Source organism: Streptomyces jeddahensis, assembly GCF_001642995.1.
Lineage (GTDB): Bacteria > Actinomycetota > Actinomycetes > Streptomycetales > Streptomycetaceae > Streptomyces > Streptomyces jeddahensis.
In genome coordinates this window covers 1-115,343 of sequence record NZ_LOHS01000086.1, presented here as the reverse complement: position 1 = coordinate 115,343, position 115,343 = coordinate 1, and the positions used below count along the sequence as shown (strand labels likewise).

The window sequence follows — 115,343 nt, the reverse complement described above, 5'->3', positions numbered from 1 at the left end:
CCTGCTCGGTGTTCAGCACCGTCGGCAGCATGTACTGGTTCCACTGCCCCAGGAAATTGAAAATGCTGATGCTGATCAGGCCCGGCTTGGCCATCGGGAGCATCACCTGGAAGAAGGTCCTGGTGTGCGAGGCGCCGTCCACGAAGGCCGCTTCGGCCACCGAGGTCGGCAGCGTACGGAAGAAGGCCGTCATGAAGAACACGGTGAACGGCAGGGAGTACGCGATATAGACGAGGATCAGGCCGGGCAGCGTGTTCAGCAGCGACATGTTCTGCATGACGTAGAACAGCGGCACCAGCGCCAGGATGATCGGAAAGCTCATCCCTCCGATGAACAGGAAGTAGATGAAGCGGTTCCCGGGGAATTCGAAGCGCGCGAGGACGTACGCCGCCATCGAACCGAGCAGCATGGTGCCCACGAGCGAGAACCCCACCACGATCACGGTGTTGAGGAAGTAGTCGCTCATGTGCGCCTCGGTCCAAGCGCGCGACCAGTTGTCGAAATGCAGCGTGTCCGGCAGCGCCCAGGGCGAGGTGAAGATGGACTTGTCGTCCTTGAAGGAGGTCATGACCGCCCAGAGCAGCGGCATCACGACCATGAACGCCCACAGCACGAGCATGCCGTGCGAGAAGACGTTGAGGGTCTGACCCTCGGTCGCCTTTCGCGACGGGCCCCCGGCGGCGTCCACCTTGGCGACGGCGGGCCGCTCCTCGGTGGTGTCGGCGGGAGGCGTATCGGTCGTCTTCACTCGTGTCCTCCTCGCGGCTCGGTCCGCTCGGTCTGTTCGGCGCGTGCCTCCGCATCAGCGGCTGGCGTTCTTCTCGGCCGGGGGTCCGGGGGGTGTCCCCCGGGAAAACACAGCATTAGTACTCCAGCCGCTCGCGCCGGCCCATCCGCATCACGACCGCCACGAACAGCAGCGTCACGATGAGCAGGGCCACACCGATCGTCGTTGCATAGGCGGCCTGACCGTCACGGAACGCCTTCTGGTACACGTACAGCGGCAGCACGGTCGTCGAGTAGTCGGGGCCGCCGCCGTTCGGTCCCACGGTCATGATCTGCACGACCGCGAAGGACTCGGCGCCGAGCGCCAGGATGCCCATGTAGGCCCAGCCGGACTGCACGGTGTCCCAGAGCAGCGGCAGGGTGATCTTGAAGAAGGTCGTCATGCGGTTCGCGCCGTCCAGCAGAGCGGCCTCGTAGTAGTCCTTCGGAATGGAGGCCATTCCGGCGGAGAACAGCACCACGAAGAAGCCGACGGTGCACCAGACGAGGACCGCGAAGACGCACCACAGGGCGAGGTCGGGATCGCCGAGCCAGTCGGGCTGCACGCCGTCCAGGCCCACCGCCTTCAGCCCGGAGTTGAGCGCGCCGCTGTTCGGGTTGTACGCGAACTGGAAGAGCAGGGCGACGATGGCGATCGACAGCACCTGCGGGAAGAAGTAGACGACCTTGTAGAAGGAGGAGCCCCGGACCCCCGCGATCGCCGCGTTCTTCCGGCGCCGCCCCCCGACATTGAGCATGAAGGCGAAGAACAGCGCCAGCGTGAGCGTCACGAGCGGCAGCAGCACCACGAACATCACACTGTGCTGCAGCGATTTCCAGAAGACCTCGTCGTCGAGCATCCTCGTGAAGTTCTTGAAGCCCACCATCTCGAACTCGGGGCTCAGCCCGCTCCAGTCAGTGAACGAGTAGAAGATGGACTGGATGAAGGGCCAGATGACGAAAAGGCCGTAAATGGCCAAGGGGACCGTCAAGAACCCCACGATGAAACGGTATTTGCCGTGCTGCATCCCTACTGACCCCGATCTCCTTGCGCGCGCCGCCGGCACCTCGTATCAAGAGCCGGGGCCCGGCCGGTCGGTCGGTCCGGCCGGGCCCCGGCTGCGCTCACTGGTGCTTGTAGTGCTTGATGGAGTCGTCCTTGGCCGCCTCGTCGGCGTACTCCTGGATCTTCTTGATCGCCTCGGCCGGGGTGAGCCGGCCGGCCATCATCTCGCCCAGGCCGCCGACGCCGATCTTCTCCTTCTGCAGCGCCACGTACCAGTCCTGGAGGCGCGGGTTGACGACGTTGTCGCCGGCCTTCTCCAGTGCCGCGACACCGGACTTGAGGCCCGGGGTGAGGTCGATGCCGTCTGTGCCGCCGTTGAAAGCGGTCAGCGACTTCACCGACTTGGTGAAGTTCTTCGACGAGGCCTCGCTGAGCATGATGCGCAGCTGTTCCATGCCGCCGTCGGGGTTCTTGGCCTTGGCGGGGACGATGAAGGGTTCACCGCCGGACGCCCACATCGTGCCGAACGGCATCTTGTCCGAACTGTCGATACCCGACGGCGCCGACACCGCGAGGTCGAAGTCCGCCGGCATGGTCTTCGCGGCCTCGTTCTCCACCCACGAGCCGTTCGGGATGAACAGCGCCTTGCCCTCGGTCCAGGCGGTCTGGGACTGGATGTGGTCGAGGCCCGGGGTGCCCTTGAGGATGTAGCCCTTCTTGTAGAGCTCGTAGTACGCCTCGAAGCAGGTCTTGACCGCGGGATGCTTCCAGGCGTTCGGCTCCAGGTTGTCGATGGCGTCGAGGACCTCGCGGCCGCCGACCTTGGCAATCATCGGGTAGAGCGAGAACGGGATGTAGTACGGGTGCTTGCCCGCATACGTCCAGCCCGCCATGCCCTTCTTCTTCGCCTTCGCGCAGACGGCGAGCATGTCGTCCCAGGTCTCCGGGTACTCGGCGTCGAGCGAGTCCAGCGCCTTCTGGGAGTACCACACGCCGTAGATGGTGTACGCGTAGTACATGATCCAGACCGCGTCGCCGTCGAACTGGCCCATCTCGACGATGCCGGGGCGCAGCGTGTCGCGGACCTTCTTGTTCGGATCGTCGATGGACGGGGCGTCCAGCAGCGGCGTGAGGTCGGCGAGCTGCTTCTTGCCGACGAGGACGCCCATGTCCATCTGCTCGGCACCGGAGTTGTCGATCAGGTCCGGCGGGTTGCCCCCGTTGAAGCGCGGCTGGAGAACCGACTGGATCTTCTGGGTCGAGGAGAACTTGACCTTCGCCCCGGGGTACTTCTTCTCGTACTCCTTGACCGCGTCCTCGGCGTACTGCGTGCCGAAGCCGCCGTCGAACAGCACGAATTCCATCGATGCTGTCTCGTTCACGCCGAGCGGGTTCTCGGCGCTCTTCTTGCCCTTCTCGACCTTTTCGTCGCTGTCGCTGCTACCGCTGGCACACGCGGACAGGAAGCTCATCGTCGGAACGGCGATCAGCCCGAGCGCGGCCGACCTCTTGATCAGATCACGGCGGCCGACGCCTTCGGTGCCGGTGCCGGTCTCGGCGGAAGTGGATCCCATGCTCAAGTCCTCGCCTTCTCCAGGACTCAGGCGGTGAACCGGATCCTCCCCGGCACCGCGGTGAAGTGCTGTGTCTTCGGTGGAGCTGGATCGTGCTGGAGCGCTGGAGTATGGGAATCAGCGGAAACGACACGGCGGTCGCGGCATCGGCCGGCCCGCCTCCGTCTCTCCCCCGGCTCCCCCTCCCTGTCCACGACCGGTCGAACGGCTGGGTGGACGCCGACAGGTATAGTCCACTCTCCATCAGGGGATCAAGATCGAATGCGGGTTTGGTCTGCGTTCTTTCCCTACTTGAGACCTCGCGGACACATGCCTCGGCCGTGTCAACGGCGCGCCGTAGCGCCCTCAATTCGGGTGGCGGTACCGTCGTACCGGAGACCACGACGCACACCGGCGTCCACACTCGCGCCCATGGGAGCAGTGATGATCAGCCACCGGCAGGAACGGGCCACCGAGGACACCTGGATGTTCCCGCCGGCGGACGGCTGGACCTTCGACCAGGTACAGCACTTGGAACTGCCCTTCGACTGGGATCTCGTGGACGGAGTCATCGTGGTTCGTGGGCAGACCCGGTTCTGGCACAACCGGGTCCGGGACCGAATCGCGCGTGCTCTGGAGGATGCGTGTGTCGCGCCATACGAGGTCGTGGTCGAGCAGTGCATTCTGCTCGACCCGTACAACACCGCGAAACCGGACGTCATCGTGTTCGATCCCCGAGGGTTCGGCCTCCTGGAACTCGATTGCGTACCCGCAGAAAGGGTCGCCCTGGCAGTCGAGGTGGTCTCCCCCGGCTCTCGCCAAGATGATCGGGTACGCAAGCCGGCCTTCTTCTCCGAGGCCGGAATCGCCTGCTACTGGCGAGTCGAACTCGAGCAGAACGACAGTCTCGCCGTGCACGAATACTGGCGGCATGACGACACGCGGTCGTACGTCACCGCCCCCGTGCATCCCGTGCACCGCGACACGCTAGGCACCGAAGTCCCTTTCCCAGTCGAGATGGACCTCTCCGCACTCCTGAAGTTCAACAACCCGTCGTGACCGAGCGAGGCGGCCAGAGATGATCCCGTCCGCAGGCTGAGCAGGCGGGATCGTACAGGCGTGGCGGGAGCCGACACACCGCTCCCGCCCCACCGGCCGTCATCCGACCCGGCACCCCAGATCGATGGCGGGATCATCCCCCGAACCGGAGACGACGTACCCGAACGTCGTGCTCTCACCCGGATCCAAGGACCCGTTCCATTCCGCGTTGTGCACCATCACGTCCTGGCCCTCGGTCGTCGCGGTGCCGCTCCACAGGCCCTCGAGCGTCTGCCCGTCGGGGAGTGGCCAGTCGACCACCCAGCCGAGCATCGGCGCGTCGCCGGTGTTGGTGACGGTCACCTCTCGCGTTCCCTTGTCGATTGCTCGATGGTCGTGAGGAACGTGCACCGTGAGATGGGAGCGCCCGCCGGGCGGGTTCCGGTCCGCCTCTTATGGGAGCGCTCCCATCCCACTCCTGGTGAAGTTAGCGAGGGCCGCCACAGTTGTAAACGCCCGGCGCAGCACGCAGCCTGCCCGCGGACGCGCGAGGGCCGCACTCCCGCGCACGGGGGTGCGGCCCTCGACTGCCGTGCCGTACCGCTTACTTGCGGATCAGGCTGCGCAGCACGTACTGCATGATGCCGCCGTTGCGGTAGTAGTCCGCCTCACCGGGGGTGTCGATGCGGACGACCGCGTCGAACTCGACGCCGGTGTCGGTGGTGACCTTCACCGTGCGCGGGGTGGTGCCCTCGTTCAGCTCGGTGATGCCCGTGATGGAGAAGGTCTCCTCGCCGGTCAGGCCGAGCGAGTCGGCCGACTGGCCCGCCGGGAACTGCAGCGGCAGGACGCCCATGCCGATGAGGTTCGAGCGGTGGATGCGCTCGTACGACTCGGTGATGACGGCCTTGACGCCGAGCAGGGCCGTGCCCTTGGCGGCCCAGTCGCGGGACGAGCCGGAGCCGTACTCCTTGCCGCCCAGGATGACCAGCGGGGTGCCGGCGGCCTGGTAGTTCTGCGACGCGTCGTAGATGAAGGAGACCGGGCCGCCCTCCTGCGTGAAGTCACGCGTGTAGCCGCCCTCGGTGCCCGGCGCGATCTGGTTGCGCAGGCGGATGTTGGCGAAGGTGCCGCGGATCATGACCTCGTGGTTGCCTCGGCGGGAGCCGTAGGAGTTGAAGTCACGACGCTCCACACCGTGCTCGGTGAGGTACTTGCCGGCCGGGGTGTCGGCCTTGATGGCACCGGCCGGGGAGATGTGGTCGGTGGTGACCGAGTCGCCCAGCTTGGCGAGGACGCGGGCGCCGGTGATGTCACTGACCGGGGTCGTGTCCATCGTCATGCCCTCGAAGTACGGGGGCTTGCGGACGTAGGTCGACTGCGGGTCCCACTCGAAGGTGTTGCCGGTCGGGATCGGCAGCGACTGCCACTGGGCGTCGCCGGCGAACACGTCCTGGTACGAGGTCGAGAACATGTCCTCGCCGATGGCGTTGGCGACGACCTCGTTGACCTCCTGCTCGGACGGCCAGATGTCCTGCAGGTAGACGGCCTTGCCGTCCTTGTCGGTGCCCAGGGCGTCCTTGGTGATGTCCACCTTCATGGAGCCCGCGATGGCGTACGCCACGACCAGCGGCGGGGACGCCAGGTAGTTCATCTTGACGTCGGGGTTGATCCGGCCCTCGAAGTTGCGGTTGCCGGACAGGACCGAGGTGACGGCGAGGTCGTGGTCGTTGACGGCCTTGGAGACCTCCTCCGGCAGCGGCCCGGAGTTGCCGATGCAGGTGGTGCAGCCGTAGCCGACGAGGTTGAAGCCCAGCTTGTCGAGGTACGGCGTGAGGCCCGCGCGGTCGTAGTAGTCCATGACGACCTTGGAGCCCGGGGCCAGGGTGGTCTTGACCCACGGCTTGCGGGTCAGGCCCTTCTCGACCGCCTTCTTGGCCACCAGCGCGGCGGCGACCATGACGTACGGGTTCGAGGTGTTGGTGCAGGAGGTGATCGCGGCGACGGTGACGGCGCCGTGGTCGATCTCGTACGTCGAGCCGTCGGGGGCGGTGACGGTGGTCGGGCGGGTCGGCACGCCGTCGATGCTGGCCGGGGCGTCGGAGGCCGGGAAGGACTCCTCGCCCGCCTCGTCCGCGGTGTCCACGTAGTTGCGTACGTCCTGCGCGAACTGCTCGGCGGCGTTGGCGAGGACGATACGGTCCTGCGGGCGCTTCGGGCCGGCGATCGACGGGACGACCGTCGACAGGTCCAGCTCGAGCTTCTCGGAGAAGTCGGGCTCGGCGGCCGGGTCGAGCCAGAGGCCCTGCTCCTTGGCGTACGCCTCGACGAGCGCGACCTGCTGCTCGGAGCGGCCGGTCAGACGCAGGTAGTTCAGGGTCTCGTCGTCGATCGGGAAGATCGCGGCGGTGGAGCCGAACTCCGGCGACATGTTGCCGATGGTGGCGCGGTTGGCGAGCGAGGTGGCGGCGACGCCCTCGCCGTAGAACTCGACGAACTTGCCGACGACACCGTGCTTGCGGAGCATCTCGGTGATGGTCAGCACGAGGTCGGTGGCGGTGGTGCCCGGCTGCAGCTCGCCAGTCAGCTTGAAGCCGACGACGCGCGGGATGAGCATCGAGACCGGCTGGCCGAGCATCGCGGCCTCGGCCTCGATGCCGCCGACGCCCCAGCCCAGCACACCGAGGCCGTTGACCATGGTGGTGTGCGAGTCGGTGCCGACGAGGGTGTCGGGGTACGCCTTGCCGTCACGGACCATGACGACCCGGGCCAGGTGCTCGATGTTGACCTGGTGCACGATGCCGGTGCCCGGCGGGACGACCTTGAACTCGTCGAACGCGGTCTGGCCCCAGCGCAGGAACTGGTAGCGCTCCTTGTTGCGGCCGTACTCCAGCTCGACGTTCTGCTTGAAGGAGTCCGGGGTGCCGAACTTGTCGGCGATGACGGAGTGGTCGATGACCAGCTCGGCCGGGGCCAGCGGGTTGATCTTCGCCGGGTCGCCGCCGAGCTCCTTGACGGCCTCGCGCATGGTGGCGAGGTCCACGACACAGGGCACGCCGGTGAAGTCCTGCATGATCACGCGGGCCGGCGTGAACTGGATCTCCTGGCTCGGCTGCGCCTGCGAGTCCCAGCCGCCGAGCGCCCGGATGTGGTCGGCGGTGATGTTCGCGCCGTCCTCGGTGCGGAGCAGGTTCTCCAGCAGCACCTTCAGGCTGTAGGGCAGGCGAGCGGAACCCTCGACCTTGTCCAGCCTGAAGATCTCGTACGACTCGTCGCCCACCTGCAGCGTGCTGCGGGCGTCGAAGCTGTTCGCCGACACGACAGTCTCCTTCATTTTTGTGCGCGTACCACCGCATCCTGCCGCCACGACTCGTCGCCGATCCGCTAAGGTAAGGCTAAGTTAGGACACCCTTACCAGGGTGGTGGCTGCGGTGCGCCTCGGCAGATATCTCGATGTCGAGATAACTCTAGTACATGGGCGCCGATCGGTCATGCCCTGCCCCCTGCCGCGTCCATTAAGGCCATTAAGGGACGAATCGAGACACAGGGGTACCTCGACACCCGTTCGGCTGCGCTCAGGTTGCATGGGGCGGATGCCCGACAGACCGTCAAAAGGCGCCCGCTGCACGCATACCGGCCACGTACCGACCTCACTCGAATGCCACCCCGACGCGAAGTCCATCTCATATCTGAGATAACCTGCGCCACATGGCAGACGATTACCTCGTACGCATCGGCAAGCTCATCCGTGACGCGCGCCAACATCGCGGCTGGTCACAGGTGCAGCTCGCGGAAGCCCTCGGCACCAGTCAGAGCGCCGTCAACCGCATCGAACGCGGCAACCAGAACATCAGCCTTGAGATGATCGCCCGCATCGGGGAAGCGCTCGACAGTGAGATCGTCTCACTGGGGTACGCGGGTCCGATGCATCTTCGCGTGGTGGGCGGCCGCCGGCTGTCCGGATCCATCGACGTCAAGACGAGCAAGAACGCCTGTGTGGCGCTGCTGTGCGCCTCGCTGCTCAACAAGGGGCGTACGGTGCTGCGCCGCGTCGCCCGTATCGAAGAGGTGTACCGGCTCCTGGAGGTGCTCAACTCCATCGGCGTGCGCACCCGTTGGATCAACGACCGGGTCGACCTGGAGATCGTGCCTCCCGCCGAGCTGGACATGGCCGCCATCGACGCGGAGGCGGCTCGCCGCACCCGCTCGATCATCATGTTCCTCGGCCCGCTTCTGCACCGCATGGACCAGTTCAAGCTGCCGTACGCGGGCGGCTGCGACCTCGGCACGCGTACCGTCGAGCCGCACATGATCGCGCTGCGCCGGTTCGGCCTCGACATCACCGCGACGGAGGGCCTCTACCACGCGCAGGTGGACCGTGCGGTGGCGCCGGAGCGCCCGATCGTGCTGACCGAGCGCGGCGACACCGTGACCGAGAACGCGCTGCTCGCCGCCGCGCGCCACAACGGCACGACCGTCATCCGCAACGCCTCGTCCAACTACATGGTCCAGGACCTCTGCTTCTTCCTGGAGGCGCTCGGGGTCAAGGTCGACGGCATCGGCACGACGACACTGACCGTGCACGGCGTACCGAATATCGACGTGGACGTCGACTACTCGCCCTCCGAGGACCCGGTCGAGGCGATGAGCCTGCTCGCCGCCGCCGTGGTCACCGAGTCCGAGCTCACCGTGTGCCGCGTCCCGATCGAGTTCCTCGAGATCGAGCTCGCGGTCCTGGAGGAGATGGGCCTCGACCACGACCGCACCCCGGAGTACGTCGCCGACAACGGCCGCACCCGGCTCGTGGACCTCACCGTCCGGCCCTCCAAACTGGAGGCGCCGATCGACAAGGTCCACCCGATGCCGTTCCCCGGCCTGAACATCGACAACGTCCCGTTCTTCGCGGCCATCGCGGCCGTCGCCCAGGGCAAGACCCTGATCCACGACTGGGTGTACGACAACCGGGCCATCTATCTGACGGACCTGAACCGCCTCGGCGGCCGGCTGCAGCTGCTCGACCCCCACCGGGTGCTGGTCGAGGGCCCGACCCGCTGGCGCGCCGCGGAGATGATGTGCCCGCCCGCCCTGCGGCCTGCGGTCGTGGTCCTGCTGGCGATGATGGCCGCCGAGGGCACGTCGGTGCTGCGGAACGTGTACGTCATCAACCGGGGTTATGAGGACCTGGCGGAGCGGCTCAACTCGGTGGGGGCACAGATCGAGATTTTCCGGGACATCTGAATGGCGGATGCCGCCGCACCCTGTCTCGCCTGCGCTCATGCAGGTCTGGAGGGTGCGGCGGCACCTCTGGGACATCACCGGCATGCGGCAGGGCGTGCTGCAGCGCCGGATTTGCCGACGGCTCGTGAGGGGCGGCTCAGCGCACCCGGTGTTCCTCGAGTGGGGCTGCGCGCAGCCGGGCAGCGGGTTCGCCGGGCAGATGAGGGGTGTGGGCGACCAGCCGTGCGGAGTTGCCGACGACCGCGATGCTGCTGGTGTTGTGCAGCAGTGCCGCCGCGACCGGGTTGATCGAGCCTCCGGCACCGGCGACCAGCCCGACCAGGTTGACGCCGATGGCCAGGCCGTAGTTCTGGCGGACGACGCGGAGGGTGTGACGGCTGAGTTCGACCACGGCGGCGACCTGCCGCAGGTCGTTGCCGGCGAGGGCGATGTCGGCGGTCTCCAGCGCCACATGCGAGGAGTGCTCCCCCATGGCGATACCGACATCCGCCAACGCCAGGGCAGGGGCGTCGTTGGTTCCGTCGCCGACCATCGCCACGATGTGCCCGTCGTCCTGCAGGTCGCGGATCAGCTGGAGCTTGCCTTCCGGCAGGGCGTGCGCGTGCACCTCGGCGATCCCGAGGGCGTCGGCGACGGTCTGAGCCGTCTCCGGCGCATCTCCGGTGAGCAGGATGATCCGCGAGACACCGAGATCCTGCAGTTGCCGTACGACGGTGTGGGCTCCGGTGCGTACGGCGTCGGACACACCCAGCATGCCGATCAGGTCCTCATCGTGGGCGAGGCAGATCACGGTCTCGCCGCGGTGACGCAGCTGCTCGGTCCACTCCTGGGCCACCTCGCTGAGTTCCATGCCGTGCTGGCGCAGCAGCGCCGGGCTGCCCACCAGCAGCCGGGTGCCGTCGAGCTCGGCGCGCATACCCATGCCGAGCACGACCTCGCACGCCTGGTGGATGGGGATGTGCAGGTGCTGCTCCTCCGTGCGCGCCACAATGGCTTGAGCGAGCGGGTGCCGGGCGTGCAGCTCCCCGGAGGCGGCCAGGCTCAGCACCTCGTCGGCGGTGAAGCGCTCGTGCAGTGCGACGACGCTGGTGACCAGCGGGCGGCCGAAGGTGAGGGTGCCGGTCTTGTCGAAGACGACCGCGCTGACCCGGCCCACGCCCTCCAGGTGGGTGCCGCCCTTGATGAGGGTGCCGCGGCGGGCGCCGTTGCCGATGGCGGCGCTGATCGCGGTCGGGGTGGCCAGACCTGCGGCGCAGGGGCAGGCGATGAGCAGCATGGTCATCGCACGCCGGGCGTCCCGAGTCAGGAGATACGTCAGTCCCGCGAGGGCGAACGAGACGGGCACGAAGCGGCGGGTGAAGCGGGTGGCCACCGTCTGAATCGGCGCCCGGTCGGCCTGGGCCTCCTCGACGCGGCTGACGATCCGGCCGACCGTGGTATCGCTCCCGACGGAGGTGGCGCGTACGTTCAGCGAGCCGGAGGTGACGATGGTGCCCGCGTAAACCTCCGAGCCCAGGCGGGCGTAGACGGGAAGGGCCTCGCCGGTGATCGCCGCCTGGTCCACCAGCGCCTCGCCGGTGACCACTACGCCGTCGACGGGGATCTTGTGGTGCTCGTACACCGCGACGACATCGCCGACCTCCACCTCCTCGAGCGCGACCTCCACCTCGACGCCGTCGCGCACCAGCCAGACCCGCTCCTCGCCGATGCTCAGCAGTTCCTCGATGGCACGCCGGGTGCGGCGCAGGGTCAGGGTCTGCAGGAACTCGCCGATGTTGAGCAGCCACAGCACGGTCAGGGCCACCACGTTCTCCCGCAGCAGCAGGGAGATCACCGTGGCGGCCGTGACCAGCGTGTCCGTGCCCGCATGCCTGCGGCCGATAAGCGTGAGGAATGCGCCGCGGAAGAACGGCAGGCCACTGAACACCGTGACGGCACCGAGGAAACCGGACGGAGCACGGGCCGACCACGGTGGACGACGCAGCAGCAGGCGGCGCACGGCCACGAGGGCGAGGACCGCCCCGCCGACGACCAGCCGGGCCACTTCGCCGGTGGAGGAATCGGGGGTCGACCGGCTGGGCTTGGCGGGCGCCGAAGGCGGCGGGGGCTCTTCCAGCGCCGACACAAGCCGGTCCACGTCCATGTGGTCGGGCTTGATCCAGATCAGGACACTTCCGGTACGGGGGAAGATCCGCAGCGCCCGGAACCCCTGGATCCCGGCCAGCCGCTCATCCACCAGCCCGGCACAACCGGGCCGCGCCCGCAGCCAGGGCACGATCAGCCGGACCCGGCCTGCGGCGATGGAGCGCACAAGGACATCGGACATGATCAGTCAGTGTTCAGTACTCAGTGCTCAGTGCTCGTGGTCGTGCGTGTGGCCCTCGACATCGACCGCGGAAGGCGGTGGCGCCTCTTCACCCAGTGACGAACGAGCCTCGGCCAGCATGTCGCCCGCTTTGAGCCGGGCTTCCTCAGCAGCGGATCCGAGCCACCGGCCCGCCACGATCCCGCCCGCCAGGCTACCGACAAACGCCTTGCGAGCTGCAGGCTTCACTCGCGGTGCGGCCTTCGCCGCTCCACGTAGTACAGCACCGCCGACGACACCCGAGACGGCGTAGTGCACAAGACGGCCGGCAGCGGCACCGACGACCCCAGCAGGATGCATGGAGAACTCCTTCATCCGCACCGTGTTTCGTACACGACTGTCTCAATTCTCCCTCTTCATGCTGATATGTCGAGCTTGGTCCGGATAGTTGAACTTCGCCACCATCAGCTGTCAGCAGTATGCGAGGAGGCGGCCACTGCCTCGCACGTGCTCACATGCGGACGCCGGTACGTAGCGCGGTGCCGATGAACACCGGTTCCGACGCCTGATGTTGGTTGCTGTGGAACCCGTCCCGCTCGAAGTCTGCGCGCGAACCGGCCCGTGAGCACAGTCCAGTGACGGTCGGTCGGGTAGCGAGCCGGAAGAATGCCCTTGGAGCGCAGGCCGTCGCCGTACGAACCGCCGTCGAGACCCACCCCATATGGACATGGATTTCATTTTCATCTAGCGTGAGGCGTGCCCGATGCCGCATATCCAGTGGGGGTGATCCGCCGTGAGCTGCCAGACGGCCGCGGAGCTGGCGCGCGCCCTGCCGGCCGGGCGGATGACCCGGCAGCGAGTCGCGGTCCTGCACGTCCTGGCGGGCTGCCCGGACTTCGTCTCGGCCCAGCAGCTCCATGCCCAGATGTCCGCCGCCGGGATCCGGGTCGGGCTGACCACCGTCTACCGGACCCTGCGGGAGCTGGAGGCGTGCGGGCGTGCCGATGTGGTGCGCGACGAGGCCGGCGAGCGGCTGTACCGTCCGCGCCTGGCCGACGAACACCGCCACTACCTGATGTGCCGCTCCTGCGGCCGTAGCCGGCCGGTGGACTCCGAGGTGGTGGAGGCGTGGGCCGACCGGGTCGGAGCCGACGCCGGGTTCGCCGCGGTCGAGCACACCGTCGAACTCACCGGCATCTGTGCCCGCTGCCGGCCCGCCATGCCCGCCGCCGACGAAGGAGAAGCGTCATGCCGCTCGGAGCCCGCCCGCCAAGCAGATCGCCGCAGCTGCGCGAGCTGAAGCAGACCGTACGGCGCCTGCTCGACCTGGACGACGACACCACCGTGATGGTCCGCCAGCTCGCCTGCACCGAGCCGGGCTGCCCGCCGCTGGAGACTGTCATCGCCGTACTTCCCATGAGCGGCCCGGCCCGCCGCTGGACCCTGCACCGCCCCGCTGAACAGGTCACCGAGGACGACCTGCGCGCCTTGCTCTCCACCGCACCAGAAGGAGCCTGACCGCCATGACCGACACCGCTTCCGCACCGGAAGCCACTGAAGCCGGCGAAGCTGCTGAGGCGGTCGACGGCCGCGTCCCCGTCACCGTGCTGACCGGCTTCCTCGGCTCGGGCAAGACCACCCTGCTCAACCGCATCCTCACCGAGGAGCACGGCATGCGGATCGCCGTGATCGAGAACGAGTTCGGTGAGGTCGGCATCGACGACGCCCTCGTCCTCGACGCCGAAGAAGAGATCTTCGAGATGAACAACGGCTGCATCTGCTGCACCGTCCGCGGCGATCTCATCCGCATCCTCGGTGCGCTCATGCGCAGGCGCGAGAAGTTCGACCGCATCCTCATCGAGACCACCGGCCTGGCCGACCCCGCGCCGGTCGCGCAGACCTTCTTCATGGACGACGAGATCGCCTCCCAGCTGCGTCTGGACGCCATCGTCACGCTCGTCGACGCCGCCCACGTAGTCCAGCACCTGGACGAGGAGAAGCCTGAGGGGGTGGAGAACGAGGCGGTCGAGCAGATCGCCTTCGCCGACCGGGTGGTGCTCAACAAGACCGACCTGGTGGACGAGGCCACGATCGCCGAGGTCGAGGCCCGCGTACGCGTCATCAACACCCCCGTGCAGATCCTGCGCACCCAGCACGCCAACGTCGCCCTGCACCAGGTGCTGGACGTCGGCGCGTTCGACCTGGACCGGGTACTCAAGGACGACCCGGCCTTCCTCACCGAGACCGAGCACCAGCACGACACCACCGTCACCTCGGTCGGCATCGAACTGGACGGCGAGCTCGACGAGGACCGGCTCAATGCCTGGCTCGGCCACCTGCTGCGGACCAAGGGCGTCGACATCTTCCGCTCCAAGGGCATCCTCGCCATCGCAGGAGCACCCAAGCAGTACGTCTTCCAGGGCGTGCACATGCTGCTCGACGGCGAGTTCGGGCGGGACTGGCGCGAGGGTGAACAGCTCCGTAACCGGCTGGTGTTCATCGGCCGCAACCTCGACCGCGAGGCGCTGGAGCGCGGCTTCGCCGACTGCCTGGCCACCGCAGGAGCGGCCGCGTGAGCGTTACCGCACCCGACCAGGCGCTGGCCGTCGCCTGGGAGATCCGCATCGACGACGCGCCGGTCGCACTGAGCGCGCGAGGTGACCTGGTGGCCGTCGCCGGCGCCGAAGGCGCCGTTCGCGTGCTGGACGCCGCCATGGGCGCCGAGATGGGCGCCCTCGACCTGCCCGGCGGTGCCCTGGACGTGGAACTCGCCCCGGACGCACGCCACTTGGCCGTCACGGGACCCTTGGGGTACGCACTGTGGCGGCGGGACGACGGATGCACGACCGTACGGGAGTCCGGTGCCTGGTCCGCTGCTGCGGCGTGGGCGGACGGCAGCAAGGTGGCGGTCGCCTCCGGCCGCCGCGCCCTCGTACTCGACGCGGACGGTGCCGAGTTGTGGCGCACGGAGCCCGCCGCCTCGACCGTCACCGACCTGGCCTGGATGCGCCAGGGGCGGCGGCTGGCGGTGGCCGCGTACGGGGCTGTGTGCTGCCACGAACGCCACACTGAGAAACCGGTGGTCACCTATCCCTACATCGGCTCCCACCTCGCGCTCGCCGTCGCCCCCACCGGTCGGTGGATCTGCAGCGGCAACCAGGACGCTTCGATCCACATCTGGCGCACCCGCGACGCGAGTGAACTGACCATGTCCGGTTACCCGGAGAAGGTCTCCCGGCTCGCCTTCGACGAGTCCGGCTTCTGGCTTGCCGCCGACGGCGCGCCTGACGTGACGGTGTGGGATTTCTCCGGCAAGGGACCGGTCGGCACTGCGCCGCGGTCCCTGCGCTGCCACGAGACCATCACCGCACTCGCCTGGCGGCCCGGCGCCGCCGGGCACCTCGCCAGCGGCGGCGACGACGGCACGGTCGCCCTGTGGCACGCCACCGCCGGACGGCCCGAGTCCCGGCTGCGCCCGGCACGGGAGCTGGACGGAGACGGCTCGGCGGTGGCCGCACTAGCCTGGGCCGGGCCGCATCTGCTGGTCACGGCCCACCGCGACGGACGGGTCCGGGCGTACGGCGTGCCTTCCCGGAACGCCCTGTGAACCGGCCCGTGATCCGTGCGGCGCACCGGCCCTGCACGGTGGTCGTCTGCCGGGGCTGCTGCTGCGGCAACCCACGCAAGTACCCCGGCACCGACCACGCCTGGCAACTCGACCGGCTGCGGGCCGGCGCGGCCGACTCCGGCGGCCGGTTCACCGTCCGTACGACGGACTGCCTGGGCCCCTGCGACCAGGCCAACGTCATCGTCGTCCAGCCCTCCACCGCCGGGCGTCTGGCCGGCGGCCGCGCCACCTGGATCGGCTTCGCCCTGGACGACGACTGCACCGACGACCTGCTGCGCTGGGCCGCGGCCGGCGGCCCGGGCGTCGCCGAGCCGCCGGCCGCGCTGCAGCTGCAGTTCGTCCGCCCGCCGCGTGAGGCCCGTGCCCGTGCACGTCGATGAGGCCGATGGCGGCCGCGACGTGCTCGCGGCCGCCCTCCCCCGGGGCCCTTCGGGCACGGGAGGTACCCCCATTCGCTCCGCCTGCGCTCCGCTCGACGAGGCCACCGCAGCGACCGTCGCCGCCACGCTCCAGGCGCTGGCCACCCCCTCGCGGCTGCTGATCCTCACCACCCTGCGGCAGGCACCGTACTCGGTCGGTGAACTCGCCGCCGCCGTGCGCATGGAGCAGTCCGCGGTCTCCCACCAGCTGCGGCTGCTGCGCACCCTGGGCTTGGTCACCGGCCGGCGGGAGGGCCGCCGCATCGTCTACCGCCTCTACGACGACCATGTCGCCCAGCTCCTCGACCAGGCTGTCCACCACATCGAGCACCTGCGGCTCGGTGTCCACGACCCCGGCTGATCCTGGCCATGGGGGCACCGGCCGCGGCACCGTCACTGCCCACCGGTTCAGGCACACCGTGGGCGCTCAGCTCGCCGAACGCGGCGCCAAACTCCAATGCTGCGCCTGCTGCCCCGCACCGGCCCTTGCCGGGCCGGTGCGGGGGGTGCGGGACGGCCTCGCCGGCGTCGGAGGGTCAGTGGCCCGCAACGACGCCGGACAGTTCGTTCGTGCTCTTCGGCAGGGTCACGGACGTGAGCTTCTCGCCCGATTCGATGTCGACCGCGTGCAGCTTGCGCTTGCCCGGCTCGGAGACGTACGCGGTGTGATCACGGACGAAGAGGGTGGGCCGGGGCTGCTGCCAGTCCAGCGGCTCCTGCCACTCGTCCACGACGGGGATCTTCTTCTCCACCTTGCCCGTCTCCGGGTCGATGACGTGGAGGGTGCCGTTGGTGCCGAGGAGGAGGGCCTCGCCGTGGGGTCCGCGGCCGAGCGAGCGGAAGGAGTAGCTGGTGCCCAGGTCGACCAGGCGGAGTTTCCCGGTCTCGGTGTTAATGAGGGAGATGCGGGTCGGCCGCTCCAGTTCGGCCTCGGGGTCGGTCTTGTAGTCGCCCAGGAGGATCGGCGATGCGTCGCTGCCCGCCTGGTTGCCGATGCGGCCGTAGTCGTCGGGGGCATCGACCTTGGTGAACTTGCCGTTCTTGTAGATCAGGAGGCCGTCCTCGCAACCGATGCCGACCGCTTCGCCCTTGGCCGCGGCCTCGCCGTGGACGCCGGGGCAGTTCTCGTTGCGCTTGATCTCCTTGTTGTTCTTGTCCAGGACGAGGGCGCCGGTGCGCTTCTCCTCGGTGCCGAGAGTGCTGAGGAGTTCGCCGTTGGCCAGTTCGATGGCGACACCGTGGTGCGGCTCGGCGGAGGTGTAGGTGCGGCCTTCCGGCTTCTTGCCGCCGGCAAGGTCGTCGGGGTCGAAGACGTTGACCTCGCCGGTGCCGTCGGTGAACAGGACCGTCTTGCCGGCGTGCCGTACGACGTGCCCGGGCTTGGTGCCCTTGTACTCGAAGCCGGTGAAGGTCTGTTCGGCGGCGTTCAGGACGCGGAAACCGGCGTCGGTGGAGACGATGACGTGGGAGTCGTCGCCGGCGGGGTTGAGACGGTTGAAGCCGGGCAGCTCGATCGTGTTGGCCAGCTTCAGGCTCTCACCGTCCAGGACGTACAGGCCGCCGTCGAACGTGGCGACCAGCGGGTCCTTGACCGCTACGGCCTTGGTGCTCGGCCCGGCCGTGGCCTTCGCGTCGGCCGAGGAGGCGTCCTTGCCTCCGCAGGCGGTCAGGACCGCGGAAGCAGCCAGGGCCAGGGCCGTGCCCGTGAAGGCTCTGTTGCGTATCGACTTGTTCACCGATGTGTTCCTTTCTGGGCCGCGCGGGCGCGGCAGTGGGTGCGGGTGTGCTTGACCAGCCGGTCGGCCGGTGTCCACGTCAGGGGCGCTGGTTCAGGCGCCGGTCAGGCCGTCGGTCATGGCGGTGGTGTTGGCGCGCATCATCTGCAGGTAGGTGCCGGCGCCCTTGCCCTTCTCGGTCAGCGATTCGGAGTAGAGCTCGACCACGCGCACCCGGCCGCCCATCTCCGTGCGCAGCACCTCGGCCAGTCGCTTGGGCTGGGAGGAGTCGGCGAAGACGGTGTGCACTCCTGCCTCGCGCATGGCCCGGGTGAGCGAGCGCAGGTCGGAGGAGCTGGGCGAGGCCAGCGTCGTACCGCTCGGGATCACCGCACCGATCACCCGGAAGCCGAAGCGTTCGGCGAGGTAGCCGAAGACGTGGTGGTTGGTCACCAACGCGCGCTCCTTTTCGGGTATGCGATCGAAGGACTTCTCCATCCAGGCAGTGAGGTCGGCGAGTTGTTCGTCGTAGCGGTCGGCGTTGTCGCGGATCGCCTTCTCGTCCACGCCATCCACGTTCTCGACCACCTGATCGGCGATCAGGCCGACGGCCTTGCGCACGCGGTCGGGGTCGGTCCAGAAGTGCGGATCGGGCTGCCCGGCCTCCTCCTCGGGTCCTCCGTCGTCATGCGCCTGGAACGCGAGGGGGCCCACCGCCTTGCCGACCTCGAGGGTGGCCACCCCGGACTCACGCGCGGCGTCCACATGCCGCAGTACGTTCTCCTCCAGTCCCAGCCCGTTGAAGACCACGAGGTCGGCGCGCTCCAGTTCGGCGGCCTGCACGGCCGACAGACCGAAGGAGTGCGGGTCGGCGTTCGGCTTCATCAGCACGGTGACGTCGGCTTCGTCGCCGACGATCTCCTGGGTGATGTCGCCCAGGATGTTCGTCGTCACCACCACCCGGGGCCGGTCGTCGCTGCTCGTACAGCCGGTGCCGGCACCGGCCAGGGCGAGGGTGAGCAGGGCCAGCAGGAGGGTGCGCAGCCGCCGCGACCCTCGCGTCCGTGTGGTCATCGTCCGGTCTCCACCATCAGGGCCGGCTCGATGTCCAGGTGGAAGGTGCGCGCGATGCGCAGGTTGTCGTTGTAGTCGATCTCGTACACGCTTTTGCCCCTGGGGTCGTTGAGGTAGGCGCGGCTGCGGTCGACTTCGATGACCGGTCCCGCATTGCTGCCTTCGCGGCCGGCGTCGGGGGCGCCCGTCACAAGCGGCTTTGTATTGGAGACCTGCTTGCCGGTGGCGATCTCGTAGCCGTGGAGTGCGCCGTCGGTCTCCAGGACGATCAGGACGGAGCCCTCGCCGGCCGTGTTGGCGGAGACGACGGGACCGGTCTTCACCCGTGTCCACCTGCGCTCGGTGACGTCCAGCACCCACACGGCCCGCTCCCCGGCCGGCGCCGTGAGCGTGTCGCTGCCGGGCCGGTGCCGGAAGGCCGTGGCCCGTTCCTTCTCGGGTACGTCGCTGCCGTACGGGATCTTCTGGGCGGTGAAGGTGCCGTCGTCCTCACGGACGAGCAGGGCGCCGTCGGCACATCCAAGGACCACTCCGCGCCGGGTGACGGCGTCGCCCCGCACCTCCTTGCACTGGGCGTCCGGCGACGCGGCCCGCTTGCCCTCGCGGTCGTACACCACGACCTTCCCGTCCTCCGTGACCCCGAGCAGGTGCTCCGCGTACGGCACGACAGCTCCCGCGTGTGTTCCGGAAAGCGTGCGGGCGGAGCCGACCTTGCCCTTCTCCAGACCGGCCCGGCGGTAGACCCTGGCCCGGCCGTCCTCGTCGGTCACCGCGGTCACGGCGGCGTCGCTGCGGATGCGCGTACCCGGACCTCCGGGGAGCCGACCCACGTCGCGTATCGCCGCGCTGTAGTAATGCACGTGGTCGCCGTGGTCCACCATCCAGGCGCCGCCGTCGAGGACGTGCGTGCCGCCCGCGGTGTGGAAGTAGCCGAACCGGCCGTCCGTGGTGAGTTCGGTGGTGCCCGTCGTCCGGGACACCTCATGCACCTTCCCGGTGATCAGATCGAGTACCCGGGTGTCTCCGGTCCTCGGGTCGTTGAGCACCAGCCGGGACTGCTGCTCGGCCTTCTCCTGCGCCCCTTCGACGTACCCGTGCGGAGCAGAGGCCGAGGGAGTCGTCCTCGCGCCGGACGCGGTGCCGTCCTGGCCCGCGCAGCTCGTGGTGAGCAGGGAGACGGCCACGAGCGCGGCCGACCCCCAAGTAGTGACGTTTCTTCGGACGAACAAAGGGACCGCCTCAGGTTTCTTTCAGTCGGTTGCCGCGGCGTGAGCACCGGCGAGGCGCGCACGGCGGTGGTGACGGAGACCGGATGCCAGGTGGGAGAGGAAGAACAGGACCACCGCGAGGGCCGAGACGGTCGCGCCGGCCGCGGTGCTCAGGTGCCAGGACAGCAGCAGGCCGCAGAAAGTGGCGGTGATGCCGAGCAGCGCCGCGAGGACCATGACGCCCCGCACACTGCGCGCCCAGGGCAACGCGGCCGCGGGCGGAGCGATGAGCAGACCCAGCACGAGCAGCGTCCCCACGATGTGGAAGGAGGAGACGATGGCCAGCGCCAGCAGGCCGAGCAGCACGGCGTGAGTGAGGCGAGGGCGCAGGCCGAGCGTCCGGGCCTTGCGCGGGTCGAACGCCAGGGCGAGGAAGGCCCGGTGGCCGAGAACCGAGACGGCCAGCGCCAGCAGCAGCGCCCCGCCCAGCAGCACCAGGTCCTGTTCACGGACGGCGAGTACGTCGCCGAAGAGGAACCCCGTCAGGTCGACCGCGAAGGACTGCGAGCGCGAGACGATGATGACGCCGAGCGAGAGCATTCCCACGAACAGCAGGCCGATACCGGTGTCCTGGGACAGCCTCGGGGTGCGGCCGAGGGCGGTGACGCCGGCTGTCATGACGGCCGCGCTCAGCAGCGCCCCCACGAGCAGGTTGCCGCCGAACAGCGCGGCGAGCGCGACTCCGGGCAGCAGCCCGTGGGACATGGCGTCGCCGAGGAAGGCCATCCCCCTGAGCACCACCCAGGTGCCGGCCAGGGCGCAGATCGCCGACACCAACATCCCGCCCCACAGGGCCCTTTGCACGAAGGTCACCTCGAAGGGGCCCGTCAACCACTCCATACGAGCACACTACAATGAAAATCATGTTCAAAACACAGGCGCCCCCTCCCGCCATCGCCGGGGACAGCACGCTCCGCGTCCGCTTCACGGAGCTCTCCGCCGGCTACCCCGGCCGCCCCGTCCTCCACCAACTCGACGGCGAAATACGGGCGTTGGCCATCACGGCGCTCGTCGGCCCGAACGGAAGCGGGAAGTCCACCCTGCTCGGAGTCCTGGCCGGTGTGATCCAACCCACATCAGGCGAGCTCCGCCACGCCGGCGACCGGCCGCCGGCGTTCGTCCCACAGCGCGGGGCCGTCGGTGACGCACTGCCGTTGACGGTCAGGCAGACGGTGGAGATGGGGCGCTGGGGCGAGCGCGGGCCGTGGCGCCGGCTGACCCGGCAGGACCGCGCCACCGTGGACACCGCCATGGAGCGACTGGGCATCACCGACCTCGCCACCCGTCAGCTCGGGGAACTGTCCGGCGGACAGAGGCAGCGCGCCCTGATCGCCCAAGGGCTGGCCCAGCAGTCGGACCTGCTGCTGCTGGACGAACCGACCACGGGACTCGACACCGAGGCAAGGGAGCGGATCGCGGCGCTGCTGACGGAGCTGGTCGCCGACGGAGTGACCGTCGTCCAGGCCACGCACGACCTGGAAGCCGCGCGCTCGGCGGACGCCTGCCTCCTGCTCCGCGACGGTCACCTGGTGGGACAGGGGCGCCCCGAGCAGCTCCTCACCCCCTCGACACTCGCCCAGATCTGGCAACCGGCGTGACATGACCGCCCCGTCATGGCTCGTGACCACGGTGCTCACGTGGCGCTGTCACATGTACCGGCCCAGGATCCGCAGCGACGCGTCGAAGGATCGGCGCTGCGGCAGATAGCCCACGCGGTGCCCGGCCCGGCCGGCTGCCAGAATCTAGCCGGTGATCCCCAGCGTGAGGGACGTTCCATCGACGAAGCCGACCTCGAACCGCAGCGGGCCCGCAGTGCCGGGCACGGTGTGCAGACCGGGGGGCCGCCCGCCGCACCAGCGCTGAATGTCATCGGCCGGGCCGGCCACGAGGATGCTGGTGATGCCGGTGGGCTGGCGTCGGTGTGGGGCGCTGAGCGCAGCGGGACGTTCGGCCTCCGGCACCGGCCAGTGGATGAGATAGGGCAGCCACGGCCGGTCGAAGGTCACGCCGAATCCCGCCAGCGTGTACGGCGGGAATCCGGGGCCTTCCGCTGGCGACTCGGTCACGGGCGCATGGTTTTCGGCGGCGAGTTCGCGCAGGCGTTGCTCGTCCTCTACCAGCACCAGCCAGGCCACCGGGACCAAGGGCTCCGAGGGGTGCGCTGCGAGGGCCCTTCTGTGGATCTCGAGAAGCGGCGGCGCGCCTGGCGCGGCAAGTTCACCGTTCGGGTAGGTGATCTCCAGCAGTGCCTGCCCCAGCGGTACGACGAGGTTGGACAGCCCGACGCCGGGAATGGTTCGGCCGCGTGCGATACCCAGTCCAGCCCGGCTGAACGCCTGTTCGGCGTCGGCCTTGGTCCGGGCTGCCAGCACCACGTGATCGATTTCCATCAGCCACTCTTCCGAGGTCGTGGACATGCACCGGGCGCTCCGGCACTAGCCAATAGTGGAATTGGTTGCGTACGGCGCCGCGTTCAAGGAGTTCCTGCTGTCGCGGCGGGGATCTCTGCCGGCGGACTGACCCGAGGCGCATCTGTCGTGCGGCGCAGGGCGCGGGTCAGCAGGCCGTGGCGCGGCGCGAGCAGCCAGACCAGGGCGAACACCGACGTCAGGACGACGACGATGGAGCCGCCGGCCGCCAGGTCGTAGCTGTAACTCACGTACAGCCCGGCCATGCTGCCCGCGCAGCCGATGCCCGACGCCAGCAGCGTCATCGTGCCGAGTCGCTCGGTCAGCATCCGGGCCGTCGCCGCCGGGGTGATCATCAGCGCCAGCACGAGGACGTTGCCGACCGCCTCCAGTGACATCACGATCGTTGCCGTCACGACGACGTAGAGGGTGACGTCGAGCCGGAAGACCGGCAGACCGGCGGCGCGCGCCGTCTCCCGGTCCAGGCTGACGGCCACCAGTTCCTTGCGCAGGGCCAGCACCACCGTGACCAGCACGGCCCCGAACGCCGCGGCCGTCCACACGTCGCCGGAGCTCACCGCCAGTACCTGCCCGAACAGGAACGACGACAGGTCTGTGGTCCAGGTGTCGCGTGTCGAGACCAGCACGATGCCGAGTCCGAAGGCGAAGGCGAAGAAGACCCCGATGACGGTGTCCTCCTTCAGGCGGCGGTTCTGCGAGACGAACGCGATGCCGACGGCGGTGACGATGCCCGCCGCCGCGCCGCCCAGCAGCAGATTGCCGTTGAAGGTGTAGGCGAGCGCCACCCCGGGGAAGGCCGAGTGGGCGACCGCGTCACCGATGAAGGCCATGCCGCGCAGCACGACGAAGACGCCGACCACCCCGCAGACCAGGCCCGTGACGGCGGCGACCGCGAACGCCCGCTGCATGAACGGGAGATCCCAGGGGTCCAGCAGGAACTCGATCACGCCGCCACCGCCCCGGCCGCCGTCGCCGCCCGGTGAAGACCGAAGGCGCGCAGCATCTGCTCCGAGTCGGCCAGCAGCTCGGGGCCGCCCTCCGCGACGACCGTGCGGTTGATCAGTACCACCCGGTGACAGGTGCGGGCTGCCGCCGCCAGGTCGTGCGTGGTCATCAGCAGCGCCTTGCCTTCGCCGGCCAGCCGTCGGAACAGCTCGTTGAGATGCTCCTGGGTGGGTACGTCCACCCCGGTGAACGGCTCGTCCAGCAGGAGGAGTCCGGGTTCGGCGGCCAGTGCGCGCGCCACCAGGACGCGCTGGCGCTGGCCGCCCGAGAGCTCACCGATGGGGCGGCGGCGCAGCTCGGTCAGTCCGGCGAGCTCCAGCGCCCGGTCGACGGCCTCCCGGTCGGCGGCCCGGGGGCGGCGCAGCCAGCCGATGGAGCGGGTACGGCCGGACATCACCGACCCCGCGATGTCGATGGGGAAGTCCCAGGCGAACTCGTGCCGCTGCGGCACGTAGCCGACGGGGTGACCCGAGGGGCGGCGCACCCGGCCGGAGGCGAGAGGGACGAGGCCGAGTACGGCCCGCAGCAGGGTCGTCTTGCCCGCTCCGTTGGGTCCGATCAGGCCGACCAGCTCCCCGGGGTCCACGGTGAGCGAGGCGTCTTCCAGCGCCGGCCTGCCGCCGAGGGTGACGGACGCGGACTCCACGCGGAGGAGGGATTCGATGGTGGTGCCGGTCTCGGCCCGGCTCCCGGTCCCGGGCCCTGTCTCGGTCTGGGTCTCGGCCGGGGGCCCGTTCTCGGCCCCGGTGCCGGCCCTGATCTGTGTCCCGGTCTCGGTCCCGGTGCGGTTTCCGCTCCCGGTCTCGGTGCCTGTCATGCGGGAGTGCCCCTGCCGCTGCGGCGGCGGGCCAGCCACAGGGCGCCCACGCCCGCACCGGCCAGTCCGGCGGCCGTGGCGCCGAGGAGCGCGGGGGCGCCGGCGCCGGTGGAGGCCATGGACCCGGAGTCACCGGAACCGGAGGTTCTGGAGCCGCCGGAGCCCGAGCCGCCGCTGCCGGACCCGGAGCCCGACCCCGACCCGGAACCGGATCCGGTCCCTGAACCCGACCCCGATCCCGAACCGTCGCCGGGCTTCACGGAGTTCGGGTCGGTCTCACCGACGGCGAAGGCGATCGTCTCCGTGTCGCTGGTCTTCGTCCCGTCCGCCAGGGTGCCCGTCATGGTCAACGTCAGCCGGAACACGCCCTCCTTGCCGAAGGCCCAGCCTCCGTGCGCATGGGTGTTCTGCGGCACGTCGAAGGAGTCCGGCACACCGTCCGCGCTGTTGAAGCGGACTGTCGCCCCGGACAGGCCGTCGTAGTTGTACAGCGCGAAGTTGCCGGGCCCCTCGACCTTGGCGAGCTTGAACTCCACGCCCCCCTTCGTCTTGCCCGCCTCGATGTTCTCCGTCGACCAGCCGGGCCACAGCAGTCCGTCCTGCTGCACCTGATCCAGCAGCCAGACCGGGTCTCCGGCCTTTCCGAGGAAGGCGAAGTCCTCGGCGGCCGGGATCTCCTTCTTCGCGGCCGGCTTGACGTGCAGTACGACCGAGGAGGGCTCCCGCCAGGTCGTCTTCCCGGCGACCGTGCCGTCCTTGATGTGGATCTGCATCCTGCCGTCGACGACGCGCGCCGCGAGGTCGAGGTGCCCCTCGTCCAGCACCTTCTTCTCCGACACGGCGGTGTCGTCCGCTGCGCTCGCCGCGGCGGTCCGGGCCGGCAGCTCGCGGGTCAGGGCGTCTGCCCCGGCGGCCCCGGCGCTGCCTGCCCCGGGGGCCGCCCCCGGCTGCTGAGGAGCGGCCACGGCGCCACCGCTCTCTCCAGTGGCCGCGGGCGCCTCGTCGGGCTCGGCCGGATTCGGTGCGGCGGCCTCCCCGTCCGCCGCCTCCGCGATGGCGGCGTCACCGACGCGCACCTCGTACACCGTCTCTGCGCGCACCGCCTCGCCCTCGGCAGTGCTGCCGCTCGCGCCGAAGGTCAGCCGGTACGTGCCCGGAGCGCCGAACGACCAGCGCATTCCGCCCTGTTCGCCGACGGGCAGCCGATGGACGTCGGGCAGCCCGTCCGCGCTGTCGAAGCGGACCGTCGGCTCGCCGTCCGCCCCGACCTCGTACGCTCGGACGGCCCCCGGCCCCTCGACGGCGGTCAGCGACCAATCCACCCCGTCACCGTCCAGCGTTCCCGCCGCGACGCCGGTGGTGTCCCAGGGAACGTCCGCCGTCTCCCAGTGCCAGGCGCCCGGCTCCCCGAGGAAGCCGTACGCCTCGTCGCGCGGTATGACGGTCGCATGCGTGTCGTCGACCTCGACGACCCGGGGCGCGTCCCGGTCCGCCGCGGGCGCGAAGCCCAGCCCGTCCTCCCCCAGGATGATCCGCGCCGCCGGATCGGCCTCCGGCGCGGCGGTCGCCGCCATCGCCGTGGCTCCCCCCGGCAGCAGCGCGGCGGCGAGCAGCCCCGCCGCCAGTCCCCTGCTTCTCCTTGTTGGTGCTGTGGCCTTCACAGGTCGAGTCCTCCTTGGTTGTGCGAATTCCGCCGAGTTCTTTGGCGTCGTGCCGCGGGACGCACCTCTCGGGGCTCAGCCCGCAAGGCACTTCGCGAGCTCGTTCGCGTTGTGCCGCATCATCGAGACGTAGTCGTGGATCTTGTCGTCGAAGGAGTCGCCGTAGATCGTGCAGATCCCCACGCCCTGGTCCTCCGCCACGCGGCGCAGCACGTCGGCGCGTGCCGCGAGGTTCGGTTCCAGGAAGACGGCGGGAACCCCCTTGTCCTGGATGGTGTCGCCGAGTTGTTCGACCTCCGCCGCGCTCGGCTCCTGGTTGGGCACAGGCACCACGAAGCCGGCGATCTCCATGCCGTACGCCTTGGCCAGATAGCCGAAGGCGTCGTGCGTGGTGATCAGCTTGCGGTTGGCCTCGGGGATCGTCGCCAGCTTCGCCGCGACCTCCTGGTCGAGCTTTCCGAGCGTCTTCAGGTAGGCGGCGGCGTTCTTGCGGTACGTCGCCCTGCCGTCCGGGTCCGCCTTGATGAGCTCGGCCTCGATGCGCCGCACGTACGCCTCGGCGTTGGCGACGTCCTCCCAGGCGTGCGGGTCCATGTCGCCGTGCACGTGCTTGCCGATGACGGCCTGCGGCAGCACCCACAGGTCGTCGCCCGCCTTACCGAGGAAGCGGTACGCGTCCTCCTTGGGGACGGTCTCCTTCGCCTTGTCGGGCACGGACACCACGACCTCGTCGGCCGCGTGGTGCTCCCGCTTCCCGGTCTCCGGGTCGTCGGACCGTACGGACACCTCCCCCTTCGCGGCGTTCAGCGTCACGTCGGCGTGGCCGGTGCCGAGGAGGGTCCTGCCCTCGGCGCCGCGGTCGCCCATGCCGCCCACCGCGAAGGTGATGGTGCCGCCGCCCGCGTCCGTCCGCGTGCCGTCGAGGGTCTCGGTCTGCCCCTTGACGGTGAGCCGGTACGTACCGGGCTCGGTGAACGCCCAGTTGACGTGGGTGTGGGCCTCAGGCGGCAGCGTGAAGGAGTCCTTGCCGTCGAAGCCGTCGGCGGAGTCGATGTAGCTCTTGGGTGTGCCGAGCGTGTCGGTGAGGTAGACGTGGAGGTCGCCGGGGCCTTCCAGGCCGGTCGCGGTGACCCGCACCTGCGAGCCCTCACCGGCGACCTCGCCCTCGACGGCCCAGCCGAGCCACAACACGTCGAGCCCCAGGTCCTCCTGGAGCTTGATGACCGTGCCCCCGTACTCCTCCAGCTTCTCGCTGATGGCGATCTTCGGGGTCCCCTTGCGGGTGTTGTTGTGGATCATCTTCGTGATCCCGGGCTCCTCCAGCAACAGCCCGTTGCTGAAGACGATGTCCGACTTCGCGACGGTCGAGGCGTCCCCGGGACTGGGCTCGTAGGAGTGCGGGTCGCCGTGATGCGGGACGATCGAGGTGACGTCCACCCGGTCGCCGCCGACCTGCTCGACGAGGTCGGCGATGATCGCGGTGGTCGTGGACACCTTCAGCGCGGCGTCGCCGGAGCCCCCCGGCCCGCCGCTGCACGCGGCGAGGAGGGCTCCGGCGACGGCGGCACCGACAGCGGCCGTGGGGCGTCGGTGCCTGTGCCTGCTGTCTGTCACTGTCTCAACCTTCTTTCTGCGGATGCCGGGCCCGGGAGAGGGCCGGGGGCTGCCATTCCCCACCCCGCCCCGGACCCGGAGTCAGGAGGCGTCTGTCACGCCGCTGGTGTGCCGGCGGCGTACGGCGACCACGGCAGCGGCCCCGACAGCGACAGCCGCGGCAGCCACGGCGAGCGGGACGGTCACCCCGGCACCGGTGGAGGCGAGGCCGCCGCTCGTCGACGCACCGTCCCCACCGCCCGAACCGGACCCCGGCCCTGGCGGGGCGAACGACCCGGTGGCGCTCGCACTCGGGGAGTCGCCGGGCGTGACCGTCGCCGTGTCCGTGGGCGTGGGTGCCGCCGAGCCCGTGGGCCTAGCAGAGGAGGTTGCCGAGCCGGTGGCCGTCGGGGTGGCGGTCGGCTCGCCGCCGTCCCCCTCCCCCGGGACGACCGTCGACGGGTCGGCCTCCCCGACCGCCACCGCCACCGTCCCCGTGTCGCTGACCTTCTCGCCCGACGCCAGGGTCGCCCGCACGGTGAGCGTGACGCGGTAGACGCCCTCCTCGGTGAAGACCCAGGTTGCGTGGGTGTGCCGGTTGGCCCCGTACGGGTAGCGGTCGGGGAGGCCGTCGGCGCTGTTGAAGTGGGTGGTAACCCCGCCCAGCGACGACCCTTCGTAGACGGCGATGTGCCCCGGCCCGCGCAGCGCGGACAGCTCGTACGACAGCTCGGTGACCTCGGCCGTGTCGAGCTCCGTGGAGCCGAAGCCAAGCCACAGCAGCCCATTGGTCTGGGTCTGCGGCAGCACCCACACCGTGTCGTCGGGGCCGCCGATGAACTCAAGCCCCTCTCCGAGCCTGCGCTTGGCGCGCGGCTTCACATGCAGGACCGCCTCGTCCGGCTCGTGCACCGTGAAATCGGCGCTGGAGCCCTCCTTGAGCTGGAACCGCAGCCGGTCGCCGGCCATGCGGGCCGCGAGGTCCACATGCCCCTCGCCGATCACCGCGGTGTCCGTGGGCGGGGCCGTGGTGGTCGACGGGGGTGGCGGGCTCACCGGGGGCGTCGACCCGTCACCGGGCAGCACCTGCCCCGGGTCGACGTCGTCGCCCACCGCGACGGCCACGGTCTCGGTGTCCGTGGTGCGCTCGCCACCGACGGTCGTACTCACCTCGAAGGTGATCCTGTGGACCCCCTCCGCCAGGAACCCCCACATCGGCGCGAACCGGTCCCCGGTCCCGTCGGTGGGCGGCAGCGTGAAGGAGTGGTATTCCGGCAGCCGTTGCACCAAATACGGGACGGCGTTCTCGCCGTTCGCGTAGTCCCAGTCGAACATCGCGAACTGGCCCGGCCCGCGCACCTCCTTCAGCCGCACCTCGGTCGCCCCGGCGGCATCACCGGGCAGCTGACCTGTGGACCACCCCGGATCGAGGTCGAAACGCAGCTGCGACTCCACGCCGTTGAGCAGCCACGCGGGATCGCCCGGGACGGCGTCGAACATGGCGACCGGATCGATCATCGGCCCGTCGACGAAGTACTCCGTCTCCGGCTTGGCGTGCAGCACCACCTCCGAGGGCTCCCGCCACACCGGACCCGAGTCCGCCGTCCGGTCCGCGATCTGGAGCTGGAGCCGCCCGTCCACGATCCGGGGCGCGAAGTCGATCTCGCCCTCGTCGAGGACGACGGCCGCGGGGGCGGCACTGACGTCGGTGCTGCCCACCGTCACGGCGCCGAACGCGCCGATCAACAGGGCGGCGCTCACAGCGGCGACGGCCCCCGCCCGCGGGGGCCGTCTCGAACCCGTTGGTCTCACCGTCCGTGTCCTTTAGTTCTGGACGGTGAAGATGTAGGACTCGGTGGTGGGCGGGATGGTGCCGCCGGAGGTCCGGGTGCCGCTGATCTGGAAGGTGATCCGGTAGGTGCCGGCCGCCTCGAAGGCCCAGTTGTAGTGGTTGTGGCCGCCGACGACGAAGCTGCGGGCGTCGGCGGAGCCGAAGCCGTCCCCGCCGTCGTAGTACTTGGTCACGGTGCCGGAGCCGGACACCCCGTACACGCTGAACTCGGCGGTGGTGTCCTCGTAGGTGCCGTCACCGGCGGCGTCGTACTGGGCGCCGGTCAGGGTGTAGGTCACCCGGTTGTTGGTGAAGACGCCGGTGGTCAGGTGCTCGGTGGATATGCCAGGCCAGATGACGCCCTTGGAGGTGGCGGCGGCCTCGTCCTGCGGCAGGACCCACACCGTGGAGCCGGCTGCGCCGAGGAAGTTGTAGGCGGTGCCGGAGGGGCGGGTGGTCTTGGCAGCCGACTTCACGTTGAGCGTGACGTCGGCCGGCGCGTACTCGACGTCCGGGGTGACCGACTCGTCGTGGACGTGCAGATGGAAGGCGGAGCCGTCGAACTCGGCGTCGAGGACGTCGATGTGACCGCTGCTGAGCGTGGTCGCGGCGGCGGCCGGGGTGGCGGCCAGGCCGGTCACGGCCAGGGCCGCGGCAAGGGAACCGGAAACAGTCAGAGCGCGGGTGCGGGTGAAGGCACGCAAAGTGATCCCCCCTGGATCATGGCTGCGCACGTGCTTGTACGTGCACGAACAAGTGTGATGGTAATCATTTTCAACAAGAGGGGCAACGGTATCTGGGGGAACTGATGAGGAAGTTGTGAACGGCCTGCCGGTCGCAGGTCCACGCCGCCTTGGAGGGGCGCCAGGAACAGCTCCGTCGGCACGGAGAGCGGCCATGGCGGCCGCTCCGCAGGCCGCATGCCGACGCCTACTCGCCGACGCGCGTCAGAACACGCAGACCCAACTCCGACCCTCCCATGGGCCGGAGCACCAGGCCCTCCACGGCCACCTCATCGGCCAGCGCGTCGTCCCCCATCACCCACCACCGATAGTCGACCGACACTTGGGACACCTGATGAGTTCCCCGCGCGACGCGGTAGTCCATGCGCCAGACCACCTGATCATGACCGGCCGGCTCGGCCTGCGCCCAGCCCTCGTAGGTCAGATCCCCCAGAGTCAGGTGTGCCATCCGCGTTCGCGGCACGGGTTGCGGCGTGAAGGGGGGCGTCACATTGACGAGCAGGGCCCCACCGGGAGCGAGACGACGAGCAGCCTTCCCCCAGAGAGTGCGGCGCTGGTCCGGCGACAGGTGCCCCAGGACGTTCATAGCGAGCACCGCCCGCATTCCGTCCGGCAACTCGGCGCTCGAGGCATCGGCGGGGAGCACCGTGACACCCGTACGCAGTAACGGCTCGTCATGCACCCGCGCCAGCAGCACGGCCCTCATAGCCGGGGAAGGCTCAACGGCCAGCACCGGGGCGCCCGGGAGGGCTTCCCGAACGGCCCGCACCCCCCTACCCGATCCCGCCCCCAGGTCGACCACCGGCCCCTCCGTGGCGTGCAATCCCTTGAGGACCGATACGACCTCGGGCGCCAGCCCCTCCCAGGTCTCCGCAATCATGATGTCGATGTACTCGGCCGACAGCGCGTACGGATCTCCTCCGGGCAGCTCCCGCTCCACATGATTTTCGTTTTCATTCATGCAGTCAGTGTCGCAGGATCGCAGCCCTATGCCGATCCCTGGGACGGAGACTCCGCAGGCGTCCGCCGAAATGCCGCCGCACCCCACCTGACAGCAAGTGCCGGGAAGGGGTGCGGCGGCATCCGTGGCGGTGGCGCGATGCGGCCGCCGCAGGCTCGGGACTACGTGATGGGGTGGGGACTACTTGATGTAAACGAGGCCGTCGGTGGTGATGGTGGGACGGCCGCTGGTACCGACCACGACGATCTTGATGGTGTGCTTGGCGCTGCTGGACCAGGTCTTGGTCCAGATCGCCTGCCGGTACAGGGTGCTGGAGGACTTCAGGTCGACGGTCGTGACCCTGGTGCCGTCGACATAAACGTATGCCTGGCCCGAGCTGGAGGCTCGGGAGACCACCCAGGCGGCGGAGCGGCCGGTGAAGGTCCAGGTGAGACTGGCGCCCTTGGAACCGCTGGAGTACGACTTGCCGCCGAGGTAGCTGGTGGATGAACGGGTGGTCCAGCTGCCTGACTTGGTGGCGGCGGTCTCCTGCAGGATCACGGGGGTGTAGGAGGGGGACGACGTGCGGTAGTTGCCGGCGTAGTCGTAGGCCCGCATGGACCAGGTGGTGGCGGTGCCGGACTTGGCGGTGCGGCTGGAGCTGGTGGTGGTCGGGCCGAAGGTGGCCGTGGTCGGGGCCAGCAGCTTCACGTAGCGCAGGGCCTTGTCGTCCGTGGCCTTCCAGCCGAGGGTGACCGGGACGGCGGTGGTGTTGACGGTGCCGCTGCGCAGGGAGAGCTTCGGGGTGGTGCTGAAGGTCGGTGCGGTCGTCTCCGCGACGACGTTCAGGCCGGTGCTGGTCGCGGTCTTGCCGGACTGGTGCACGGCCCGCACGGCGACGGTGTGGCTGCCCAGGGCGAGGGTGGTGCCGGCTGAGGTGGCGGTGCCGGAGGTGGTGGCGACGGTCTTGCCGTCGACCAGCAGCTCGAACTTCGAGATGAGCGAGGCCGGCGTGGTGGCCGACCAGTGCACCGTGACGGCGCCCTTGGTGTAGTACGTCGAGCCCGAAAGGCCCGCGCCGTCGACCGAGGTGACCTTCAGGCCCTGCACCGGGCCGGACGCCCAGGTGCGGATGGTCGGCAGCTGGGCGTACAGGGAGTTGCCGGGGCACTGGGTGTTGTAGCCGTCGCGGTGGCCGGAGATCCGGTTGAAGGTGTACTTGCTGCCCGCGGTGAAGCTCGTGCCGAAGTAGTTCGTCTGGCTGGCGCCCGCGGTGAGCTGGACGGTCCCGGCCGGGTCGGCGCCGTACTGGCCGAGCTTCCAGGCCGCCACGCGGGCGACCGCGGTCAGCGCGGCCTTGGAGGCGCTCGTGGAGGTGTACTCACCGAGCACCGCGACGCCCGTGGACTCGCGGTTCCACCCGTAGGTGTGGGCGCCGAGCACCGGCAGGTCGACGCCACCCTTGCGGCCCTCGAAGATCGTGCCGCACTTGTCGACCAGGAAGTTGTAGCCGATGTCGTTCCAGCCGTTGACCTGCGTGTGGTACGCGTAGATGCCCCGGACGATCGACGCGGAGTCGGCGCAGGAGTAGTCGTTGGTCCCGTCGGTGTGGTGGACGAACACGGCCTTCACGTCGGCGTTGTACTCCGACGGGTCAGGGCTCATCGACTCGTCGGCGCCCCAGCCGGCGCGCGAGACGATCGGCGGTTCGGGCACGGTGGACGGCGGCGCGGAGGGCTTGGTGGCCGACGGGCTCGCGGACGCGCTCGCCGAGGGGGACGCGGAGCCCGAAGCGGTCGGGGTGGCCACGGGCGTGCTCTCGGTGGGAGCTGGCGATGTGGTGGTCTGACCGTCCGTCGGCGTGGCGGTGGTGCCGTCGCTCGGCGTGGGGGAGTCGGTGGTCGCGGCGGTGTCGGTGGGGGCGGCGGTCGTGGCGCCTGGGGTCTCCTCGGCGACGAACGCGGCGGGGTCGGCATCGGCGGCGGACTTGGTCTCGGCCGCCGTCACCACGCCCGGGTCGACCAGGTTGACCTCGAGCCCCTTGGGCAGCGAGCTGGTGGTGCCGTTCTTGCGGACGACCTGGACCTGGACGCCGTCGGAGGGACCGACCCAGATCGGCTCGGACGAGCCGCGCACACCGGGACCGGGGTCGTCCAGCGGGTCGACGTTGACTTCGAGGTCCTGCCAGGCGCTCCACTCGCCGGTCTCACGGCTGCGGGTACGCACCTGCACCGTGCCGTGGAGCCGCTTGGTGGCGCCCGTCCAGGAGACGCCGAGCATCGAGAACTGCTCGGTGTCCGTGCGCGGCAGCTCCCGCCTGTCCGCTGTGGAGCCCTTCAGCGCGAGGTCGTAGACCTTCACCGGCCGCTTGACCCGGCCCGCCGCGCCCGCATCGGCGGACGGGCTGGCGACGGCGTACGTCACGAGGCCGCCACCCCCCAGGACCACCGCAGCGAGCGTCAGCCACGCCCGTCGCTTCAGACTCAGCGGCCTGTACGCATGCAACGTACGACGACTCACGACGTATCCACCCCACAGACGGCCGGGCCAGGCCAGGTTCAGGCCACGGAAGAAAGTCCCATAAGGCACACCCGTCACATAGGTGGCCCGACCCGTACAGCGCCCCCCGACCGGAAAACATCACGGCAAACGGGCTGCAGTGACGCAGATCACTGCCCAACGTCCCCATGGCGGCGGCGCCTTGGTTCCGCGAGCAACGCGAAGGGCCCGCTGCCCGGACACGCGGTCCGGGCAACGGGCCCTCGGGGGAGCGGCTTCCTGCGGTCCTACAGCGCCGTCTTCTCGGGCTTCATCTGCACGCCTGCTACTTCACCGCGGTCAGCGTCGCGTAGACCACGACGTTGCCCTGGTAGCCGGTGCGCTTGGTGTAACCGCCACCGCAGGTGATCAACCGGAGTTCGGGCCGGCCCGAGCTGCCGTAGACCTTCTTGCTGGGGAACTTCTTTCTGTCGTAGAGCTCGACGGCGCGGACGGTGAACACCGCCGTGCGCCGGTCCGCCCGGCTGATGTCGATGGTGGCGCCCTTGGGAAGGGCGCCCAGGCCGTAGAAGACACCGGGGGCCCCGGTGGGCGTGTCCACATGCCCGATGGCGATGGCTGTCCCCGCCGAGCCGGGAGGCGTGCCGTCGCCGTACCAGCCGGCGAGGCCCGGCTTGCCCGCCGGCGGGGTCCGCAGGGCACCAGCCGCGTCGAGGCCCAGCCGGGTCATGGGGGCGTTGACGCCGATGGCGGGGATCCGGAGCCGGACGGGAGCCGCCGGTCGCAGCGGCGGGACTCCGGGGCGGGCCGGTCCGGGACCGGTGCGGGCGGCGGGAGGGGAACTGGTACGAGCCGGTGGAGCAGTACCGGCAGGTGAAGCCGGATGGGCTGGTGGAGTGGGACGAGCTGCTGCGGCGGTAGGAGTGGGTGACGCGGTGCGGGGCGGCGTGGCGGCCGGGGTGGGCGAGGCGGCGCCGGAGAGCGAAGCCGCGCCGGGCGGCGTGGGGTCCCCAGAGGAGGAGAAAGCCTGAGCGGCCGAGGGCTGCGGCGGCCGGTCCTCCTCGGATGCCCCGCTGATCAGCAGCACCGCACCCGCCAGAAGCACGCACGCCAGAAGGCCGACTGACGGGATGAACGGGTCTCGGGGAGCGCTGGTGTTGTGCCCGGATTCCATCGCGGTTGAGCCTTTGCGTTGAGCCTTTGCTTTGCTGCAGGGCGGGTGCTTCGTAGCGGGTTGGGGTGGGAGGTCGGGGGGATTGGGTTGGGGTGCGGGGGTGTCCGGGGCGGCGGGCGGTCAGCCCCGGTGGGCCCTCTGACGGCGGTGGACCCTGATCACACCGCCGGCCGCGGCTCCGGCGAGCAGCGCACCGCCCAGGGCCAGCTGCATGCCGTCGCTCTCGGCCGGCCCGAAGCCGGCGCCGACCGAGCCGCTCGGGGGGCGCCCTGTGACCTGGTACGTATCCGTGATCTTGATCCGCGGTGGGCACTTCAGGGTGATCGTGTCGTTGCCTGGTCTCGTTCCTTCCGGGATCTCGAACTGACCGACGAGCTCTCCCGGGTAGTCGCCCTCGAAGAGGTGGAACTGCCCTCCCACCTTCGACCAGCCCTTGCCGTAGTCCACGTCGGGACCGCAGGCCGTGGTCGTGACGGTGACCGTGGAGCCCGGGGAAGCGCTCCACGGGTTGATCTGGACATCCGAGCCATCGGCGGCGAGAGCGGCCGGGACCTGCATGCCGAGGGCACCGAGAACCAGGCCGACACCTGCACCGACGTGTGTGTAACGCATGAGAATCCTCCAACGGAGCAGTGTCCGGCCTGTCTGCGCGGCGCCTCTGCTGTGCTCCGCTCACGAGGCAACCGACAGTCCGTCAGCCCCGCAACATGACGGCCCGCCAGATCTGTCGCCCAGTCAGCCGCAGCGGGATTCCCGCTTGATCGTTTGCCCAGGTCACCGGCGCAGGTGTCGGCACGACCGAGGAAGCAGCGGAGGGGAGCGAACGGGGTACTGGCGCCTCGTCAGCCTCTGCCTCGTCAGATCTGCCCGCTCCGTGAGCCAGCCCCAGAAAGGACTGCCCAAGAGGCGTAAGTTAGGTTAGCCTAACCTGACTCGCTCTCCTTGGAGGTCCGATGAAGCCCACCACCGCCTCCGTAACGGAACCAACCGCCGCGGAACGGATCCGTTCGGTACTGGCCCGCGCCGGGTCGCTGACCCTCACCACGGACGGGCACCGCTACGACCTCGTCGGCCTCCACCACGTCGACGGCACAGGACAAGTGAGACTGCGGCTGCCCGCCGACAGCCCCCTGGTCGCGCGCGCCGTGTGCGCCCCGCGCGGCGCGCTCGCCGCCCTGCTGGAGTTCACCGACGTCTCCCCCACCTCCGTCCGGGCCCGGGTACGCGCCAAGGTGACGCTCTCGGGATGGCTCGCCCTGACCGACGACGCGGAGGACGGCGCGGGCGACGGCTCGAGCCTGCGCCTCGACCTCGCGCGCGCCACCCTCGAAGCGGGCGCGGACATGGTCGTCGTCGGTCTGGACGAACTGGTGCTCGCCGAAGCGGATCCCCTGGCGGTCGAGGAGGCGGCCCTGCTGACGCATTTGGTCGACGCCCACGAGGACATGGTGGCGAGGCTCGCCCAGCTGGCCGGGCCGCGGCTGCTGCAGGGGGTCGTCCGCGTGCAGCCCGTCGCCCTCGACCGGTACGGCATCACGCTGCGCTGCGAGTACGCCCGCGGCCACGGTGACCTCCGGCTTGTGTTCCCCGAGCCGGTGCGCGACCCCGCCCAGGCCGGCGACGGCATCCACAGTCTCCTCGCCGCCGCGCAGGCCTGCCCGCACCGACGCCGCACATCGCCCCGCCCATGACGTCGCGTCAGCAGCCGGCACACCCGGACGAGCCGTACGACCAGGTGGCGGCGATCATGCGAGCGGCTCCCCTGGCGGCCGCCCTCTGCACGCCTCCGCAACGCGATGTGCACGGCGACCCCGCGGCGGCACCGGCACCCACCCGCACCGCACCGCCGGACCGCCACGGCAGACGGGACCCTGGCACGCCGCCAGACACGGCTTCGTCACCGGGCTGACGAACCCGAACCGCCCAACCCGAGCTGTCCAACCCAGCTGACGAACCCCCAGCTGCGAAGACGAGCTGTCGGACCCCAGCTGACGGAACCGAGCTGGTGCATCAGGGCGATGCCGTCTCGCGTACAAACGTCCGGATCGCGTCGGCGAGCCCGTCGGGCCGGTCCAGCGGGATCAGGGTGCGGCACTCGTCGAGCTCGACGAGGCGTCCCCGGGGCAGCAGCTCCGCCAGCCGGCGGCCGTGGTCCGGCGGCATCATGCGGTCCTGCCTGCCCCAGACCACCAGTGCGGGGCGGTCGTAGGAGCGCAGGCGCTCGGCCGCTTCGGACATCTCCGTCTTCCGCACGCCGCGCAGGTAACCGACGAGCACGGCGCGGGCGGCGCGATCCCTGCGCAGCGGTTCGATCCAACGGTCGACCAGGTCGTCCGGTACGGGCTTGTGGGCCATGACGGCGTACCCGGTACCCGGTGCCCGGGATCCGGCGTAACGGCCGGACGGCGAGGGCGTGTGCCATCAGCGCGATACCGCCGGGGATCCTGGCGGCCGCCGCCAGCATCGTGCCGCCCGCGCGAGGCGGATAGTTGTCGAAGGCCTCGCAGCCCGCGATGACCATGCGGCCGACGCGGTCCGGCCGCTCGGCGGCCAGCTGCTGCAGCCGTCCGGCGTCGTTCTCGACGAACACCGCGTCGTCGCCCAGCCTCAGTGTGTCGGCGAACTCCCCGACGAGCAGGGCCATCGCGTGCGGGGTGAGCTCCGCTCCGGGGCGCAGAGGGGTGCGGTGGCTGCCGTACGGGAGGGTCGGGACGATGCACCGGAACCCGGGGCCGAGTGCGTCGACGACACGCCGCCAGACCGTTCCGTCCTGCGCAGGGCCGTGCAGCAGCACCACGGGGACGCCGTATCCCCCCGTGTCCTCGTACTCGATGGTGCCCACGCTCAGCTCGGTCTTCGGCATGACGGCCCCCATGTCGTCGTGTCCTGCACCCCTGGTCCTAGGCCCTGTCGTCAAACTCCCGTCGTCCGCCCGAAGGGCGGGCGCCGCGGGGCAGGCGGGAGTTTGACGACAGGGCCTAGGCGTCACCACGCTACCTCCGCCCGGTGACGCCGGGTGCGGGCCGCGCTGTACCGCGACCGGGACATCGCAGAGACGCCGGGAGCCGGGGATCGTAGAGTGATCAGGTGGCCGAGCAGCACACTCCGCGATCCCTGATCGTCACGTTCTACGGCGCGTACGGACGAGACTTCCCCGGCGCCGTGCCGGTGGCCGAGCTGGTCCGCCTCCTGGCCGCCGTCGGCGTCGACGCCCCGTCCGTGCGCTCGTCGGTGTCCCGGCTGAAGCGGCGCGGACTGCTGGTCCCCGAGCGCACCAGCACGGGCACGGCCGGATACGCGCTGTCGCCCGACGCCCGCCAGCTCCTCGACGACGGCGACCGCCGTATCTACCCGACGCAGCCGCCACGGGCCGATGACGGCTGGGTGCTCGCCGTCTTCTCCGTCCCCGAGCAGGAGCGCCACAAGCGGCACGTCCTGCGCTCGCGTCTGGCCGGACTCGGCTTCGGCACGGCGGCACCGGGCGTCTGGATCGCGCCCGCCCGGCTGTACGAGGAGACCCGGCACACGCTGGAGCGCCTGCAACTGGCGCGGTACGTCGATCTGTTCCGCGGCGACCACCTCGGTTTCGCGCCGACCGCGGAGGCCGCCGCCCGCTGGTGGGACCTCGCGGCCATCGCCAAGCTGCACGAGGAGTTCCTGGACCGCCAGGAGCCGGTGCTGCGGGCATGGGGGAAGCGGGCCGGCACTCCCGCGGAGGACGCGTACCGCGACTTCCTGCTCGCGCTGGATTCGTGGCGGCGTCTGCCGTACGCGGATCCGGGACTGCCCGCGGAGCTGCTGCCGCAGGGGTGGCCGGGGGTCCGGTCGGCGCAGGTCTTCCAGGAACTGCGGGCCCGGCTGCGGGACGCCGGGAAGGAGTTCGTGCGCCCCGCATGAGGTCACGTGACCGCCGGGACCGCGTGTTCACGCCGCTGTGGCCAGGTGTTCATGTGACGTCTGTGACTAGTGAGGCGTCGGTCACAATTTGAGTCGCTCAGTAAACCCTAAGGTTTCCACTCCCCTCTTCTCAGAAATCGCTCATACCATCGGGCCGCATGAGATTGCTGCCCAAGCTCAACCAGGCGCTCGTATCGGCCACGGGCTATCAGGTCCGCCGCGCGGGAGGCGCGTCCACGGCACCCGCCAAGAAGGCGCCGGCGAAGAGCGCGCCACCGAAGAAGCGTCCCGACGTGCCGTTCCGATGTCCCGACGACCCCGAGGTCGACCGGCTGCTGCGGGAACCCGTCTTCATCATGTCGCCCGTGCGGTCAGGCTCCACGCTCCTGCGGATGCTCCTCAACGCGCACCCGCGCCTGCACGCCCCGCACGAGCTGCACATCCGCCGCCTCGAGGTCGGCTTCGGCAGCAAGCTCTCGCAGAAGGCGATGAGCGCCCTCGACCTGGAGCGCGGTGATCTCGAGCATCTGCTGTGGGACCGGGTGCTGCACCGGGAACTGGCGAAGTCCGGCAAGGACTTCATCGTCGAGAAGACGCCGAGCAACGCCTTTGCATACAAGCGCATAGCCGCCTGCTGGCCGGACGCCAGGTTCGTCTTCCTGCTGCGCCACCCCGTGTCCATTGCGCGCTCCTGGCACGAGGCCGACCCGGAGAAGCGCACCTACGACGAGGCCGCGGCCGACGCGCTGCGCTACATGAAGGCCGTCGACAACGCCCGCAAGGGCCTCACCGGCGGTCACACCATCCGCTACGAGCAGCTCACCGAGGACCCCGAGGGGCAGCTGCGGGACCTGTGCGCCTTCCTCGGCATCGACTTCGACCCCTCGATGCTCTCCTACGGCGAGCGCCAGGACGGCGAGCTGGTCAAGGGCCTCGGCGACTGGCGCGACAAGATCCGCACGGGCACGGTGCAGTCCGGCCGTGCGCTGCCCACCGAGGACGAGATCCCCGAGATCCTCCGTCCGATGTGCGCGTCCTGGGGCTACATATCGTGAAGCCACACGCAGAGATGAAGCCACACGCAGAGATAGAAGAGGTGTGGCCGCGGGACGGACGCATACGCGTCGTGGGCCGGCTGCACGGCAGGCGCGGGGACGGCGGCAGGGACTGGCAGCTGCTGCTGGTCCGCAGGAGCAGCACGCGGGAACAGCTGCGGTACGGCGCCCGGGTGGAGGGAGACCGCTTCGAGAGCGAGGTGCCGGTCGCGGACCTCGCCGCGTACGACCCGGCGGGCATCGAGCAGTGGGATCTGCACTTCACGGACGGCGAGGTGAAGCTGCGGGCCGGGCGGCAGCTCGACGACATCCGCGGCAAGAAGAACATCATGGTCTTTCCGGCGCAGCGGGTGCCGGCCGCACGCGGGACGCTCACGGTGCAGCCGTACTACACGGTCCAGGACAACCTGTCGCTGGAGTGCCGCGTATGACATCCGGCATCACGATCCGCTATCTGCTGCTGCACGCGTACGGCCGCGGCGGCACCATCCGCACCGTCATGAACCAGGCCAACTCGCTGGTGGCCGCGGGCTGGGACGTCGAGCTGGTGAGCGTGCTGCGCCGCCGCGACACGGTGCAGTTCCCGCTGGACCCGCGGGTGACCGTGTCCACGCTGGTGGACCTGCGCGAGAGCGCCCAGGAGCCGCCGCGGGGCCTCCTGGCGCGCCTGCGCGACCGCCGCCGGGCCCGGCAGCTGGAGGAACCCGCGCGGGAGATCCCCCGCGGCGAGTTCGGCTACCGCTACTTCAACCGGCACGTCGAGGACGCGGTCATCGCGTACGTGGCGTCGCTGCGCGACGGCGTCCTGGTGACCACCAGGCCGGCCCTGAACTTCCTCGCCGCGCGGCACGCGACCGGCGGCGTGGTCCGGGTCGCGCAGGAGCACATGAACCACGGCACGCACCGGGCGGACGTCCAGCGGCGCATCGTGGAGTGCTATCCGCGGTTCGACGCGGTGGCCGTGCTGACCGAGCGCGACCGCCAGGACTACCAGCAGCTGCTGCCGGGCACACGCGTCATCCGGATTCCGAACGCCGTTCACTCGCTGGACCAGATCCCGTCACGCCACGACTCGAAGATCGCGGTGGCGGCCGGGCGGCTCTTCCCGCAGAAGGGCTTCGACCTGCTGATCCCGGCATGGGCGCGGCTCGTCGAGAAGTACCCGGACTGGCAGTTGAGGATCTACGGCAGCGGCGAGAAGAAGGCGGAGCTGAGGGCCCTCATCGAGGAGCACCATCTCTACAACCACGTCTTCCTCATGGGGCACACCGATCGTCTCGACGACGAGCTCGCCAAGGCCTCCTTCTACGTGCTCAGTTCGCGCTTCGAGGGCCTTCCGATGGTGATGATCGAGGCGATGAGCCACGCTCTGCCCGTGGTCGCCTTCGACTGCCCGACGGGACCGGCCGACGTCCTCACGCACGGCGTCGACGGGCTGCTGGTGCCGCCCGAGGACACCGTCGCGCTGGCCGATGCCATGGGCCGGCTCATGGCCGACCAGGAGCTGCGCGCCGAGATGGGCACGGCGGCCCTGCTGACGGCGGCCTCCTACGGGCCGGACTCCGTCCACCCCCGGTGGGAGGCCCTCTTCACCGAACTCCACGAGACCCGGCACCACGACGGTGCCGCGAAAGGACTTCACGTATGACCACGGCACGGGCACAGGGAGCCACGATCTGGCTCACCGGCCTGCCGAGCGCGGGCAAAACGACGATCGCGCGCGGGCTCGCGGGCCGGCTGCGGACGGAGGGCCACCGCGTGGAGGTCCTGGACGGTGACGAGATCCGTCGCTTCCTGTCCGCGGGCCTCGGCTTCAGCCGCGAGGACCGCAACACCAACGTGCAGCGCATCGGCCTGGTCGCCGAGGTGCTGGCGCGCAACGGCGTGCTGACGGTCGTCCCGGTGATCGCGCCCTACGCGGACAGCCGTGAGGCGGTGCGCAAGCGGCATCAGAGCAGCGACACGCCGTACTTCGAGGTGCATGTCGCGACGCCGGTGGAGGTGTGCAGCGACCGCGATGTGAAGGGCCTGTACGCGCGTCAGGCGGCCGGGCAGCTGACCGGTCTGACCGGTGTCGACGACCCGTACGAGCCGCCGGTCGACCCCGATCTCGTACTGGAGACGCAGCACCAGACGCCGCAGCAGTCGGCTGACGCGGTGTACGCCATGCTGGCCGCGAGGGGGCTGGTGTGAGCACCACGACCAGCCCCACCAGCGCGTTCACGTTGTCGCACCTGGATGCGCTGGAGTCCGAGGCGGTGCACATCTTCCGCGAGGTGGCGGGTGAGTTCGAGCGGCCGGTGATCCTGTTCTCCGGCGGCAAGGACTCCATCGTCATGCTGCACCTCGCGCTGAAGGCGTTCGCGCCCGCGGCGATCCCCTTCTCGCTGCTGCATGTGGATACGGGACACAACTTCCCCGAGGTGCTTGAGTACCGCGACCGTGTGGTGGCCGCCCATGGGCTGCGCCTCCATGTCGCCTCCGTACAGGACTACATCGACCGCGGTGTGCTGCGCGAGCGTCCCGACGGCACCCGCAATCCGCTGCAGACCGTGCCGCTGACCGAGGCCATCCAGCACCACCGCTTCGACGCCGTCTTCGGCGGCGGACGCCGCGACGAGGAGAAGGCCCGGGCCAAGGAACGCGTGTTCTCCCTCCGCGACGAGTTCTCGCAGTGGGACCCGCGCCGCCAGCGCCCCGAGCTGTGGAACCTGTACAACGGCCGCCACGCACCCGGCGAGCATGTGCGCGTCTTCCCGCTGTCCAACTGGACCGAGCTGGACGTGTGGCAGTACATCGCCCGCGAGCAGATCGAGCTGCCGTCCATCTACTTCGCGCACCAGCGTGAGGTCTTCCTGCGGGGTGGCATGTGGCTGACCGCGGGTGAGTGGGGCGGCCCGAAGGACGGCGAGACGGTCGAGAAGCGGCAGGTCCGCTACCGCACCGTCGGCGACATGTCCTGCACCGGCGCCGTCGACTCCGACGCCGACAGCATCGAGAAGGTGATCGCGGAGATCGCCGCATCGCGGCTGACCGAGCGGGGCGCGACCCGCGCCGACGACAAGCTGTCCGAGGCCGCGATGGAAGACCGCAAGCGCGAGGGGTACTTCTAGAGATGACCAGCACCACCACCAGCCCCGCCGTCACGACCGGCACGGGGCGCTCAGCCACGGCCGTCGACACCCTGCGCTTCGCGACCGCCGGTTCCGTGGACGACGGCAAGTCGACCCTGGTCGGCCGCCTGCTGCACGACTCCAAGTCGGTCCTCGCCGACCAGCTCGAAGCCGTCGAACGCGCCTCGGCCAGCCGCGGCCAGGACACCCCCGACCTCGCCCTCCTCACCGACGGCCTGCGCGCCGAACGCGAGCAGGGCATCACCATCGACGTCGCCTACCGCTACTTCGCCACGCCCCGGCGCCGGTTCATCCTCGCCGACACCCCCGGCCATGTGCAGTACACGCGGAACATGGTCACCGGCGCATCGACCGCCGAACTGACCGTGATCCTCGTCGACGCCCGCAACGGCGTCGTCGAACAGACCCGCCGCCACGCCGCCATCGCGGCCCTCCTCCGTGTCCCGCACGTCGTCCTCGCCGTCAACAAGATGGACCTCGTGGACTACGCCGAGCCGGTCTTCACCGAGGTCGCGGCGGAGTTCGTCCAGTACGCGACGGAGCTGGGCGTCCCCGAGATCACGGCCATCCCCATCTCGGCGCTCGCCGGCGACAACGTCGTCGAACCGTCCGCGAACATGGACTGGTACGGCGGCCCGACCGTCCTCGAGCACCTGGAGACGGTGCCGGTCGGCGACGACGCGGCAGAGGCGCCGCCCCGCTTCCCCGTCCAGTACGTGATCAGGCACGACGGGGTCCGCCACTACGCGGGCCAGCTGGTCTCGGGCACGCTGCGCGTCGGCGACGAGGTCACGGTGCTGCCGTCCGGCCGGACGTCGACGATCACCGCGATCGACGTACTGGGCCGGAAGGAGACGGCGGCCTGCGCACCGCAGTCCCTCACCCTGTGCCTCGCGGACGAGATCGACATCGCCCGCGGCGACCTGATCGTGCCGACGGCCGCCGCGCCGCTCACGACGCAGGACGTCGAGGCCGACGTCTGCCATCTGGCGGACCGGCCGCTGCGGAACGGGGATCGGGTGCTGCTGCGGCACACCACCCGTACCGTCCGGGCGATCGTCAAGGATCTGCACGGCGCCGACGAGCTCACGGCCAACGACCTGGGCCGCGTCACGCTGCGCACGGCCGAGCCGCTCGCGCTCGACCCGTACTCCGAGGTGCGCCGCACCGGCTCGTTCCTGCTGATCGACCCGGCGGACGGCGCGACCCTGACCGCAGGCATGGCGCGGTGACCTGAGTGACCAGCACGTCTGTTACCCGGGCGGCCGCCGCGCCGGCCGTACGACTGGCGGGAGCCACCAAGAGGTTCGGCGACGCGCTCGTCCTGGACCGCATCGACCTCGATGTGGCCGAGGGCGAGTTCGTCTGCCTCCTCGGCGCCTCCGGCTGCGGCAAGTCGACGCTGCTCAACCTGGCGGCGGGCCTCGACCGGCCGACCGCGGGCACGGTGACGGCCGGCGCCGCCCGGCCCGCGCTGATGTTCCAGGAGCATGCGCTGTTCCCGTGGCTGACGGCCGGTGGAAACGTCGAACTCGCCCTGGAGCTAGGCGGGTTGGACCGAAAGGAACGACGTGCGGAGGCCGAACGGCTGCTCGCTCTCGTACGGCTGTCGGGCGCCCACGGCAAGCGCATCCACGAGATGTCGGGCGGTATGCGGCAGCGCGTGGCGCTGGCGCGCGCTCTCGCGCAGGGCAGCCAGCTCCTGCTGATGGACGAGCCGTTCGCCGCGCTCGACGCCATCACCCGCGACGTCCTGCACGAGGTGCTGACCGACGTCTGGGAGAAGCGCAGGCTGAGCGTCATCTTCGTCACGCACAACGTCCGGGAAGCGGTCCGGCTGGGGCAGCGGGTCGTCCTGCTCTCGTCGCGGCCCGGCCGGATCGCCCGCGAGTGGCAGGTCGGCATCCCGTACCCGCGTCGTATCGAGGACCACGACGTCGCCGAGCTGTCCCTCGAGATCACCGGACATCTGCGTGAGGAGATCCGCCGCCATGCCCGCCACTGACCTGAAACGCGCCGACGCGGCCTCCCCCGGTGGCGGGGACGACATCTCCTCGGGCCTCGACGCCCTGGAGTCGCCGTCCGCTCCCGCCGCGCGCCGCGCCGCGAAGAAGGCGGTGGCGCCGCTGGCCGCGATCGTCTTCGTGCTGGTGGTGTGGCAGCTGGCGTACGCGCTGGACGTCCTGTCCACGCTGCCGTCACCGGCGTCGGTGGCCGGGGAGCTCGGCGATCTGTGGCGCGACGGCACGCTGCTGCCCGCGCTGGGGCACAGCCTGGAGCGCTGCGTGTTCGGTTTCGCCGCCTCGGTGCTGGTGGGCGCCCCGCTGGGCCTGCTTGTGTACCGGTACGCACTGGTCCGTACCGTCATCGCGCCCGTCCTGTCCGCGTTCCAGTCGCTGCCCGCGGCCGCGCTGGTGCCGCTGGCGGTGATCGCGCTCGGCGAGTCGGAGTCGGCCGTGTACGCGGTCGTCCTGCTCGGCGCCGTGCCGTCGATCTCGATGGGGCTGGCCAGCGCTCTGGACCAGATTCCGCCGCTGCTGCGGCGGGCGGGCGTGACGATGGGCGCGACGGGGCTACGCGCCGTGCGCAAGGTCCTGCTGCCGGCCGCGCTGCCCGGACTGGTCTCGGCTCTCCGGCAGGGCTGGACCTTCGGCTGGCGGGCCCTGATGACGGCCGAACTGATCACCGCGACGCCTCTGCCGGGGGTCGGGCAGGTCCTGAACGCGGGCAAGGAGAGCGCGAGCTTCACACTGATCGTGGCCGCGGTGATCGTGATCCTGGCGATCGGCGTGCTGGTGGAGGCGCTGATCTTCGGCCCGATCGAGCGGCGGGTACTGCGCGATCGGGGCCTCACGGGTCCGAAGTGAGCCGGGTCCTCACGGGTTCGACGTGAGCCGGTGCGCCCCTGCCGGCGGGGCGCACCGGCCACGGCCCATAAACAACGCACGAGCCGAAGGGGTACCGGAAACAGGGCCGTACGTCCTACAGAGACCTGACCAAAACCTCTGATGACCCACCCCTTACCATTCATACGGTTGAAAGCAGGACGACACCGGAACACCTGCTCGCGAACGGACTCAACCGTGCACGATTACGCCGCATCCAGCCCTGCCGCCGCCTCCTGGCGCATCGCGCTGCCGCACAGTGCCGCAGCCGTGCCGGTCGCCCGTGCCCTGGTCCGTAACGCCTTCGCCGACATCGAGTGCTGCGCGGCGGAAACCGACACCGCGGAGCTGCTCACGGCCGAACTGGTCGCGAACGCGGTGGAGCACACCGACGGCCGGGGCCCCATCGAGCTCGTCGTGGAGCTGCTGCCCACCGGCTGCCAGGTCGAGGTCCACGACGCAGAGCCCGCGCCTCCCACTCAGCTCACCCAGCCGGCCCCCGTCGAGCCGCCGGACCCGTGGCAGGAGCACGGGCGCGGTCTGCTGCTGATCCGCGCCCTGAGCTCGTCGTGCGGTCACCGCCCCACCGAGACCGGCAAGGCGGTCTGGTTCAGGCTCCCCGCGGTGCCTCAGCAGCGGCGGCCTGCGTAGCCTCCGGCTCGCCGCCCGGCCCGGCCACCGACTCCGGCTCCGCCTCCGCCGAGGCGCCGTCCGCCCCGTACCTCGAGTGGCGGCGCCCGTACCCGGCGTACACCAGCACCCCCACCGCCAGGAACACGGCGAACTGCACCCAGGTCTCGACCCCGGTGCCGTACATCAGATACACGCAGAAGCCGATGCCCAGCAGAGGGCTGACCGGGTAGAACGGCACCCGGAAGCTGCGCTTCAGCTGCGGGCGGCTGCGGCGCAGCGCGATCACGGCGAAGTTGACGACGGCCATGACGGCGAGCGTGCCGATGGTCGTCAGGTTCATGATCGCGTCGAGCGGCACGACGGCCGCGGGGATCGCGAAGACGACGGCGACGATCCAGGTGCCTGCGACCGGCGTGGACGTCTTCGGGGAGATCCGCTCGAAGACGCGCGGGATGAGGCCGTCGCGGGACATCGACATCAGGATGCGGGTCTGCCCGTACATCACGGCGAGCACGACCGAGGCGATCGCGACGACCGCGCCGAAGGCGATGACGGCGCCGCCGACGGTCGAGCCGGTGACCTCGTTGACGATCAGCGAGAGCGCGGCGGGCGTCTCGGCCACGCCGTCGGCGGAGAAGGCTCCGATCGCGGCGACCGCGACCAGGCAGTACAGCACGGTGACGATGCCAAGGCAGATCAGGATCGCGAGCGGGATGTTGCGCCGCGGGTTCTTGACCTCCTCACCGGCCGTGGTGATGGCGTCGAAGCCGATGTACGAGAAGAAGGCCAGCGAGGCGCCCGAGGTGATGCCCGCGAGGCCGAAGGGCGCGAAGTCGGAGAGGTTGCCCTGCTGGTAGGCGGTGAAGGCGATGCCGCAGAACAGCACCAGGATGGCGATCTTCAGGACGGCCATGGCGGCGGTGGCCCGTGCGCTCTCGCGCATGCCGCGCACCAGGAGCAGCGCGGCGAGCACCATCACGATCACGGCGGGGACGTTCACGACGCCGCCGTCACCGGGCGGGTTCGCGAGGGCCCCGGGCAGCTCCCAGCCGATGAGGCTGTTCAGCAGCTCGTTGAGGTATTGGCCCCAGCCGACGGCGACCGCGGAGACCGACACGCCGTACTCCAGGAGCAGGCACCAGCCCACGAGGAACGCCATGCGCTCACCGAGGGTGGCGTAGGCGAAGGAGTAGGACGAGCCGGACACCGGGATCGCGCCGCCCAGCTCGGCGAAGGAGAAGGCCGTGAAGACACAGGTGATCGCGGCCAGCACGAAGGAGATGACGACGGCCGGACCGGCTTCGGCGACCGTGTCGGACAGGCCGACGAAGATGCCGGTGCCGACGACCGCGCCGACACCGAAGCACACAAGCTGGAACAGCCCCATGGTGCGCTTCAGGCCATGGCCTTCGAGGTCCGCCCCCGATTCGGCGACGAGGCGTTCGGGGGACTTGATGCGGAGTCCTGCTCCAGAGGGGCGTGGACGGGCCATGGGTGGTTCTCGTTTCTGGTGGTGCTGTGCGCGACGGGGTGGGCCGCGCGGCAGCGGGCACGGGAAGGGTGGTCCCGGCCTGCCGGTGGTACCGGTGGTACTGGTGATGCGAAGGGCTCAGGGTAACGGCTCAGGCAAGCGTCGCGACGAGCACCGCCTTGATGGTGTGCAGCCGGTTCTCGGCCTCGTCGAAGACGACCGAGTGCTCGGACTCGAAGACCTCGTCGGTGACCTCGAGGGAGTCCAGGCCATGGCGCTCGTGGATCTCGCGGCCGACCTTGGTGCCCAGGTCGTGGAAGGCCGGCAGGCAGTGCAGGAACTTCACGTCGGGGTTGCCGGTCGCGCGCAGCACGTCCATCGTCACGGCATACGGCGCGAGGGCCGTGATGCGCTCGTCCCAGACCTCCTTGGGCTCGCCCATGGACACCCACACGTCGGTCGCGACGAAGTCGGCGCCCTGCACGCCCTCGGCGACGTCCTCGGTGAGCGTGATGCGGGCGCCCGAGGTCTCGGCGAGCCGCTGGGCCTCGGTGACGATCTCCTCGGCAGGCCAGTACGACTTCGGGGCGACGATCCGTACGTCCATGCCGAGCAGCGCGCCGGTGACCAGGTAGGAGTTGCCCATGTTGAAGCGGGCGTCGCCGAGGTAGGCGAAGGCGATCCGCTCCAGGGGCTTGCTGCTGTGCTCGGTCATGGTGAGCACGTCGGCGAGCATCTGGGTGGGGTGCCAGTCGTCGGTGAGGCCGTTGTAGACGGGCACTCCGGCGTACTGCGCGAGGTCCTCGACGTTCGCCTGGCTGTCCCCGCGGTACTCGATGGCGTCGAACATCCGGCCGAGCACGCGCGCCGTGTCCTTCACCGACTCCTTGTGCCCGATCTGCGAGCCGGAGGGGTCCAGATACGTCGTCGACGCACCCTGGTCCGCGGCCGCCACCTCGAAGGCGCAGCGCGTACGTGTCGAGGTCTTCTCGAAGATCAGGGCGATGTTCCGGCCGGTCAGGTGCCGGGTCTCGGTCCCCGCCTTCTTGGCCGCCTTGAGCTCGGCGGCCAGGTCGATCAGGCTCCTGAACTCCGCGGCGGTGAAGTCCAGCTCCTTGAGGAAGTGGCGGCCGGTGAGACCGGTCGGGACTGTCGCCATGGAAGCTCTCCTGGGTGTACGGATACGGGAACCATGGAAGTCTATACGATCGTCAACATTTCTATGCGACCTGCGCGGTCGGTCACGGTGCACGTGCGGTGCGCCGCAGGTACTACCCGGCCACAGCGTCCCGCTCCACCGGACAGCTCATGCACCGCGGCCCGCCGCGCCCCCGGCCCAGCTCGCTCCCTCGTATCTCTATGACCTCGATGCCCTGTTTGCGCAGGTGGGTATTTGTCGTGGAGTTCCGCTCGTAGGCGATCACCACGCCCGGCTCGACGGCGAGGACGTTGCAGCCGTCGTCCCACTGCTCGCGCTCGGCGGAGTGCACGTCCTGTGTGGCGGTCAGCACACGGATCTCGCTCAGTCCGAGGGCCGCGGCGATCGCCCGGTGCATGTGCTCCGGCGGATGGTCGGTGACCTTCAGCTCCCGGCCGTCGACGCCGGGCTCGATCGTGTACGAGCGGAGCATCCCCAGTCCGGCGTACTGGGTGAACGTATCGCCGTCGATCATCGTCATGACGGTGTCGAGGTGCATGAGCGCGCGCCGCTTGGGCATGTCGAGCGCCACGATCGTCTGTGCCGACCCGGCGGCGAACAGCTTGTGCGCCAGCATCTCGACGGCCTGCGGGGTTGTCCGCTCGCTCATGCCGATGAGCACGGCGCCGTTGCCGATCACCAGGACGTCGCCGCCCTCGATGGTCGACGGATAGTCGTACTGCCCCTCCGACCATATGTGGAAGGGGCCTGCCCGGTCGGCGTGGAACAGCGGGTGGTGCCGGTAGATCGCCTCGAAGTGCACCGTCTCGCGCTGCCGGGCGGGCCAGCGCATCGCGTTGATCGAAACGCCGTCGTAGATCCAGGCCGAAGTGTCCCGCGTGAAGAGGTGGTTGGGCAGCGGGTGGAGCAGGAAGTCGTCGAGCTCCATGACGTGGAAGCGCACGGACGTGGGCTCCGGGTGCCGCTCCAGGAACTCCCGCTTGGTCATCCCGCCGACCAGCGCCGCGGTGAGCTCGGCCGAGCCCATCGTCTCGAACGCCGCCCGCAGATGGTCCGTGGCCAGCGGTCCGTACTCCTTCTCGTCGAAGACCCGGTCCAGTACGAGGTTCCGGGCCGCCGGGACGTCGAGGGTCTCGGTGAGCAGGTCGCCGAAGAGGTGGACCGTCACGCCGCGGTCGCGGAGCACGTCGGCGAACCCGTCGTGCTCCTGCCGGGCCCTGCGCACCCACAGCACGTCGTCGAACAGCAGCGCGTCCTTGTTGCTCGGAGTGAGCCGCTTGAGCTCCAGATCGGGGCGGTGCAGGATGACGCGCCGCAGCCGTCCGGCCTCGGAGTCGACATGGAATCCCATGCCCTCATCCTGACCGCTCGGCCACCCCTTCACCCCTCGTTTGCAGCGGTCAGCGGTTCCCTGCGCCACGCGGGAGGCAGGGGCAGCCGGGCTGTCACAGGCGGGCCGGGCTGTCACAGACGTGGGTCCACCGGCTCCGACTCCAGGGCGAGCACCGCGAACACCGCCTCGTGGACCCGCCACAGCGGCTCGCCCGCCGCGAGGCGGTCCAGGGCCTCGAGCCCGAGCGCGTACTCGCGCAGCGCGAGGGAGCGCTTGTGGCCGAGGAAGCGACTGCGGAGCCGCTCCAGGTTGTCGGGGCGCGTGTACTCGGGACCGTAGATGATCCGCAGGTACTCGCGGCCGCGGCACTTGACGCCCGGCTGCACCAGCCTGCCCTGCCCGTCGCGGACCAGGGCCTCGACGGGCTTGACGACCATGCCCTCGCCGCCGCGGCCGGTCATCTCCAGCCACCAGTCGGTGCCCGCCTGGAGGGACGCCGGGTCGCCGGTGTCCACGAAGAGCCTGCGGGTGGCCCCCAGCAGGCCGCTGCCGTCGTGCTCGACCATTCGGTCGATCAGCGCCAACTGCTCGTCGTGCGGCAGCGCGGCCAGGCTCCGGCCCTGGACGGCGAGGATCTGGAACGGCGCCAGGCGCACGCCCTCCAGACCGTCGGTCCTCCAGCAGTAGCGCCGGTACGCGTCCGTGAACGCGGCGGCGTCTGCGGCCCTTTCCCGCTGCCTGGCGAGGAGATCGCCCACCTCGGCCCCGCGCGCCGCGGCCGCCTCCAGGACGGCGAGCGCATCGGGGAAGACGGCGCCGGAGGCGGCGCCCACGGCCGCGTACTGCGTGCGCAGCAGCCCGGACGCCTTGAGCGACCAGGGCATCAACTCGGCGTCGAGCAGCAGCCAGTCGGTCTCCAGTTCCTCCCACAGCCCGGCCTGGGTCACGGCGGTGCGCAGCCGCCCGAGGATCTCCTCGGTGACGGCAGCGTCGTCGAAGAAGGGGCGGCCGGTACGGGTGTAGAGGGAGCCGGTCACGCCTGTCTCACCCGTGGCGGCCGTCGCTCCGAAGCGCTCGCGCGCCACGTCCGCGTCCCGGCACACCAGTGCCACCGCACGCGAGCCCATGTGCTTCTCCTCGCACACGACCCGCCCGACCCCGTCGGCTGCGTACTGCGCGAAGGCCTCCGCCGGATGCTCCAGGTAGCCGTCGACGCGCGAGGTCGCCGTCGGCGCCATCGTCGGCGGCAGATACGGCATCAGCCTCGGGTCGACGGCGAACCGGCTCACGACCTCGAGCGCCGCGGCCGCGTTCTCCTCACGCACCGAGACGCGACCGGCGTACCGGGTCTCCACGACCCGTCGGCCGTGCACGTCGGCCAGGTCCAGCGGCCGTCCCTCGTGCCCGCCCGGCGCCTCGGTCGCCAGCGGCTTGGCCGGCTCGTACCAGACCTTCTCGGCCGGTACGTCGACCAGCTCCCGCTCCGGCCAGCGCAGGGCGGTGAGCTTGCCGCCGAACACCACGCCGGTGTCGAGGCAGATCGTGTTGTTGAGCCAGGTGGCGGTGGGCACGGGTGTGTGGCCGTAGACCACTGCGGCGCGGCCGCGGTAGTCCTCGGCCCACGGGTAGCGCACGGGCAGCCCGAACTCGTCGGTCTCGCCCGTCGTGTCGCCGTACAGCGCGTGCGACCGGACCCGGCCCGACGTACGGCCGTGGTACTTCTCCGGCAGGCCCGCGTGGCTCACGACGAGCCGGGCGCCGTCGAGCACATAGTGACTGACGAGCCCGTCGATGAACTCCGCGACCTGCTGCCTGAACTCCTCGCTCTCCCCCTCGAGCTGCTCGATGGTCTCCGCCAGACCGTGCGTGTGCTGGACCTTTCTGCCCTTCAGCCAACGCCCGAGCTTGTTCTCGTGGTTTCCGGGCACGCACAGGGCGTTGCCGGACGCGGTCATGGACATCACGCGCCGTAGCACGCCGGGTGTGTCCGGGCCGCGGTCCACGAGGTCGCCGACGAAGACGGCGGTACGGCCCTCGGGGTGGACGCCGTCGACGTAACCGAGCTTGCCGAGGAGCGCCTCCAGCTCGGAGCTGCAGCCGTGGACATCGCCGATGACGTCGAACGGTCCGGTGAGGTGCGTGAGGTCGTTGAAGCGCCGCTCCCGTACGACCTGCGCCGCCTCGACCTGCTCGACGCCGCGCAGTATGTACACCTTGCGGAAGCCCTCGCGCTCCAGGTGCCTGAGCGAACGGCGCAGTTCGCGGATGTGCCGCTGGATGACGCGACGCGGCATGCCGGCCCGGTCGGCGCGGGCCGCGTTCCGCTCGGCGCACACCTCCTCGGGCACGTCGAGGACGATGGCGATCGGCAGCACGTCGTACTGCCGGGCCAGCTGGATCAGCTGCTTACGGCTCTCCTGCTGCACGCTCGTCGCGTCGACGACAGTGAGCCGGCCGGCCGCGAGCCGCTTGCCCGCGATGTAGTGCAGGACGTCGAAGGCGTCCTTGCTGGCGCTCTGGTCGTTCTCGTCGTCGGCGACCAGGCCCCGGCAGAAGTCCGAGGAGATGATCTCGGTGGGCCTGAAGTGCCTGCGCGCGAAGGTGGACTTGCCCGACCCGGAGGCTCCGACGAGGACCACGAGGGACAGGTCGGTCACGCCCAGGATGCGCGGGCCCCCGCCGGCGGCGCCGGTGCCCTGCTCGTTCTGGTGTGTCATGCGGCATTCGCCTCCTTCGCGTCCGCGTCCTGGGGGGTGTCCTCGGCCGGTCGTGCGGTGTTCTTCGGGGACTCGGCCCCGGTCTCCGACGTCGTCGAGCTCTTCAAGGTCTTCGAGCTCTTCAAGGTCTTCAAGGTCTTCAAACGGAACGTGGCCATCTGCGTGGGCGGCCCCACCTCGGGGTCGTCCGGGCCGACGGGCGCGAACTCCACCTCGTACCCGTGCCGCTCGGCCACCCGGCCCGCCCAGCCGCGGAACTCCTCGCGCGTCCACTCGAAGCGGTGGTCGCCGTGGCGGACGTGCCCGGCCGGGAGGGTCTCCCAGCGCACGTTGTACTCGGCGTTCGGCGTCGTCACCAGCACGGTCCCGGGGCGTGCGGAGCCGAAGACCGCGTACTCCAGAGCGGGCAACCGTGCCAGGTCGACGTGCTCGACGACCTCGCAGAGCACCGCCGCGTCGTACCCCTTGAGCCGGGTGTCGGTGTAGGCGAGCGAGCCCTGGAGGAGCGTGACCCGCTCCGCCTGCCGCTCGCCCATCCGCTCCAGCTTCAGCCGCCGCGCGGCTGTGGTCAGCGCCCGCATCGACACGTCGACGCCGACGATCTCCCTGAACCGGCTGTCCTTGAGCATCTCCTGCACCAGCTGACCCTGTCCGCAGCCGAGATCGAGCACCCGGCTCGCCCCGGCCTCGCGCAACGCCTCGAGGATCGCCTGGCGTCGCTGCACGGCCAGAGGCACGGGCCTGTCCGAGCCCTCTGCGTCATCAGAGGCAGCGGTGGACTTGTCGACAGCATCAGCGGCGGACGCTTCGACGGCGTCGTCGATCTCCTCGACAGCATTGTCGATCTCCTCGACCTCGCTGTCGTCCGTCTCGGCGAGCCGCACCAACTCCAGCCGCTCCATCGCCGCCCGGGTCAGCGACCAGCGCCGCGAGAGATAGCGGCTGGTGATCAGCCGCTGCTCCGGGTGCTCGGCCAGCCAGCCGTCACCGGCCCGCAGCAGCTTGTCGACCTCGTCGGACGCGACCCAGTAGTGCTTGGCGTCGTCGAGCACCGGCAGCAGGACATAGAGGTGCCGCAGCGCATCGGCCAGCCGCAGCTCCCCTTCGAGGACGAGGCGTACGTACCGCGAGTCACCCCACTCCGGAAACCGCTCGTCCAGCGGGACGGCATCCACGGTGACCGTCCAGCCGAGGGGCTCGAAGAGGGCACGCACCAGCTCGGAGCCGCCGCGCGCGGGCAGCGCGGGCACCTCGATACGCAGCGGCAGCGGCTGCCCGGCCCGCTCGGGCCGGGCAGCGCACCGCCCCTTCATCGCGCTGGAGAACACCCTGCTCAGCGCCACGGCGAGCAGCGACGACGCGGCATACGGACGGTCGTTCACATACTGCGCAAGCGCGGCGTCCGGAGCGCCTCCGCGCCCCTTGCCCTTGCCCCGCCGCACCAGGGCCACCGGATCCACCTCCAGCAGCAGCGCCGCCGTGCAGCGCCACACGGACGCCTCGGGGTAGAGGACGTGCGCGGTGCCGTAGGAGGTGGAGAACGCCTGCACGTTGTCGGGATGCTTGTGCAGCAGAAACCCGAGGTCGGTCGCGGGGCGCTCCGGGGTACCGGTGGTATTGATCGTCAGGAACACATGTCCGAGTATGGTCGCGTCTCGTCCGTGCGGACCAAGGAATTTCCTGCCCAGCCCACTGGCGTGCGCTGCTACGACAGCTGCGACATCACCTGCGACGAGATCAGCTCCAGGTGGCCCAGGTCGTCCAGATCGAGGACCTGGAGATAGATCCGCTGGGAGCCGATCGCCGCGTACCGCCCGAGCTTGTCCACCACCTCGGCCGGGGACCCGGCGAGGCCGTTGGCCTTGAGCTCGTCCACCTCCCGCCCGATCGCCGCGGCCCTGCGCGCGACCTCGCTGTCGTCTTTCCCGACGCACACGACCAACGCATTGGAGTACACCAGGTCGCTGCCCTTGCGGCCGATGGCCTCCGCCGCCGCCCGCACCCGGCCGAACTGCCGCTCGCTGTCCTCGATCGAGCCGAACGGCATGTTGAACTCGTCGGCGTACTGGGCCGCGAGCCGCGGCGTGCGCGTCGCGCCGTGTCCGCCGATCAGCACCGGCACCTTGGCCTGCGCCGGCTTCGGCAGCGCAGGCGAGTCGGTCAGCTGGTAGTACGTGCCGTCATAGCTGAAGCTGCCGCCGACCTCCGTGGCCCACAGGCCGGTGACGATCGCCAGCTGCTCCTCGAGCCGGGCGAACTTCTCCTTGGGGAACGGAATGCCGTACGCCTTGTGCTCCTCCTCGAACCAGCCTGCACCGAGGCCGAGTTCGACGCGGCCGCCCGACATCTGGTCGACCTGCGCCACCTGGATCGCCAGCACACCGGGCAACCGGAACGTGCCCGCCGTCATGAGCGTGCCGAGCCGGATCCGCTTGGTCTCCCGGGCCAGACCGGCCAGCGTGATCCAGGCGTCGGTGGGGCCCGGCAGCCCGTCGACGGAACCCATCCGGAGATAGTGGTCCGACCGGAAGAACGCGTCGAACCCGAGGTCCTCGGTGGCCTTGGCCACGGTGAGAAGAGTGTCGTAGGTCGCCCCCTGCTGGGGCTCGGTGAAGATGCGAAGATCCATACCTCCATCCTGCACGGTGCTGCACCCGGAGTGCCACGCGTCCCTGAGTCCCCTCAGCGCGCACTAGTCCCTGAGTCCCCTCAGCGCGTCGTCCCTGAGCTGTCCACGCTCCCCCAAGTCCCGCCAGCCTCACTCCCAGCCGCGCCCCAACGCCGTCATGCACACCCAGCCGTCGCCGATCACCACCCGCCGGCTCGACCACGCCCTCGCTCCCCTATCCCGTCGGCTCGACCACGCCTCGCTCCCCTATCCCGCCGCCGAATCCGGCTCCGGTTCCGGCACGCTCTGCTCCCGTACCGCGAGCCTGCGCAGCATCTCCAGCACCCGGTCGCGGCACTCGTCAGCCGCGTCGATCGCCTCCATGCACTGCCAGTACGCCCCCTCCTCGTCCGCGGAGCAGGCGATGCCGACGAGGGCGATGCCGACCTCGCCCAGCAGGGCGCCGAGGCGGAGCAGCGCCTGGCGCGCGTCGCCGATCTCCGTCAGCTGCGCCGCCCGTATCTCACCGACGCCCAGCGCCGGAGCGCCGAGCGCGCCGCAGCCTCTGCCGCCCACCTCGCTGAGACCGAGCGCCTCGCCCCGTAACTCCGGCGGCCCCGTGACCGCCAGCCGGCTCCCGATCGCCTGCGCCAGGGCCTGTGCCTGCCATGACTCCACCACGATGTCCGGCACCCCTTGGCTCTGCGCCAGGGCACGCCTGTTCGCTTCGATGAGCCGCACCGCCTCCATCGCCGCCCCCGTCTGTCCCGCACGCGCTATCGCGCGCTGCCCGCACTCCTGTGTCCACTACCCAGAGTGAGTTGCCAGGAAATGAAAAGCCAGAGGTCGTCCGGAATCTGTGGACAGAAAACGGGATGTGGACAACGCAACCACTCCGGAGAGTGACGAACGACGGTCCTTCGCGGCGCGCGAGCCCCTCAAAGGGCGGCTCCCGGCGCATTCAAGGGGCTGCGCGGGCGGGGCTGCGTGGGCTTCAAGTGATCGGGAACCGCCGCTCATTGCGCTCGATCTTGGCGTCCAGGGCCGCCAGCGCATCGATCCCCAGCACCTCGCACAGCTGGAGCAGATACGCGAGGACGTCGGCGACCTCGTCCGTCACCCGGTGCGCCGACTCGGGGTCGTCCATCACCGCGGCCGACTCCTCCGGCGTCAGCCACTGGAAGATCTCCACCAGCTCGGACGCCTCCACGCTGAGCGCGGCGGCCAGGTTCTTCGGCGTGTGGTACTGCTGCCAGTTACGGGCGACCGCGAACTCGGCCAGCCTGCGCTGCAGCCCCGCCACATCAAGTTCCTTCACGGTCCAGGTGTACCACCGTGACACCGTCCGCCTCAGCGGCCCATGACGCGTTCTGCACCGCCCCCACCAGCCGGATGTGCCCGCGCTCGCAGGTCAGCCGGGCCAGCCTCGCGAGCTCGCGCACCTGCCGCTCGTCCAGGCAGCGGTCGAATCCGTCGGCAAGCACGGTGAGGCACTGCAGCGCCTGCGGCACCTCGGCCACCGGGTCGACCTCCAGGACGCCCGGTCCGGTGAGCAGCACCAGAGCGAGCGCCAGAAACCGCAGCTCACCGTCGCCGAGCCGCCCCGTGGGGGTGCGCACGCCGTCGCCGCGGTCGAGCACCGCGCGCACCGTCCTGCTGTCCAGCTGCTCCGCTCGTACGTCCGTGAGACCGCCCGCGCAGCCCGCCCGTACCGCCGCAACCAGCTGCGCGTGCCGCTGGCCGCACTCCGACCGGGTCCGCCACAGGACCTCGGCGAGGTTCTGGCAGCCGCCCAGCAGCCGCCCCTCGTCGAGCGGCACCGCGCCGCGCATGCCCGAGGGCAGCGGGTCGCAGGCGAAGACGGAGCGCAGCGCGACCACCACCTGCTCGGCAGCAGCGAGCACATGGCGCTGGCCGTCGGTCTTGCCCGCCACGCGGAGCGGCAGCAGCGCCGTGCCGAGCCGGTCGTCGGGCAGCGGGGCGCGGGTCACCGGAGAGGTGCCCGCGGTGTACCAGGCCGCCTGGACGGCGCGCCGCCCCGGGTCGCGCAGCGCCGTCTCGAGCAGCGTGAGCCCGCCGGCCGTCAACCGCTCGCCGACGATACGCAGTTCCGGCTCGGCCTGGACGGCGACGTCGAGCCGTACGGCACCGGCCGGGCCGTCGACCGTGCAGCCGAGGCGGAATCCGCGCCGCTGCTGGGCGTCGGGCCTGGCGCGCTCCGGCACGCAGGCGACCGGGTCGGGGAAGACCTCGCTGAGCTCCGCCCCGCCGGCGAGCCGCGCCAGTGCCTCGTACGCCCGCAGGGCACTCGATTTGCCGGTGCCGCTGGGCCCGGCGAAGAAGGTGAGCGGGCCGAGTGGGAAGACGGCGCGGCGGTGTGACGCGAAGGCGGAGAGCCTGAGTTCGGTGATGCTCGGCCGGTCCGGGCGCGTCGCGGGCGCCGCCGGGGTCGCGCCCCGGGAGAGCACGGTCATGTCCGGGACCGTAAGCGGCGCGGAATCAGGCGAATCGTTCCGCTGGACCGGCTTTCCCACGATCGAGGGACCAGGTCCGCAGCGCTGTCGACGTTCGTGCGGATCTGTCGATGTCCCAGCCGGTCCGGGGTAATCCGGGGTGGCACGCCGGTCAACGGCCCGGCTTCCGGCGCCCGAAACGGCCGCGTCGACGGCGCCACCGACGCGCTGCGCTCGCCGAGTCAGGCCCTCGGCGGCCGAGTTCGCCCTCGCCGCCGGGCCGTGGCCTCACATGCCGTGCGTCCCGGCCCCGGCGACGAGCCCCTGGACCTCGGTCCCGGGCGGTGCCAGCAGGAAGACGTTGCGGTCGACACGGTGCATGCCGCTGCCGAGGCCGAAGACGACGCCACTGGCGAAGTCCAGGACGCGTTTGGCGACTTCGGTCTCCGCGCCTGTCAGGTCCAGCAGGACCGGCACCTGCGCCATCAGGGTCTCCGCGACCTTCCGGGCGTCCCCGAACACGTTGACGCGCAGCACCACGAAGCGCCGGTTCGTCTCGGTCTCCGCCTCTGGCAGCGCTCGATGCCCCGGCCAGGACGGCCATTCGTCGCGGTTCCGCAGCGGTACGACCTGGGCGAGCCCCTCCCACTGTTCGTCGGTGACGTCGTGGCTGTTCATGCCCCCACCCCGTCCGGGCTCGTCCTCATCGTCTGCACCGGCCAATTCTTACAAGCAGTCACCCGTTCGGCCCAACAGCGACACGGAGTGGAACGAAAACACTGACCGAACTCCCGCGTACGGAACGGACATCGTCGAGCGGGTGCGTCAGTGAGGGATGCGCGCTTGGAGCGATACGGTGCGGGCCTCGGCACGGTGTGGGGCAGGCAGACGGCCCGTCCGCATGCTGCGCGATACCGGATCCGCTGGTGCTGCGGTCCGGTTGAGCTGAAGAAGATCCGCTCAAGGTACTGCAACGCCCGGCTCGGGAAACCGGCACGGGCTGAGGGGCTCGAGCCCCTAGGACGCCGACGCTACGGGCGCGAGTCCCAGGACGCCGCCCCTGAGGGCGTCAGCGCTGAGCGCGCAGGTCCTGAGCGCGCAGGTCCTGAGCCGGGACATGCTCGGAGTGGCCGACTGGCTCGGCCCCCTCCCGGCTGACGATGAGGGCCAGCCGGGCCGTTGCCTGACGGAGCGCCAGTTCGAGAGCGGCCGGCGTATGCAGGTCGCCGCTGCCGTCCGGCGGGACGAGCCACTGCAGGGACCGTCCGGACCGGTAGGGGGGCGGCACGGCGACCCAGGAGCCCTTGCCTGCGTAGCGGATACCGGAGCCGATCCAGCGGCAGGCCGGATCCGGTGGCAGGAAGAAGCCGACTCTGTGGGCTGCGAAATCCGCGAGTGTGGGCCCGGGCTCGTACTGCGGGGTGCGCAGCAGGGTGTCCAGCGTGAGGAGGCCGAGTTCCTCGGGAACGCTGAGTACGTCCCAGAACCGTCCCGAAGCCAGGACCACCGTCCCGTGTTCGCCGTATTCCCATTCCCGTTTGCATGCCCGGGGATCCTTCGCGGCCGCGGCGAGCCACTCCATGGCCTGCCTCGAGGCCGAATTCCTCATGACCCTCCTCCATGAAACATCTGCTCTGCATGCTCGGCATGCTCTGCACGATCGGTCGGGCATCGACTCCCGACGATCGGTCGGATGTCAACTCCCGCCGGGCACAAACCTGTTCGGATCATGGACCCGGGCCCGACGCGCTCATGCTGGTAGATATTTCTACGGCGCGGAAGGGGTGGCGAAGCCTGGCGTTTCTTGTAAATGCGTTCGGATGTGGTGATCCATTCACAATCCACTCACGCGTCCGGCGTTTTCTGCTTCACCCATGCGACGGCTGTCCGATTTACCGGTGGGCTCTCGAAAGGCCGAGTGCGGCGGGGAAGGCCGGGTGCGGCGCGGAAGCGGGGCGCGGAACCGGCTTGCGAGGCGGCACCGCCCCGATGCGAATCCGGTGACTTCCGCGCCCTGGCAGGCGTGTTGAAAGGTCTGGCGTTTGTCTGTCGATGAGAGGTCTCTTGAGTGTGGCCCCTGCCGTAGCGGTCAGATGCTGTGTGCCACAACGGCCTCGACGAACCGGCCCACCTCCTTCTCCGGCAGGTTGCGCGCCAGGTCGGCCTCGCTGATCATGCCGACCAGCCGCTTGTTCTCGTCGATGATCGGAACGCGGCGGATCCGGTGCTCCTCCATCGTCTCCAGCACCTGCCTGATGTCCGCATCCGCCTTCACCGTGACGGGCTTGCCCTGCGCCAGTTCACCGGCGGTCATCCTCGTCGGGTCACCTCCGGCGGCCAGGCACTTCACCACGATGTCGCGGTCGGTGATGATGCCGTGCAGCTTGTCGTCGTCACCGCAGATCGGCAGCGCGCCCACATCGAGGTCGCGCATGCGCCGTGCCGCGGCGTCCAGCGTCTCGTGCTCGCCCACACAGTCCGCACCGGTGTGCATGACGTCTCGCGCACTGGTCATGACAGCCTCCTTGGCAGCGGATCGGCCTTCGGAGGCGCGCAGGGATGCCATGTCATCCGATCGATCAGCCACGGGATCCGATCGATCTGCCGCGGCATCCGATCGATCAGCCACGACTCCCTGATCGCCTCCTGATGCCTTGGCCTACGCCCATTCTCACTCCGGCGGATCCGCGATGCATCTGAGGCAGTCGGCCTCAGCTGTCCACGTCCGCCGGGACCTCGGCCTCAGCTGTCCACGTCCGCCGGGACCTCGGCCTCAGCTGTCCACGTCCGCCGGGACCTCGGCCTCAGCTGTCCGCGTCCGCCCCGCCCGCGGTCAGCGGGTACATCTGCCGGCGCTGTTCCGTCAGCCGCTGCCGCTCCTCCTCGCCGAGACCGACAAACACCTGCTCACGCTTCCGGTTGAGTTCGGCGAGCTCGTCCTCGCCGAGTCCGGCCGCCCACGTCCTACGGGCCTCGATCAGCCTGGCGGCCTGCTCCGGTTCAGGGGCTGGGTCATGGTCGTCATCTCCTCGATCACCTGCAGAAGCTGTTCCGTCGACGTCCCGGCCGTCCGGCCGAGCGCGCCGAGCACCCCGAGCAGGCGGGACCGAAGTTCCAGGGTCTGCCGGAGCCGTTCCTCGCTAATGGCGCAGTGTCCGTACGGTGAGGCCGGTTTCGCGCGCCAGCTCGCCGATCTTCCGCATGCTCTCGTCCCGCTCTGCCATCCGTCTCCTCCGGGGGTGCTACGTAGGGCTCACGCTAGAAGGTGACGTGACGTCAGCTTCAAGGGGCGCCTTCAAGGTGTCTTCAAGGCGCGTCCGGCTGCTTGCCTGCGGCAGGTGGCCGGGGCGCCTGCGTGGCCCCTGGTCTACGACACCTACGACACCCAGGTCGTGGCGGTGTCGGAGTACCGCAGCAGCACCCCGACTCCGTCGGCCAGCCGCGGCTCCTCCTCTGGCGGTACGACGACCAGCTCGGCGCCCGTACCGACGGCTGCCCGGATCAGTGCGGCGTCAGCCGGTTGCTCCTCGACGGCGCTCACGCCGAAGGACCGCAGGTCCGCAGGGGAGAGTGCGATGTGCGTCGGTTGCGGTCCGGTCCACACCGGCATGCTGAACTCCGCATCCTCGTTGACCAGAAGCGACCTCGCCTGGCTTCGCTGCAGCGCGGCGACGGTGGCCGCCAGGCCCTCCGCCGCGCTGCTGTACCGGGCACGGTGCGCCATGAACGTCCCCGCCTGGGCCCGGTCCCGCGCCGCCATGCGTCCACGGAACAGCTCGACCAGTTCGCCCTCCAGCAGCGCCCGGCCTTCGCCGTCTTCCCCCGCGACGCCCTCGGCGACGACCACGCGCTCGCTCAGGCGCCGGGGCAGCCGGTGCAGCAGGACGCCGCGCGCCCACACCTCCCCGCACACCACGATCACGTCCGCGCCGCCTCGGTCGGCCAGTTCCTCCAGCTCGTCGACGACCTGTGTGACGCCTCTCTGCCAGTCCGCGACGGGGATCCGCCGACGGGAGTGTGTGCCGGGAGCGACCCTGCTGATGGGCCACCGGCCCGTCTCCATGTCGACCTGCAGTTCCTCCTCGACGCCGGTCTCGCCCCTCAGGTCGACGCGGTGCACGACCGCGGCCGCGTACGGGATGTCCGGCGCGTGCTGAACCGCCAGCGGCATGGCATCGGGCAGTGACGTGAACTCGGCCAGGTCATGGACGGGCGGATCGGGCAGCTCCTCCACCAGAGCGAGCCGCCCGTGCGCCGCGAAGACCGCCTGGCCGTGCCGGCCGGACACGGCCCTGTCGGTCCCGATCACGGCGGCCACGGCGGCGACGGTGGCGGTATCGGCTCCCTGCGCGGTCAGGTCATCACGCACATGACGTCGTCGCAGGTCGTTCGCGGTTTCCGGGTCTTCGATGTCCCGGGAGGTGTCCACGTAGGCGCATGCATAGGGGCCCGGCCGTGCGTACAGCGGTTCGAGAAAGGACAGCTTCACGGTTGCCTCCTGGCCTCACCGTGTCCGGGGGCCTGTGCCAGGGGCCGGCCGCGACCGCGGCACCGCGGCGGGCATCAGCCTGGTCGGCCTCAGCCTGGTCCGACGGTCTGACTCTCGACGGCGCGCAGGCGGGACGCCTCGATCTCGGCGTAGGCCTGGTCGCGGCCTTCCCAGTGGGACCCCTCGACGGATTTGCCGGGTTCCAGGTCCTTGTACACCTCGAAGAAGTGGGTGATCTCCAGCCGGTCGAACTCCGGGACGTCCCCGATGTCCTGGACGGCGGCGTACCGCGGGTCGTGGGCGGGCACGCACAGAACCTTCTGGTCCATGCCCTTCTCGTCGCGCATGACGAACATCGCGATCGCCCTGCACTCGATGGCGCAGCCCGGGAACGTCGGGTCACCGGTGATGACCAGAGCGTCCAGGGGGTCGCCGTCCTGGCCGAGAGTGCCGTCTATGTATCCGTAATCGGCCGGGTATTTCGTGGAGGTGAACAGCATCCGGTCCAGCCGGATCCGCCCGACCGAGTGATCCATCTCATATTTGTTTCGGGATCCCTGCGGGATCTCCACAATCACGTCGAATTCCACGGTGGCCCTCCTTGTCCGCGTCCTCGGCCCGTCCACCGGGACCCAGCGCTCAGGGCGCGGGTCCGGTGGCGGGCCGAGCGTGGTCGCATCACAGGTCGGCCGCTTTCCTGCCGTCCGGCTACCCCCTCGGATCGACCATGAACGGGATGGGTGCGCGCGTTTTCCCTGGATTTCTCCGCACGTCACCGACGCGCGTCACCGACGACCCGCACGGAATCCATCCGTGATCTCCGTGATCTCCTGATCTCCGTGACCTCCGTGCTCTTCCACCGGAAAGCGGATACCTCCGGTGGAAGGCGGATACGTCAGTAGGGACCGTAGACGTTGTCGATCGACCCATACCTCTTGGCCGCGTAGTTGCACGCGGCAGTGATGTTGGCGACCGGGTCGAAAATGTCCCACGACGTACCGGGCACGTGATAGGCGCGGAACGTGGGGTCGATCACCTGGAGGAGGCCCTTGGAGGGTGTTCCCTTCGCGGCGTTTGAGTCCCAGTTGTTGACGGCCTTCGGATTGCCCGAGGACTCGCGCATGATGTTGCGGTGGATTCCGGCGTAGGTGCCGGGAATTCCATGCGCGGCCATGACGTCGAGCGACTGCCTGATCCAGCCGTCGAGGTTGTTGGCGTACGTCTTGGCGGACGTCTGCGTGGTGGTCGTGGTCGACGTCTGGGCCGCGACTTTCTCACCAAGCGTCAGCTTGAGGCCCGCGCGGATCTTCGACGGGTCGTTGCCGATGACTGCCCGGTTGTCCTCGTACAGCTTCTTCCAGCCACCCTTCAGGTTGTAGGCTCGCGCGATCTTGGCCAGGGTGTCACCCTGGACCACGGTGTACGTGGTCGGGGCGGCCTTCAGGGTGGCGGTGGGCGAGAGCGCCGCCACAGCGGCGGCGGACTGCACCGCCGGTGCCGCTTCGGCATGGGTCACGGCCGTCAGGGGTAGGGCGAATACGGCACCACCCGCGCCCATGGCGACGAGGCCTCGAGCAAGCGGATTGGTCCTGGGGCGACGGTGCTTTCCCTTTGCACGCATGACGAATTCCTCTCCGCCGCCTGCGAGGTGAGCTGTCGGGTTCGGGCTGGAGATGCCCGGCCGCAGTGTGAATGCGACTTCACCCCTAGCCGGTCCGGTTTCCGGATCGGCGACTTACCTGGGTTCCCCGCTCCTGCCATACATGAGTGATCGGTTTCCGTGGCGGCGACAGGATTCGGCGCGGCCGCCCGGATTGGCGTGAACGTAAGCGAGAACTCCAGGGCGGAACAAGGGCCTAATTCACAGGGAAATTCACATTGCGAGTCCAGCGGGGACAGATCCGGCAATCCGCCGACCGCCGGCAATCCCCAACTCCCTTTGCCCGCGAGCCGAATGAAGGAGGAAGCGAGAGCCGCGGAGAATGGCAGGACACACAGGACGTGAGGCATATCACGGCTGAAACGGCATTCCTGGCACCCAAACACCATCTAGTCACCTGAAACTTGGGTGAAGAGAATGTAATCGACCTTCAGTGTCAATAAGGGGCAAATCGCCCATATGGTCAGCGGGTTAAGGTCAGCGCTGGGGGCTCTCGCGCCTCTCGGCGCACCACAGGGCCGGATACAGAGCATACAGCTGACGCAACGTCAACAGCTTTGGCGCCGAACGGCAGTAGAGGTATGCAGCACAAGTTGCGTCGGCAGCTCGATCCGCGGGGACGCGGGCGGACGGCCCTCGGCCATCTGCATGAGGAGCCGGGTCGCCTCGTGGCCCAACTCCCCGAACGGCTGCCGCACCGCACTCAGCGGCGGACTGGCCATGGCGGCGGCCAGCGTGTCGTCGAAGGACATGACCGCCAGGTCGTCCGACACGCTCAGCCCCTGCCGGCGGGCCGCCCCGAGGACGCCGAGCGCCTGAGCGTCGCTGGCCGCGAAGACTCCTGTGGGCGGGGCGTCGCCGCGCAGGAGCTGCAGGCCGGCGACCAGTGCCTCGTCGAAGAGAAGTCGGTCGAGCGCACGATGCGCGGGTCGTAGGCGATCCCGGCCTCTTCGAGTGCGGTGCGGTATCCGTGCAGCCGCGCCGCCCCGGCCAGCGAGTGCGGCCGGCCCGCGATCATGCCGATCCGGGTGTGCCCCAGCCCCAGCCCCAGCCCCAGCCCCAGCCCCAGCAGGTGCTGTACCGCGTCCCTGGCTCCGCTCCGGTTCGTCACCCCGATGCTCGGGATCTCGAGCGTGGGGGCGCTGAGCGGATCGACCAGCACCACCGGAAGCCGTTGCTCGACGATGCGGCGCTGGTCGTCCTCGGCCAGCATCGAGATGACGATGATCAGCCCGGCCGCGCCGAGCGCCACGCGCTCCTCGACGAGGCGCGTGCCCGAAATGCAAGGTCCCCCCGAGGCGCTCAGGACGGGACCGACGACCGCGAGGCCCACGCCCACGCCCGCGCCCACACCCGCGCCCGCGCCGAATCGAGGGCGGGCGCCGACACGGCATGACGCTGCGTGTTCTCCACACCTCCGCCGGTCGCCCCGTCCTGCGGTCCCCCTACGCGTGCGACCGCGCCCTTTACGCGTACGATCGCGCCCTTCTTGCCCTGGTACATGTGCATGTGACGCCCCAGTGACCAACGATCGGCCGGTGTCATGGCAAACGATCGACCAGTCTTAACGCAAGCTTGACGCGGTCGACCGTCTCATTCACGGGCCCAAGCATCACTCTCCGCTTACGCTGGTGCGGCCGTCCGAGTGATGGCCGGAATCCCACGCTGAGCCGCACTGAGCCGCATTCAGGAGAGCACCTCGATGGCCACCACCGAACACCCGCCGGAGAGTCGATTGCGGACGTGGATGCTGGAAGGCCTCTCCGACATGGCGGGCCACCAGCAGGGCCCGCACGCCGCACCCGAGCCCGTCCACAAGGGTCAGCCGTGGTGGCGGGTGATGTGCCTGACCGGCGTGGACTACTTCTCCACCCTCGGCTACCAGCCGGGTATCGCTGCCCTCGCCGCCGGCCTGCTGTCCCCCATCGCGACCATCGTGCTGGTGATCGTGACCCTGGCGGGCGCGCTGCCGGTGTACCGGCGGGTGGCCGACGAGAGCCCGCACGGACAGGGCTCGATCGCGATGCTGGAGCGGCTGCTCACGTTCTGGAAGGGCAAGCTTTTCGTCCTCACGCTGCTCGGCTTCGCCGCCACCGACTTCCTGATCACCATCACCCTGTCCGCGGCCGACGCCTCCACCCACCTGGTGGAGAACCCCCACCTGACCAGCGTGCTGCACGACAAGCAGATGGTGATCACCCTGATCCTGATCGCACTCCTCGGCGCGGTCTTCCTCAAGGGCTTCCTGGAGGCCATCGGGGTCGCCGTCGTCCTGGTGGGCGTCTATCTCGCGCTCAACGCCGTCGTCGTGGCGACCGGCCTCTGGCACGTGGCCACCGCGGAGGATGTCGTGACCGACTGGTCCTCCGCCCTGACCGCGGAGCACGGAAACGTTTTCGTCATGGTCGGCGTGGCCCTGCTGGTCTTCCCGAAGCTGGCGCTCGGCCTGTCCGGCTTCGAGACCGGTGTCGCGGTCATGCCGCACGTCCAGGGCGACCCCGACGACTCCGAGGACAAGCCCGCCGGCCGGATACGCGGCACGAAGAAACTGCTGACCTCGGCAGCGTTGATCATGAGCGTGTTCCTGATCAGCACGAGCTTCATCACCACGCTGCTCATACCGGAGAAGGAGTTCGAGTCGGGCGGCGACGCCAACGGCCGCGCGCTCGCCTATCTCGCACACGAGTACCTGGGCAACACCTTCGGCACCCTCTACGACGTCTCGACGATCGCCATCCTGTGGTTCGCCGGCGCCTCCGCCATGGCGGGACTGCTCAACCTGATGCCCCGCTACCTGCCCCGCTACGGCATGGCCCCGCACTGGGCCCGCGCCGTACGTCCCATGGTGATCGTCTTCACCCTGATCGGCTTCCTCGTCACCTGGATCTTCGACGCCGATGTCGACGCCCAGGGCGGCGCCTACGCCACCGGTGTACTGGTCCTGATCAGCTCCGCGGCCATCGCGGTCACCATCGCCGCGCGCAAGGCCCGCCAGAAGGGCTGGACCATCGCCTTCGCCGTCATCTCCGCGGTCTTCCTCTACACCACGGTTCTGAACATCATCGAGCGGCCGGACGGTGTGAAGATCGGCGCCTGCTTCATCGCCGGGATCATCCTCGTCTCGCTCCTCTCCCGCCTCGCCCGCGCCTTCGAGCTCCGGGTCACCCACGTCACGCTCGACGACATGGCCGAGCGGTTCATCCGCGACATCGCCCACCGCAAGATCCGGTTCATCGCCAACGAGCCCGACCGCCGCGACGTCGCCGAGTACCGCGACAAGATCGAGCAGATCCACCACGACAACGACATCCCGTCCCAGGACGACTTCGTCTTCGTCGAGGTCACGGTCACCGACCCCTCCGAGTTCGAGGCGGGCCTCACGGTCCGCGGCGAAGTCCTCCACAACCGCTACCGCATCCTCACCCTGGAGAGCTCCTCCATCCCCAATGCCCTGGCCGCCCTGGTCCTCCACGTACGCGACGCCACCGGCTGCACCCCGCACATCTATTTCGAGTGGACCGAGGGCAACCCCTTCGCCAACTTCCTGCGCTTCTTCCTCTTCGGCCAGGGCGAGGTCGCCCCCGTCACCCGCGAGGTCCTCCGCGAGGCAGAACCCGACCGCGCTCGCCGGCCCCGCGTCCACGTCGGCTGAACCGGCCGGCTCCGCCACGGTGTCGCGGCGGGCGCCCTTCACGGTTACGTCGTGATGCTCCTGGAGCGTTGGCGTTCGCCGTGTCAGACGTGCGTAAGGAGGCGCTCCAGCGGCCGGGGAACGCGCTCGAGGTCCAGGTGCGCGACCATCGCCTGCGCGTAGAGCGCCTTGCGACCGCTGTGCGTGCCCATGAAGCGCCGCAGCTGGTGCTCCACGGGCCGTTCCCGCTGGGCCGGCTGGCCCTGGAAGGTGCGGAAGGGGCGCACCTCGCCCTGGGCCTCGATCACCTCCTGCACGCCCTCGGCCCCGAGAGCGCGGATCAGCTCGTCCTCCAGGTCGGCGTCGCACACGTGGAACCCGAGTGTCTCCAGTCCGGCCTGCGTGAGACCGGACCCGAGCCCGACCCGCTCCAGATGACGCCGGAAATGCCGCTCCTCGCCGATGTCGCAGAGACCGGCCAGCGGGAGGCCGAGCCCCGGAGGACCGCACACGTCCAGGAAACGCCCGATGTTCGTCGCTCCTCCGAGCGGTACCACCGCGACGCCCTCCGCACCGAGGTCGCGGCCGTTGCGCGTGGCCAGCGCCTCGAGCGCGGCCTGATCACTGCTCCCCTCGACGAGCACTATCATCCGCACACCGCCGCCGGCCAGCTCCCGCGCCACCGCGGCGGCAGCACCCGCCCCCGCTCCCCCGGCCGCCCACGCGACCAGCGCCCGGCGGAAACGCCTCAACTCGTCCACGAGACCTCGCTTTCGACGCCATCCTGGCACGGCCGAGATCCCGTACGCACGCACGTTTTTGCGGGCCCCGGCGACGGTCCATCAGCTCAACTGGCAAGCGCACGCCACTCGTTCGGCCGTGTACCGCAGGAGGTCGCGGCCGCGCCTTCCAGGCCGCTCGCTCCGGCGAATATCCCAGCGCCTCCAGTGTGTACGCGCTGGGCCCGTCCGGTACGAAGACGTCGATTCGCGCGAACCGCCCATACGCCCAGGTCGCGATCTACCGGATCCGTTCGTCGAGAAGCTGTCAGAGGGGCGATCAACGGATACCGGGACCCACCGACTCCCTTGATCCGCTGCTCAGCCAGGGACGACCTCACCCAGGCCGCCTCGGCGCCCTCCACCGTGAACGTGGTGATGCCGCAGAGCTGAACACCCAGATCCCTGACCCGGACGCCCGGGATCTCCGCGAGCTGTCCCCGTAGTGACTCCGCGAGTGCGGTGACGCGCCTCTGGATCCTGGGCAGCCCCCACCCGAGGGCGTAGTCGATCGCCGCGCCGAGGCCGAGCTGAGCGGCGTAGTTGGCCTCCCAGGTCTCGAACCGGCGTGCGTCCGGCCGCATTTCGTACCGGTCGCGCGCTGTCCACGTGGCGGCGTGCAGGTCGAGAACTGGCGGCACGAGCTGGTCGAGCACCGTCCGGCGCACGTAGAGCAGACCCGTCCCGCGCGGTCCACGCAGATACTTGCGACCAGTGGTGGAGAGCATGTCGCAGCCGATCTCCGCCACGTCGACGGTGAGCTGACCACCGACTGGCAGGCGTCCAGGAGGTACAGTGCTCCCGCCTCGCGGGCCCAGCCGCCCTCGCGGCCCGCTCGTCCGCACAGTCGGGGGCTGCCCGACGTAGGTCGACACCAGCAGCCCCATGAGCAGCGACGACGCCGGCCAAACCGGATAGTTCCACCACAAGACCGGGGGTCATCCGCGTGTAGAGGAGTGTGGAGACGACTCCGGTCGGCACACCGATCGCGACGCCGGCCAAGAGGGCCACGGTGACCACTGCCACCCACTGACGTGGATCCAGTTCGGTATCGTCGGAGAACAGACGTCTGGAGCGGCCGGACCCGGAGGTCCCGCAGTGAACGTGAGCCGACACGTACGGACAGGAGGTGCCCTCGGGCACCTCCTGCTCGTCGTCGTTCTCGCGCTCGGCGTGTTCGTGATGCACACCGTGGGGCACCCCGGCGACTCGTCCGCCGAGACGAGCACGGCGTCCCACGTGTCGGCGGCATCCCACGTGTCGGCGGCGACGATGGATACGGCCCCTGCGGATCACGCCCCTGTCGATGATCCAGCCTCCATGGAATCGAGCCAGGCGACGGATCGCGAGCATTCGTCGTCCGCGCACATGCCCGTCATGGCGATGGACATGATGTCGCTGTGTTTGGCGGTGCTGCTCGGCGCATGGGTGCTCGCCGCGCTGTTGCGTGCGGCGCTCGCCCGTCGCCCCGACTGGCTGGCCAACCTCCTCGCCCAGGCCCCCGTCGTACAGCGGCCCAACCCTCCGCCACGCGGACCTGATCTCACCCAGTTGTCGGTCCTGCGGCTGTAGGCCGAACCGCCTCGCGGGCGCGCACCACGCGCCGTCCCGCTATGACGCGTACGCCAAAACAGCCAAAGAACCAATACATGAGGTGAAATCGACGATGACTGCCCTCACGCGTGCCCTGCGCCGCAAGTCCTCCCGCCGTATCGCTGCCGTCGGCGTTGTCGCAGCGGGAGCCCTGGTGCTCTCCGCCTGCAGTGACAACGGCGACGACATGAGCGGCATGGATCACGGCAGCACGGCCTCGGCCACGGCGACCGCCGAGCCGGGCAAGAGCGCGGCTGCGGAGGACTTCAACGACGCGGACGTCACCTTCGCTCAGATGATGATCCCGCACCACGAGCAGGCCCTGGAGATGGCCAAGCTGGCCGACGGCCGCGCATCCGACTCCGAGATCAAGGAACTGGCCGCGCAGATCGAGAAGGCCCAGGACCCCGAGATCAAGACGATGCAGGGCTGGCTGAAGTCCTGGGGCAAGCCGACCGAGATGGAATCCATGCCCGGCATGGATCACTCCAGCCACTCCGGCATGGACGGGATGATGTCCGACGAGGACATGGAGGAGCTCAAGGCCGCCAAGGGGACGGACTTCGACAAGATGTTCGCCGAGATGATGATCGAGCACCACAACGGCGCGATCGCCATGGCCGAGGACGAGCAGAAGAACGGCAAGAACGCCGACGCCAAGAAGATGGCGGACGCCATCGTCGAGGGCCAGTCCGCCGAGGTCGAGCAGCTCCAGAGCATCCTCGACCGGCTCTGAGTCGCATCAAACACTGACCGTTCCGGGCTCCGAGGCGGACACGTCGAGGAGCCCGGGCGGTCGTGCCTCCAGCCATCCACGTCATCGCGCCCGGCCGCCTCCCGCCCGGCGGGCCCTTACGACACCGAGGAACCATGAACAAGCGCCACGCCGCCGCGGCCGCCACTGCCCTGATCCTCGCCCTCACCGTGGCCGCCTGCGCCAGCGACGGAGACGGCGCGGACTCGTCCGCCTCCTCCGCCGAGTCCGGGACACCGTCGCTGAGCCACATCCACGGCCTGGGCCTGGACCCCTCCGACCAGCGCCTGTACGTCGCCACCCACGAAGGCATATACACCCCGGACGCCAACGGCAAGCCCAAGCTGGTCGGCGACAGCAAGGACGACTTCATGGGCTTCACGGTGGCTCAGGACAAGACGTTCTACGCCAGCGGCCACCCGGCCTCCGGGTCCGACGGCCCAGGAAACAAGGGGCTGATCAAGAGCACCGACGCCGGCAAGACCTGGAAGTCGCTGTCCTTGTCCGGGGAGTCCGACTTCCACGCCCTGGACTACGCGCACGGCACGGTCTACGGCTATGACGCCACGAACGGTCTGCTGCGCACCAGCAAGGACGGGGCCAGTTGGAAGGACGGGGCGCAGTTGGAGGCACTCGACATCGCGGTCAGCCCCAATGACGCCGACCTCGTACTTGCCACAACTGCGGATGGCATCGCCCGCAGCACGGACGGAGGCAAGACGTTCGCCAAGGGCGAGCAGCCCGTGATGGCCTACCTCTCCTGGAAGGCGGAGGACGCCCTCTATGGCATCGACGCCTCCGGCGTGCTGAACCGCAGCGCGGACGGTGGCGCGACATGGAAGAAGCTGACCACCGTCCCCGGTGGCCAGCCCCAGGCCCTCACCAGCGTCGACTCCGAGGACGTCCTGGCCGCCACCCAGGACGGGGTGTACGAGTCGAAGGACGGCGGCAGCACCTTCACCAAGCGCCTCGCCGTCGAGTCGACTGGCGGGCATTGACCCACCCTCCGCGCGCCGGTCGGCCTCCGCCAGGGCAGCACGCGAGAGCGCGGGCGACCCGGCCACTGAGCCGGTTGCCCGCGCCGGTACGCCAGGGGCCCTCAGGAGGTGAAGTTGGCCAGGGTCGTGTCAGGTCGGGGGGCCGGGCTGCGGGCGGTTGTGGGGAGCTTTCCATGGATGGCTGCCATGCCGCAGGTGTTGGTGCCCGCGGAGAAGACCAGACCAGCTGCGATACCGCCGGAGAGGATCAGGAACCACGGGGAGACCAGGCCCAGCAGGACGCCGATCAGGACCAGGGAGCCGGCGACGAGGCGGACCTGGCGTTCCATGCCCCAGACTTCGCGGGCGCCGGCGGGACGCACCACTCTGACGGAGGCAGGAGTCCCGCGGGCATGGCGGGCGAGGTGTCAGCGTGAGGGGCGCAACCCGGCCAGTGTGACGGCGACAAGCCGCCGGACCGCGGCCTTGGACGACAGGCTGCCGGCCCCAGCGAGGGCGTGCAGGCAGTAACCGGTCAGCTCGTCCGGCGCGACATCGTCACGGACTTCGCCCGCTTGGACTGCCTCGACCAGCAGGCTCTGGATGAAGTGGCGGAGATGCTGCTCGGCGTGCGCCACGTGGCCTCCGCGGTGCAGCAGCGCCGAGAGCTCTCCCCCATGGCCGTGCCGCTGCTGCTGGATGAACGCATAGGTCTCCAGCACCGCTTGCAGCCGCTCTCCGGGGGTACCGGCGCGGTCGCGGAGTTCGGCGAGTTGGTCGAGGTGGCCGGCGATCTGGCGTTCGTGCCAGGCCATCATGATCGATTCGATGTCCGGGAAGTACTTGTAGAGCGTGGCCCGGCCGATGCCACTGCCCTCCGCGATCTGCGACATCGTCACGGCCCGCACTCCATGCTCGGACACAAGGGCCGCCGTGGTTTCCAGCACCGCGTCGCGTACGGCGCGGCGATGCTCCTCGATGGTCTCGTTCCACAGCTTCGGCACCGACCCAGTGTACGTGACGACGATGCCGATACACTGCGCCTTGACGTAGACACACTGTCTCGATAAGCCTTGCCGTCATGGAAGAAGCGCCTCACAGCCGCGCTCGCACGACAAAGGGGACCCGCATGACCGACTCACCGTCCGAGCCCTCCGGCGGCGGCGCAGCCCCCGACCGCGGGATGCCCCCTGGCGCCCCGCGCTGGGTGAAGGTCTCCGGAGCCGTGGCGCTCGCCGTCGTCGTACTGTTCCTGGTTCTGCACCTCACCGGCAGCGGAATGGGGCCAGGCATGCATGGTGGCCACTGATGGCAATGGCCCCCGGCGTCCGCAAGCTTGCGCTCACCGCGCACGTCGCGTCCTCTGTCGGCTGGCTGGGCTCGGTGGCGGTGTTTCTGGTGCTCGCCGTCGTCGGCCTGAGCCGCGAGAACACCCAGCAAGCCCAAGGCGCCTATCTGGCCATGCAGTTGACCGGCTGGTACGTGATCGTCCCGCTGGCTTTCGCCTCGCTGCTGACCGGGCTCGTCCAGTCGCTGGGCACCACATGGGGGCTGTTGCGCCACTACTGGGTGCTGGCGAAGCTCGCGCTGACCGTCGTGGCCACGTTCCTCCTCCTGCTGCACATGCAGGTGGCCGACCACGTGGCGGATGCAGCGGTGCGGACGAACCTGTCCAGCACCGACCTCGATGGGATGAGAGTTCAGCTCCTGGCCGACGCAGCTGCCGCCGTACTGGTGCTGCTCACGACCACGGCCCTCTCGATTTACAAGCCACGCGGCATCACCCGCTATGGATGGCGCGTGCAGAACGAGCAGCGGGCCGAACGGGCCGGTGGCACGGACATGGACACCGCCGCTGCAGCCCGGGCCTGAGCAAACCGGCTGCCGCGCGCGCCACCGCATCTCAGCGCGGCGCGGTCCCCGCGGCCACTCGTCCAGGTCGACCTCGCCACGGGTGACGGCGTCCTCGATCCAGTCGGCGGCGGCGCGTAGCCGCGCAAGGCCCCGGCCGATCGTCTCGCGTTCGCCGTCGTCGTAGTGCTCGCCGCGCAGGTTCGGCACAATCCTTCCGGCCGTCGCCACGAACTGCGCGCAGGCCGCGACCAGGTCCATGAACTGCGCGCTGTGTTCCATGCGCTGCAGCTGCGGAGCCGCCTCCTCGTGCACGAACTGGGCCTGCTGGCGGAACCTGTCGAACTGGGCCTCGTTGACGGCGTGCCTTGCGGTGTCGTCGGCCATCGCCTTGGAGGCGATCGCCGGACGGCGCAGGAAGTCGGTGGTCACCACCGCCGCGACCGCATCGTCGGTGGCCAGGTCGTGGATCGCCTCCACCTTCTCCTGGACACTCTCCGGGAAGTCGACCTTCCAGCCCACCACCCGTTTCGCGCTGTCGTGCGTCCACCTGGGCGAACCGCCACGGAGGTTGGGCAGGGGGTTGCTGACCGTCTCGAAACGCTCCTGCTCATCGGGGATGCTGGCCAGGGTCTTGTGGATCGTGTGGGAGACGTCCGCCCGCCGGTGTTCCTTCGGCCAGCGCGAGGACACCCACCGGTAACTGCGGACCGTCGTGTAAGCCAGGCCGATGTCCTCCGCGAACAGGCGGATGGCCTCGCTGACGGTGAACAGGTCGTCCTTCTCGGACGGATTCGCACCCCCATACGAGCGCATCGGCTCGATCTCCACAGCGGCATCCCCAGACGCCACTGGGCGCTGCTCATCGTGGCGACCCAGTCCCGTCCCAGCTTGACCAGTTCGGCGTAGCGTTCCCGGGTCACACTGCCGACCATCGCGGGCATCCGGACACCACCCCCGCGGGCCCGGGTGCGGCACCCTGCTAATGCCACCAACTGGCCCTGACGGCCCGTCACCTCGCGTCATCCGACGGCCTTTGGCCGTCGGAAAGGGCGTGCGGCCCCGGCGCGTGGGGCGGACCCAAGGTCCCCGGATGCGCGGTCTCACACCCCGCGCTGTCACGTGCGCCGCGTGTGCCAGGCTCGTTTACGGCAGCGGGGAGAGCAGTATGTTGCCGAGGCGGGACGGTCGACCCCGACCGTCCAAGACGTTCCGCACTCCGGGCAGTTGGCCGTCACGCCGGCCTGGACCGCCTCGGTCCCTGCCCGCGCCCGCTGCATCCGCCGCCAGTGCCGCGACCGGCACGCCGACGAACAGAACACCGCTGTTGCCTTCGTCGCCGGCATCAGCGGACCACCGCACCAGCGCCACAACCGCGGCCCGATGTCGTCGTCCGCGACCACGACCAGCCGCAGCCGGGGAACGCCGTCCCTGCCCATGCAGCCACGTTACGACCGGGTCGAACGCTCACCCAGACCCGCTTGTCGAGTCGTGTTCGACACCGGACCCAGATGGCCAGCTCACAATTCGCTCATCGAGTGCAGTTGGGCGAACTCGCCAGCGAGCATGCCCGTAGATCATGGAGTTCTCTACGTTTCACGCTCTGCAAGGTTGCCGTGCCCGCTGCTCCATCTTCTCCCATCGTCTCGCCGCTCGTCCCGGCGCCCTCGCCCTCCAGTCCTGCGGGGAAACCCCTGCCCACCCCGGGGGCCAGCACCTAGCCCACCCCCTACCGGGGTATCACTCCCGCCTTGGCTCCCCAGCGTGACGCCCCACCCCCCACCGCCTTCCTACCTTCCTCCCCGTCACCACGGACGAGACAGAGGGAGACGGACGGATGCGCCGCTTCAGGAAGACCCTGACCACCGCCGTACTGACCACACTGCTGGTCGGCAGCACGGCAGGCTGGGCCTCGGCGAGCAGCGAGAGCGCGCTGAGCGGTCCGCTCCCCGGCGCCGCCGCCTGGCTGGCGGACGACTCTCTGGACAAGGAACCTCTGGACCCCACCACGGCCTCCCCGTCCGAAGTGGCGGCCTTCTTCGCCGACCTGACCGACGCTCAGCAGCAGCGACTCGTCGAGGACCACCCCACCGTGGTGGGCAACCTCGACGGCGCCCCCGTAAACCTCCGTTACGAGGCCAACGCCCCCGCAGGCGACCAGGTCCTGGCGTACGACCCGCGCGGCCGCGGCCTGATCGCGCAGGTGGTGGGCGACCTGGAGAACGCCACCCACGTCTCGGTGATCGTCCCCGGCTCGGACATCGACATCTCGACGTTCGACGGTACGGCACGGCGGGCCGCCGACCTCCAGGAGGAGGCGGGCGACGACACGGCCGTCATCGCCTGGGCCGGCTACACCACCCCCACCGGCATCGGCCCCGACCTGGCGACGGGCCGGCTCGCCGAGACCGGCGCCGAGCGCCTCACCCGTTTCACCGCCGGCCTGGACGCGGCCGGCCTCCCCGACCCCTCCCTCTTCTGCCACAGCTACGGCTCGGTGGTCTGCGGCCTCGCCGCCTCCGACACCGACGCGAGCGACATCGTCGTCATGGGCTCGCCCGGCATGCGCGCCGTCGACGTCACCGCGCTCGACACCGATGCCCACATCTGGGCGGCGAAGTCCCCGGACGACTGGATCGACCGCGTCCCCAATGTCGAGGTCCTGGGCCTGGGCCACGGCGCGGACCCCACCTCGCCCGACTTCGGCGCGACCGTCCTGCCCGCCGACGACGTCCCGGCGCACGACGAGTACTTCACCCCCGGCACCTCCACCCTGACCGCGTTCGCGGCGATCGCCGACGGAGACCTGTGATGAAGACCCCCACGAAGCTCGCGAAGCTCACCGCCAAGATCGACGACCGGACCCCCGCCCACCGCGACCGCGCCATCGACGGCCTGCGCGCGCTGGCGCTCCTGGCCGTCCTGACCGGCCACTGGCTGCTCGGCGGGTTCACCCTCGACACCGGCAGCGGCCTGCACAACGCCAGCCCGCTGGCCCCGTTCGGCGCGCTGGCCCCGGCCAGCTGGATCCTCCAGATGCTGGGCATCTTCTTCCTGGTCGGCGGGTACTCCTCGTACCTCTCCTACCAGCGCCGCAAGGGACCCACGCGCCAGTGGATCACCGGCCGGCTCACCCGCCTGGGCCGCCCGGTCCTCGGCGTCACCGCCGTATGGGCGCTGCTCCTGCCGATCCTGCATTACGGTTTCGGCGTCCCGGCCGCCACCCTGCACACCGCGTCGACGCTCGTCGTCCAGCCCTTGTGGTTCGTCGGCGTCTACGCGGTGATCACGGCCCTCACGCCGTACTGCGTCCGCGCCTCCAAGCGCCTCGGCTTCTGGGCCGCGGCCCCGCTGCTCGGCTCGGTCGCGGTGGTCGACTTCCTGCGTTACGGGCCGTATGCGGACGCGATGCCGTCCTGGCTGAGCCTGCTCAACCTGCTTCCGGGCTGGATGTTCGCCTACCAGCTGGGCGTGTCCTGGGCGGACAAGCGCCTGGGCCAGCGCGAGGCGTGGCTGCTGCTCGCCGGCGGCGCGGCCCTCTTCGCCGCCCTGCTTCTCGCCTTCGACTACCCGACCTCGATGGTGGGCGTCCCCGGCGAGGCCCGTACCAACTCCCACCCGCCGTCCCTGCTCGTGCTCGCGCTTGCGGCCGCCCAGTCCGGTGCGGCGATCCTGCTGCGCGACAAGCTGGCGCGCCTGCTGAAGCGCCCAGCCCTGTGGGCCCTGGTGGTGATCATCAACCTGTCGGCGATGACCATCCTGTGCTGGCACCAGACGGCGATGCTCGCCGCCGCGGTGCCCGCCTCGTACTTCGGCGAGATCCCCGGCCTGACCACCGCGCCGGACACGGCCGGCTGGATCCTGGCGCGGATGGCCTGGATGCCGCTCTTCGCGGGGCTGCTCGTGGCGATCGCGAAGTTCGCCCAGCCCCTGGAGACCCCGTGGGACCGCACCGGCACGATCCGCCGCGTGGCGGCGGGCGTGCTGGCGGCGGGCTTCGCCTACTTCGCGCTCGCGGCGTGAGCAATGTGTATGCACCGCCGTATCACCGCGGTCCGGGGCCGCCGCACGGACACTCGCCTCCGCACGACGACCCGTCGGTGGGCAGCTGGCCCGGCGCTCCGTTCACAGGCCGCGGCCAGCACGTCCCGCCGCTTCGTCACCGATGGCACGAAGCACCTCGGAGAGCCAAACGAAACCGTGCACCACGACACTCTGCGCCGCGCCGCGTGCGGATAACCCTCCCTTCAACGTGAGGGATCCCCCCCCGATCGGCCGGGTGATGGCCCCATGGCCCGCCAACACCCTGGATCCGTACGTTGTTTCGGGCTGGGCTGATAAGCCGCACACCGCATCAACACCATCCACCATCCACCGAACACCGGAGTACAACCATGTCCTTGGCCGGCGAAACTGCTCTGCCGCACCCCGAGAAGGCACCCGCGAGGCAATCCCCACCGGACACGGGCAGCGAGTTCACGCCCCTGCTGCGCAACGTCAAGGGACAGGATCTACTCGAACGGCGCACCGGCTGGTACGCGCGCACGATAGCGACCAACGCGCTCGGTCTGGCCGCCGTCGTCACCGGCATGGCGCTCGTCGGCGACTCGTGGTGGGTGCTCGCGCTCGCGCCCGTCCTCGCCGTCCTGTGCGCCCGCACGGCGTTCATCGGCCACGACGCAGGCCATGCCCAGATCAGCGGCAACCGCGTCACGAACCGCCGCATCGGGCTCATCCACGGCAACCTGCTGCTCGGCATGAGCTACGCGTGGTGGAACGACAAGCACAACCGCCATCACGCCAACCCAAATCACATCGACAAGGACCCTGACGTCGCCGCCGACGTCCTCGTCTTCACCAGCAAGCAGGCCGCCCAGCGCGTGGGCTTCCGCGGCTGGCTCACCCGCCACCAGGCATGGCTCTTCTTCCCCCTCACCCTCCTCGAAGGCCTCGCCCTGAAGCTCTACGGCTTCCAGGACCTGCGCCGCCAGACCGGCCGCGAGCGCCTGGTGGAGGGCGCGCTCCTTATCGCCCACATCGCCGGGTACGTCACCCTGCTCCTGACGACCATGCCGCTCGCGCACGCCCTCGCCTTCGCCGCGCTCCACCAGGCCCTGTTCGGGCTGCACCTGGGCATGGCCTTCGCGCCCAACCACAAGGGGATGGACATGCCCGACCCCGACGGCGAGAAGTGGGGACACCTGCGGCGTCAGGTCCTCACGTCCCGCAACGTCAGGGGCGGCTTCTTCACCGACTGGTTCCTCGGGGGCCTCAACTACCAGATCGAGCACCACCTGTTCCCCAGCATGCCCCGCCCGCACCTGAGGCTCGCCCAGTCTGCGGTGAAGGCCCACTGCCGCGACGTCGGCATCCCCTACGCGGAGACCGGCCTCGTCGACACCTACCGGCAGGCCCTGCGGCACATGCACGAAGTGGGAGAACCGCTGCGTGCCGACATCTGAGGAGCCGACGCCGTGCGGCTCTCCGGACGCCGTCGCGCCGCACACGGGGCAGATAGGCTGGTGCCCGTGACCTCAGTGGAGGAGGAACGCCCGCGCGCGCTGCTCGCGGGGGCTTCGCGGCGGTGGGTGCGGCTGCTGCCGTGGGGCGTGGCGTTCGTGCTGTGCGTCGCCCTGCTGCCCACCACCATCCAGGTCCTCACCGCCGACTACGGCCTGAACGGCGGCCTCGCGAGCGCGCTGGCCGTCGCGCAGACGGCGCCGCTGCTGCTCGCCGTCGTACGCCCGCTGCAGGCCTGGTACGTGATCTTCGCCGCGGACGTGGCCGGGGCGCTCGCCCTGCTCACCGTCGACTTCGAAGAGCGGCTCCTGTGGCCGTTCCCGCCCATGGAGATCGTCGGGTACGTCGGCCTCTGCCTCGCCCTGGGCCTACGCGAGCGGCGCCGGACGCTGCTGCTGGTGTGGCTGGCGACGGCGGGCGCGAACGTCGGCCTGGGGTTCGTCGCGCCCCACGGCTCCAGCGCCAAGGACCTGCTGCTCACCATCCTCGGGGGCGTCGCGCTCCTGCTGGGCGGTGCGCTGCGCGAGCGGAACGAGGTGCAGCGCAGGCTGGTCGAGCAGGAGACGATCAGCGAGGCCGAGCGCGGCCGGCGGACGCTGCTGGAGGAACGCGCCCGCATTGCGCGCGAGCTGCACGACGTGGTGGCGCACCACATGTCCGTCATCACGGTGCAGGCGGACACCGCGGAGTACCGCCTCGACAGGATGCCGCCGGACGTGCGGGAGGAGTTCACGTCCATCGCGGCGACCGCGCGGGAGTCGCTCGGCGAGATGCGACGGCTCCTCGGTGTGCTGCGGAACGAGGAGGCGCACGGCGAGCTCGTGCCCCAGCCGGGCCTGACGCAGATCGGGCAGCTGGTGGAAGCGACGGCGAGGGCCGGCGGGACGGTGGAGTTCACCCCCTGCGACGCCGAGGTGCCCGAGGCGGTGGGTCTCTCGGCGTACCGGATCGTCCAGGAGGCCCTCGCGAACGTCGTGCGGCACGCGCCGGGTGCCCCGACGCACGTGTCGCTGTCGGTGTCGGAGGACGGGGATCGACTCACCGTCCTGGTCATCAACGACCCGCCGCCGGAGCTGCCCGCCGGGCCGCTGGAGGTGGGCGGCACCGGGCACGGCCTCGTCGGCATGCGCGAGCGGGTGCGGCTCGTCGGCGGCACCCTCGACGTGGGGCCGCTGCCGGACGGCGGGTTCCGGGTCGCCGCCCAACTTCCCCTGACTGAAAAGGACTTCACGTGACGACGCGCGTCATCATCGTCGACGACCAGGCCATGGTGCGGGCCGGCTTCGCCGCGCTGCTGGCCGCCCAGAGCGACATCGACGTGGTGGGCGAGGCCCCCGACGGTGCCCAGGGCGTCGAGCTGAGCCGACGCACCCATCCCGACGTCGTGCTGATGGACGTGCGGATGCCCGAGATGGACGGCCTGGAGGCCGCGCGCCGTCTCCTCGCGCCCCCGCCGGGCGTGACGCACCGGCCGCGTGTTCTGATGCTCACCACGTTCGACGTCGACGACTACGTCTACGAGGCGCTGCGGGCGGGCGCGAGCGGCTTCCTGCTGAAGGACGCGCCGCCGGCCGACCTCATCGCGGCGGTACGGGTCGTGGCCTCGGGCGACGCGCTGCTCGCCCCTTCCGTGACGCGCCGCCTGATCGCGGACTTCGCCCGGCAACGGCCCGCCGCCCGGGGCAAGCCGACGCTGCGGCTCAAGGCCCTGACGGAACGCGAGACCGAAGTCCTCACCCTGGTGGCCCGCGGCCGGTCCAACGCGGAGATCGCCCAGACCCTGGTGCTGGCCGAGCAGACGGTGAAGACGCACGTGAGCCGCATCCTCACCAAGCTCGACCTGCGCGACCGCGCCCAGGCGGTGGTCTTCGCGTACGAATCGGGACTGGTGGCCCCGGGCGAATAGGACAGCCGCGGAACCGCGAGCACGTCGCCATCGGCGGCGGAGGGGCCTTCACCCCCTACCGCGGTAGCACCTCCACATTGGCTCCCGGGTATGACGCCCGGCGCGCAGCCGGCCCCGCACTCTTCACCCCGTCACAGAAATGCACGTATGAGGGAGACGGGACCATGAGGCTACGCAGGGGCAAGCGGCAGAAGGCGGGCAACCGGCCGGAGGTGTACGACCGGTCGGAGGCATCCAACGGGCCGGAGGCGGACGGCCGCCCCGAGGCCCCGGCCGCCACGCCCGGTCTCGCCGTCGAGCTGCGCGGGGTCCGGCGGCATTACGGCCGCGGCGCGGCCACCGTGCACGCGCTCGCGGGCATCGACCTCGCCCTCCCGCGCGGCACGTTCACTGCCGTCATGGGCCCGTCAGGGTCCGGCAAGTCCACCTTCCTGCAGTGTGCCGCCGGGCTCGACCGGCCGTCGGCGGGATCGGTGCGCCTCGGTGGTACGGAGATCACCGGCATGAGCGAGAACGAGCTCACCGAGCTCCGCCGCAGCCGCCTCGGCTTCGTCTTCCAGGCGTTCAACCTGCTGCCGTCGCTGACCGTGGAGCAGAACGTCCTGCTGCCCATGCGCCTCGCCGGGCAGCGTCAGGACCGCGGCCGGGCGGCCGCGGTGCTCGCGCAGGTCGGGCTCGCCGACAAGGCGCGGCGCCGGCCCGGCGAGCTCTCCGGCGGCCAGCAGCAGCGCGTGGCCGTCGCCCGCGCCCTGGTCACCACCCCCGACGTGGTGTTCGCGGACGAGCCCACCGGCGCCCTCGACACCGGCACCGCCGCCGAGGTACTCGGCCTGCTCCGGCACGCAGTGGACAGCCTCGGCGCCACCGTCGTCATGGTCACCCACGACCCGGCCGCGGCCGCCTGGGGCGACCGCGTGCTGTTCCTCGCCGACGGCGCCTTCGCCGACCACCTCGAGCGTGGTTCGGCGGAGCAGATCGCGGCGCGGATGGCCGTGCTCACCTCCCGTGGCTCCCGCGCGGGCGTGATGGCGGGTGCGGCGGCATGAGGCGCCCCAACGGACTCGCCCGTGAGGCCGTCCGCTTCAAGCCCGCGTCCTTCGCGGGGACCTTCCTCGCGCTGCTGATGTCCGCACTGATCGTCTCGGCATGCGGGATCCTGCTCGAGACCAGCCTGCGCGCGTCGGTGCCGCCGGAACGGTACGCGAAGGCGCCTGCCGTCGCGGCGGCGGACCAGTACGAGTACGTCGTCACGGGCAGCGGCGAGGACCGCGAGAAGGAGGCGGTCCCGCTGCCGGACACCGCGCGGCTGGACGTCGGGCTGGCGGCGAAGGCCGCCAAGGCGCCGGGCGCGGCCACCGCCGTCCCCGACTTCACCTTCCCGGTGCGCACAGCCGACGCAGAGGCGGGCTCCGGCGCCCGTGAACTGCCCGTTCCGGGCGGTGTGCTCACCGCACACGGATGGGGCTCGCACACCTTCACCGGCACCGCGCTGACCACCGGCTCCGCGCCCCGCCAGGGCGAAGTCGTGCTCGACGCGGGTACGGCCCGCGCCGCGAAGGCCGCCGTCGGCGACACCGTCGTGCTGCAGACCGCCGCCGGGCAGCAGGACTTCCGCGTGGCCGGCGTCGCCAAGGCCGGATCCGAGGACACCGCCCGGGACACCGGCGCCGACGGCGCCCTGGCCTGGTTCGCCGACGCCCAGGCCCCCACGCTCGCCGGGCACCCGGGCCAGGCCGACGCCATCGCCGTGCTGGCGAAGCACGGCACCGATGCCGACGCCCTCGCCGACTCCGTGAAGAAGGCCCTGGCCGGCTCCGGAGCCCAGGTGCACACCGGCGACGACCGCGGTGCCGTCGAGGACCCGGGCCTTGGCTACGCCAAGGAGACGCTCTTCGGGATCGGCGGCTCCTTCGGCGGCATCGCCGCCATCGTCGCGGTCTTCACCGCCGCCGGAACCGTCGCGCTCTCGGTCGGTCAGCGCGCCCGCGAGTTCGCGCTGCTGCGCGCCGTCGGCGCCACCCCGCGGCAGATCCGCCGCGCGGTCGCTTCCGAAGCACTGCTCGTCGCGCCGCTCGCCGGGATCGTCGGCTGCCTGCCCGGCATCGGGCTCGCGCACTGGTGGTTCGGGCAGTTGCAGGACCGCGGCGCCGTTCCGCGCGCAGTGGACCTGCACGTCTCCGGATTTCCGCTGCTCGCCGCGGTCGGCATGGGGTTGCTCACCGCGCTCGGCGCCGGCTGGATGGCCGGGCGTCGGCCCGCGAAGATCAAGCCGGGCCAGGCGCTGTCGGAGGCGTCGGTGGAGCGACTGCGGCCCGGCGTCATCCGTACGGTGCTGGGCATCGGCGCCCTCGTCGGCGGTTCGCTCCTCACCGGTCTCTCCGCCAGTTCCACAGGGGATGACGCGGCCGGTGCCGCCCTCGGCGTCGTCATGTGCTTCATGCTCGCCGTCGGCCTGCTCGGCCCGCTGGTGGCGCGGCTGTGCGCAGGCCTGTTCGGCCTCCCGCTGCACGGCGCGGGCCCGACCGCCCAGCTCGCGGCCGCCAACTCCCGTACCAACGCCCGGCGCCTCGCCTCCGCGATCACCCCGATCGTGCTCGCCGTGGCCTTCTCCTCGACCCTCGTGTTCATGCACACGAGCGAGACTCACGCCGCCGACAAGCAGCTGCGCGCGGGCATCACCGCGGACCATGTGGTGACGGACCCGGCCGGGCTCCCGGTGGAGGCGGCGGCCCACGCCGCTCGTGCGCCGGGTGTGGAGGCAGCCGTCGGCCTGCTGAACACACAGGTGCTGGTGCCGGTCGGCTCCGGCGAGTTCAAGTCGCTGCAGGGCGCGGCGACCCAGGGCGTCACCGGCTCCGGCGCAGAACTCGCGAAGGTGCAGGACCTGGACGTACGCGAAGGCAGCCTCGACCGTCTCGGCCAGGGCCGTATCGCCATCGACAAGACCTTGGCGACCTCGGCGGACGCCGGCGTCGGCGACCGGCTCCCGCTCTACCTTCCCGACGGCACCGAGGTCCGCCCCGAGATCGTCGCGGTCTACGGCCGCGGCCTCGGCCTGGCCACGGTGACCATGGACCGGACGTCCCTGGCCGGGCACGTCACCTCGGGCTTCGACAGCACACTCCTGGTACGGGGCGGCTCGGAGAAGTCGCTCACCGCCCTCGGCAAGGTCACCGACGCGTCCGGCTACGCCACCGAGCAGAACCTCGACGCGAAGCTGGGCGCCTGGACCAACAACACCATGGCCGCGGTCCTCGGCGGATTCGCCGCCGTCGCCGCCGTCAACACCCTGGTGATGACGGTCCTGGACCGCCGCCGCGAGCTGGACACGCTGCGCCTCGTCGGCTCCACCCGGCGTCAGGTGCTGACGATGCTCCGCTGGGAGGGCCTGCTGGTCTCCGCGGTGGGCCTGGTCCTCGGCTCCGCGATCGCCGCGGCCACGCTGATCCCCATGATGCGCGGCATGACCGGTGAGGGGCCGTACGTGCCCCCGCTGCTGTACGGCTCCTTCGCGGCCGCCGCCGGCGGCCTGGCGCTGCTCGCGGTCACACTGCCGGCCCGAGCGGCGCTGCGCCGCCGGTCGTAGCGCAGGCTGCAGCCGCCGGGGCACGGGTCTGCCACGACGGGATCGCCCGCCCACGTCCTCAACGAGCGGTCCGCGACAACGAGTAGTGCCGCGCCTGCACCATCGACGGCCTGCGCGTGCGGCAGCTCGCGCACTCCCGCGTAAGGCGGCAGCGCAACGCGTACGGCCGGCCAGCCGCCCCCTTCCTCGCCCGGCCATGACGGAAAGGACGCTCATGACCACAACCCTGGCTCCCCCGGTCCCCATCGGGAAGGCCGCTGTCGGGGCCCTCGGCATACTGGCACTGTCCACCGGTGCCCTGGAGTCGGTGGTGTCACCGACGATTCCGCTCCTGGAACGCGAACTGGACATGAGTCCCTCCGAAGGGGCGCTGCTCAGTATCGTGCTCCTCATCACCGGCGCGCTCGTCACACCGTTGGCAGGCAAGTTCGGCGACCGCTACGGCGGGAAACGGGTTCTGATCCGGCTGATGGCGGTGGTGTCGGCCGGCGGCCTCGTGTCCGCCCTGGCGCCGAACCTGTCCGTGCTGCTGCTCGGCCAGGTACTGCAGGGGGCGATGGTGGGCGCGCTGCCCCTGTCGTTCATCGTGGTGCGCAAACACCTTCCCGCGGGAGAGTCGAAGGTGGCCATCGGGGTGGTCAGCGGACTGTTCGTCGGGGGCGGGATGGTCGGCATGCTGTCGGCCGGGCCGGTGGCGGAAGAGCTCTCCCGGCACTGGATGTTCGCGCTGCCGACGATCGCGGTCATCGGGGCCACCCTGCTCGTGAACAGGCTGATGCCGTCCGATCCGCCCGGCCAGTCGGACGACGCCGGGATCGACTGGCCCGGCCTGCTGCTCTTGAGCGGGATACTGATCACGCTCATGCTCGTACTCGCGCTGGCGCCCGACGTCGGCTCGCAACCACTCGTGCTCGGCGCCCTCGTCGTGGTTCTGGCCGCCTTCGTCACCGGATGGGTGTCCGCAGAACGGCGTGCGGCCTCGCCGATGATCGATCTGCGCATGCTGGCACGGCCCGCGATGTGGAAGTCGTGCGTGCTGACGTTCGTGATCTGCCTCGGTACCTCGATGGCGGTCTTTCTCGTTCCGCAGCTGCTCGACGAGCGCGGCGACGGGTACGGATTCGGGGCCAGTGCCACCGAGATCGGCTTCTTCCTGCTGCCCGGCGCCATCGCCGCGTCGCTGGCCGGGCCGCTCGGCGGGATCGGGGATCGGCGTTTCGGCTCGCGTGCCGTGGTCAACGCCGGGGTCGTCATGATGGCCGTCGCCCTGCTCGCCCTGGCAGCCGTGCACACCGAGGTCTGGCACCTCGTCGTCGGCAAGGCGCTGATCGCGCTGGCCAACGGCCTGTGCGTCACGGCGATGATGACCAGCACCGCCACGGCCGTCGACCAGGGTGACACCGGCATCGCCACCAGCCTGATCCTGGTGAGCCGCGTGCTCGGCTACGCCGTGGGCGGGCAGCTCGGTGGTGCGCTCCTCACCGCCGGAACCCCTTCCGGGTCGGACACCGCGGCCGAATCGGCCTACGTCACCGGCTTCCTCATAGCCGGCGCCATCACGGCACTGGCCCTGCTTGTCACTCGCACCATGAGCAAAGGAGTCAAGGAATGACCCGCACCGATCAGCCGACAGCTACCCGCACCACGCCGAGGGGCAAGGTCCTGATCTCCGGGGCCAGCATCGCGGGTCCCGCCCTGGCCTTCTGGCTCAACCGCTACGGATACGCGGTCACAGTGGTGGAGAAGGCAGGCACACTCCGCAGCGGCGGTTACCCCATCGACGTGCGCGGCACCGCACTCGACGTCGTGGAGAAGATGGGGATCCTGCCGCAACTGCGGGACGCACACATCGACCTGCGCCGGCTCACCTTCCTCGACGGGGACGGCAGCGAGGTGACCTCGCTCCACCCGCACGCCGTCACCGGCGGTGTCGCGGGACGGGACCTGGAGATACGGCGCGGGGACCTGACGGACGCTCTGTACATGGCGGTCCGGGACGACGTGGAGTTCCTGTTCAACGACTCCATCGACACCCTCGACCAATCCGACCACGGGGTCGACGTCACCTTCCGCGGTGGCGGCAGCCGTACGTTCGACATGGTGTTCGGCGCGGACGGCATGCACTCACGCACCCGGGAGATGCTGTTCGGCCCCGAGGAGCAGTTCCACCGGTACCTCGGTTACTGCTTCGCGGTGTTCACCATGCGCAACACCCTGGGGCTCTCCCACGAGACCGTGATGTGGAACACCCCGGGCAGGGCCGCGGCCGTCTACGCCGTGGGGGACGACGACGAAGTGCACGCCTTCTTGAATTTCGCCCAGCCGGAACCGCCCTTCGACGCCTTCGGGAACCCGGAAGCCCAACGGGACCTGCTCGCGAAGGTCTTCGCCGACGCCGGATGGGAGGTCCCCGGCATGCTGGCCGCCCTGCGCGCCGCGGACGACGTATTCTTCGACGCGGTCAGCCAGATCCGCATGCCCCGCTGGTCCAGCGGCAGGGTCGCGCTGCTGGGCGACGCCGCGTACGCGCCCTCGTTCCTTACCGGACAGGGCTCCAGCCTCGCGCTCGTCGGCGCCTACATGCTCGCCGGTTCCCTGGCCGACCGGGACCACGCCGCGGGCTTCGCTGCCTACGAACACAACACCCGTGAGTTTGTGACTGTGAACCAGGAGCAGGCCGGCGAGGGCGATGCCACACTCTTCCCGACCACCGCTCGGGCCCTGGAGCAGCGCAACGACATGCTGTGCAATCTCAGCGCCATGCCCGCCGCGGAGGGACGACCGGCCCATTCGGCCCTCACCCTGCCCGAATTCATGCCCATGACGTGAGCCCGGGTACACGCGCCGATGACGGGCGTACCCGGCGGTCGGGGCCCCGGAGAAGTGGCCTCGCCGCCGCGTGATCGATGCCATCCGCTACATCGTCGACAACGGGGCGAAGTGGCGGGCGCTGCCCGCCGACTTCGGCATCCCCTGGCGCACCGTGTTCGGGTATTTCGCGTGCTGGGCGAAGGCCGGCGTGCTCAGGCACGTCCTTGACCAGCTCCGGCGGCGGATCCGGCTGCGCGGCCACCGCTGTCCCTGGCCGGTCACTGTGATCATTGACACCCAGTCCGTCAAGGGCGCGGAAATGGTATCGAAGGCGACGTGCGGATTTGATATCGAACAAAATGCACCAATGGGCGCAAACGCCACCTCATCGTTGATCAGGACGGCCTCCTGGTCGACGTGCTCGTCACCCCCGCCGACGTCCAAGACGCGAAGCGGCCCGCATCCTGCTCACCCGGCTCCACGTCGCCCACCCCGAAATCGTGCTGGTCTGGGCCGACAACGCCTATGGAGGCGAGGAGTTCACCGCCTGGGCCCAGGAGGCCCTCGGGATCACCATCAAGGTCGCCGCCCGCCCCAAGGACGCCGACGGCTTCGTCGTACTGCCCAAGAGATGGGTGGTCGAACGGTCGAATTCATGGACGATGCGGGCCCGGCGCAACGCGAGGGACTACGAGCGCCTGATGTCCCATGCTGAGGCCCACATCCAGTGGGCGTTCATCACTCTGATGTCCCGCCGTCTGGCCCGGCGGCCGCACCGCTGCCCGGAAGCGGCCCCGGTCACCATCGCGACAACCGCCTGAGCCCTCCGCTGCCGTTCGGATACCCGCCCATCGACGCCCAACCGAACGGCAAGCAGAGTCACCACCCCGCTTCATAACGCTATGACCAGCGGAAAGAGGTTGTGACACAGCTTCTTAGGCAGGCCACAAAGATCAAGATCTCTCAACTGTCGTACCTCACGGGTAGGTTCGTGTTCATGACGGCGGATACGCGAAGACGAGCGGCGAGGCCGGGCACGCCCGGTACACGTACCGTCTTCGCGTATCCGCCGGCGCGTCCCGGCTCCTCGAAGCGGAGTGGGCGCGCTGCAGGTGGATCTGGAACGAATGCGTCGCCAAATCCAAGGCCATGCACCTGCACAACAAGGCGACCGGTGAGAAGCTGACCTGCGGTCCGGCTCAGCTCGACAACATGCTGACCGAAGCGCGCCGGATGACGCCGTGGCTGGCAGAGGGCTCCAGCGTCCCGCAGCAGTAGGTGATACGGGACTTCGCCAAGTCCCGCGCCAGTGCTTCGCTGTCGTGGGTGTTGGCGGCGGAGATGCCGACGACCAAGGGCAGTCCGTTCGCGTCCGACAGGACGTGCATCTTGGAACCCGGCTTACCCCGGTCCACGGGGCTCGGACCTGTGAGTTCGCCCTCTTTTTAGCCCGCACGTGAGCGGAGTCGAGGACCACGCGCGAGACGTCGATGAGGCCGGCGTCATCGAGTCGGTGCAGCACCGCCTCATGCAGCCGGCCCCACACCCCGGCCCGCGACCAGATCAGGAACCGGCGGTGTGCGGTCGACTTCGATATCCCGAAACACGGTGGCAGAGCCCGCCAGGCACAACCACTGACCAGCACATAGATGATCGCCGCGAACAGCGTCTCATCAGGCGTGTCCTGCGTTCCGCCACCCTGTGGCCGCACCCTCGACGGTGGGATCAGCGGCTCGGCAATCTCCCACAGCCCGTCCGGAACAATCCAACTCCACGTACCCCGCCCACCGCTGATCAGGGGCATGGGCGCCGAACCCGCACTGGGTGAGGCAGGCCCTTCATAACGTGGATGCCGGCACGCTGATGCCGCAGGCAGGCCGGGACGGTTCGGAGTCGGGATACAGGGTCGTGAACGAGGACGAGACCGTCGACATCTATCTGGGTCTGGACGTAGGCAAAGGCGAGCATCACGCCACCGCGCTGACCCCAGCCGGGAAGAAGGCCTTCGACAAGCCGCTGCCCAACACCGAGCCGAAGTTGAGCGAGCTGTTCGCCAAGCTGCAGGCCAAACACGGCACCGTGCTTGTCGTCGTCGACCAGCCGGCCTCCATAGGGGCCCTGCCGCTGGCGGTCGCCCGCGACATGGGCTGTCAGTCGCCTACCTGCCGGGCTTGACGATGCGCCGGATCGCCGAACTGTATTCGGGCGAGGCCAAGACCGACGCGAGGGACGCCTACGTCATCGCCGACGCCGCCGGCACGATGCCGCACACGCTCCGCGCCATCGACCCGGCTGATGAGACCACGGCCGAGCTACAGATGGTCGTCGGCTTCGACGACGACCTCACTGCCGAGACCACTCGCATCAAGAACCGCCTGCGCGGTCTGCTCACCCAGATCCACCCCTCACTCGAACAAGTCCTGGGCCCACGACTGGACCATCCCGCCGTCCTCGCCCTGCTGGAGCGCTTCGGCTCACCGGCGCAGATCCGCAAGGTCGGACGTCGCCGTCTGGTCACGCTGCTGCGGCCGAAGGCGCCGCGGATGGCAGAGCATTTGGTGGAGGACATCTTCACCGCCCTCGACGAGCAGACCGTCGTCGTTCCCGGGACCGAGGCCGCGGCACTGATCGTCCCCACCCTCGCGTCCTCGCTCTCCTCCGTCCTCGATCAGCGCAAGGCCCCTGGCCACGCGGATCGAGGAACTGCTGGAGGCCCACCCTCTTTCCCAGGTCCTGACTTCCATGCCCGGCATCGGGGTCAGGACCGCAGCCCGCATCCTCATCGACGTCGGCGACGGCACCGCGTTTCCTACCGCCGGGCACCTGGCGGCCTATGCCGGCCTCGCCCCGGTCACCCGGGCCTCGGGCTCCTCCATCCGCGGCGAGCACCCCGCCCGGCGCAGCAACAGGCAACTCAAACGCGCTCTCTACGTCGCCGCGTTCACCTCACTCAAACAGCCGGAGTCCCGCGCCTACTACGACAAGAAGCGCAAGGAAGGAAAGCACCACGTCGCAGCCGTCATCGCGCTTGCCCGACGACGGGTCGACGTCCTGTTCGCCATGCTCCGCGACGGCACCTTCTACCAAGCCCCAGCCGTGACATCAGCTGACGAAGACCATAGGGGCACCCTTTCAGGGCCCGCATGTTCACCGAGTCGATCGCGCAGCGCGACCAGTCCAGGTCTCCGCGCGAGCCGAGCTCGTCGAGGATAAGGCGGTGCAGCTTCGCCCAGACCCGGGCGGCGGTCCATTCGGCGAAGCGCCGGTGCGCGGTCGGCCCCGAGGGGCCGAAGACCGGCGGCAGCTGCCGCCAGGTGCAGCCCGTCGTGGCCACGAAGATGATCGCGGCCAGCACTCGCGATCCCCATACCGGCGCCGGCCGCCGCCCTGCGGCCGCGATGGAGCGGGTGGGACCACCCGCTGGAACAACTTCCACAGCTCGTCCGGCACGGAAGTCACGGCCGGGCCCGTTGCCGGGCCCGGCCGCTCATGTCACGCCACCGGTACCGGCGTCAGCGCGACGGCCAGCGGATAGGCGCCGGTCGTCAGCGGCGACCCGGTGGCGCCGGACGCGATGTCGACCGGTACCAGCTCACCCGCGTCGGCGGTGGTGACGTACGCCGTGGCGCCGTTCCAGTCCAGGGCGACGTCGAAGGCGGACCTACCGACCTTCACCGTGGTGCCGGGGGCGCCGGTGACCGTGTCGACGGGGGTGACGGTGTCGCCGTTGCTGGGGCTGACCCACAGGGTCCGGCCGTCCGGCGACAGGGCGAGACCGTAGGCCTGGCCGGAGACCAGGAACGTCGGCTCGGTGTCGTTGGTCGCGGTGTCGATCGGAGTGACGGTCGAGCCGCCGGAGTTGGACACGTAGACCGTCTTCCCGTCGGGCGCGGCCACGACGTTGAAGGGGCTGGGTCCCACGGGGATGGCGGCACCCGCTTTGCCGGTGGTGAGGTCGACGGGGCTCACCGTGTTGTCGTGGATGTTCGCCACGTACAGCGTCTTGCCGTCGGGTGTGATCGCCATGTTCTCGGGCCCGTCGCCCACCGGGATCGGCGTACCTGCCGTGAGGCGGACGGTGTCGATCGGCTGGACCGTGCCGTCCGTGTAGTTGGCGACCCAGAGCGTGCCGCCGTCGGGCGTGAGCGAGAGCCCGGCGGGGACGCGGCCCACGGCGACCGTGGCGGTGACCCGGGCCTGCGCCACGTCGATCACGCTGACCGTGTCGGAGCCCTGGTTGGCGGCGTAGGCCGTGCGGCCGTCGGCGCTCACCACGACCTCACCCGGGTTGTTGCCCACGGCGATGTTCGTGGTCTTCCGTGATCCGAGATCGATGGAACTGACGGACGCGCCGCTGAAGTTCGCCGTCAGCGCCCGCGACGAGCCCGTGCCGTCGGTGACCTGGACCGGGATCGCCCGGTCGAGGACGCCCGTGCCCGACACGACGACGGAGCGGACTCCGGCGGAGGCGCCCTCCTCGGCCCGCACCGTCACGGTCGCGGAAGCGCTGCCCCCGGCCGGGACGGTCACCGTCCCCTCGGCGGGCGAGGCGCTCACGCCGTCGGGCACGGTCAGCTTCCAGGAGACCGTCTTGGTGGCGGTCGAGCGCTTGTCGGACAGCGTGAGGGTCACCGTCGCCGAGCCGCCCGGCTTCAGGCTGAGGGAGCCGGGGGAGGAGGAGGCGTCCACGCCGGGGTCGGGCGCGTTCTGGATCATCGTTGTGTAGAGGAACTGGTCCATCACGCCGGGCGAGACCTGTTGGGGTATCGCGTCCAGCTCCTTGCGCTCGGCCCTGAGCCGGTTCCAGTACGTGGCGACCGCGTCCGTGTCGCCCCGTTTGTTGGCCAGCAGCAGGTCCACGGCCGTCTGTCCGGCGGTGCCGTACCGGCCGAGCTTGTCGAGCCAGGCCGAGGTCTCGTCGAGGAAGGCCGGGTTGTCGAGGTGGGCGCGGAGCTCGCCGGGTGTGGCGGCCATGTCCGTGAAGTAGGCCTTGAGCGCGTCGGCGGCGCGGTCGAGGCCGCTGCCCTGGTCGTAGGCCTTGCGGAAGGCGGCGATGAGGGCGCTGAGCGTGGGTGATTCGGTGGCGTCGAGCTGCGAGGAGTAGTTGTTCTCGGCGAAGATCCGCAGCCACTTGGCGGCGGCCGGCCCGGCCAGGTCCTGGACGGAGGCGAGGAAGGCGGCCCGCGGGTCGTAGGCGTCCGGGTTCCAGAGGTACGCGGCGGAGGTGAACAGCGCGATACGGCTCGCCTCGCCCTGGACCATCGGGTTGGCGGTCACGCCGGTCGCCGCCTCGGCCACGCCGGGTTCCCGGCCGGTGTAGGGGCCGAGCAGGAGGCGGCTGGTGACGTAGTCGTTCACGGGATAGTTGTCCCAGACCAGGATCGGATGGCCGTACACCGCGCGGGCCTGCTTGACCTGGTCGGTCGTTATGGTCGGGGCGATCACGCCGACGCCGGTCCACTCAACGACGACGGACGGATCCAGCTGCTCCCGCAGGGCCTTCTTGTAGGGGGAGTCGGCGAGGTCGGAGTACTCGGTGGGGACCATCTCCAGCGGCTGCAGGCCGGTGTGGCCGGCCGAGAAGTCCTTCCAGACCTCGTTGAGCAGATGCGCCTGGGCCGCCCCGGCCGCGCCGCCGCCCGTGCCGAACTCGTTCTGGTCCTCGGCGCAGTTCCACTTGGTGTAGCTGATGTCGTCCAGCGGGATCGCGAAGGACCGCACACCGATGGCGTACAGCGAGTCGAACTTGCGGGTGAGGGCCTTGATGTCGGCCTCCGAGGAGTAGCAGACCGACAGGCCGGGTGACAGGGCGTAGGTGAAGCGGACGTGGTTGGCGTCGGCTCGGTCGACGAGTTCCTTCAGCTTGGCCAGTTCGGCGGGCGGGTACTCGTCGCGCCAGCGGGCGCGCAGGTAGGCGTCGTCCTTCGGGGAGTAGACGTAGACGTTCTGTTTGGTACGGCCGTAGAAGTCGAGCTGGTCGAGCCGCTCGGCCTGCGACCAGGGGGTGCCGTAGAAGCCCTCGACGACTCCGCGCAGCGCGGCCGTGGGCCAGTCCCGCACGGTCACCTCGGGCAGCGTGTCGTGGGATCCGCCACGGTCGACGACGAGCTGGCGCAGGGTCTGGGCGGCGTAGAAGGTGCCGGTGGGGTCGGCGCCGGACAGGGCGACGAGGGTACGGCCGTCGCTGCGGCCGGAGGCCAGGACGTAACCGCCGGAGGGCAGTCCGGCGGGAGAGGCGGCGCCGAGCCGCTTCAGGGCGGTCGCGGTGGCGGTGTTCTCGCCCGGGCCGCCGAGGTAGACGGTGAACGCCGCTCCTTGCGGCGGCTTGTCGACGGTGTCGATCCTCCTGGCTCCGGCCGCGCGCAGGACGGCCTCGACGACCCGGCGCGCGGACGGATCGGTTCCGGGACCGACGACCTCCACGACCCGGTCGGGGACCGGGAGTTGACCGGGACGTGTGTGCATGCTCCGAGGGGTCGGCCACACCTGGGGGGACGCCTTCGGGGCTTGCTCCGGGGCGGCCGTCGCTGTCGACACCGGGGGGACGGTGAGACCGACGGCCGCCAGCAGGACGGCGGCCGCCAGCGACGGCCGCCGTATGCATCTGGCATGGGTGAATGAAGCCACCCGAATATGGTAGGGATGCTGAATAAATCACTCAAGGGTCAGGAGAAGAGCAGACGCCAGGTCAGCGGTCCTGGGTAGCCGTCCGCGTCGTCCTACCTTGCGGGACTTGTGGAGGGTCGCGGCGGAGATGCTGTGCTCAACACACGGCGAGCTTTCGCCCCTTTGCTGCGCGTCCCGGTTCCTGCTTCGCGGTTTTCGGAGAGCGCTGAGCCGGTGTACTCAGACGGTGTCCTACGTGATGATCGCCCGTTGTGCTGTCTATGGGGCGGAGTACGTGGAGTTGGATTGTTCCGGACGGGCTGTGGGAGATCACCGAGCCGCTGATCCCACCGTCGAGGGTGCGGCCACAGGGCGGCGGAACGCAGGACACGCCTGATGAGACGCTGTTCGCGGCGATCATCTATGTGCTGGTCAGTGGTTGTGCCTGGCGGGCTCTGCCACCGTGTTTCGGGATATCGAAGTCGACCGCACACCGCCGGTTCCTGATCTGGTCGCGGGCCGGGGTGTGGGGCCGGCTGCATGAGGCGGTGCTGCACCGACTCGATGACGCCGGCCTCATCCGAGCCCCGTGGACCGGGGTAAGCCGGGTTCCAAGATGCACGTCCTGTCGGACGCGAACGGACTGCCCTTGGTCGTCGGCATCTCCGCCGCCAACACCCACGACAGCGAAGCACTGAAGCCCATGGTCGAGGGTCACCAAACGAGACACGACCCCCACCGCGGCCGCCACTTCAAGCCGCAGCGGTTACACGCCGACAAGGCCTACGACATCCCTCACCTGCGCAGATGGCTGCGAGGCAAGCGCATCGGGGTCCGCATCGCCCGCAAAGGCATCGACTCCAGCGAACGGCTCGGCCGCCGAAGGTGGGTCATCGAGAGAACCATGTCCTGGCTGACCGGCTACCGCCGCCTCAACCACCGCTACGAACGCCACTCCCACAACTACCTGGCCTTTCTCGGCCTCGCCGCAGCCCTCTGCTGCTACAAGCGACTCCTCAAACTGACCACGTAGGACACCGTCTAATACTCCAGTTGCAGTTCGCTATCGCCGCTGGTCAGAGGCCTGTTTCTGAGTGTAGTGAGCTGACTGGCCGTCATGTGGCGGGAGTTCGTGACCGGCGGTACGTCGCTTGTAGTGGCAGCGTTTGGCAGTCGCCTGGTGACGACGGCGCCATCGAGACCATCTCAGTGCCCGATCAATGTGAGGGCGCTGGCGTCCTGCCCTGGGGCGGCAAGTTGCCAGGAGCCGCCGGATTTCTGCCCAGGTGAGGGGCGCGAGGGCTGATCCGTTTCTGCGGCCCCCCTTTCCGTTCCGCCCATGGCGGCCATGGCTGCGAGGAAGGCGTGGGCGAGCATGGCCAGGGTGATGTGCCGGTACCAGCCTGGGTACCGGCGGGCCTCGTACTGGTCCAGGCCGCACTCGTTCTTCGCGCTCTGGAAACAGGCTTCGACGGGCCAGCGGCTTCCCGCAACTTCGACCAGCTCGCTGACGGAGGTGCCGATGGGAGCATGGGCCAGGTAGTAGGCGATTTCGTCCGGCCGGGCGATGCTGCGGCGGGCCATGAGCCATCTGTGATGGCTGGGCTCGTCGCCGTCGAAGAACGGGACGGCGGGAAGCTGGGCGGCTGCCCAGTCATAGAGACGGGGGCCTTTGGCGCCATCGCCGCACGAGAGCCGCTCCCATGCATCGTCGGGGGCGTCGCCGATGAGCTGGTCAATGCGCCAGCAACCGGCGAGAGACTTGATCTGCTGCGACTTCGGCACTGCCACGACGTATCCGAGGCGGGCTTCCTCGAGCATGCGGCGGAAGTGCCAGTCCTGACCATAGAGGGCATCAGCGGTCACCCAGGAGATAGGCAACGGCGAGGCCAGCGCCCGGGTGACCAGGATCCGGGCCAGCTCGGTCTTGGTGGCGAAACCGCGATTGTCGGGCACCTTCGCCGCCCGGCACCGCTCGCGGTCGGACGTCCACGACTTCGGCAGATACAGCTCCCGGTCCACCAGCGTCCGGCCCCGGCGGGAGGCATACGCGGCGCACACCGCGACCTGGCAGTTCTCGGTGCGTCCCGCAGTACCTGAGTACTGCCGTTGCACGCCGGACCACCCCTATCGGGTGACATGAGGCTATGCCAGGGCGGGCGTGGGAGTGGTCCCGGTATGGATTTGGGTGTAGACCGATACCTTTGGTCGTCCCGGGCCCTGCTGTCCCGTGTCCCTGACAGGCGCGGTGCAGAAGGGCCCGGCTCCGTTAGTGAGTGTTTGAGTCCCGAGAATGCAGGTCAAAGGGCCCATGCGATGGGTGGGGCGGGAATTGCCGTTCCGCGGAAGCGTCCTCGTCGACGTCGAGGCCGGACGGGTTGTGGACGAAGCCCCATCAGTCCTGCCTCGCGGCCCGCACCCAACGCGGGGGCTTTGAGTTCACCTTTCGTTCGAGCCGGATGGCGTCCTCACAGGGTGATCTGCGCCCACTCGTGGAAGGTGGTCATCGGTATACCCAGGTTCGCCGCGAACTTGGGACGCGCCGGTGCGGGATGCGCACTCATGTACTGCTGTGCCTGGAAGAGCTCGGCCATGAGGCCCTCCGCGCGGGCATGCTCCGGGCTGATGGGGAGCTCGATTTTCGCTGCCAGGACCTGGGACAGGACCTGTGCGATGTCGCGGAAGCTCAGGACGTCGCCGGCCAGTTCGAGTTCGGCGCTGTGGAAACGTTGAGGCTCCGCGAACGCTGCGGCGGCGGCCGTTCCGATGTCGTCCACCGCGACGAAGGGAAGCTGGGCATCGGGGTCAACGCCGACGAGGAGCCGATTCGAGGTCATGTCGGCGAAGTAGAACGATGGCCGGACGAAGTTCTCCATGAACGTGGCTGGCCTCAGGATCGTCCACCGGGGGAAGCCCGCCGCGCGCACGATGTCCTCGACCGCAGTTTTACTTCGCCAGTAGTGGCCCATGTGGACGCCCCAGCGCTGCTCGTCGAAGTTTTCGACGTCGATGGTGCCCGCGCCCGAGACCGAGGTGTGCACGAAGTGCTCGATACCCGCCGTGCGAGCGGCCTCGACGAGGTTGCGTCCCTGTCGGACTTCGGAATCGCCCATCAGGTCGGCCATGTCGGGCGCCTGCACCGAGAACACCGCACGGGCACCGTCAAGGGCCGCCGTGAGAGTCGAGACGTCTTCGAGGTCGCCACGCACGAGGACGGCGCCGAGATCACCGAGGGCGGCGGCGCGCTCGGAGTCGGGGTCGCGCACGAGGGCGCGAACCGGGATACCGGAGGCGAGCAGCGTGCGAAGCACGGCGCCTCCCTGCTTGCCGGTCGCTCCGGTGACCAGCACGAACGATGATGATGCAGACATAGCCGTTCTCCTGAACCTTAAATGGGGGGCCACCCCGTTTGATGTCGGCTACGATATGGGGTGTCCCTCCGTTTGTCTAAGTGAGAGGTCGCACTGGTGGCGAAGCAGCAGATCAGGACGCAAAGGACGGACTGGCAGCGCAACCACGAACGGCTCGTCGAGGTGGCCTCAGTCCTCGTCGCCCGCGACGGAGCCCAGGTCTCCCTGGAGAAGATCGCCCGCGAGGCCGGCGTGGGCTCCGCGACCTTGCACCGGCATTTCCCCTCCCGGCGCGCGTTGCTTGAGGAGGTCTTCCAGGGCATCGTCGAGCGCCTTCGCCGACGAGCCGGCGAGTTGGCTGGCGGTGACCCCCGAACGGGACTCGTCACATGGCTGGAAGAACTGACGGTCTGTGCCGCGAACACCCGCGGCTTGGCTGCATGGCTCGCCGCCGGAGCGGACAATGACCCGCCGAACGGCGACACCTGCCATGTTGTCATGCGCGAGGCGACGACGGTTCTGGTGGAGCGCGCGATGTCGGTTGCCGCCGTCCGACCTGGGCTCTCCCCAGAGGATCTGCTAACCCTGGCCGAGGCCGTTTCCCTGGTCACTGAAGATGATCCGACAGCCGCACGCCGCCTACTCCACCTCGCTCTCGACGGCGTGCGACCCTGAGCATTAGACCGACCGGCAATAGGCGCTGCGGAGGTGGCCCGGACGGCAGAACGGGCACGGGTCCACGCGATCACGGAGTTCTCTACGCTCGGAAGCGATTCCCAAACCGAGAGACACGGCTGGCGCCCGAACTTTCGTGTGCATCAGGCTCGTTCGGATGATCGCTCCGCGGCCGGTGCGTGGGGGAAGGGCCTCCTGCGCAGTTCGGTGATGATGTCGAGTCAACGAAGTGTCAAGAGGCTCGGCAACGCCGCACAACCAATCCGACCGCACCCCCGAACCGACACAGTGCTCCAGCATGCCAGCCGAGTGGCGGACAGGCGTCTGAACAGGGAGAACGTGACCTCCCTTCGATTTGGTAATCGCTTGTCAACGCACCAGGGGGAGGAAGAGCGTGTCGACGATCTCTTCGAGAACCTGGTCAGGTACGGCGGCGAAGGTCGTCAGGAACTCGTGACGAAGCATGTCGAAGGGCAGGGTCTTGATGCGTTCGGTGAGGTGCTCCGCCTTGACTTCCCCGCGGTCGACGGCACGGTGGTAGATCGTGTCGATGGCTTGCTTGCGGCCGGTCTCGGAGGGATCGAGCAGTTCTCTGGGGCTGGTCCCGGTCGCCTGGTGGTAATCGGCCAGGTACACGCTCATGACGGTGACGAGCTGGACGCGGGTGGCGTTGATCTCCCGCATGAGGGTCAGGACGTCCTCGCGCAGGCTTCCGGTGTCGGGAACGGCCAGGACGTTCTTGTGCAGGATGTGGACGAGGGTCGCCCTGACGAGTGCGTCGCGGTCGGGCCAGCGGCGGTAGAGGACCGGAGGGCTGGTGCCGGCGCGCTTGACGACGGCGTCCATGGTGAACCTGGCGTAGCCGGTGGCCGCGAGCTCTTCCCAGGCCGCGTCTAGCAGCGCATTCTCCAGGGCCGCTCCGCGGCGCCGTTCGGACATCGTCGCTCCTCCAGTTAGATAGATTTGCCTATCTTAGATTAGCGCCCTAGCCTGACCTCCGTAAGATAGGCGACTTTATCTTAAGGGGGCGTCCATGAACGCCAGCGGTGTCCAGTCACCACCCATCCCCGGTTCCAACCGGGTCGACCCGGCCTTGCGGCGCCTGACCTGCACGTTGATCGTCGGCGCGCTCGCCGTCATCTTCGACACCACGATCATGAGCATCGCCATCGACAGCCTCGCCGGGCAACTACACGCCTCGCTTGCCACCATCCAGTGGGTGACCACCGCCTACCTGCTGGCCCTGTCCGCCACGATGCCGGCCGTCGGCTGGGCCCAGTCGGTCCTGGGCGGCAAGCGGCTGTGGATCCTCGCCCTGGGCCTGTTCTTCGCCGGGTCGATGCTGTGCGCCGCGGCGTGGAACGCCCCGAGCCTGATCGCATTCCGCGTTCTCCAGGGCATCGGCGGCGGGATCATGATGGTGCTGATGGCCACGCTGGTCATGCAGGCCGCTGGGGGCCGCAACATCGGCAAGGTCATGTCGCTGATCACCGTGCCCACCGCCCTGGGCCCGGTGATCGGCCCGGTGATCGGCGGCGTCATCCTGCACCTGGGCGACTGGCGCTGGATCTTCCTGTTCAACATCCCCTTCTGCCTCGTCGGCGGCTACCTGGCCTGGCGCAACCTGCCCAAAGACGGGCCTCGCCCCGGGACCGGCCCCCGCCTGGACCTCGTGGGCATGCTGCTACTCTCGCCCGGCATCGCCACCGTCATCTACGGCCTGACGCAGTTCGGTGGACCAGACGGGTTCGCCGGCCTCAAGGCCGGGCTGCCTCTGCTCGCTGGAGTCGTCCTGCTTACCGGCTACGTCGCCTGGGCCCTTCGGCGCGGAGCCGACGCCCTGCTCGACATCCGCCTGCTCCGCCACCGGGCCCTGGCCTCGTCCACGGCGCTGCTGCTACTGGCCGGAGCCGCCCTCTACGGGGCCATGCTGCTCATGCCGCTGTACTGGCAGCAGGTCCGCGGCGAATCCGCCCTGGGCGCCGCGCTGCTGCTCATCCCGCAGGGTATGGGCACCCTGTTGTCCCGTTCGCTGGCCGGCAAGTACATGGACCGCATCGGGGCGTGCCCGGTCGCCGTCATCGCCTTCGCCGTCACCTTCGCAGCCACCGTGCCGTTCGGCTTCGTCACTGCCACCACGGACAACACCATGCTGATGGCCGTGCTGTTCGTCCGCGGCCTCGGGCTGGGCGCGGCCATGATCGCCTTGATGGGCGGCGCCTTCGTCGGACTGCGACGCCAGGAGATCCCGGCCGCCTCCAGCATCAGCCGCGTCGCCCAGCAGATCGGCGGCTCCATCGGCACCGCGATCCTCGTCACGATCCTGCAGCACGCCACCGCCAGCACCCACACCCGGGCCGCCCTGGCCTCTGGATTCGGCGACGCCTTCTGGTGGGCCGCCGCGTTCACCGCCGCAGCGGTGCCACTCTGCCTCCTGCTGCCGCGCCGAGCCGACCCCAAACCCCAAGACCAGGACACCACTCCTGACGCACCACCCGCTGAGGTCTGAGCGACCTCGGCACCGCCGAGCCTGATGTACATGCAAGTTCGAGGGTCATCCGTGTCCCTCGGTTTGGGAATCGCTTCTCAGTGATCGCGAAGGACAGCCGTGCCCGCGCTGCCATCTTGCCTATTCGAACCCCTCTGGGACCAATTTGCCGAGCTCCTGCCCACACGTCGGCAGGATCGGCAGCCGCCCGACCGCCGTCGGCGGAATGGTGATCGCGGCCGCCGGAACCATCCCGCTGACCCGGCTGTCCGATACGGGCAGCTTGTACGCGGGTCTGCTGCCGGGCTTCGTGATCGCCTCCTTCGGGATCGGTGCGGTCTTCGTCACCGCCACCACCACGGCACTGGCCATGGTTGAGCACAGGGAAGCAGGTCTGGCTTCCGGAGTCGTCAATACCTTGCACGAGGTGGGCGGTTCGATCGGCGTGGCAGTCGTCTCCACAGTCGCGGCATCCGGCCTCGAACACGGCGTGATCGGCGGCTTCACCGACGCGTTCACCGTCTGTGCCGTGGCGGCCGCCGTCGGCGCAGTGGTGGCCCTGGTGCTCGTACCGCGCGGCAAGCCGCAGCTCACAGGTGGCCCTCACGTGTACTGACGGCTCTGGGGCTGTGTTTCGCGGGCGTGCTTGGACGCCAAGTGACCACCCGACAGGGACGGAACCCCACAAGTCGTGCGCTTGCACGCCATGCCCTCAAGTATCCGAAAATACAGTTGGGTTAAAGGGCTGTCAGGCGGCTGAGGCGCCAAGTAGCTTTCCGATGCCGGTCGATCGACCGGCATCGTCTCGTCCTGGGCCGGTGATCCCGGCCCTACGAGTGGAGGGGAACATGCGCAGAGCCCATAGACGGGTCGGCGTAAGCCTTGTCGCGGCGATGGTCTTCGCCGCGACCGGCCTCGCCGGCTCAGCGCAAGGACACGACGGCGTCTCCAGCAACGACGGTGCCATCGACAACGCCGCCGCCACCCACGACCACGACCAGCACGGCGGCCACGACGGCCATCTGCCGGCCACGAGCAAGAACGTCCGCCTCGTCAGCAAGCTGAAGCTGCCCCATGTCACCGAAGGGAAGATCGCCGACGTCGGGGTCTTCAAGGGGTACGCCTACCTCGCCTCCTGGGGCGGCGTGGGCTGTGACAACACCGGCGTGCACGTGGTGGACATCCGCAACCCCGCCAAGCCGAAGGTGGCCGGCTTCATCCCGGCACCGGCCGGCAGCGCCCCAGGTGAGGGCATCCAGACGGTGCACATATCCACACCCGCCTTCACCGGCGACATCCTCGTCAGCAACAACGAGATCTGCGGCGAGACCGGTTCCGGCGGCATGAACATCTACGACGTGACCAAGCCGACCGAGCCCAAGGTACTGGCAGAGGGTGTCGGCGACTTCACCCTCGAAGGCGAGCAGACGGAGATCGCCCGCCAGATCCACAGCGTCTTCGCGTGGGACGCGGGCAGCAAGGCGTACGCCGTCATCGTCGACAACGAAGAGGGCACGGACGTCGACATCGTCGACATCACCGACCCCACCAAGGCGCAGCTCATCGCCGAGTACGACCTCGACGAAACCTTCCCGCAGATCGTCCAGGAAGCCCCGGCCAACCTCACCGAGATCTTCCTGCACGACATGGTCGTCAAGACGATCCACGGCCGCCAGGTCCTGCTGGCCTCGTACTGGGACGCCGGGTACGTGGCTCTCGACGTGACCGACCCGAAGAACCTGACGTACATCGGTGACACCGACTTCACCGACCCCGACCCCGAGGCCGCCGAGAGCGGTCTCACGGTGGCGCCGGAGGGCAACGGCCACCAGGCCGAGTTCACCCTCGACAACCGGTATGTCATCGGCGCGGACGAGGACTTCGCCCCGTACGCCCTGTCCGCCCGCAACCTCGACGATGACACCGCCATCACCGCCGGCCAGGGCATCCCCCTGGAGGAAGGCAAGTCCGTCAGCGGCGGCACGGTGTACGCAGGGCTCGCGTGCAACGACAGCCCGGCCGTCCCCGCGGGTGACCCCGCGGCCGTCGACATCGCCGTCGTGGAGCGCGGCGTGTGCACCTTCACCGAGAAGGCCGCCAAGGTCGAGGCAGCCGGCGGCTACGACGCGATCCTCGTCTTCAACCGCACCGGCTCCGACGCCTGCGACGCCCAGTCCGGGATGAGCGTCGAAGGCTCCCTGCCCACCTTCGGTGTCGCGCCGCGTTCGCAGGGCTTCGCCGTCTTCGACCAGCCCTACAACAACGACGACTGCCTCGCCGGCACGGCACCGGCAACACTTCCGGTGGACATCGGCACCAAGGGCGACCAGCTCACCTTCTCGTCGTACTTCGACGGCTGGGGCTACGCGCATCTGTACCGCACCAAGGGCGGCAAGATGACCGAGCTGGACACCTACGCGATCCCGGAGGCGCACGACCCGGCGCACGCATCTGGTTCCGGCGACCTGTCGATCCATGAGGTGGCGGCCTCGCAGGTACGGCCCGACCTCGCGTACTTCTCGTACTACGCGGGAGGCTTCCGGGTCGCGAAGATCAAGAAGGACAAGCTCGTGGAGGTCGGCCGCTTCATCGACAAGGGCGGCAACAACTTCTGGGGCGTCCAGACCTTCAACCACTTCGGCAGGGAATATGTGGCGGCGTCCGACCGCGACTTCGGGCTCTACATCTTCCAGTACACCGGTGGCTGAGCCGGGCTGAACGCTGCGGGGCCCCGAGTCGTTCAACGGCTCGGGGCCCCGTTTCTTACTGAGACATCTGTGCTTCCGACGATGCCACCCCGTCGGTGGTGTCCATCAGGCTCATGCCCGTGCCGCGCACTCCACATGATGCGTCATCGGAAAGACGTCGGCCTGAGCAGGAACAGGAAAGTGCAGTTCAAGACCGGCTTTTCGGCCCACTGTCCCGCGTGCGGGCGCCCAGAGCGTCAAACGAGCGTCATGACCGACGGCCCGTACCTCCCCTGCGGGGCGGGGCGCGCCCCACTCATCTAGGAGGCCAGCCTCGACCACGGCGCCACCTTGGGCATCGACATAGAGGTGGTCCAGCGCGGCCCGAACACCAAAGGGTTCATGCCGACGCCGAAGCGGTGGATCGTCGAGCAGACCTTCGGCACTCTGCTGCTGCACCGCTGCGTCGCCCGCGGTTACGAGACCCGCCCGGCCAGCGCGGCATCGCGGATCCGCTGGGGGCGCCGGCTGGAGCGGCTGGAGATCACCCGGGCGACCATCTTGCAGATCGCCCAGGACAGCGACCCTGGCGGCTCCGAGCCGCTGCCGTCCGCCTACCGTCAGATCCTTGCTCTGCTCGAGGACGACAAGCGCAGCACGGGCCAAGGACATCTGCGAAGCCCTGGGCACCGGCTCAGACGGACCGGGGACGGGTGGCGAAACCACATCAGAGGGACTCCTTGGGGGCGGGATGAGGTGACACCGATGAACCGCGGAGCGGCCGTACCGGGGACAGGGACAGTTTGGAAACTTTCGAAGAGTTCCCGGATTCTTTGACGCCACAAGCTAGGAATGTGGGGGCCTCTGGTCAAGGTCTGACGCCGATCTGTCCACAAACAGTTCCTCCCCTTTGGGCTTGGCAAGCTGCCGCGCCGACCGGAAGCACTCCGGAAGTTCGCGATTCGGCTCGCTAGTCCAAGGGTCCTTAGGGGGAGGGAAGTTGGGCAAGCAGCTTCCGCACACTCATCCTGGTCCCGGCCCGGGCCCTACGATGTCCGCCGTCGGCGGCGCCGGAGGGTTCACCGTCCAGCTCGACGGGATCCCGGAAAATTTTCGGGAGAGGAACGGAAGTTTTCTCTGTGATGAGTATTGACGGTTCACCGTCAATCCCTCAATCATCCCTCTCTGGGTGACCGGCCATCGTTCGAGATTTCGAGCTACGTCGGCCCTGAGCAAACTGTGCTGGTCCGGTGATTCCGTGCTGCCCGGGTTTCGGCCCGCCCCGTCCGTCTGCCGAGTGGGAGCGGACGACGCTTTCCCCTGCGCTTCAGTCATTCCGTGATTTCTACCTTGGAGGCACAGTCATGGGCTTGTATGCCCTTCCCAGACCCGGTATCCGCCGGAAGACCCGCGGCCTGCTGTTGGCGCTGCTCGTCGGCGTCCTCGGTGCGGCCGCCGCACTGGTCGCGCCGCCGACCGCACACGCCGCCGAGAGCACGCTCGGCGCCGCAGCGGCGCAGAGCGGCCGCTACTTCGGCACCGCCATCGCCTCAGGCAGGCTGGGCGACTCGGCGTACACGTCGATCGCGGCCCGCGAATTCAACTCGGTGACGGCCGAGAACGAGATGAAGATCGACGCCACCCAACCCCAGCGAGGCCAGTTCAACTTCACCGCCGGTGACCGCGTCTACAACTGGGCGGTGCAGAACGGCAAGCAGGTGCGCGGTCACACCCTGGCCTGGCACTCTCAGCAGCCCGGCTGGATGCAGAGCCTCAGCGGCAGCAACCTGCGCCAGGCGATGATCGACCACATCAAGGGCGTGATGGGCCACTACAAGGGCAAGATCGCCCAGTGGGACGTCGTGAACGAGGCCTTCGCCGACGGCAGCACGGGAGCCCGCCGCGACTCCAACCTGCAGCGCACCGGCAACGACTGGATCGAGGTCGCCTTCCGCACCGCGCGCGCCGCCGACCCGGCCGCCAAGCTCTGCTACAACGACTACAACGTCGAGAACTGGACCTGGGCCAAGACCCAGGCCATGTACAACATGGTCCGGGACTTCAAGCAGCGCGGCGTGCCGATCGACTGTGTCGGCTTCCAGGCGCACTTCAACAGCGGCAGCCCCTACAACAGCAACTTCCGCACCACCCTGCAGAACTTCGCCGCCCTCGGCGTCGACGTGGCCATCACCGAACTCGACATCCAGGGCGCCCCGGCCACGACCTACGCCAACGTGACCAACGACTGCCTGGCCGTTCCGCGCTGCCTCGGCATCACCGTCTGGGGCGTGCGCGACACCGACTCCTGGCGATCGCAGGACACGCCGCTTCTGTTCAACGGCGACGGCAGCAAGAAGCCCGCCTACACCGCCGTCCTCAACGCACTCAACGGCGGCTCCACTACGCCGCCCCCTTCGGGTTCCGGACAGATCAAGGGCGTCGGTTCAGGCCGCTGCCTGGACGTGCCGAACGCCAGCACCACCGACGGCACCCAGGTCCAGCTGTGGGACTGCATCAGCGGCACCAACCAGCAGTGGACGCACACCGCCGCCGGCGAGCTCAGGGTCTACGGCAACAAGTGCCTGGACGCCGCCGGCACCGGCAACGGCGCCAAAGTCCAGATCTACAGCTGCTGGGGCGGCGACAACCAGAAATGGCGCCTCAACTCAGACGGATCCATCGTCGGCGTCCAGTCCGGCCTCTGCCTCGACGCCGTCGGAGCCGGCACCGCCAACGGCACCCTGATCCAGCTCTACTCCTGCTCGAACGGCAGCAACCAGCGCTGGACCCGCACCTGATGGGACCTGCCACCAACGAAAGGGTGAATCGATGAAGACCTACGGTGCGGCTTCTCCCGCCCCTCCAGGAAGACATCGCTGGTGGTCCCGGGTCGCCGCCGTGGTGGCGGCGACCCTCGCGATCGGCATGCTCGCCGTGGTGAATCCTGCGCCCGCCGAGGCGGCGACGGTGGACACCAACGCCTGGTACGTCCTGGTCAATCGCAACAGCGGCAAGGCGCTGGACGTCTCTGGCGCGTCCACCGCCGACGGCGCGCGGGTCAGCCAGTGGACGCGCAGCGACGGAGCCAACCAGCAGTGGCAGTTCGTGGACTCCGGCGGCGGCTTCTACCGTCTCAAGGCCCGGCATTCGGGCAAGGTTCTCGACGTGGCCGGCGCCTCGACCGCCGACGGTGCCGCGATCCAGCAGTGGGCCGACGGTAACGGGGCCAACCAGCAGTTCCGCCTGGCCGACTCCGATGGGGGCCACGTCCGGCTGATCAACCGCAACAGCGGCAAGGCGGTCGAGGTGCAAGGCGCCTCCACCGCCGACGGCAGCAACGTCGTCCAGTACACCGACTGGGGCGGCGCCAACCAGCAGTGGCAGATGGTCAAGCTGTCGTCCGGCGGCGGCGGCGGATGCGGCAGCGCCCCGACTCTGACGAGCGGTACGCACACGATTCAGAGCGGCGGCAAGAGCCGCAGCTTCATCCTCAGGGTTCCCGCCAATTACGACAACAGCCACCGCTACCGGCTGATCTTCGCGTTCCACTGGCGGGGCGGAACCGCCGGCGACGTCGCCTCGGGCGGCACGAGCGGGAGCGCCTGGTCCTACTACGGCCAACAGGAACAGTCGAACAACAGCGCGATCCTCGTCGCCCCCCAGGGCCTCGGCAACGGCTGGGCCAATTCCGGCGGTGAGGACGTCACCTTCGTCGACGACATGATCCGGCGAATCGAGAGCGGCCTCTGTGTCAACCCGGCACAGCGTTTCGCCACGGGATTCAGCTGGGGCGGCGGTATGAGCTACGCACTCGCCTGCAGCCGGGCCAACGTCTTCAGGGCCGTCGCGGTCATCTCCGGCGCCCAGATCAGCGGGTGCAGCGGTGGCACCCAGCCCATCGCCTACTTCGGAATCCACGGCATCAGCGACAACGTCCTCAACATCGCGCAAGGACGGTCCCTGCGCGACAAGTTCGTCAGCAACAACGGCTGCACCCCGCAGAGCCCGCGCGAGCCCGCGCCGGGCAGCCGAACGCACATCACCACCACCTACTCGGGCTGCCGTGCCGGATACCCGGTCCAATGGGCCGCGTTCGACGGAGGCCACATACCCGGTCCGGTCGACGGCTCCCCCAACGAAAGCGGCGTCGCCACCTGGACCAAAGCAGAGATCTGGAGGTTCTTCGCACAGTTCTAGGTAACACGCCCGCACCATGGAGTGGAGCCAGGACGATCCTGGCTCCACTTCATCGACGTCTATCCCAGATCGAAGGACGGAGAGGCCTTTTCGGGAGAGCTCCCACGCCTTCGGACTGGTCACGGCTGGCGAACAGGCCGTGGCAGAAGTGGCGTTCGAAGAACACGCCCTCGCGGAGGGAAGGTCTCGCCCGCCCGGTTCACGACCTCGCAGGCCGCCACGGCCGCGGGTTTGCTGAACGAGGGCGACGGTGGCGGTGATCTCGGCGGCCTCTTCCAGGAGATGGTCGGCGGGCCACCGGGGGGCCGCGCTCTTCGACTCCACGCCACGAGCTTCGCAATGATCCGCGGAGGCCACATCGACACCGCAGTCCTCTGCGCCATGCAGGTCTCGGCAGACGGTGACCTGGCCAACTGGATGATCTCCGGCAAGAGTGTCAAGGGGATGGGCGGCGCCATGTAACTGGTCCACGGGGCGCGCAAAGTGATCGTGATGGGCGCAACGAGGCACGGAGGAAGTCCACAGAGATATTGCCGACGTGAGGTGCAGTTGGGAGCAACCGCACCGTGCCCTCATCCAGCGCGACGTCTCCACCACCTCCCCTGCCGAAGCAGATCGCGGGGCAGGAGAGGCCACGAAGGAGGCATTGAAGTCACCGACAGCGGCGGGGAAGCCGAACATGTGCAGGGTGACGCACGCGCTCGGTCTCGTGCTGAAGGGGGTGTCGCTGTCGGTGGCTCTGCGTCCAGTCCCGCGCTCAACGACTGACCCGCGCGTACGCGGCCTGGTCACGGCTCCGAGGTCTTGGCTCGACCGCGCACCGCTCGATGAGCATCTCCAGGAAGCCAGGGTCGGGGGTCGACCCGGCCGCCAGGGCCGCCTGTAGCCGGACCATCGGGCCCTCGGCGCTCAGGACGTCGGCCACGCGGGCCTCTGCGACGCCGCGGGTAAGACCGCCTTATAGGGCGGCCTTATAAGGCACATCGGGATTGAGTCTTGGACGCGCTGCCCGGCTCGCTGCTGCAATCGGCCCTATGACGAACCAGAACCACCGCCCCGCCCTCATCCCCGGTGACGGCATCCGGGCCGAGGTCGTGCCGCCCGCCCGGCGACCCCCGAAGGTGCCCGTTCGCTTCTACGACGGCACCGCCTGGTTCCCGTCCTTCGGCGGCGCCTACTGCAAGGCGAAGGACAAGGCGTTCTGAGCCGATACCGACGGCGGTGACACTGCCCAGACTTTCCGCGGCGTGGTCGTGGCAAGTCCCCACCGCCTGGCGGGTCGTGCTCGCTCGCCCCCTTGCTGCACCCCACGCACCCGCATGCCTGAACATGCTCCGAGAGAAGGCCCGCCCTGCCATGACCGCCATAGCGCACCGCAGCGAGCACGACCTGCTCGGTTATCGCGACGTCCCCGCCGAGGTGTACTGGGGCATCCACACCCTGCGCGCCAGGGAGAACTTCCCGATCACCGGCATGCCGATCTCCGCCCACCCGTACCTGATCGAGGCCCTGGCCGCCGTGAAGGAGGCCGCCGCCCGCGCCAACGAGGAGCTGGGGCTGCTGGAGCCCCGAAAGGCGGCCGCGATCATCGAGGCCTGCCGGGAGATCCGGGACGGCAAGCTCCACGACCAGTTCGTCGTCGACGTGATCCAGGGCGGCGCCGGCACCTCGACCAACATGAACGCCAACGAGGTGGTCGCCAACCGGGCGCTGGAGCTGCTGGGCCAAGCCAGGGGGGAGTACGGATTCCTGCACCCGAATGAGGACGTCAACCTCGGCCAGTCCACCAACGATGTCTATCCGACCGCCGTCAAGATCGCGACGGTGTATGCGGTGCGCGGGCTGCTGAAGGCGATGGCGGTGCTGCAGGACGCTTTCGCGGCCAAGGCGGTTCAGTTCCGTGACGTGCTGAAGATGGGCCGCACCCAGCTGCAGGACGCCGTGCCGATGACGCTGGGGCAGGAGTTCTCGGCGTACGCGGTCATGCTGGAGGAGGACCGCAGCCGGCTGGCGGAGGCGGTGGAGCTGATCCACGAGATCAACCTGGGCGCCACGGCGATCGGCACCGGCCTCAATGCTCCTGCCGGATACGCCGAGTCGGCGCGGCGCCACTTGTCGCAGATCACCGGGCTGCCGCTGGTGACCGCGGTCAACCTGGTGGAGGCGACCCAGGACTGCGGGGCGTTCGTGCAGATGTCCGGTGTGCTCAAGCGGATCGCGGTCAAGCTCTCCAAGAGCTGCAACGACCTGCGTCTTTTGTCGTCCGGGCCGCGCGCGGGTCTGAACGAGATCAATCTGCCACCGGTGCAGGCCGGTTCGAGCATCATGCCCGGCAAGGTCAACCCGGTGATCCCCGAGGTCGTCAACCAGGTCGCCTTCGAGGTGATCGGCAACGACGTCACCATCACCATGGCTGCCGAGGCCGGGCAGCTCCAGCTCAACGCCTTCGAGCCGGTCATTCTGCACTCCCTCTCACAGAGCATCACGCACCTTCAGCGCGCGTGCTTGACCCTGGCCGAGCGGTGCGTCGCGGGGATCACGGCCAACACCGAGGCGCTGCGGGCGGCGGTGGAGAACTCCATCGGCCTGGTCACCGCCCTCAACCCGTACATCGGCTATGAGGCGGCCACCGGCATCGCCAAGGAGGCCCTCGCCACCGGACGCGGAGTCGCCGAACTCGTCCTGGCAAAGGGCCTGTTGCCCGCCGGCACCCTCGCTGAGCTGCTCCGTCCCGAGGTCGTCGCGGGACCCGGTCAAGCCCTGGTGTGACGTGATCAAGCGCGACCTCGAATGACGTTCCCCCTCAACTACCCGCAACAGGTCAGGAATTCGCCATGTCTCTACCCCTCCATGCCCAGACGCGGCCCGCCCCCGAGGCAGCGGTGCTTGAAGGACTGCCTCCCGTGCGCGAGGTGAGCGCCGCGGAAGTGGCCGCCCGCATCTCCGGCGGCCCCCGTCTCGTCGTCCTCGACGACGATCCCACCGGCACCCAGACGGTCGCCGACGTGCCTGTCCTGACTTCCTGGACGGTGGACGACCTGCGCTGGGCGCTGCGCCAGGACAGCGCCGTCTTCTTCGTCCTCACCAACACCCGCAGCCTGTCCCCCGAGGACGCCGCCGCCCGCAACCGCGAGGTGGTCCGCGCCCTGCACGCGGCGTCGGCGGCCGAGGGCACCGATTACGTCCTGGCCAGCCGTGGGGACTCGACGCTGCGCGGCCACTTCCCGCTGGAGACCGATGTCCTCGCCGCAGAGCTGACCGAGCCGGACGGCAAAGCTCCGGACGGAGTGGTACTGGTCCCCGCCTACATCGAGGCGGGCCGGCTGACCGTCGGCTCCCGCCACTGGATGCGGACGGCCGACGGGCTGCTCCCGGTGGGCGAGAGCGAGTTCGCCCGTGACGCCACCTTCGGCTACCGCAGCTCGTCGCTGCCCGAGTGGGTCGAGGAGAAGACGGGCGGACGCGTGCCAGCGGACGAGGTCCTGCGCGTCACCCTCGACGACCTGCGACGTGGGGGCCCGGCGCACACGGCGCGGCTGCTGTCCTCGCTGCGCGGCGGACGCACGGCCGTGGTCGACGCGGTGTGCGACGACGATCTGCGGGTGCTCGCCCTGGCCCTCGCCGAGGCGGAGCAGAACGGCACGCGGCTGCTGTACCGGGTCGGGCCGTCCTTCGTCAGGGCCCGCGCCGGACAGGCGGCGCGGGCACCGCTCACCCCGGCCGAACTGCGCCCGCTGCTCGGGGACGCACCGCACGGTCTCATCGTCGTGGGGTCTCATGTCGCGCTGACGACGCGGCAGTTGGACCGGCTGCGGGAGCGGGGCGGGATCGCCGAGTACGAACTGGACGTGGCCCTGCTGCTCGACGAGGAGCGGCGTGACGCCCACATCGCCGAGGTCGCGGCCGCGGCCGCCGGCGCGCTGGACTCGGCCGACGCCGTGATCCGCACCTCTCGCGTGCTGGTGACGGGTGCCGACGCGGACGACAGTCTGGCGATCTCCCGCCGGGTCTCCGCCGCGCTCGTTCAGGCCGTGCGCCAGGTCAACGCCACCCGGCGGCCCGCTTTCGTCGTCGCCAAGGGCGGTATCACCTCCAGCGACACCGCCACCCACGGCCTGGAGATCCGCCGTGCCTGGGCCCGGGGCACGCTGCTCCCGGGCATCGTCTCGCTCTGGGAGCCCGCGGACGGCCCCGCCGCCGGCATCCCCTACATCGTCTTCGCCGGGAACGTCGGGGGCGCCGACGCCCTCGCCGACGCCCTCGACCTGCTCAGGAGTGCCTGATGCTGCTGCACGGAACCGATGCCCTGAAGGAGGCCGCGGCCGCCGGTCACGCCCTGCCCGGGTTCGTCGCCTACAACCTGGAGACGGTCCAGGGCATCACGGCCGCCGAGGCCGCCGGACGGCCGGTCGTCATACAGGCGGGCTCCAGTCCCTTCAAGCACGCCGGCCGCGAGGCCCTGATGCTGCTGGCACTCGACGCCGCCGCGCACTCCACGGCCCCTCTCGGGGTGCACCTCGACCACAGCCGGGACCTGGACGAGATCACCGCCTGCCTCAAGGCGGGCTACACCTCCGTCATGATCGACGGCTCCCACCTGCCCTTCGCCGAGAACATCGCGCTGACGAAGGAGGCGGTCCGCCGGGCCCGCGACCACGGCGCCTGGGTGGAAGCCGAACTCGGCGCCCTCCCCGGCGACGAGGACGTCTCCACCGACGCCGTCGCGCACACCGCGGCGATGACCGACCCCCGGCAGGCGGCCGAATTCGTGGCCGCGACGGGCGTGGACGCACTCGCCGTCGCCGTCGGCAACGTCCACGGCTTCACCCAGCACCCGGTCCGCCTGGACCTGGAGCGGCTGGCCGCGATCCACGAGGCCGTGACCGTCCCGCTCGTCCTGCACGGCGCCAGCGGTCTGCCCGTCGAGGAACTGCACGGCGCCCTCGCCCGAGGCGTCGCCAAGGTCAACGTCAACGCCGAACTGCGCCGCGCCTACCTGGAGGCCACCCGCGCGACCCTCCCGTCCGCGCTGCCCGGCTCAGATGTCGTCTCCCTGTGGGCGGCGGGCCGCGACGCGGTCCGGGACGCCGCCCTGGACGTCATCGGCCGCCTGAGCCCCCGCGCCGAGGGGACAGACGCATGACCTGAACTCGGCCCCGCCGCCTGCAGCCCACCGCACCGGCACACAGCCGTCGTCCACCCTCCCGGCCGTGCGCGCTGCGCGCGGTTCGCACCGCTCTGTCCCGCGCTCTCGTGCCCTCCCGGGCACGCGGGCGGACAACACACCCTGTTGGAGACACCATGTCCACCACTGCCTCGATCGCCGTACTGCACACCAGCCTGCTGTTCGTCGACGCCGATTCGGTCATCAACGAGTACCTCTCGGAACTCGCGCCGGACGCCAAGGTCCTGCACTTCGTCGACAGCGACGTGCTCGCAGCCGTGGTGCGCGACGGTGAGGTCTCACCTGCCAGCACCCAGCGCATGGTGCACCTGGCCCAGGCCGCGCAGGCCGCGGGCGCCGACGTCATCTTCTCCGCCTGCTCCTCGGTCGGTCCGGCCATCGACGTGGCCCGACGCCTGGTATCCGTCCCGATCGTCAAGATCGACGACGCGATGACCGCGTCAGCGGTCGAGACCGCGGGCGCCATCGGCGTCCTGGCGACGGTCCCCACGACGCTGCCGCCGACCCGTGCCCTCGTCGAGGAGAAGGCCCGGGCGGCCGGTCGCGACATCACCATCCAGGAGCGGCTCTGCGAGGGCGCTTTCTCGGTGCTGATGTCCGGTGACCGCGACCGCCACGACGCGATGGTGCTGGACGGGGCACGGGCGCTGGCCAAGGAGGTCGACGTGATCGTGCTGGCCCAGGCATCCATAGCACGGCTGGCTCCCGCGATCACCGAAGCCGTCGGCAAGCCCGTGCTCTCCAGCCCGCGCAGCGGAACGGAGAACGCGGTGCGTGTGCTGCACGAGCAGACGGCTGAACCTGCCCATGCCACAGCGAGGGCCTTCGAGACCACGGAATGGCAGGGAGGCTGCGGAGCGAGGTGATTGAACCACTGACCGTGGCCGTCCCCGGCCGGAACACAGGAGCCAGCATGCCGAGGTTCGCAGCGAACCTGTCCATGATGTACAACGAGCACGATTTCCTCGACCGCTTCGCCGCGGCCTCGGCTGATGGCTTCCAGGGCGTCGAGTACCTCTTCCCCTATACGTACGACGCCGCCGAGCTGCGCCGCCGGCTCGACGACCACGGCCTGGTGCAGGTGCTCTTCAACGCACCTGCTGGAGCGTGGGAGTCCGGAGAGCGCGGGATGGCGGCACTGCCCGGACGTGAGGCGGAGATGCGTTTGGGGGTGGACCGGGCGCTGGAGTACGCGGGGGTGCTGGGCTGCCCTCGGGTGCACCTGATGGCCGGGCTAGTCCGACCGGACGCGACACCGGCCGAGCGGGCCAAGCACCGCGACACCTACCTGACCAACCTGGCCTGGGCCGCGGAACGGGCCGCCGCGGCGGGCGTCGACATCCTGATCGAGCCGATCAACGGCCGCGACATGCCCGGATACTTCCTGAGCACCCAGGCCGAGGCCCACGCCGTGGTGCAGGAGGTGGGAGCCTCCCATCTCAAGGTGCAGCTCGACCTCTACCACTGCCAGATCGTCGAGGGCGACCTCACCACGACACTGCGCCGCGACCTGCCGACCGGCCGGGTCGGTCATCTGCAGATCGCGGGCGTGCCCGACCGGGGTGAGCCCGACCAGGGTGAGTTCAACGTCCGCCACCTGCTCGACGTGGTCGACGAGCTGGGCTTCGACGGGTGGGTCGGCTGCGAGTACCGCCCCCGCGCCGGCACGAGCGAAGGTCTTGGCTGGCTCCACGCCTACCGCAGCCACCGAGCAGAAAGCGCACGAGGATGAGCGGTACGGCCCCGACCCTGACCTGGTCGTCTTCGCCAAGGGCGTCACCTCCGGCTACGCCCCGCTGGGCGGCGTCCTTCTCTCGCCGCGCATCCGGCAGCCGTTCTGCCGCGACTGCGAGCAGACGCCGGTCTTCCGGCACGGCGCCACCTACGCCGGACACGCCACCGCCGGCGCCCTGCCCCTGCGGGACATCGACATCCTCGAAGAGGAGAAACTCCTGCCCCGCGTCGCGGAGCTCGACGTACTGCTCACCGAGGAGCTGACCCGACTGCGCTTACCCGAGGCGGTCACCGACACGCGGGTCGCCGGGCTGCTCGGCGGCGTCGCCCTCGCCAGCCACCTCAGCGCCGAAACGGCACCGACGAGCTCATCGAGCGCGGGTTCGTCACCCGCCCGCTGCGCGGCAACACCGTCCAGAGCGGCCCGCCCTTCATCACCACCGACGACGAACTCCGCCAGCTCGTCGCCGCCGTCGACACCGCGCAGGAAAGCACGTGATTGACATGACCTCCACCACACAACTCCTCACCGCCGCCCTGGCCGCCCGGGCCGCCGCCCATGAGGCCGCCTCCCGCATCGGCGGTGGCCGAGCGGGCTCCCGAGGCACCATCGACGTCCACGACCCGAGCCTCCTCGGCACCGTCACGGTGTCCGGGCCGGGCGCCGGTCGCATCGAGACCGCCTACGCCCTGCTGTCGGACAGCATCGCCATCCGCCGGTGCCACACCGACGACTACGCCGCGCCCACGTGCCCCGTTATGAAGGAGACTCACCGTGTCTGACACCGTCGTACCCCCCGGCATCGAACTGGGCGCGA

Annotated in this window: 94 protein-coding genes, 12 pseudogenes and 1 riboswitch (1 of these 107 running past the window's edge); of the genes and pseudogenes, 54 read left to right on the top strand and 52 right to left on the bottom strand. The window is 69.8% G+C overall.

Annotation, left to right across the window (positions count from 1 at the left end; translation table 11 throughout):
- From STSP_RS19055 to ngcE, 3 genes are all read right to left on the bottom strand, one after another.
- On the bottom strand, positions 1-748 hold the 5' portion of the coding sequence (locus STSP_RS19055) for a carbohydrate ABC transporter permease (protein ID WP_067279387.1). It extends 173 nt beyond the left edge of the window; 748 of the gene's 921 nt are visible here — the first part of the coding sequence; the start codon lies at positions 746-748; its stop codon lies off the left edge, out of view.
- 115 nt (positions 749-863) lie between these two features.
- Positions 864-1,793 carry a carbohydrate ABC transporter permease gene (locus STSP_RS19050; RefSeq protein WP_067279385.1) on the bottom strand — a complete coding sequence of 310 codons (930 nt, stop codon included), beginning with the start codon at positions 1,791-1,793 and terminating at the stop codon, positions 864-866.
- A gap of 97 nt (positions 1,794-1,890) precedes the next feature.
- Positions 1,891-3,345, bottom strand: a complete 1,455-nt coding sequence (gene ngcE / locus STSP_RS19045) for an N-acetylglucosamine/diacetylchitobiose ABC transporter substrate-binding protein (RefSeq protein ID WP_067279382.1) — start codon at positions 3,343-3,345, stop codon at positions 1,891-1,893.
- 411 nt (positions 3,346-3,756) lie between these two features.
- Here ngcE and STSP_RS19040 point away from each other — a divergent pair, with 411 nt between their 5' ends.
- Positions 3,757-4,383, top strand: a complete 627-nt coding sequence (locus STSP_RS19040) for a Uma2 family endonuclease (RefSeq protein WP_107441342.1) — start codon at positions 3,757-3,759, stop codon at positions 4,381-4,383.
- 99 nt (positions 4,384-4,482) lie between these two features.
- Here STSP_RS19040 and STSP_RS19035 read toward each other — a convergent pair.
- A pseudogene (locus STSP_RS19035) lies at positions 4,483-4,728 on the bottom strand (cellulose binding domain-containing protein); the annotation flags it as partial.
- Positions 4,729-4,966: 238 nt separating this feature from the next.
- Positions 4,967-7,681, bottom strand: a complete 2,715-nt coding sequence (acnA, locus tag STSP_RS19030; RefSeq protein ID WP_067279441.1) for an aconitate hydratase AcnA — start codon at positions 7,679-7,681, stop codon at positions 4,967-4,969.
- 389 nt (positions 7,682-8,070) lie between these two features.
- Here acnA and STSP_RS19025 point away from each other — a divergent pair, with 389 nt between their 5' ends.
- A complete protein-coding gene (locus STSP_RS19025) occupies positions 8,071-9,600 on the top strand; it encodes a UDP-N-acetylglucosamine 1-carboxyvinyltransferase (RefSeq protein WP_067279378.1) in 1,530 nt (509 codons plus the stop codon).
- 136 nt (positions 9,601-9,736) lie between these two features.
- Here STSP_RS19025 and STSP_RS19020 read toward each other — a convergent pair whose 3' ends face one another.
- Both STSP_RS19020 and STSP_RS37290 read right to left on the bottom strand, forming a co-directional pair.
- The gene (locus STSP_RS19020) at positions 9,737-11,926 is read right to left on the bottom strand and encodes a heavy metal translocating P-type ATPase (protein WP_067279375.1); all 2,190 of its coding nucleotides are present in this window, start codon (positions 11,924-11,926) and stop codon (positions 9,737-9,739) included.
- Between the two features lie 27 nt (positions 11,927-11,953).
- Complete coding sequence (locus STSP_RS37290) at positions 11,954-12,280, bottom strand: DUF1490 family protein (RefSeq protein ID WP_232789706.1); 327 nt, start codon at positions 12,278-12,280, stop codon at positions 11,954-11,956.
- Positions 12,281-12,698: 418 nt separating this feature from the next.
- On the opposite strand from STSP_RS37290, the gene STSP_RS19015 reads away from it, so the two are divergent.
- Genes STSP_RS19015 through STSP_RS18990 form a run of 6 tightly spaced genes read left to right on the top strand, consistent with a single transcriptional unit; the run spans position 12,699 to position 16,313 of the window.
- Positions 12,699-13,205 carry a Fur family transcriptional regulator gene (locus STSP_RS19015; RefSeq protein WP_332835380.1) on the top strand — a complete coding sequence of 169 codons (507 nt, stop codon included), beginning with the start codon at positions 12,699-12,701 and terminating at the stop codon, positions 13,203-13,205.
- Positions 13,154-13,423 carry a hypothetical protein gene (locus STSP_RS19010; RefSeq protein WP_067279373.1) on the top strand — a complete coding sequence of 90 codons (270 nt, stop codon included), beginning with the start codon at positions 13,154-13,156 and terminating at the stop codon, positions 13,421-13,423. The genes STSP_RS19015 and STSP_RS19010 overlap by 52 nt, the downstream gene beginning before the upstream one ends.
- Positions 13,424-13,428: 5 nt before the next feature.
- On the top strand, positions 13,429-14,481 hold the full coding sequence (locus STSP_RS19005) for a CobW family GTP-binding protein (RefSeq protein ID WP_067279370.1): 1,053 nt from the start codon (positions 13,429-13,431) through the stop codon (positions 14,479-14,481).
- Entirely contained in the window at positions 14,478-15,512 is a 1,035-nt protein-coding gene (locus tag STSP_RS19000; protein WP_067279367.1) for a WD40 repeat domain-containing protein, read from the top strand. The genes STSP_RS19005 and STSP_RS19000 overlap by 4 nt, the downstream gene beginning before the upstream one ends.
- Positions 15,509-15,913, top strand: coding sequence for an NAD(P)H-dependent oxidoreductase subunit E (locus STSP_RS18995; RefSeq protein ID WP_067279365.1), 405 nt, complete (start codon positions 15,509-15,511; stop codon positions 15,911-15,913). The genes STSP_RS19000 and STSP_RS18995 overlap by 4 nt, the downstream gene beginning before the upstream one ends.
- A complete protein-coding gene (locus STSP_RS18990; protein ID WP_198547383.1) occupies positions 15,900-16,313 on the top strand; it encodes an ArsR/SmtB family transcription factor in 414 nt (137 codons plus the stop codon). Before STSP_RS18995 ends, STSP_RS18990 begins: the two co-directional genes overlap by 14 nt.
- A gap of 175 nt (positions 16,314-16,488) precedes the next feature.
- Here STSP_RS18990 and aztD read toward each other — a convergent pair whose 3' ends face one another.
- From aztD to aztB, 4 genes are all read right to left on the bottom strand, one after another.
- On the bottom strand, positions 16,489-17,688 hold the full coding sequence (gene aztD / locus STSP_RS18985; protein ID WP_067279363.1) for a zinc metallochaperone AztD: 1,200 nt from the start codon (positions 17,686-17,688) through the stop codon (positions 16,489-16,491).
- Between the two features lie 93 nt (positions 17,689-17,781).
- Positions 17,782-18,741 (bottom strand): zinc ABC transporter substrate-binding protein AztC, encoded by a 960-nt coding sequence (aztC, locus tag STSP_RS18980; RefSeq protein ID WP_067279360.1) that lies wholly within the window; start codon positions 18,739-18,741, stop codon positions 17,782-17,784.
- The gene (locus tag STSP_RS18975; protein WP_067279358.1) at positions 18,738-19,970 is read right to left on the bottom strand and encodes a hypothetical protein; all 1,233 of its coding nucleotides are present in this window, start codon (positions 19,968-19,970) and stop codon (positions 18,738-18,740) included. Before STSP_RS18975 ends, aztC begins: the two co-directional genes overlap by 4 nt.
- Before the next feature lie 21 nt (positions 19,971-19,991).
- Complete coding sequence (aztB, locus tag STSP_RS18970; protein WP_067279355.1) at positions 19,992-20,849, bottom strand: zinc ABC transporter permease AztB; 858 nt, start codon at positions 20,847-20,849, stop codon at positions 19,992-19,994.
- 14 nt (positions 20,850-20,863) lie between these two features.
- On the opposite strand from aztB, the gene aztA reads away from it, so the two are divergent.
- On the top strand, positions 20,864-21,607 hold the full coding sequence (gene aztA / locus STSP_RS18965) for a zinc ABC transporter ATP-binding protein AztA (protein WP_067279353.1): 744 nt from the start codon (positions 20,864-20,866) through the stop codon (positions 21,605-21,607).
- A 144-nt stretch (positions 21,608-21,751) separates the two neighbouring features.
- Here the strand turns inward: aztA and STSP_RS18960 are convergent, their stop codons facing one another.
- The 11 genes from STSP_RS18960 to STSP_RS18910 all read right to left on the bottom strand — a co-directional run bounded on the left by STSP_RS18960 (position 21,752) and on the right by STSP_RS18910 (position 35,313).
- On the bottom strand, positions 21,752-22,426 hold the full coding sequence (locus STSP_RS18960) for a VOC family protein (RefSeq protein ID WP_067279350.1): 675 nt from the start codon (positions 22,424-22,426) through the stop codon (positions 21,752-21,754).
- A 56-nt stretch (positions 22,427-22,482) separates the two neighbouring features.
- A complete protein-coding gene (locus STSP_RS18955) occupies positions 22,483-23,385 on the bottom strand; it encodes an anchored repeat-type ABC transporter permease subunit (protein WP_067279349.1) in 903 nt (300 codons plus the stop codon).
- Entirely contained in the window at positions 23,382-24,260 is an 879-nt protein-coding gene (locus STSP_RS18950; protein ID WP_078067310.1) for an anchored repeat-type ABC transporter ATP-binding subunit, read from the bottom strand. The genes STSP_RS18955 and STSP_RS18950 overlap by 4 nt, the downstream gene beginning before the upstream one ends.
- Positions 24,257-25,921, bottom strand: coding sequence for a TIGR03773 family transporter-associated surface protein (locus STSP_RS18945; protein ID WP_157902868.1), 1,665 nt, complete (start codon positions 25,919-25,921; stop codon positions 24,257-24,259). Before STSP_RS18945 ends, STSP_RS18950 begins: the two co-directional genes overlap by 4 nt.
- Before the next feature lie 75 nt (positions 25,922-25,996).
- Entirely contained in the window at positions 25,997-27,535 is a 1,539-nt protein-coding gene (locus tag STSP_RS18940) for an anchored repeat ABC transporter, substrate-binding protein (RefSeq protein ID WP_067279345.1), read from the bottom strand.
- Between the two features lie 81 nt (positions 27,536-27,616).
- Positions 27,617-29,275: a choice-of-anchor M domain-containing protein gene (locus STSP_RS18935; RefSeq protein ID WP_067279342.1), complete on the bottom strand. Its 1,659-nt coding sequence runs from the start codon at positions 29,273-29,275 to the stop codon at positions 27,617-27,619.
- A 63-nt stretch (positions 29,276-29,338) separates the two neighbouring features.
- Positions 29,339-30,049 carry a choice-of-anchor M domain-containing protein gene (locus STSP_RS18930; RefSeq protein WP_078067306.1) on the bottom strand — a complete coding sequence of 237 codons (711 nt, stop codon included), beginning with the start codon at positions 30,047-30,049 and terminating at the stop codon, positions 29,339-29,341.
- A 226-nt stretch (positions 30,050-30,275) separates the two neighbouring features.
- A complete protein-coding gene (locus tag STSP_RS18925) occupies positions 30,276-31,049 on the bottom strand; it encodes a class I SAM-dependent methyltransferase (RefSeq protein WP_067279340.1) in 774 nt (257 codons plus the stop codon).
- 180 nt (positions 31,050-31,229) lie between these two features.
- Entirely contained in the window at positions 31,230-33,509 is a 2,280-nt protein-coding gene (locus tag STSP_RS18920) for a peptidoglycan recognition protein family protein (protein ID WP_198547387.1), read from the bottom strand.
- Between the two features lie 343 nt (positions 33,510-33,852).
- Positions 33,853-34,701, bottom strand: coding sequence for a class F sortase (locus tag STSP_RS41255; protein ID WP_067279334.1), 849 nt, complete (start codon positions 34,699-34,701; stop codon positions 33,853-33,855).
- Positions 34,702-34,821: 120 nt separating this feature from the next.
- The gene (locus STSP_RS18910) at positions 34,822-35,313 is read right to left on the bottom strand and encodes a sortase (RefSeq protein ID WP_067279331.1); all 492 of its coding nucleotides are present in this window, start codon (positions 35,311-35,313) and stop codon (positions 34,822-34,824) included.
- Positions 35,314-35,654: 341 nt separating this feature from the next.
- Here STSP_RS18910 and STSP_RS18905 point away from each other — a divergent pair, with 341 nt between their 5' ends.
- Positions 35,655-36,392: a DUF2470 domain-containing protein gene (locus STSP_RS18905; RefSeq protein ID WP_067279330.1), complete on the top strand. Its 738-nt coding sequence runs from the start codon at positions 35,655-35,657 to the stop codon at positions 36,390-36,392.
- A gap of 319 nt (positions 36,393-36,711) precedes the next feature.
- Here STSP_RS18905 and STSP_RS41000 read toward each other — a convergent pair whose 3' ends face one another.
- Positions 36,712-37,056, bottom strand: a complete 345-nt coding sequence (locus STSP_RS41000; RefSeq protein ID WP_332835379.1) for an alpha/beta fold hydrolase — start codon at positions 37,054-37,056, stop codon at positions 36,712-36,714.
- Between the two features lie 732 nt (positions 37,057-37,788).
- On the opposite strand from STSP_RS41000, the gene STSP_RS18895 reads away from it, so the two are divergent.
- From STSP_RS18895 to STSP_RS18850, 10 genes are all read left to right on the top strand, one after another.
- The gene (locus STSP_RS18895) at positions 37,789-38,598 is read left to right on the top strand and encodes a PaaX family transcriptional regulator (RefSeq protein WP_067279327.1); all 810 of its coding nucleotides are present in this window, start codon (positions 37,789-37,791) and stop codon (positions 38,596-38,598) included.
- Positions 38,599-38,756: 158 nt separating this feature from the next.
- Entirely contained in the window at positions 38,757-39,653 is an 897-nt protein-coding gene (locus STSP_RS18890; RefSeq protein ID WP_067279324.1) for a sulfotransferase family protein, read from the top strand.
- 14 nt (positions 39,654-39,667) lie between these two features.
- Complete coding sequence (locus STSP_RS18885; RefSeq protein ID WP_067279323.1) at positions 39,668-40,084, top strand: hypothetical protein; 417 nt, start codon at positions 39,668-39,670, stop codon at positions 40,082-40,084.
- Positions 40,081-41,301 carry a glycosyltransferase family 4 protein gene (locus tag STSP_RS18880; protein WP_232789705.1) on the top strand — a complete coding sequence of 407 codons (1,221 nt, stop codon included), beginning with the start codon at positions 40,081-40,083 and terminating at the stop codon, positions 41,299-41,301. The genes STSP_RS18885 and STSP_RS18880 overlap by 4 nt, the downstream gene beginning before the upstream one ends.
- Entirely contained in the window at positions 41,298-41,846 is a 549-nt protein-coding gene (cysC, locus tag STSP_RS18875) for an adenylyl-sulfate kinase (protein WP_067279320.1), read from the top strand. The genes STSP_RS18880 and cysC overlap by 4 nt, the downstream gene beginning before the upstream one ends.
- The gene (cysD, locus tag STSP_RS18870) at positions 41,843-42,766 is read left to right on the top strand and encodes a sulfate adenylyltransferase subunit CysD (RefSeq protein WP_067279317.1); all 924 of its coding nucleotides are present in this window, start codon (positions 41,843-41,845) and stop codon (positions 42,764-42,766) included. The genes cysC and cysD overlap by 4 nt, the downstream gene beginning before the upstream one ends.
- A gap of 2 nt (positions 42,767-42,768) precedes the next feature.
- Positions 42,769-44,019: a sulfate adenylyltransferase subunit 1 gene (locus tag STSP_RS18865; protein ID WP_067279315.1), complete on the top strand. Its 1,251-nt coding sequence runs from the start codon at positions 42,769-42,771 to the stop codon at positions 44,017-44,019.
- A gap of 5 nt (positions 44,020-44,024) precedes the next feature.
- A complete protein-coding gene (locus STSP_RS18860; protein WP_067279312.1) occupies positions 44,025-44,792 on the top strand; it encodes an ABC transporter ATP-binding protein in 768 nt (255 codons plus the stop codon).
- On the top strand, positions 44,779-45,654 hold the full coding sequence (locus tag STSP_RS18855; protein WP_067279310.1) for an ABC transporter permease: 876 nt from the start codon (positions 44,779-44,781) through the stop codon (positions 45,652-45,654). The genes STSP_RS18860 and STSP_RS18855 overlap by 14 nt, the downstream gene beginning before the upstream one ends.
- A 168-nt stretch (positions 45,655-45,822) precedes the next feature.
- Positions 45,823-46,323 (top strand): ATP-binding protein, encoded by a 501-nt coding sequence (locus tag STSP_RS18850; protein WP_408646326.1) that lies wholly within the window; start codon positions 45,823-45,825, stop codon positions 46,321-46,323.
- On the opposite strand, the gene STSP_RS18845 is transcribed toward STSP_RS18850, so the two are convergent.
- The 16 genes from STSP_RS18845 to STSP_RS18770 form a co-directional block, all read right to left on the bottom strand.
- Positions 46,283-47,797: an amino acid permease gene (locus STSP_RS18845; protein ID WP_067279305.1), complete on the bottom strand. Its 1,515-nt coding sequence runs from the start codon at positions 47,795-47,797 to the stop codon at positions 46,283-46,285. The two genes, STSP_RS18850 and STSP_RS18845, sit on opposite strands and share 41 nt — an antisense overlap.
- Positions 47,798-47,927: 130 nt before the next feature.
- Entirely contained in the window at positions 47,928-48,935 is a 1,008-nt protein-coding gene (gene argF, locus STSP_RS18840) for an ornithine carbamoyltransferase (protein WP_067279302.1), read from the bottom strand.
- A 112-nt stretch (positions 48,936-49,047) separates the two neighbouring features.
- Positions 49,048-50,286, bottom strand: a complete 1,239-nt coding sequence (locus STSP_RS18835; RefSeq protein ID WP_067279300.1) for an arginine deiminase — start codon at positions 50,284-50,286, stop codon at positions 49,048-49,050.
- Positions 50,287-50,399: 113 nt separating this feature from the next.
- Positions 50,400-52,985 (bottom strand): polynucleotide kinase-phosphatase, encoded by a 2,586-nt coding sequence (locus STSP_RS18830; protein WP_067279297.1) that lies wholly within the window; start codon positions 52,983-52,985, stop codon positions 50,400-50,402.
- Complete coding sequence (locus STSP_RS18825) at positions 52,982-54,619, bottom strand: 3' terminal RNA ribose 2'-O-methyltransferase Hen1 (RefSeq protein ID WP_078067304.1); 1,638 nt, start codon at positions 54,617-54,619, stop codon at positions 52,982-52,984. Before STSP_RS18825 ends, STSP_RS18830 begins: the two co-directional genes overlap by 4 nt.
- A gap of 71 nt (positions 54,620-54,690) precedes the next feature.
- Positions 54,691-55,614, bottom strand: a complete 924-nt coding sequence (locus STSP_RS18820; protein ID WP_067279294.1) for an LLM class F420-dependent oxidoreductase — start codon at positions 55,612-55,614, stop codon at positions 54,691-54,693.
- Between the two features lie 246 nt (positions 55,615-55,860).
- Entirely contained in the window at positions 55,861-56,343 is a 483-nt protein-coding gene (locus STSP_RS18815; protein ID WP_067279292.1) for a DUF6099 family protein, read from the bottom strand.
- 244 nt (positions 56,344-56,587) lie between these two features.
- The gene (locus tag STSP_RS18810; protein WP_107441340.1) at positions 56,588-56,911 is read right to left on the bottom strand and encodes a nucleotide pyrophosphohydrolase; all 324 of its coding nucleotides are present in this window, start codon (positions 56,909-56,911) and stop codon (positions 56,588-56,590) included.
- Complete coding sequence (locus tag STSP_RS18805; RefSeq protein ID WP_067279286.1) at positions 56,898-58,067, bottom strand: AAA family ATPase; 1,170 nt, start codon at positions 58,065-58,067, stop codon at positions 56,898-56,900. The genes STSP_RS18810 and STSP_RS18805 overlap by 14 nt, the downstream gene beginning before the upstream one ends.
- Positions 58,068-58,334: 267 nt before the next feature.
- Positions 58,335-58,724, bottom strand: coding sequence for a cell division protein SepF (locus STSP_RS18800; RefSeq protein ID WP_067279284.1), 390 nt, complete (start codon positions 58,722-58,724; stop codon positions 58,335-58,337).
- A gap of 391 nt (positions 58,725-59,115) precedes the next feature.
- The gene (locus tag STSP_RS18795; protein ID WP_067279281.1) at positions 59,116-59,655 is read right to left on the bottom strand and encodes a hypothetical protein; all 540 of its coding nucleotides are present in this window, start codon (positions 59,653-59,655) and stop codon (positions 59,116-59,118) included.
- A gap of 480 nt (positions 59,656-60,135) precedes the next feature.
- Entirely contained in the window at positions 60,136-60,561 is a 426-nt protein-coding gene (locus STSP_RS18790) for a CBS domain-containing protein (RefSeq protein WP_067279279.1), read from the bottom strand.
- Positions 60,562-61,422: 861 nt separating this feature from the next.
- A complete protein-coding gene (locus tag STSP_RS18785; RefSeq protein WP_067279277.1) occupies positions 61,423-62,535 on the bottom strand; it encodes a baeRF2 domain-containing protein in 1,113 nt (370 codons plus the stop codon).
- An 89-nt stretch (positions 62,536-62,624) separates the two neighbouring features.
- Complete coding sequence (locus STSP_RS18780; protein ID WP_067279275.1) at positions 62,625-63,125, bottom strand: inorganic diphosphatase; 501 nt, start codon at positions 63,123-63,125, stop codon at positions 62,625-62,627.
- 305 nt (positions 63,126-63,430) lie between these two features.
- A complete protein-coding gene (locus STSP_RS18775; protein ID WP_067279273.1) occupies positions 63,431-64,156 on the bottom strand; it encodes a LysM peptidoglycan-binding domain-containing protein in 726 nt (241 codons plus the stop codon).
- Positions 64,157-64,158: 2 nt separating this feature from the next.
- Positions 64,159-64,319, bottom strand: a riboswitch (cyclic di-AMP (ydaO/yuaA leader).
- A gap of 424 nt (positions 64,320-64,743) precedes the next feature.
- A complete protein-coding gene (locus tag STSP_RS18770) occupies positions 64,744-65,589 on the bottom strand; it encodes a substrate-binding domain-containing protein (RefSeq protein WP_078067303.1) in 846 nt (281 codons plus the stop codon).
- Between the two features lie 308 nt (positions 65,590-65,897).
- Here STSP_RS18770 and STSP_RS18765 point away from each other — a divergent pair, with 308 nt between their 5' ends.
- Entirely contained in the window at positions 65,898-67,847 is a 1,950-nt protein-coding gene (locus STSP_RS18765; protein WP_067279271.1) for an APC family permease, read from the top strand.
- Between the two features lie 83 nt (positions 67,848-67,930).
- Here the strand turns inward: STSP_RS18765 and STSP_RS18760 are convergent, their stop codons facing one another.
- From STSP_RS18760 to STSP_RS41245, 3 genes and pseudogenes are all read right to left on the bottom strand, one after another.
- Positions 67,931-68,557, bottom strand: a complete 627-nt coding sequence (locus STSP_RS18760; protein ID WP_408646329.1) for a TOPRIM nucleotidyl transferase/hydrolase domain-containing protein — start codon at positions 68,555-68,557, stop codon at positions 67,931-67,933.
- The gene (locus STSP_RS41250; protein ID WP_408646328.1) at positions 68,448-68,813 is read right to left on the bottom strand and encodes a hypothetical protein; all 366 of its coding nucleotides are present in this window, start codon (positions 68,811-68,813) and stop codon (positions 68,448-68,450) included. Before STSP_RS41250 ends, STSP_RS18760 begins: the two co-directional genes overlap by 110 nt.
- Positions 68,814-68,961: 148 nt before the next feature.
- Positions 68,962-69,333 (bottom strand): annotated as a pseudogene (locus STSP_RS41245) (aminotransferase class V-fold PLP-dependent enzyme); the annotation flags it as partial.
- Positions 69,334-69,709: 376 nt separating this feature from the next.
- Here STSP_RS41245 and STSP_RS18750 point away from each other — a divergent pair.
- From STSP_RS18750 to STSP_RS18740, 3 genes are all read left to right on the top strand, one after another.
- A complete protein-coding gene (locus STSP_RS18750; protein WP_232789703.1) occupies positions 69,710-70,177 on the top strand; it encodes a DUF6153 family protein in 468 nt (155 codons plus the stop codon).
- A gap of 94 nt (positions 70,178-70,271) precedes the next feature.
- Complete coding sequence (locus STSP_RS18745) at positions 70,272-70,934, top strand: DUF305 domain-containing protein (RefSeq protein WP_067279264.1); 663 nt, start codon at positions 70,272-70,274, stop codon at positions 70,932-70,934.
- A gap of 134 nt (positions 70,935-71,068) precedes the next feature.
- The gene (locus tag STSP_RS18740) at positions 71,069-71,950 is read left to right on the top strand and encodes a F510_1955 family glycosylhydrolase (protein WP_067279262.1); all 882 of its coding nucleotides are present in this window, start codon (positions 71,069-71,071) and stop codon (positions 71,948-71,950) included.
- A gap of 101 nt (positions 71,951-72,051) precedes the next feature.
- On the opposite strand, the pseudogene STSP_RS18735 reads toward STSP_RS18740, so the two are convergent.
- The 3 genes and pseudogenes from STSP_RS18735 to STSP_RS40305 form a co-directional block, all read right to left on the bottom strand.
- Positions 72,052-72,309, bottom strand: a pseudogene (locus STSP_RS18735) (YgaP family membrane protein); the annotation flags it as partial.
- Between the two features lie 48 nt (positions 72,310-72,357).
- Positions 72,358-72,933, bottom strand: coding sequence for a TetR/AcrR family transcriptional regulator (locus STSP_RS18730; RefSeq protein ID WP_067279256.1), 576 nt, complete (start codon positions 72,931-72,933; stop codon positions 72,358-72,360).
- 91 nt (positions 72,934-73,024) lie between these two features.
- Positions 73,025-74,611, bottom strand: a complete 1,587-nt coding sequence (locus STSP_RS40305) for a DUF6192 family protein (protein WP_232789702.1) — start codon at positions 74,609-74,611, stop codon at positions 73,025-73,027.
- Positions 74,612-75,617: 1,006 nt separating this feature from the next.
- Here STSP_RS40305 and STSP_RS18710 point away from each other — a divergent pair.
- The 12 genes and pseudogenes from STSP_RS18710 to STSP_RS37255 all read left to right on the top strand — a co-directional run.
- Positions 75,618-76,592 (top strand): alpha/beta hydrolase, encoded by a 975-nt coding sequence (locus STSP_RS18710; protein WP_067279246.1) that lies wholly within the window; start codon positions 75,618-75,620, stop codon positions 76,590-76,592.
- Entirely contained in the window at positions 76,592-77,803 is a 1,212-nt protein-coding gene (locus tag STSP_RS18705) for an acyltransferase family protein (protein ID WP_067279243.1), read from the top strand. The genes STSP_RS18710 and STSP_RS18705 overlap by 1 nt, the downstream gene beginning before the upstream one ends.
- Positions 77,804-78,174: 371 nt before the next feature.
- Complete coding sequence (locus STSP_RS18700) at positions 78,175-79,242, top strand: fatty acid desaturase family protein (RefSeq protein ID WP_232789701.1); 1,068 nt, start codon at positions 78,175-78,177, stop codon at positions 79,240-79,242.
- Between the two features lie 66 nt (positions 79,243-79,308).
- Positions 79,309-80,535 (top strand): sensor histidine kinase, encoded by a 1,227-nt coding sequence (locus STSP_RS18695; RefSeq protein ID WP_078067309.1) that lies wholly within the window; start codon positions 79,309-79,311, stop codon positions 80,533-80,535.
- A complete protein-coding gene (locus tag STSP_RS18690; RefSeq protein ID WP_067279239.1) occupies positions 80,532-81,206 on the top strand; it encodes a response regulator in 675 nt (224 codons plus the stop codon). The genes STSP_RS18695 and STSP_RS18690 overlap by 4 nt, the downstream gene beginning before the upstream one ends.
- A 164-nt stretch (positions 81,207-81,370) precedes the next feature.
- Positions 81,371-82,252, top strand: a complete 882-nt coding sequence (locus tag STSP_RS18685; protein WP_067279236.1) for an ABC transporter ATP-binding protein — start codon at positions 81,371-81,373, stop codon at positions 82,250-82,252.
- Positions 82,249-84,792: an ABC transporter permease gene (locus STSP_RS18680; RefSeq protein WP_067279233.1), complete on the top strand. Its 2,544-nt coding sequence runs from the start codon at positions 82,249-82,251 to the stop codon at positions 84,790-84,792. The genes STSP_RS18685 and STSP_RS18680 overlap by 4 nt, the downstream gene beginning before the upstream one ends.
- Before the next feature lie 214 nt (positions 84,793-85,006).
- A complete protein-coding gene (locus STSP_RS18675; protein WP_067279231.1) occupies positions 85,007-86,404 on the top strand; it encodes an MFS transporter in 1,398 nt (465 codons plus the stop codon).
- On the top strand, positions 86,401-87,621 hold the full coding sequence (locus tag STSP_RS18670) for an FAD-dependent monooxygenase (RefSeq protein WP_067279230.1): 1,221 nt from the start codon (positions 86,401-86,403) through the stop codon (positions 87,619-87,621). Before STSP_RS18675 ends, STSP_RS18670 begins: the two co-directional genes overlap by 4 nt.
- 70 nt (positions 87,622-87,691) lie before the next feature.
- Positions 87,692-87,766: pseudogene (locus STSP_RS41240) on the top strand (hypothetical protein); the annotation flags it as partial.
- A gap of 298 nt (positions 87,767-88,064) precedes the next feature.
- Entirely contained in the window at positions 88,065-88,424 is a 360-nt protein-coding gene (locus tag STSP_RS18660) for a transposase (RefSeq protein WP_107441339.1), read from the top strand.
- Between the two features lie 199 nt (positions 88,425-88,623).
- A pseudogene (locus tag STSP_RS37255) lies at positions 88,624-88,878 on the top strand (RNA-guided endonuclease TnpB family protein); the annotation flags it as partial.
- A gap of 32 nt (positions 88,879-88,910) precedes the next feature.
- Here the strand turns inward: STSP_RS37255 and STSP_RS37250 are convergent.
- Positions 88,911-89,407 (bottom strand): annotated as a pseudogene (locus tag STSP_RS37250) (IS5 family transposase); the annotation flags it as partial.
- A gap of 59 nt (positions 89,408-89,466) precedes the next feature.
- Between STSP_RS37250 and STSP_RS18655 the strand changes: the two are divergent.
- Positions 89,467-90,693: pseudogene (locus tag STSP_RS18655) on the top strand (IS110 family RNA-guided transposase); the annotation flags it as partial.
- A gap of 37 nt (positions 90,694-90,730) precedes the next feature.
- On the opposite strand, the pseudogene STSP_RS37245 reads toward STSP_RS18655, so the two are convergent.
- Positions 90,731-91,062 (bottom strand): annotated as a pseudogene (locus STSP_RS37245) (transposase); the annotation flags it as partial.
- 33 nt (positions 91,063-91,095) lie between these two features.
- Positions 91,096-94,140, bottom strand: coding sequence for a beta-N-acetylglucosaminidase domain-containing protein (locus tag STSP_RS18650; RefSeq protein ID WP_456300507.1), 3,045 nt, complete (start codon positions 94,138-94,140; stop codon positions 91,096-91,098).
- A 350-nt stretch (positions 94,141-94,490) separates the two neighbouring features.
- On the opposite strand from STSP_RS18650, the pseudogene STSP_RS38520 reads away from it, so the two are divergent.
- A pseudogene (locus tag STSP_RS38520) lies at positions 94,491-95,242 on the top strand (IS5 family transposase).
- 173 nt (positions 95,243-95,415) lie between these two features.
- On the opposite strand, the pseudogene STSP_RS18640 reads toward STSP_RS38520, so the two are convergent.
- Together STSP_RS18640 and STSP_RS18635 are read right to left on the bottom strand one after the other, a co-directional pair.
- Positions 95,416-96,330, bottom strand: a pseudogene (locus STSP_RS18640) (IS701 family transposase); the annotation flags it as partial.
- Between the two features lie 347 nt (positions 96,331-96,677).
- Complete coding sequence (locus tag STSP_RS18635) at positions 96,678-97,580, bottom strand: NmrA/HSCARG family protein (protein WP_067279218.1); 903 nt, start codon at positions 97,578-97,580, stop codon at positions 96,678-96,680.
- A gap of 96 nt (positions 97,581-97,676) precedes the next feature.
- On the opposite strand from STSP_RS18635, the gene STSP_RS18630 reads away from it, so the two are divergent.
- On the top strand, positions 97,677-98,234 hold the full coding sequence (locus STSP_RS18630; protein WP_067279215.1) for a TetR/AcrR family transcriptional regulator: 558 nt from the start codon (positions 97,677-97,679) through the stop codon (positions 98,232-98,234).
- Between the two features lie 369 nt (positions 98,235-98,603).
- Here STSP_RS18630 and STSP_RS18625 read toward each other — a convergent pair whose 3' ends face one another.
- A complete protein-coding gene (locus STSP_RS18625; protein ID WP_067279212.1) occupies positions 98,604-99,173 on the bottom strand; it encodes a TetR/AcrR family transcriptional regulator in 570 nt (189 codons plus the stop codon).
- Positions 99,174-99,267: 94 nt separating this feature from the next.
- Between STSP_RS18625 and STSP_RS18620 the strand changes: the two genes are divergently transcribed.
- The 7 genes and pseudogenes from STSP_RS18620 to STSP_RS37230 form a co-directional block, all read left to right on the top strand.
- Positions 99,268-100,743 carry an MDR family MFS transporter gene (locus STSP_RS18620; protein ID WP_067279211.1) on the top strand — a complete coding sequence of 492 codons (1,476 nt, stop codon included), beginning with the start codon at positions 99,268-99,270 and terminating at the stop codon, positions 100,741-100,743.
- Positions 100,744-100,888: 145 nt separating this feature from the next.
- Positions 100,889-101,338, top strand: coding sequence for an MFS transporter (locus STSP_RS18615; RefSeq protein WP_269801047.1), 450 nt, complete (start codon positions 100,889-100,891; stop codon positions 101,336-101,338).
- Between the two features lie 232 nt (positions 101,339-101,570).
- Positions 101,571-103,430, top strand: a complete 1,860-nt coding sequence (locus STSP_RS18610; protein WP_157902864.1) for a PA domain-containing protein — start codon at positions 101,571-101,573, stop codon at positions 103,428-103,430.
- Between the two features lie 318 nt (positions 103,431-103,748).
- Positions 103,749-103,928, top strand: a pseudogene (locus STSP_RS41420) (IS5/IS1182 family transposase); the annotation flags it as partial.
- 845 nt (positions 103,929-104,773) lie between these two features.
- Positions 104,774-106,207 (top strand): endo-1,4-beta-xylanase, encoded by a 1,434-nt coding sequence (locus STSP_RS18600; RefSeq protein WP_067279201.1) that lies wholly within the window; start codon positions 104,774-104,776, stop codon positions 106,205-106,207.
- A 100-nt stretch (positions 106,208-106,307) separates the two neighbouring features.
- Positions 106,308-107,606, top strand: a complete 1,299-nt coding sequence (locus STSP_RS18595; RefSeq protein ID WP_078067300.1) for an RICIN domain-containing protein — start codon at positions 106,308-106,310, stop codon at positions 107,604-107,606.
- A 301-nt stretch (positions 107,607-107,907) separates the two neighbouring features.
- Positions 107,908-108,131 (top strand): annotated as a pseudogene (locus STSP_RS37230) (CoA-transferase); the annotation flags it as partial.
- Between the two features lie 232 nt (positions 108,132-108,363).
- Here STSP_RS37230 and STSP_RS39675 read toward each other — a convergent pair.
- Positions 108,364-108,531: a hypothetical protein gene (locus STSP_RS39675; protein WP_157902863.1), complete on the bottom strand. Its 168-nt coding sequence runs from the start codon at positions 108,529-108,531 to the stop codon at positions 108,364-108,366.
- 109 nt (positions 108,532-108,640) lie between these two features.
- Here STSP_RS39675 and STSP_RS39210 point away from each other — a divergent pair, with 109 nt between their 5' ends.
- The 8 genes from STSP_RS39210 to STSP_RS40290 all read left to right on the top strand — a co-directional run bounded on the left by STSP_RS39210 (position 108,641) and on the right by STSP_RS40290 (position 115,308).
- Positions 108,641-108,811 carry a hypothetical protein gene (locus STSP_RS39210; protein ID WP_157902862.1) on the top strand — a complete coding sequence of 57 codons (171 nt, stop codon included), beginning with the start codon at positions 108,641-108,643 and terminating at the stop codon, positions 108,809-108,811.
- 151 nt (positions 108,812-108,962) lie between these two features.
- Positions 108,963-110,375, top strand: a complete 1,413-nt coding sequence (aspA, locus tag STSP_RS18585; protein ID WP_067279190.1) for an aspartate ammonia-lyase — start codon at positions 108,963-108,965, stop codon at positions 110,373-110,375.
- A 65-nt stretch (positions 110,376-110,440) separates the two neighbouring features.
- Positions 110,441-111,889 (top strand): four-carbon acid sugar kinase family protein, encoded by a 1,449-nt coding sequence (locus STSP_RS18580; RefSeq protein WP_232789698.1) that lies wholly within the window; start codon positions 110,441-110,443, stop codon positions 111,887-111,889.
- Positions 111,889-112,749 (top strand): class II fructose-bisphosphate aldolase, encoded by an 861-nt coding sequence (locus tag STSP_RS18575; RefSeq protein WP_067279188.1) that lies wholly within the window; start codon positions 111,889-111,891, stop codon positions 112,747-112,749. The genes STSP_RS18580 and STSP_RS18575 overlap by 1 nt, the downstream gene beginning before the upstream one ends.
- A gap of 158 nt (positions 112,750-112,907) precedes the next feature.
- On the top strand, positions 112,908-113,657 hold the full coding sequence (locus STSP_RS18570; RefSeq protein ID WP_067279186.1) for an aspartate/glutamate racemase family protein: 750 nt from the start codon (positions 112,908-112,910) through the stop codon (positions 113,655-113,657).
- A 47-nt stretch (positions 113,658-113,704) separates the two neighbouring features.
- On the top strand, positions 113,705-114,523 hold the full coding sequence (gene otnI, locus STSP_RS18565) for a 2-oxo-tetronate isomerase (protein WP_067279185.1): 819 nt from the start codon (positions 113,705-113,707) through the stop codon (positions 114,521-114,523).
- The gene (locus STSP_RS18560; protein WP_067279184.1) at positions 114,471-115,028 is read left to right on the top strand and encodes an aminotransferase class III-fold pyridoxal phosphate-dependent enzyme; all 558 of its coding nucleotides are present in this window, start codon (positions 114,471-114,473) and stop codon (positions 115,026-115,028) included. Before otnI ends, STSP_RS18560 begins: the two co-directional genes overlap by 53 nt.
- Position 115,029: 1 nt before the next feature.
- Positions 115,030-115,308 carry a hypothetical protein gene (locus STSP_RS40290; RefSeq protein ID WP_067279180.1) on the top strand — a complete coding sequence of 93 codons (279 nt, stop codon included), beginning with the start codon at positions 115,030-115,032 and terminating at the stop codon, positions 115,306-115,308.
- Positions 115,309-115,343: the final 35 nt, after the last annotated feature.

Coding starts and splice junctions, on each gene's coding strand:
- STSP_RS19050 (WP_067279385.1), bottom strand. CDS start 1,793: ATGCAGCACGGCAAATACCGTTTCATCGTGGGGTTCTTGACGGTCCCC.
- ngcE (WP_067279382.1), bottom strand. CDS start 3,345: ATGGGATCCACTTCCGCCGAGACCGGCACCGGCACCGAAGGCGTCGGC.
- STSP_RS19040 (WP_107441342.1), top strand. CDS start 3,757: ATGGGAGCAGTGATGATCAGCCACCGGCAGGAACGGGCCACCGAGGAC.
- STSP_RS19025 (WP_067279378.1), top strand. CDS start 8,071: ATGGCAGACGATTACCTCGTACGCATCGGCAAGCTCATCCGTGACGCG.
- STSP_RS19020 (WP_067279375.1), bottom strand. CDS start 11,926: ATGTCCGATGTCCTTGTGCGCTCCATCGCCGCAGGCCGGGTCCGGCTG.
- STSP_RS37290 (WP_232789706.1), bottom strand. CDS start 12,280: ATGAAGGAGTTCTCCATGCATCCTGCTGGGGTCGTCGGTGCCGCTGCC.
- STSP_RS19010 (WP_067279373.1), top strand. CDS start 13,154: ATGCCGCTCGGAGCCCGCCCGCCAAGCAGATCGCCGCAGCTGCGCGAG.
- STSP_RS19005 (WP_067279370.1), top strand. CDS start 13,429: ATGACCGACACCGCTTCCGCACCGGAAGCCACTGAAGCCGGCGAAGCT.
- aztC (WP_067279360.1), bottom strand. CDS start 18,741: ATGACCACACGGACGCGAGGGTCGCGGCGGCTGCGCACCCTCCTGCTG.
- aztB (WP_067279355.1), bottom strand. CDS start 20,849: ATGGAGTGGTTGACGGGCCCCTTCGAGGTGACCTTCGTGCAAAGGGCC.
- aztA (WP_067279353.1), top strand. CDS start 20,864: ATGAAAATCATGTTCAAAACACAGGCGCCCCCTCCCGCCATCGCCGGG.
- STSP_RS18960 (WP_067279350.1), bottom strand. CDS start 22,426: ATGTCCACGACCTCGGAAGAGTGGCTGATGGAAATCGATCACGTGGTG.
- STSP_RS18950 (WP_078067310.1), bottom strand. CDS start 24,260: ATGACAGGCACCGAGACCGGGAGCGGAAACCGCACCGGGACCGAGACC.
- STSP_RS18925 (WP_067279340.1), bottom strand. CDS start 31,049: ATGAATGAAAACGAAAATCATGTGGAGCGGGAGCTGCCCGGAGGAGAT.
- STSP_RS41255 (WP_067279334.1), bottom strand. CDS start 34,701: ATGGAATCCGGGCACAACACCAGCGCTCCCCGAGACCCGTTCATCCCG.
- STSP_RS18910 (WP_067279331.1), bottom strand. CDS start 35,313: ATGCGTTACACACACGTCGGTGCAGGTGTCGGCCTGGTTCTCGGTGCC.
- STSP_RS18905 (WP_067279330.1), top strand. CDS start 35,655: ATGAAGCCCACCACCGCCTCCGTAACGGAACCAACCGCCGCGGAACGG.
- STSP_RS41000 (WP_332835379.1), bottom strand. CDS start 37,056: ATGGCCCACAAGCCCGTACCGGACGACCTGGTCGACCGTTGGATCGAA.
- STSP_RS18890 (WP_067279324.1), top strand. CDS start 38,757: ATGAGATTGCTGCCCAAGCTCAACCAGGCGCTCGTATCGGCCACGGGC.
- STSP_RS18885 (WP_067279323.1), top strand. CDS start 39,668: ATGAAGCCACACGCAGAGATAGAAGAGGTGTGGCCGCGGGACGGACGC.
- STSP_RS18880 (WP_232789705.1), top strand. CDS start 40,081: ATGACATCCGGCATCACGATCCGCTATCTGCTGCTGCACGCGTACGGC.
- cysC (WP_067279320.1), top strand. CDS start 41,298: ATGACCACGGCACGGGCACAGGGAGCCACGATCTGGCTCACCGGCCTG.
- STSP_RS18865 (WP_067279315.1), top strand. CDS start 42,769: ATGACCAGCACCACCACCAGCCCCGCCGTCACGACCGGCACGGGGCGC.
- STSP_RS18855 (WP_067279310.1), top strand. CDS start 44,779: ATGCCCGCCACTGACCTGAAACGCGCCGACGCGGCCTCCCCCGGTGGC.
- STSP_RS18845 (WP_067279305.1), bottom strand. CDS start 47,797: ATGGCCCGTCCACGCCCCTCTGGAGCAGGACTCCGCATCAAGTCCCCC.
- argF (WP_067279302.1), bottom strand. CDS start 48,935: ATGGCGACAGTCCCGACCGGTCTCACCGGCCGCCACTTCCTCAAGGAG.
- STSP_RS18835 (WP_067279300.1), bottom strand. CDS start 50,286: ATGGGATTCCATGTCGACTCCGAGGCCGGACGGCTGCGGCGCGTCATC.
- STSP_RS18830 (WP_067279297.1), bottom strand. CDS start 52,985: ATGACACACCAGAACGAGCAGGGCACCGGCGCCGCCGGCGGGGGCCCG.
- STSP_RS18820 (WP_067279294.1), bottom strand. CDS start 55,614: ATGGATCTTCGCATCTTCACCGAGCCCCAGCAGGGGGCGACCTACGAC.
- STSP_RS18815 (WP_067279292.1), bottom strand. CDS start 56,343: ATGGAGGCGGTGCGGCTCATCGAAGCGAACAGGCGTGCCCTGGCGCAG.
- STSP_RS18805 (WP_067279286.1), bottom strand. CDS start 58,067: ATGACCGTGCTCTCCCGGGGCGCGACCCCGGCGGCGCCCGCGACGCGC.
- STSP_RS18800 (WP_067279284.1), bottom strand. CDS start 58,724: ATGAACAGCCACGACGTCACCGACGAACAGTGGGAGGGGCTCGCCCAG.
- STSP_RS18795 (WP_067279281.1), bottom strand. CDS start 59,655: ATGAGGAATTCGGCCTCGAGGCAGGCCATGGAGTGGCTCGCCGCGGCC.
- STSP_RS18790 (WP_067279279.1), bottom strand. CDS start 60,561: ATGACCAGTGCGCGAGACGTCATGCACACCGGTGCGGACTGTGTGGGC.
- STSP_RS18775 (WP_067279273.1), bottom strand. CDS start 64,156: ATGCGTGCAAAGGGAAAGCACCGTCGCCCCAGGACCAATCCGCTTGCT.
- STSP_RS18770 (WP_078067303.1), bottom strand. CDS start 65,589: ATGCCGTGTCGGCGCCCGCCCTCGATTCGGCGCGGGCGCGGGTGTGGG.
- STSP_RS18765 (WP_067279271.1), top strand. CDS start 65,898: ATGGCCACCACCGAACACCCGCCGGAGAGTCGATTGCGGACGTGGATG.
- STSP_RS18745 (WP_067279264.1), top strand. CDS start 70,272: ATGACTGCCCTCACGCGTGCCCTGCGCCGCAAGTCCTCCCGCCGTATC.
- STSP_RS18740 (WP_067279262.1), top strand. CDS start 71,069: ATGAACAAGCGCCACGCCGCCGCGGCCGCCACTGCCCTGATCCTCGCC.
- STSP_RS18710 (WP_067279246.1), top strand. CDS start 75,618: ATGCGCCGCTTCAGGAAGACCCTGACCACCGCCGTACTGACCACACTG.
- STSP_RS18705 (WP_067279243.1), top strand. CDS start 76,592: ATGAAGACCCCCACGAAGCTCGCGAAGCTCACCGCCAAGATCGACGAC.
- STSP_RS18700 (WP_232789701.1), top strand. CDS start 78,175: ATGTCCTTGGCCGGCGAAACTGCTCTGCCGCACCCCGAGAAGGCACCC.
- STSP_RS18685 (WP_067279236.1), top strand. CDS start 81,371: ATGAGGCTACGCAGGGGCAAGCGGCAGAAGGCGGGCAACCGGCCGGAG.
- STSP_RS18680 (WP_067279233.1), top strand. CDS start 82,249: ATGAGGCGCCCCAACGGACTCGCCCGTGAGGCCGTCCGCTTCAAGCCC.
- STSP_RS18675 (WP_067279231.1), top strand. CDS start 85,007: ATGACCACAACCCTGGCTCCCCCGGTCCCCATCGGGAAGGCCGCTGTC.
- STSP_RS18670 (WP_067279230.1), top strand. CDS start 86,401: ATGACCCGCACCGATCAGCCGACAGCTACCCGCACCACGCCGAGGGGC.
- STSP_RS18635 (WP_067279218.1), bottom strand. CDS start 97,580: ATGTCTGCATCATCATCGTTCGTGCTGGTCACCGGAGCGACCGGCAAG.
- STSP_RS18625 (WP_067279212.1), bottom strand. CDS start 99,173: ATGTCCGAACGGCGCCGCGGAGCGGCCCTGGAGAATGCGCTGCTAGAC.
- STSP_RS18620 (WP_067279211.1), top strand. CDS start 99,268: ATGAACGCCAGCGGTGTCCAGTCACCACCCATCCCCGGTTCCAACCGG.
- STSP_RS18610 (WP_157902864.1), top strand. CDS start 101,571: ATGCGCAGAGCCCATAGACGGGTCGGCGTAAGCCTTGTCGCGGCGATG.
- STSP_RS18600 (WP_067279201.1), top strand. CDS start 104,774: ATGGGCTTGTATGCCCTTCCCAGACCCGGTATCCGCCGGAAGACCCGC.
- STSP_RS39210 (WP_157902862.1), top strand. CDS start 108,641: ATGACGAACCAGAACCACCGCCCCGCCCTCATCCCCGGTGACGGCATC.
- aspA (WP_067279190.1), top strand. CDS start 108,963: ATGACCGCCATAGCGCACCGCAGCGAGCACGACCTGCTCGGTTATCGC.
- STSP_RS18580 (WP_232789698.1), top strand. CDS start 110,441: ATGTCTCTACCCCTCCATGCCCAGACGCGGCCCGCCCCCGAGGCAGCG.
- STSP_RS18575 (WP_067279188.1), top strand. CDS start 111,889: ATGCTGCTGCACGGAACCGATGCCCTGAAGGAGGCCGCGGCCGCCGGT.
- STSP_RS18570 (WP_067279186.1), top strand. CDS start 112,908: ATGTCCACCACTGCCTCGATCGCCGTACTGCACACCAGCCTGCTGTTC.
- otnI (WP_067279185.1), top strand. CDS start 113,705: ATGCCGAGGTTCGCAGCGAACCTGTCCATGATGTACAACGAGCACGAT.
- STSP_RS40290 (WP_067279180.1), top strand. CDS start 115,030: ATGACCTCCACCACACAACTCCTCACCGCCGCCCTGGCCGCCCGGGCC.